General features: G+C 72.0%; 142 protein-coding genes, 1 tRNA gene and 1 riboswitch (2 of these 144 only partly in view). Of the genes, 76 read left to right on the top strand and 67 right to left on the bottom strand.

Annotated features, from left to right (window positions below; genetic code table 11):
• Together ACH4T9_RS13365 and ACH4T9_RS13360 are read right to left on the bottom strand one after the other, a co-directional pair.
• A protein-coding gene (locus ACH4T9_RS13365; RefSeq protein ID WP_396671321.1) for a DsbA family protein crosses the window boundary here: on the bottom strand, positions 1-496 show its 5' portion. The gene continues 53 nt to the left of window position 1, outside the view; the window shows 496 of its 549 coding nt (coding positions 1-496); its start codon is at positions 494-496; the stop codon falls past the left edge of the window.
• Entirely contained in the window at positions 493-1,173 is a 681-nt protein-coding gene (locus ACH4T9_RS13360; protein ID WP_396671320.1) for a BON domain-containing protein, read from the bottom strand. The genes ACH4T9_RS13365 and ACH4T9_RS13360 overlap by 4 nt, the downstream gene beginning before the upstream one ends.
• A 223-nt stretch (positions 1,174-1,396) precedes the next feature.
• Between ACH4T9_RS13360 and ACH4T9_RS13355 the strand changes: the two genes are divergently transcribed.
• Both ACH4T9_RS13355 and ACH4T9_RS13350 read left to right on the top strand, forming a co-directional pair.
• On the top strand, positions 1,397-3,172 hold the full coding sequence (locus tag ACH4T9_RS13355; protein WP_396671319.1) for a hypothetical protein: 1,776 nt from the start codon (positions 1,397-1,399) through the stop codon (positions 3,170-3,172).
• 284 nt (positions 3,173-3,456) lie between these two features.
• On the top strand, positions 3,457-6,174 hold the full coding sequence (locus ACH4T9_RS13350; protein WP_396671318.1) for a cellulose binding domain-containing protein: 2,718 nt from the start codon (positions 3,457-3,459) through the stop codon (positions 6,172-6,174).
• A 110-nt stretch (positions 6,175-6,284) separates the two neighbouring features.
• Here the strand turns inward: ACH4T9_RS13350 and ACH4T9_RS13345 are convergent, their stop codons facing one another.
• On the bottom strand, positions 6,285-6,692 hold the full coding sequence (locus tag ACH4T9_RS13345) for a hypothetical protein (RefSeq protein WP_396671317.1): 408 nt from the start codon (positions 6,690-6,692) through the stop codon (positions 6,285-6,287).
• Between the two features lie 177 nt (positions 6,693-6,869).
• A complete protein-coding gene (locus tag ACH4T9_RS13340) occupies positions 6,870-7,016 on the bottom strand; it encodes a hypothetical protein (RefSeq protein ID WP_396671316.1) in 147 nt (48 codons plus the stop codon).
• Between the two features lie 351 nt (positions 7,017-7,367).
• Here ACH4T9_RS13340 and ACH4T9_RS13335 point away from each other — a divergent pair, with 351 nt between their 5' ends.
• Both ACH4T9_RS13335 and ACH4T9_RS13330 read left to right on the top strand, forming a co-directional pair.
• The gene (locus tag ACH4T9_RS13335) at positions 7,368-7,736 is read left to right on the top strand and encodes an STAS domain-containing protein (protein WP_350889171.1); all 369 of its coding nucleotides are present in this window, start codon (positions 7,368-7,370) and stop codon (positions 7,734-7,736) included.
• A gap of 138 nt (positions 7,737-7,874) precedes the next feature.
• On the top strand, positions 7,875-8,345 hold the full coding sequence (locus ACH4T9_RS13330) for an SRPBCC family protein (RefSeq protein WP_396671315.1): 471 nt from the start codon (positions 7,875-7,877) through the stop codon (positions 8,343-8,345).
• A 66-nt stretch (positions 8,346-8,411) separates the two neighbouring features.
• On the opposite strand, the gene ACH4T9_RS13325 is transcribed toward ACH4T9_RS13330, so the two are convergent.
• From ACH4T9_RS13325 to ACH4T9_RS13305, 5 genes are all read right to left on the bottom strand, one after another.
• Entirely contained in the window at positions 8,412-9,488 is a 1,077-nt protein-coding gene (locus ACH4T9_RS13325) for a coiled-coil domain-containing protein (RefSeq protein ID WP_396671314.1), read from the bottom strand.
• Positions 9,489-9,492: 4 nt separating this feature from the next.
• Positions 9,493-9,622, bottom strand: a riboswitch (cyclic di-AMP (ydaO/yuaA leader).
• A 153-nt stretch (positions 9,623-9,775) separates the two neighbouring features.
• Positions 9,776-10,690, bottom strand: a complete 915-nt coding sequence (locus tag ACH4T9_RS13320; RefSeq protein ID WP_396671313.1) for a cation diffusion facilitator family transporter — start codon at positions 10,688-10,690, stop codon at positions 9,776-9,778.
• A gap of 106 nt (positions 10,691-10,796) precedes the next feature.
• Positions 10,797-12,914, bottom strand: a complete 2,118-nt coding sequence (locus ACH4T9_RS13315; RefSeq protein WP_396671312.1) for a HelD family protein — start codon at positions 12,912-12,914, stop codon at positions 10,797-10,799.
• Between the two features lie 167 nt (positions 12,915-13,081).
• Positions 13,082-14,005 carry an alpha/beta fold hydrolase gene (locus tag ACH4T9_RS13310; RefSeq protein ID WP_396671311.1) on the bottom strand — a complete coding sequence of 308 codons (924 nt, stop codon included), beginning with the start codon at positions 14,003-14,005 and terminating at the stop codon, positions 13,082-13,084.
• Positions 14,006-14,250: 245 nt separating this feature from the next.
• Positions 14,251-14,580: a hypothetical protein gene (locus tag ACH4T9_RS13305; protein WP_387025805.1), complete on the bottom strand. Its 330-nt coding sequence runs from the start codon at positions 14,578-14,580 to the stop codon at positions 14,251-14,253.
• A 390-nt stretch (positions 14,581-14,970) separates the two neighbouring features.
• On the opposite strand from ACH4T9_RS13305, the gene ACH4T9_RS13300 reads away from it, so the two are divergent.
• Together ACH4T9_RS13300 and ACH4T9_RS13295 are read left to right on the top strand one after the other, a co-directional pair.
• Positions 14,971-15,462 (top strand): DUF3145 domain-containing protein, encoded by a 492-nt coding sequence (locus tag ACH4T9_RS13300; protein WP_396671310.1) that lies wholly within the window; start codon positions 14,971-14,973, stop codon positions 15,460-15,462.
• Between the two features lie 107 nt (positions 15,463-15,569).
• Positions 15,570-17,306: a glycoside hydrolase family 3 protein gene (locus ACH4T9_RS13295; RefSeq protein WP_396671309.1), complete on the top strand. Its 1,737-nt coding sequence runs from the start codon at positions 15,570-15,572 to the stop codon at positions 17,304-17,306.
• Between the two features lie 264 nt (positions 17,307-17,570).
• Here the strand turns inward: ACH4T9_RS13295 and ACH4T9_RS13290 are convergent, their stop codons facing one another.
• A complete protein-coding gene (locus ACH4T9_RS13290) occupies positions 17,571-20,255 on the bottom strand; it encodes a sugar-binding protein (protein ID WP_396671308.1) in 2,685 nt (894 codons plus the stop codon).
• Between the two features lie 412 nt (positions 20,256-20,667).
• Between ACH4T9_RS13290 and ACH4T9_RS13285 the strand changes: the two genes are divergently transcribed.
• The 8 genes from ACH4T9_RS13285 to ACH4T9_RS13250 all read left to right on the top strand — a co-directional run bounded on the left by ACH4T9_RS13285 (position 20,668) and on the right by ACH4T9_RS13250 (position 30,414).
• Positions 20,668-21,831, top strand: coding sequence for an ROK family protein (locus ACH4T9_RS13285; RefSeq protein ID WP_396671307.1), 1,164 nt, complete (start codon positions 20,668-20,670; stop codon positions 21,829-21,831).
• A gap of 37 nt (positions 21,832-21,868) precedes the next feature.
• Positions 21,869-22,930, top strand: coding sequence for an extracellular solute-binding protein (locus ACH4T9_RS13280; RefSeq protein WP_396671306.1), 1,062 nt, complete (start codon positions 21,869-21,871; stop codon positions 22,928-22,930).
• A gap of 179 nt (positions 22,931-23,109) precedes the next feature.
• Complete coding sequence (locus ACH4T9_RS13275; protein WP_387025794.1) at positions 23,110-24,183, top strand: ABC transporter ATP-binding protein; 1,074 nt, start codon at positions 23,110-23,112, stop codon at positions 24,181-24,183.
• Positions 24,180-25,973, top strand: coding sequence for an ABC transporter permease (locus tag ACH4T9_RS13270; RefSeq protein WP_396671305.1), 1,794 nt, complete (start codon positions 24,180-24,182; stop codon positions 25,971-25,973). The genes ACH4T9_RS13275 and ACH4T9_RS13270 overlap by 4 nt, the downstream gene beginning before the upstream one ends.
• Positions 25,970-26,974 carry a creatininase family protein gene (locus tag ACH4T9_RS13265; RefSeq protein WP_396671304.1) on the top strand — a complete coding sequence of 335 codons (1,005 nt, stop codon included), beginning with the start codon at positions 25,970-25,972 and terminating at the stop codon, positions 26,972-26,974. Before ACH4T9_RS13270 ends, ACH4T9_RS13265 begins: the two co-directional genes overlap by 4 nt.
• Complete coding sequence (locus ACH4T9_RS13260) at positions 26,971-27,924, top strand: amidohydrolase family protein (RefSeq protein ID WP_396671303.1); 954 nt, start codon at positions 26,971-26,973, stop codon at positions 27,922-27,924. The genes ACH4T9_RS13265 and ACH4T9_RS13260 overlap by 4 nt, the downstream gene beginning before the upstream one ends.
• Before the next feature lie 65 nt (positions 27,925-27,989).
• Positions 27,990-29,447: a lyase family protein gene (locus ACH4T9_RS13255; RefSeq protein ID WP_396671302.1), complete on the top strand. Its 1,458-nt coding sequence runs from the start codon at positions 27,990-27,992 to the stop codon at positions 29,445-29,447.
• Between the two features lie 37 nt (positions 29,448-29,484).
• Positions 29,485-30,414: an ROK family protein gene (locus ACH4T9_RS13250; protein ID WP_396671301.1), complete on the top strand. Its 930-nt coding sequence runs from the start codon at positions 29,485-29,487 to the stop codon at positions 30,412-30,414.
• 81 nt (positions 30,415-30,495) lie between these two features.
• Here the strand turns inward: ACH4T9_RS13250 and ACH4T9_RS13245 are convergent, their stop codons facing one another.
• Positions 30,496-30,792, bottom strand: a complete 297-nt coding sequence (locus tag ACH4T9_RS13245) for a hypothetical protein (RefSeq protein WP_387025783.1) — start codon at positions 30,790-30,792, stop codon at positions 30,496-30,498.
• Positions 30,793-31,422: 630 nt separating this feature from the next.
• Here ACH4T9_RS13245 and ACH4T9_RS13240 point away from each other — a divergent pair.
• From ACH4T9_RS13240 to ACH4T9_RS13220, 5 genes are all read left to right on the top strand, one after another.
• Complete coding sequence (locus tag ACH4T9_RS13240; protein WP_396671300.1) at positions 31,423-32,196, top strand: Scr1 family TA system antitoxin-like transcriptional regulator; 774 nt, start codon at positions 31,423-31,425, stop codon at positions 32,194-32,196.
• Complete coding sequence (locus ACH4T9_RS13235; protein WP_396671299.1) at positions 32,193-32,387, top strand: DUF397 domain-containing protein; 195 nt, start codon at positions 32,193-32,195, stop codon at positions 32,385-32,387. Before ACH4T9_RS13240 ends, ACH4T9_RS13235 begins: the two co-directional genes overlap by 4 nt.
• Before the next feature lie 157 nt (positions 32,388-32,544).
• The gene (locus ACH4T9_RS13230; protein ID WP_396671298.1) at positions 32,545-32,985 is read left to right on the top strand and encodes a VOC family protein; all 441 of its coding nucleotides are present in this window, start codon (positions 32,545-32,547) and stop codon (positions 32,983-32,985) included.
• Between the two features lie 151 nt (positions 32,986-33,136).
• Positions 33,137-33,355 (top strand): hypothetical protein, encoded by a 219-nt coding sequence (locus ACH4T9_RS13225; protein WP_396671297.1) that lies wholly within the window; start codon positions 33,137-33,139, stop codon positions 33,353-33,355.
• 58 nt (positions 33,356-33,413) lie between these two features.
• Positions 33,414-34,334, top strand: coding sequence for a phosphotransferase family protein (locus tag ACH4T9_RS13220; RefSeq protein WP_396671296.1), 921 nt, complete (start codon positions 33,414-33,416; stop codon positions 34,332-34,334).
• Between the two features lie 191 nt (positions 34,335-34,525).
• Here the strand turns inward: ACH4T9_RS13220 and fabF are convergent, their stop codons facing one another.
• From fabF to ACH4T9_RS13185, 7 genes are all read right to left on the bottom strand, one after another.
• Complete coding sequence (gene fabF / locus ACH4T9_RS13215; RefSeq protein WP_396671295.1) at positions 34,526-35,752, bottom strand: beta-ketoacyl-ACP synthase II; 1,227 nt, start codon at positions 35,750-35,752, stop codon at positions 34,526-34,528.
• Between the two features lie 2 nt (positions 35,753-35,754).
• Positions 35,755-35,994, bottom strand: a complete 240-nt coding sequence (locus ACH4T9_RS13210; protein WP_117673394.1) for an acyl carrier protein — start codon at positions 35,992-35,994, stop codon at positions 35,755-35,757.
• Between the two features lie 83 nt (positions 35,995-36,077).
• The gene (locus tag ACH4T9_RS13205; RefSeq protein ID WP_387025771.1) at positions 36,078-37,022 is read right to left on the bottom strand and encodes a beta-ketoacyl-ACP synthase III; all 945 of its coding nucleotides are present in this window, start codon (positions 37,020-37,022) and stop codon (positions 36,078-36,080) included.
• Complete coding sequence (locus ACH4T9_RS13200; RefSeq protein WP_396671294.1) at positions 37,022-38,191, bottom strand: acyltransferase domain-containing protein; 1,170 nt, start codon at positions 38,189-38,191, stop codon at positions 37,022-37,024. Before ACH4T9_RS13200 ends, ACH4T9_RS13205 begins: the two co-directional genes overlap by 1 nt.
• Positions 38,192-38,298: 107 nt before the next feature.
• Positions 38,299-39,528, bottom strand: coding sequence for a PucR family transcriptional regulator (locus tag ACH4T9_RS13195; RefSeq protein WP_396671293.1), 1,230 nt, complete (start codon positions 39,526-39,528; stop codon positions 38,299-38,301).
• A 58-nt stretch (positions 39,529-39,586) separates the two neighbouring features.
• Positions 39,587-40,246, bottom strand: a complete 660-nt coding sequence (locus ACH4T9_RS13190; protein WP_396671474.1) for a response regulator — start codon at positions 40,244-40,246, stop codon at positions 39,587-39,589.
• Between the two features lie 143 nt (positions 40,247-40,389).
• Positions 40,390-41,565: a sensor histidine kinase gene (locus ACH4T9_RS13185; RefSeq protein ID WP_396671292.1), complete on the bottom strand. Its 1,176-nt coding sequence runs from the start codon at positions 41,563-41,565 to the stop codon at positions 40,390-40,392.
• 261 nt (positions 41,566-41,826) lie between these two features.
• Here ACH4T9_RS13185 and ACH4T9_RS13180 point away from each other — a divergent pair, with 261 nt between their 5' ends.
• The 3 genes from ACH4T9_RS13180 to ACH4T9_RS13170 all read left to right on the top strand — a co-directional run bounded on the left by ACH4T9_RS13180 (position 41,827) and on the right by ACH4T9_RS13170 (position 43,828).
• A complete protein-coding gene (locus tag ACH4T9_RS13180; RefSeq protein ID WP_396671291.1) occupies positions 41,827-42,366 on the top strand; it encodes a hypothetical protein in 540 nt (179 codons plus the stop codon).
• Positions 42,367-42,469: 103 nt separating this feature from the next.
• Complete coding sequence (locus ACH4T9_RS13175) at positions 42,470-42,799, top strand: hypothetical protein (protein WP_396671290.1); 330 nt, start codon at positions 42,470-42,472, stop codon at positions 42,797-42,799.
• Positions 42,800-42,901: 102 nt separating this feature from the next.
• Positions 42,902-43,828: an NADP-dependent oxidoreductase gene (locus ACH4T9_RS13170; RefSeq protein ID WP_396671289.1), complete on the top strand. Its 927-nt coding sequence runs from the start codon at positions 42,902-42,904 to the stop codon at positions 43,826-43,828.
• A gap of 71 nt (positions 43,829-43,899) precedes the next feature.
• Here the strand turns inward: ACH4T9_RS13170 and ACH4T9_RS13165 are convergent, their stop codons facing one another.
• Positions 43,900-44,592, bottom strand: a complete 693-nt coding sequence (locus tag ACH4T9_RS13165) for a hypothetical protein (RefSeq protein WP_396671288.1) — start codon at positions 44,590-44,592, stop codon at positions 43,900-43,902.
• 277 nt (positions 44,593-44,869) lie between these two features.
• Here ACH4T9_RS13165 and ACH4T9_RS13160 point away from each other — a divergent pair, with 277 nt between their 5' ends.
• Positions 44,870-45,439, top strand: coding sequence for a copper resistance protein CopC (locus tag ACH4T9_RS13160; RefSeq protein ID WP_396671287.1), 570 nt, complete (start codon positions 44,870-44,872; stop codon positions 45,437-45,439).
• A 133-nt stretch (positions 45,440-45,572) separates the two neighbouring features.
• Here the strand turns inward: ACH4T9_RS13160 and gltX are convergent, their stop codons facing one another.
• The 3 genes from gltX to ACH4T9_RS13145 all read right to left on the bottom strand — a co-directional run bounded on the left by gltX (position 45,573) and on the right by ACH4T9_RS13145 (position 49,691).
• The gene (gene gltX, locus ACH4T9_RS13155; RefSeq protein WP_396671286.1) at positions 45,573-46,982 is read right to left on the bottom strand and encodes a glutamate--tRNA ligase; all 1,410 of its coding nucleotides are present in this window, start codon (positions 46,980-46,982) and stop codon (positions 45,573-45,575) included.
• 68 nt (positions 46,983-47,050) lie between these two features.
• Positions 47,051-48,328, bottom strand: a complete 1,278-nt coding sequence (locus ACH4T9_RS13150) for an MFS transporter (protein WP_396671285.1) — start codon at positions 48,326-48,328, stop codon at positions 47,051-47,053.
• A 4-nt stretch (positions 48,329-48,332) separates the two neighbouring features.
• Complete coding sequence (locus ACH4T9_RS13145; protein WP_396671284.1) at positions 48,333-49,691, bottom strand: GH1 family beta-glucosidase; 1,359 nt, start codon at positions 49,689-49,691, stop codon at positions 48,333-48,335.
• A 254-nt stretch (positions 49,692-49,945) separates the two neighbouring features.
• Here ACH4T9_RS13145 and ACH4T9_RS13140 point away from each other — a divergent pair, with 254 nt between their 5' ends.
• On the top strand, positions 49,946-50,392 hold the full coding sequence (locus tag ACH4T9_RS13140; RefSeq protein WP_396671283.1) for an SRPBCC family protein: 447 nt from the start codon (positions 49,946-49,948) through the stop codon (positions 50,390-50,392).
• Between the two features lie 142 nt (positions 50,393-50,534).
• On the opposite strand, the gene aceE is transcribed toward ACH4T9_RS13140, so the two are convergent.
• Positions 50,535-53,273, bottom strand: coding sequence for a pyruvate dehydrogenase (acetyl-transferring), homodimeric type (gene aceE / locus ACH4T9_RS13135; RefSeq protein WP_396671282.1), 2,739 nt, complete (start codon positions 53,271-53,273; stop codon positions 50,535-50,537).
• Between the two features lie 240 nt (positions 53,274-53,513).
• Here aceE and ACH4T9_RS13130 point away from each other — a divergent pair, with 240 nt between their 5' ends.
• From ACH4T9_RS13130 to ACH4T9_RS13095, 8 genes are all read left to right on the top strand, one after another.
• A complete protein-coding gene (locus tag ACH4T9_RS13130; RefSeq protein ID WP_396671281.1) occupies positions 53,514-53,747 on the top strand; it encodes a hypothetical protein in 234 nt (77 codons plus the stop codon).
• A gap of 55 nt (positions 53,748-53,802) precedes the next feature.
• Positions 53,803-54,207: a secondary thiamine-phosphate synthase enzyme YjbQ gene (locus tag ACH4T9_RS13125; RefSeq protein ID WP_396671280.1), complete on the top strand. Its 405-nt coding sequence runs from the start codon at positions 53,803-53,805 to the stop codon at positions 54,205-54,207.
• Between the two features lie 86 nt (positions 54,208-54,293).
• Positions 54,294-54,776, top strand: coding sequence for a MarR family winged helix-turn-helix transcriptional regulator (locus ACH4T9_RS13120; RefSeq protein ID WP_396671279.1), 483 nt, complete (start codon positions 54,294-54,296; stop codon positions 54,774-54,776).
• A 246-nt stretch (positions 54,777-55,022) separates the two neighbouring features.
• The gene (locus tag ACH4T9_RS13115) at positions 55,023-57,497 is read left to right on the top strand and encodes a transketolase C-terminal domain-containing protein (protein WP_396671473.1); all 2,475 of its coding nucleotides are present in this window, start codon (positions 55,023-55,025) and stop codon (positions 57,495-57,497) included.
• 112 nt (positions 57,498-57,609) lie between these two features.
• A complete protein-coding gene (locus tag ACH4T9_RS13110) occupies positions 57,610-58,047 on the top strand; it encodes a DUF3052 domain-containing protein (protein ID WP_387025743.1) in 438 nt (145 codons plus the stop codon).
• Between the two features lie 117 nt (positions 58,048-58,164).
• Positions 58,165-58,632, top strand: coding sequence for a peroxiredoxin (locus ACH4T9_RS13105; RefSeq protein ID WP_387025741.1), 468 nt, complete (start codon positions 58,165-58,167; stop codon positions 58,630-58,632).
• An 81-nt stretch (positions 58,633-58,713) separates the two neighbouring features.
• Positions 58,714-58,785, top strand: a tRNA-Val gene (locus ACH4T9_RS13100).
• 264 nt (positions 58,786-59,049) lie between these two features.
• Positions 59,050-59,991, top strand: a complete 942-nt coding sequence (locus ACH4T9_RS13095) for a tyrosine-type recombinase/integrase (protein WP_396671278.1) — start codon at positions 59,050-59,052, stop codon at positions 59,989-59,991.
• 19 nt (positions 59,992-60,010) lie between these two features.
• Here the strand turns inward: ACH4T9_RS13095 and ACH4T9_RS13090 are convergent, their stop codons facing one another.
• The 11 genes from ACH4T9_RS13090 to ACH4T9_RS13040 all read right to left on the bottom strand — a co-directional run bounded on the left by ACH4T9_RS13090 (position 60,011) and on the right by ACH4T9_RS13040 (position 64,944).
• Positions 60,011-60,556 (bottom strand): hypothetical protein, encoded by a 546-nt coding sequence (locus tag ACH4T9_RS13090; protein ID WP_396671277.1) that lies wholly within the window; start codon positions 60,554-60,556, stop codon positions 60,011-60,013.
• A 139-nt stretch (positions 60,557-60,695) separates the two neighbouring features.
• Entirely contained in the window at positions 60,696-61,550 is an 855-nt protein-coding gene (locus ACH4T9_RS13085) for a hypothetical protein (protein WP_396671276.1), read from the bottom strand.
• Positions 61,551-61,874: 324 nt separating this feature from the next.
• Complete coding sequence (locus ACH4T9_RS13080) at positions 61,875-62,372, bottom strand: winged helix-turn-helix domain-containing protein (protein WP_396671275.1); 498 nt, start codon at positions 62,370-62,372, stop codon at positions 61,875-61,877.
• Positions 62,373-62,529: 157 nt separating this feature from the next.
• A complete protein-coding gene (locus tag ACH4T9_RS13075) occupies positions 62,530-62,967 on the bottom strand; it encodes a hypothetical protein (RefSeq protein WP_396671274.1) in 438 nt (145 codons plus the stop codon).
• Positions 62,964-63,098: a hypothetical protein gene (locus tag ACH4T9_RS13070; RefSeq protein ID WP_396671273.1), complete on the bottom strand. Its 135-nt coding sequence runs from the start codon at positions 63,096-63,098 to the stop codon at positions 62,964-62,966. The genes ACH4T9_RS13075 and ACH4T9_RS13070 overlap by 4 nt, the downstream gene beginning before the upstream one ends.
• Before the next feature lie 129 nt (positions 63,099-63,227).
• Entirely contained in the window at positions 63,228-63,656 is a 429-nt protein-coding gene (locus ACH4T9_RS13065) for a hypothetical protein (RefSeq protein ID WP_396671272.1), read from the bottom strand.
• Between the two features lie 82 nt (positions 63,657-63,738).
• The gene (locus ACH4T9_RS13060; protein ID WP_396671271.1) at positions 63,739-64,044 is read right to left on the bottom strand and encodes a hypothetical protein; all 306 of its coding nucleotides are present in this window, start codon (positions 64,042-64,044) and stop codon (positions 63,739-63,741) included.
• A gap of 14 nt (positions 64,045-64,058) precedes the next feature.
• Positions 64,059-64,247 carry a hypothetical protein gene (locus ACH4T9_RS13055; RefSeq protein ID WP_396671270.1) on the bottom strand — a complete coding sequence of 63 codons (189 nt, stop codon included), beginning with the start codon at positions 64,245-64,247 and terminating at the stop codon, positions 64,059-64,061.
• A gap of 15 nt (positions 64,248-64,262) precedes the next feature.
• Positions 64,263-64,445: a hypothetical protein gene (locus tag ACH4T9_RS13050; protein WP_396671269.1), complete on the bottom strand. Its 183-nt coding sequence runs from the start codon at positions 64,443-64,445 to the stop codon at positions 64,263-64,265.
• Positions 64,446-64,447: 2 nt separating this feature from the next.
• Entirely contained in the window at positions 64,448-64,696 is a 249-nt protein-coding gene (locus ACH4T9_RS13045; RefSeq protein WP_396671268.1) for a hypothetical protein, read from the bottom strand.
• A complete protein-coding gene (locus ACH4T9_RS13040) occupies positions 64,693-64,944 on the bottom strand; it encodes a hypothetical protein (protein ID WP_396671267.1) in 252 nt (83 codons plus the stop codon). The genes ACH4T9_RS13045 and ACH4T9_RS13040 overlap by 4 nt, the downstream gene beginning before the upstream one ends.
• 90 nt (positions 64,945-65,034) lie before the next feature.
• Here ACH4T9_RS13040 and ACH4T9_RS13035 point away from each other — a divergent pair, with 90 nt between their 5' ends.
• Complete coding sequence (locus ACH4T9_RS13035; protein ID WP_396671266.1) at positions 65,035-65,256, top strand: hypothetical protein; 222 nt, start codon at positions 65,035-65,037, stop codon at positions 65,254-65,256.
• A 60-nt stretch (positions 65,257-65,316) separates the two neighbouring features.
• Positions 65,317-65,772, top strand: a complete 456-nt coding sequence (locus ACH4T9_RS13030) for a hypothetical protein (protein ID WP_396671265.1) — start codon at positions 65,317-65,319, stop codon at positions 65,770-65,772.
• A 59-nt stretch (positions 65,773-65,831) separates the two neighbouring features.
• On the opposite strand, the gene ACH4T9_RS13025 is transcribed toward ACH4T9_RS13030, so the two are convergent.
• Both ACH4T9_RS13025 and ACH4T9_RS13020 read right to left on the bottom strand, forming a co-directional pair.
• On the bottom strand, positions 65,832-66,638 hold the full coding sequence (locus ACH4T9_RS13025; protein WP_396671264.1) for a hypothetical protein: 807 nt from the start codon (positions 66,636-66,638) through the stop codon (positions 65,832-65,834).
• 75 nt (positions 66,639-66,713) lie between these two features.
• Positions 66,714-67,184: a glycine-rich domain-containing protein gene (locus ACH4T9_RS13020; RefSeq protein WP_396671263.1), complete on the bottom strand. Its 471-nt coding sequence runs from the start codon at positions 67,182-67,184 to the stop codon at positions 66,714-66,716.
• A gap of 160 nt (positions 67,185-67,344) precedes the next feature.
• Here ACH4T9_RS13020 and ACH4T9_RS13015 point away from each other — a divergent pair, with 160 nt between their 5' ends.
• Complete coding sequence (locus ACH4T9_RS13015) at positions 67,345-68,571, top strand: helix-turn-helix domain-containing protein (RefSeq protein ID WP_396671262.1); 1,227 nt, start codon at positions 67,345-67,347, stop codon at positions 68,569-68,571.
• 11 nt (positions 68,572-68,582) lie between these two features.
• Here the strand turns inward: ACH4T9_RS13015 and ACH4T9_RS13010 are convergent, their stop codons facing one another.
• The 20 genes from ACH4T9_RS13010 to ACH4T9_RS12915 all read right to left on the bottom strand — a co-directional run bounded on the left by ACH4T9_RS13010 (position 68,583) and on the right by ACH4T9_RS12915 (position 79,243).
• Positions 68,583-68,762 carry a hypothetical protein gene (locus ACH4T9_RS13010; RefSeq protein ID WP_396671261.1) on the bottom strand — a complete coding sequence of 60 codons (180 nt, stop codon included), beginning with the start codon at positions 68,760-68,762 and terminating at the stop codon, positions 68,583-68,585.
• A gap of 161 nt (positions 68,763-68,923) precedes the next feature.
• Entirely contained in the window at positions 68,924-69,469 is a 546-nt protein-coding gene (locus ACH4T9_RS13005; protein ID WP_396671472.1) for a hypothetical protein, read from the bottom strand.
• A gap of 5 nt (positions 69,470-69,474) precedes the next feature.
• Entirely contained in the window at positions 69,475-69,834 is a 360-nt protein-coding gene (locus ACH4T9_RS13000) for a hypothetical protein (protein ID WP_396671260.1), read from the bottom strand.
• Positions 69,835-69,955: 121 nt separating this feature from the next.
• Positions 69,956-70,249: a hypothetical protein gene (locus ACH4T9_RS12995; RefSeq protein ID WP_396671259.1), complete on the bottom strand. Its 294-nt coding sequence runs from the start codon at positions 70,247-70,249 to the stop codon at positions 69,956-69,958.
• Complete coding sequence (locus ACH4T9_RS12990; RefSeq protein WP_396671258.1) at positions 70,242-70,790, bottom strand: Panacea domain-containing protein; 549 nt, start codon at positions 70,788-70,790, stop codon at positions 70,242-70,244. Before ACH4T9_RS12990 ends, ACH4T9_RS12995 begins: the two co-directional genes overlap by 8 nt.
• 105 nt (positions 70,791-70,895) lie before the next feature.
• Positions 70,896-71,300: a hypothetical protein gene (locus ACH4T9_RS12985; RefSeq protein ID WP_396671257.1), complete on the bottom strand. Its 405-nt coding sequence runs from the start codon at positions 71,298-71,300 to the stop codon at positions 70,896-70,898.
• A 588-nt stretch (positions 71,301-71,888) separates the two neighbouring features.
• The gene (locus ACH4T9_RS12980) at positions 71,889-72,293 is read right to left on the bottom strand and encodes a hypothetical protein (protein ID WP_396671256.1); all 405 of its coding nucleotides are present in this window, start codon (positions 72,291-72,293) and stop codon (positions 71,889-71,891) included.
• Positions 72,294-72,604: 311 nt separating this feature from the next.
• Positions 72,605-73,018 carry a hypothetical protein gene (locus tag ACH4T9_RS12975; protein WP_396671255.1) on the bottom strand — a complete coding sequence of 138 codons (414 nt, stop codon included), beginning with the start codon at positions 73,016-73,018 and terminating at the stop codon, positions 72,605-72,607.
• A complete protein-coding gene (locus tag ACH4T9_RS12970; RefSeq protein ID WP_396671254.1) occupies positions 73,015-73,209 on the bottom strand; it encodes a hypothetical protein in 195 nt (64 codons plus the stop codon). Before ACH4T9_RS12970 ends, ACH4T9_RS12975 begins: the two co-directional genes overlap by 4 nt.
• 18 nt (positions 73,210-73,227) lie before the next feature.
• Complete coding sequence (locus tag ACH4T9_RS12965; protein WP_396671253.1) at positions 73,228-73,668, bottom strand: hypothetical protein; 441 nt, start codon at positions 73,666-73,668, stop codon at positions 73,228-73,230.
• 79 nt (positions 73,669-73,747) lie between these two features.
• Positions 73,748-73,999, bottom strand: a complete 252-nt coding sequence (locus ACH4T9_RS12960) for a hypothetical protein (protein ID WP_396671252.1) — start codon at positions 73,997-73,999, stop codon at positions 73,748-73,750.
• 36 nt (positions 74,000-74,035) lie between these two features.
• Positions 74,036-74,431: an FHA domain-containing protein gene (locus ACH4T9_RS12955; protein ID WP_396671251.1), complete on the bottom strand. Its 396-nt coding sequence runs from the start codon at positions 74,429-74,431 to the stop codon at positions 74,036-74,038.
• 26 nt (positions 74,432-74,457) lie between these two features.
• Positions 74,458-74,739, bottom strand: coding sequence for a hypothetical protein (locus ACH4T9_RS12950; protein WP_396671250.1), 282 nt, complete (start codon positions 74,737-74,739; stop codon positions 74,458-74,460).
• A gap of 3 nt (positions 74,740-74,742) precedes the next feature.
• Positions 74,743-74,946: a hypothetical protein gene (locus ACH4T9_RS12945; protein ID WP_396671249.1), complete on the bottom strand. Its 204-nt coding sequence runs from the start codon at positions 74,944-74,946 to the stop codon at positions 74,743-74,745.
• Between the two features lie 130 nt (positions 74,947-75,076).
• Positions 75,077-75,412, bottom strand: a complete 336-nt coding sequence (locus tag ACH4T9_RS12940) for a hypothetical protein (protein WP_396671248.1) — start codon at positions 75,410-75,412, stop codon at positions 75,077-75,079.
• Positions 75,413-75,437: 25 nt separating this feature from the next.
• The gene (locus ACH4T9_RS12935) at positions 75,438-76,373 is read right to left on the bottom strand and encodes a hypothetical protein (RefSeq protein WP_396671247.1); all 936 of its coding nucleotides are present in this window, start codon (positions 76,371-76,373) and stop codon (positions 75,438-75,440) included.
• 25 nt (positions 76,374-76,398) lie between these two features.
• Positions 76,399-77,115, bottom strand: a complete 717-nt coding sequence (locus ACH4T9_RS12930) for a GIY-YIG nuclease family protein (protein WP_396671246.1) — start codon at positions 77,113-77,115, stop codon at positions 76,399-76,401.
• A 48-nt stretch (positions 77,116-77,163) separates the two neighbouring features.
• Positions 77,164-77,781, bottom strand: a complete 618-nt coding sequence (locus ACH4T9_RS12925; protein WP_396671245.1) for a hypothetical protein — start codon at positions 77,779-77,781, stop codon at positions 77,164-77,166.
• Positions 77,778-78,887 (bottom strand): hypothetical protein, encoded by a 1,110-nt coding sequence (locus ACH4T9_RS12920; RefSeq protein ID WP_396671244.1) that lies wholly within the window; start codon positions 78,885-78,887, stop codon positions 77,778-77,780. Before ACH4T9_RS12920 ends, ACH4T9_RS12925 begins: the two co-directional genes overlap by 4 nt.
• A 113-nt stretch (positions 78,888-79,000) precedes the next feature.
• Complete coding sequence (locus ACH4T9_RS12915) at positions 79,001-79,243, bottom strand: hypothetical protein (RefSeq protein WP_396671243.1); 243 nt, start codon at positions 79,241-79,243, stop codon at positions 79,001-79,003.
• A gap of 165 nt (positions 79,244-79,408) precedes the next feature.
• On the opposite strand from ACH4T9_RS12915, the gene ACH4T9_RS12910 reads away from it, so the two are divergent.
• The 20 genes from ACH4T9_RS12910 to ACH4T9_RS12815 all read left to right on the top strand — a co-directional run bounded on the left by ACH4T9_RS12910 (position 79,409) and on the right by ACH4T9_RS12815 (position 85,502).
• The gene (locus ACH4T9_RS12910; RefSeq protein WP_396671242.1) at positions 79,409-80,071 is read left to right on the top strand and encodes a hypothetical protein; all 663 of its coding nucleotides are present in this window, start codon (positions 79,409-79,411) and stop codon (positions 80,069-80,071) included.
• A complete protein-coding gene (locus ACH4T9_RS12905; RefSeq protein WP_396671241.1) occupies positions 80,071-80,283 on the top strand; it encodes a hypothetical protein in 213 nt (70 codons plus the stop codon). Before ACH4T9_RS12910 ends, ACH4T9_RS12905 begins: the two co-directional genes overlap by 1 nt.
• Positions 80,280-80,609, top strand: coding sequence for a hypothetical protein (locus tag ACH4T9_RS12900; protein ID WP_396671240.1), 330 nt, complete (start codon positions 80,280-80,282; stop codon positions 80,607-80,609). Before ACH4T9_RS12905 ends, ACH4T9_RS12900 begins: the two co-directional genes overlap by 4 nt.
• Entirely contained in the window at positions 80,609-80,926 is a 318-nt protein-coding gene (locus tag ACH4T9_RS12895) for a hypothetical protein (protein ID WP_396671239.1), read from the top strand. Before ACH4T9_RS12900 ends, ACH4T9_RS12895 begins: the two co-directional genes overlap by 1 nt.
• Positions 80,926-81,057, top strand: coding sequence for a hypothetical protein (locus ACH4T9_RS12890; RefSeq protein ID WP_396671238.1), 132 nt, complete (start codon positions 80,926-80,928; stop codon positions 81,055-81,057). The genes ACH4T9_RS12895 and ACH4T9_RS12890 overlap by 1 nt, the downstream gene beginning before the upstream one ends.
• Positions 81,051-81,368 carry a hypothetical protein gene (locus ACH4T9_RS12885; protein WP_396671237.1) on the top strand — a complete coding sequence of 106 codons (318 nt, stop codon included), beginning with the start codon at positions 81,051-81,053 and terminating at the stop codon, positions 81,366-81,368. The genes ACH4T9_RS12890 and ACH4T9_RS12885 overlap by 7 nt, the downstream gene beginning before the upstream one ends.
• Positions 81,365-81,529 (top strand): hypothetical protein, encoded by a 165-nt coding sequence (locus ACH4T9_RS12880; protein WP_396671236.1) that lies wholly within the window; start codon positions 81,365-81,367, stop codon positions 81,527-81,529. Before ACH4T9_RS12885 ends, ACH4T9_RS12880 begins: the two co-directional genes overlap by 4 nt.
• Positions 81,526-81,663 carry a hypothetical protein gene (locus ACH4T9_RS12875; RefSeq protein ID WP_396671235.1) on the top strand — a complete coding sequence of 46 codons (138 nt, stop codon included), beginning with the start codon at positions 81,526-81,528 and terminating at the stop codon, positions 81,661-81,663. Before ACH4T9_RS12880 ends, ACH4T9_RS12875 begins: the two co-directional genes overlap by 4 nt.
• 84 nt (positions 81,664-81,747) lie before the next feature.
• Positions 81,748-81,897 carry a hypothetical protein gene (locus ACH4T9_RS12870; protein WP_396671234.1) on the top strand — a complete coding sequence of 50 codons (150 nt, stop codon included), beginning with the start codon at positions 81,748-81,750 and terminating at the stop codon, positions 81,895-81,897.
• Positions 81,897-82,115 carry a hypothetical protein gene (locus ACH4T9_RS12865; protein ID WP_396671233.1) on the top strand — a complete coding sequence of 73 codons (219 nt, stop codon included), beginning with the start codon at positions 81,897-81,899 and terminating at the stop codon, positions 82,113-82,115. Before ACH4T9_RS12870 ends, ACH4T9_RS12865 begins: the two co-directional genes overlap by 1 nt.
• Before the next feature lie 97 nt (positions 82,116-82,212).
• The gene (locus ACH4T9_RS12860) at positions 82,213-82,968 is read left to right on the top strand and encodes a DUF4097 family beta strand repeat-containing protein (RefSeq protein WP_396671232.1); all 756 of its coding nucleotides are present in this window, start codon (positions 82,213-82,215) and stop codon (positions 82,966-82,968) included.
• A 103-nt stretch (positions 82,969-83,071) separates the two neighbouring features.
• On the top strand, positions 83,072-83,326 hold the full coding sequence (locus tag ACH4T9_RS12855; RefSeq protein ID WP_396671231.1) for a hypothetical protein: 255 nt from the start codon (positions 83,072-83,074) through the stop codon (positions 83,324-83,326).
• The gene (locus ACH4T9_RS12850; RefSeq protein ID WP_396671230.1) at positions 83,323-83,784 is read left to right on the top strand and encodes a hypothetical protein; all 462 of its coding nucleotides are present in this window, start codon (positions 83,323-83,325) and stop codon (positions 83,782-83,784) included. Before ACH4T9_RS12855 ends, ACH4T9_RS12850 begins: the two co-directional genes overlap by 4 nt.
• A 96-nt stretch (positions 83,785-83,880) precedes the next feature.
• A complete protein-coding gene (locus tag ACH4T9_RS12845; protein WP_396671229.1) occupies positions 83,881-84,009 on the top strand; it encodes a hypothetical protein in 129 nt (42 codons plus the stop codon).
• Positions 84,010-84,135: 126 nt separating this feature from the next.
• On the top strand, positions 84,136-84,315 hold the full coding sequence (locus ACH4T9_RS12840) for a hypothetical protein (RefSeq protein ID WP_396671228.1): 180 nt from the start codon (positions 84,136-84,138) through the stop codon (positions 84,313-84,315).
• Positions 84,312-84,563 carry a hypothetical protein gene (locus tag ACH4T9_RS12835; protein WP_396671227.1) on the top strand — a complete coding sequence of 84 codons (252 nt, stop codon included), beginning with the start codon at positions 84,312-84,314 and terminating at the stop codon, positions 84,561-84,563. Before ACH4T9_RS12840 ends, ACH4T9_RS12835 begins: the two co-directional genes overlap by 4 nt.
• Positions 84,560-84,742: a hypothetical protein gene (locus tag ACH4T9_RS12830; RefSeq protein WP_396671226.1), complete on the top strand. Its 183-nt coding sequence runs from the start codon at positions 84,560-84,562 to the stop codon at positions 84,740-84,742. Before ACH4T9_RS12835 ends, ACH4T9_RS12830 begins: the two co-directional genes overlap by 4 nt.
• Entirely contained in the window at positions 84,739-84,903 is a 165-nt protein-coding gene (locus ACH4T9_RS12825; protein ID WP_396671225.1) for a hypothetical protein, read from the top strand. The genes ACH4T9_RS12830 and ACH4T9_RS12825 overlap by 4 nt, the downstream gene beginning before the upstream one ends.
• Positions 84,900-85,154: a hypothetical protein gene (locus ACH4T9_RS12820; RefSeq protein WP_396671224.1), complete on the top strand. Its 255-nt coding sequence runs from the start codon at positions 84,900-84,902 to the stop codon at positions 85,152-85,154. Before ACH4T9_RS12825 ends, ACH4T9_RS12820 begins: the two co-directional genes overlap by 4 nt.
• A 9-nt stretch (positions 85,155-85,163) precedes the next feature.
• Positions 85,164-85,502, top strand: coding sequence for a hypothetical protein (locus ACH4T9_RS12815; protein WP_396671223.1), 339 nt, complete (start codon positions 85,164-85,166; stop codon positions 85,500-85,502).
• On the opposite strand, the gene ACH4T9_RS12810 is transcribed toward ACH4T9_RS12815, so the two are convergent.
• Positions 85,499-85,732 (bottom strand): hypothetical protein, encoded by a 234-nt coding sequence (locus tag ACH4T9_RS12810; RefSeq protein WP_396671222.1) that lies wholly within the window; start codon positions 85,730-85,732, stop codon positions 85,499-85,501. The genes ACH4T9_RS12815 and ACH4T9_RS12810 overlap by 4 nt on opposite strands.
• Before the next feature lie 219 nt (positions 85,733-85,951).
• Here ACH4T9_RS12810 and ACH4T9_RS12805 point away from each other — a divergent pair, with 219 nt between their 5' ends.
• The 9 genes from ACH4T9_RS12805 (at position 85,952) to ACH4T9_RS12765 (ending at position 89,742) form a co-directional block, all read left to right on the top strand.
• The gene (locus ACH4T9_RS12805; protein ID WP_396671221.1) at positions 85,952-86,329 is read left to right on the top strand and encodes a hypothetical protein; all 378 of its coding nucleotides are present in this window, start codon (positions 85,952-85,954) and stop codon (positions 86,327-86,329) included.
• 62 nt (positions 86,330-86,391) lie between these two features.
• Entirely contained in the window at positions 86,392-86,715 is a 324-nt protein-coding gene (locus tag ACH4T9_RS12800) for a hypothetical protein (RefSeq protein ID WP_396671220.1), read from the top strand.
• A gap of 19 nt (positions 86,716-86,734) precedes the next feature.
• Complete coding sequence (locus ACH4T9_RS12795) at positions 86,735-87,046, top strand: hypothetical protein (RefSeq protein WP_396671219.1); 312 nt, start codon at positions 86,735-86,737, stop codon at positions 87,044-87,046.
• Positions 87,039-87,395 (top strand): hypothetical protein, encoded by a 357-nt coding sequence (locus ACH4T9_RS12790; RefSeq protein ID WP_396671218.1) that lies wholly within the window; start codon positions 87,039-87,041, stop codon positions 87,393-87,395. The genes ACH4T9_RS12795 and ACH4T9_RS12790 overlap by 8 nt, the downstream gene beginning before the upstream one ends.
• Positions 87,392-88,081 carry a hypothetical protein gene (locus ACH4T9_RS12785; RefSeq protein ID WP_396671217.1) on the top strand — a complete coding sequence of 230 codons (690 nt, stop codon included), beginning with the start codon at positions 87,392-87,394 and terminating at the stop codon, positions 88,079-88,081. Before ACH4T9_RS12790 ends, ACH4T9_RS12785 begins: the two co-directional genes overlap by 4 nt.
• Before the next feature lies 1 nt (position 88,082).
• The gene (locus tag ACH4T9_RS12780; protein WP_396671216.1) at positions 88,083-88,373 is read left to right on the top strand and encodes a hypothetical protein; all 291 of its coding nucleotides are present in this window, start codon (positions 88,083-88,085) and stop codon (positions 88,371-88,373) included.
• 1 nt (position 88,374) lies between these two features.
• Positions 88,375-88,566, top strand: coding sequence for a hypothetical protein (locus tag ACH4T9_RS12775; protein ID WP_396671215.1), 192 nt, complete (start codon positions 88,375-88,377; stop codon positions 88,564-88,566).
• A 139-nt stretch (positions 88,567-88,705) separates the two neighbouring features.
• Positions 88,706-89,251, top strand: a complete 546-nt coding sequence (locus ACH4T9_RS12770) for a hypothetical protein (RefSeq protein ID WP_396671214.1) — start codon at positions 88,706-88,708, stop codon at positions 89,249-89,251.
• 74 nt (positions 89,252-89,325) lie between these two features.
• On the top strand, positions 89,326-89,742 hold the full coding sequence (locus tag ACH4T9_RS12765; RefSeq protein WP_396671213.1) for a hypothetical protein: 417 nt from the start codon (positions 89,326-89,328) through the stop codon (positions 89,740-89,742).
• Positions 89,743-89,811: 69 nt separating this feature from the next.
• On the opposite strand, the gene ACH4T9_RS12760 is transcribed toward ACH4T9_RS12765, so the two are convergent.
• The 5 genes from ACH4T9_RS12760 to ACH4T9_RS12740 form a co-directional block, all read right to left on the bottom strand.
• Positions 89,812-90,009, bottom strand: a complete 198-nt coding sequence (locus ACH4T9_RS12760; RefSeq protein ID WP_396671212.1) for a hypothetical protein — start codon at positions 90,007-90,009, stop codon at positions 89,812-89,814.
• A gap of 160 nt (positions 90,010-90,169) precedes the next feature.
• Positions 90,170-90,397, bottom strand: a complete 228-nt coding sequence (locus ACH4T9_RS12755) for a hypothetical protein (protein ID WP_396671211.1) — start codon at positions 90,395-90,397, stop codon at positions 90,170-90,172.
• The gene (locus ACH4T9_RS12750; protein ID WP_396671210.1) at positions 90,394-90,579 is read right to left on the bottom strand and encodes a hypothetical protein; all 186 of its coding nucleotides are present in this window, start codon (positions 90,577-90,579) and stop codon (positions 90,394-90,396) included. Before ACH4T9_RS12750 ends, ACH4T9_RS12755 begins: the two co-directional genes overlap by 4 nt.
• 22 nt (positions 90,580-90,601) lie before the next feature.
• The gene (locus ACH4T9_RS12745) at positions 90,602-92,011 is read right to left on the bottom strand and encodes a helix-turn-helix transcriptional regulator (RefSeq protein WP_396671209.1); all 1,410 of its coding nucleotides are present in this window, start codon (positions 92,009-92,011) and stop codon (positions 90,602-90,604) included.
• A gap of 163 nt (positions 92,012-92,174) precedes the next feature.
• Positions 92,175-92,423 carry a hypothetical protein gene (locus ACH4T9_RS12740; RefSeq protein WP_396671208.1) on the bottom strand — a complete coding sequence of 83 codons (249 nt, stop codon included), beginning with the start codon at positions 92,421-92,423 and terminating at the stop codon, positions 92,175-92,177.
• Positions 92,424-92,587: 164 nt separating this feature from the next.
• On the opposite strand from ACH4T9_RS12740, the gene ACH4T9_RS12735 reads away from it, so the two are divergent.
• The 11 genes from ACH4T9_RS12735 to ACH4T9_RS12685 all read left to right on the top strand — a co-directional run bounded on the left by ACH4T9_RS12735 (position 92,588) and on the right by ACH4T9_RS12685 (position 102,917).
• Positions 92,588-94,087: a hypothetical protein gene (locus ACH4T9_RS12735; RefSeq protein ID WP_396671207.1), complete on the top strand. Its 1,500-nt coding sequence runs from the start codon at positions 92,588-92,590 to the stop codon at positions 94,085-94,087.
• A 39-nt stretch (positions 94,088-94,126) separates the two neighbouring features.
• Positions 94,127-94,396: a hypothetical protein gene (locus ACH4T9_RS12730; protein ID WP_396671206.1), complete on the top strand. Its 270-nt coding sequence runs from the start codon at positions 94,127-94,129 to the stop codon at positions 94,394-94,396.
• 150 nt (positions 94,397-94,546) lie between these two features.
• The gene (locus ACH4T9_RS12725; protein ID WP_396671205.1) at positions 94,547-96,448 is read left to right on the top strand and encodes a hypothetical protein; all 1,902 of its coding nucleotides are present in this window, start codon (positions 94,547-94,549) and stop codon (positions 96,446-96,448) included.
• A gap of 20 nt (positions 96,449-96,468) precedes the next feature.
• Complete coding sequence (locus ACH4T9_RS12720; protein WP_396671204.1) at positions 96,469-98,679, top strand: hypothetical protein; 2,211 nt, start codon at positions 96,469-96,471, stop codon at positions 98,677-98,679.
• Between the two features lie 10 nt (positions 98,680-98,689).
• The gene (locus ACH4T9_RS12715; RefSeq protein ID WP_396671203.1) at positions 98,690-98,914 is read left to right on the top strand and encodes a hypothetical protein; all 225 of its coding nucleotides are present in this window, start codon (positions 98,690-98,692) and stop codon (positions 98,912-98,914) included.
• On the top strand, positions 98,911-99,531 hold the full coding sequence (locus ACH4T9_RS12710) for a hypothetical protein (RefSeq protein WP_396671202.1): 621 nt from the start codon (positions 98,911-98,913) through the stop codon (positions 99,529-99,531). The genes ACH4T9_RS12715 and ACH4T9_RS12710 overlap by 4 nt, the downstream gene beginning before the upstream one ends.
• A complete protein-coding gene (locus ACH4T9_RS12705) occupies positions 99,528-99,821 on the top strand; it encodes a hypothetical protein (protein ID WP_396671201.1) in 294 nt (97 codons plus the stop codon). The genes ACH4T9_RS12710 and ACH4T9_RS12705 overlap by 4 nt, the downstream gene beginning before the upstream one ends.
• Positions 99,818-100,501, top strand: coding sequence for an NUDIX domain-containing protein (locus tag ACH4T9_RS12700; RefSeq protein ID WP_396671200.1), 684 nt, complete (start codon positions 99,818-99,820; stop codon positions 100,499-100,501). The genes ACH4T9_RS12705 and ACH4T9_RS12700 overlap by 4 nt, the downstream gene beginning before the upstream one ends.
• A gap of 78 nt (positions 100,502-100,579) precedes the next feature.
• On the top strand, positions 100,580-101,584 hold the full coding sequence (locus ACH4T9_RS12695) for a helix-turn-helix domain-containing protein (RefSeq protein ID WP_396671199.1): 1,005 nt from the start codon (positions 100,580-100,582) through the stop codon (positions 101,582-101,584).
• Between the two features lie 389 nt (positions 101,585-101,973).
• A complete protein-coding gene (locus ACH4T9_RS12690; RefSeq protein ID WP_396671198.1) occupies positions 101,974-102,225 on the top strand; it encodes a hypothetical protein in 252 nt (83 codons plus the stop codon).
• A gap of 368 nt (positions 102,226-102,593) precedes the next feature.
• Positions 102,594-102,917: a hypothetical protein gene (locus tag ACH4T9_RS12685; RefSeq protein WP_396671197.1), complete on the top strand. Its 324-nt coding sequence runs from the start codon at positions 102,594-102,596 to the stop codon at positions 102,915-102,917.
• Positions 102,918-103,251: 334 nt separating this feature from the next.
• On the opposite strand, the gene ACH4T9_RS12680 is transcribed toward ACH4T9_RS12685, so the two are convergent.
• On the bottom strand, positions 103,252-103,635 hold the full coding sequence (locus ACH4T9_RS12680) for a hypothetical protein (RefSeq protein WP_396671196.1): 384 nt from the start codon (positions 103,633-103,635) through the stop codon (positions 103,252-103,254).
• A 95-nt stretch (positions 103,636-103,730) separates the two neighbouring features.
• Here ACH4T9_RS12680 and ACH4T9_RS12675 point away from each other — a divergent pair, with 95 nt between their 5' ends.
• Positions 103,731-104,078: a hypothetical protein gene (locus ACH4T9_RS12675; protein ID WP_396671195.1), complete on the top strand. Its 348-nt coding sequence runs from the start codon at positions 103,731-103,733 to the stop codon at positions 104,076-104,078.
• Here ACH4T9_RS12675 and ACH4T9_RS12670 read toward each other — a convergent pair.
• The 4 genes in view from ACH4T9_RS12670 to ACH4T9_RS12655 are tightly spaced (at most 12 nt apart) and all read right to left on the bottom strand, a layout consistent with a single transcriptional unit that may run on beyond the window.
• On the bottom strand, positions 104,059-104,511 hold the full coding sequence (locus ACH4T9_RS12670; protein WP_396671194.1) for a hypothetical protein: 453 nt from the start codon (positions 104,509-104,511) through the stop codon (positions 104,059-104,061). The genes ACH4T9_RS12675 and ACH4T9_RS12670 overlap by 20 nt on opposite strands.
• On the bottom strand, positions 104,490-104,921 hold the full coding sequence (locus ACH4T9_RS12665) for a hypothetical protein (protein WP_396671193.1): 432 nt from the start codon (positions 104,919-104,921) through the stop codon (positions 104,490-104,492). The genes ACH4T9_RS12670 and ACH4T9_RS12665 overlap by 22 nt, the downstream gene beginning before the upstream one ends.
• On the bottom strand, positions 104,921-105,907 hold the full coding sequence (locus tag ACH4T9_RS12660) for a hypothetical protein (RefSeq protein ID WP_396671192.1): 987 nt from the start codon (positions 105,905-105,907) through the stop codon (positions 104,921-104,923). Before ACH4T9_RS12660 ends, ACH4T9_RS12665 begins: the two co-directional genes overlap by 1 nt.
• A 12-nt stretch (positions 105,908-105,919) precedes the next feature.
• Positions 105,920-106,115 carry the final stretch of a hypothetical protein gene (locus tag ACH4T9_RS12655; RefSeq protein WP_396671191.1) on the bottom strand. Its footprint extends 1,271 nt past the window's final position, so the window shows 196 of its 1,467 coding nt (coding positions 1,272-1,467); the start codon falls outside the window, past its right edge; its stop codon occupies positions 105,920-105,922.

Genomic DNA, 106,115 nt, shown 5'->3' with positions numbered 1-106,115 from the left:
CGCCCTCGTACCGGACGTCGTTGAGGAACAGGGTCGGGGTGCCGTTCACCCCGCTGCGGATGCCCCCGACGAAGTCCCGGCGGACCCGGTCGGCGTGGGCGTGCCGCTCCACCTCGCCGCCCACCTCGTCGGCGGGCAGGCCGAGCTGCGCCACGCCGAGCGCCAGGTGCACCGGGTCGAGCTGGTCCTGGTGCTCGTACAGCCAGTCGTGCATCTCCCAGAACCGGTCCCGTCGCCCGGCCGCCTCGGCGACCTCGGCGGCGCTCTCGGCGTACGGATGGATGTTGGCGATCGGGAAGTGCCGGTGGACCAGCCGGACCACGTCGGCCCGCTGGCGCAGCAGCTCGGCGAGGTTCGAGTGCACCGCGCCGCAGTGTCCGCACTGGAAGTCGCCGTACTCGACGAGGGTCACCGGGGCGTCCGCCGGCCCCCGGGCGTGGTCGGTCCCGGTCACCGGTACCCGGAGCCGGGCGGTGACCTGCAACGGTGTGGTCATCGGGTCACCACCGTGAGGCGGTTGCGCACCTCGTGGACGCCGGGCGCCGACCAGACCGTCCGCTCCACCGCCTCGCGCTCCGGCACCGAGTGCACCGTGCCCTCCAGCAGCACGGCGTCGCCGTGCACCCGCACGGTGACCTGCTCGCCGTCGACCGCCGCGGCGCGGGTCAGCGCGTCGATGATCCGTTCGGTGAGGTCGCCGGTGTCCGGCCGGACCGCCGGCCGCACGGTGACCCCGTTGCTCAGCCCGCGTACGCCGGTCAGCCGGCCGACGACGCGTTCGGTGGCCCGGCGTTGGTACTCCCACTCCACCTCGCCGTGCAGGGTGACCCACCCGTCGGCGACGGTGACCTCCATCCGCTCGACCGGCACGAACGCGTCCCACTCCAGCGCCCGCCCGACGGCCGTGGCCAGCTCGGTGTCGGTGCGCTCCGCCGAGCCGGGCAGCCGGACGGTGAGGTCGTTGGCGACCGCCCGGACCCTGGCCACCCGGTGGGCGGCGCGTTCCGCCACCCACTTCTTCGCGTAGCTGTCCACCCAGCCGGTCAGGGTGACCACGCCCCCGGTGACGGTCACGCCGATCTCGTGCGGCTGGACCCGCGGCTCCCAGGTCAGCTCGTCCAGCACGTCGGACTGGATGTCCTGGTCGGTGCGGGTGGTCGTCGCGGTGGCCATCGCTGCATCCTCCCGAATGTCGACGAACGGTCGGCGGCGCGCGTGGGCCCGCCGGGGCCGATCCTGCCGCCGGAGCGGGTGAACCGGACCCACCCCGGTCGGGTGAGGGAGGGCCGCGCACGGCCGGTCCCGGGGCGGCGGGAGGCGGCCGGGCGTCGACAAGGACCCGCCGAGTCCGGCACCATCTGTGGGCGGCGTGACTGTCGGCGGCGGGGAGTGAGCGATGGGTGAGGTTCGCGTGGCGGCTCCGGTCGCCGCCCCCGGGCGGTGGGGCCCCGGGCGGGGCCGGGCGGCGGCCGCCCGGCTGGGCCTGCTGGCCCGGCACGAGTGGACCCTCGCGGTGCTCGGCTCGCTGCTGCTCGCCGCCGTGCTGACCTGGCCGACGCTGCGCGACCTGGCCGGCACCATCCCGCAGGACACCGGCGACCCGACGCTCCAGGCGTGGCAGGTCGCGTGGGGCGGACACGCCCTGCTCACCGACCCGGTGCACGTCTGGCACTCGAACACGTTCTGGCCGGAGCCGTACACCTACGCATACTCCGACACACTGCTCGGCTACGCCCCGTTCGGGATGATCGGGCACGGGCCGGTCGCCGCCGTGGTCCGCTACAACCTGCTGTACATGCTGGTGCACGCGCTGGCCTTCGTCGGGGCGTACGCGCTGTCCCGGCAGCTCGGCGCGGGCTGGGCGGGCGCCGCGGTGGCCGGGGCGTCCTTCGCGTACGCGCCGTGGAAGCTGGCCCAGGCCGGGCACCTGCACGTGCTCAGCATCGGCGGGATCGCGCTGGCGCTGGCCATGCTCGCTCGGGGGCACGGCTGGTCGCTGCGGCACGGGTACCGGCCGGACCGGGCCCGGCCGGGCTGGGCGGGGGCCGGCTGGCTGGTCGCCGCCTGGCAGGTCAGCCTCGGCTTCGGCATCGGCCTGCCCTTCGCGTACGCGCTGGGGCTGCTCTGCCTCGGCGCGGCCGGCGGGTACGGCTGGTCGTGGTGGCGGCGGGCCCGGCCGGCGTTCCCGCGCCGGCTGCTGGTGGCGGACCTGGCCGGCGGCGCCTTCTTCGCCGGGGTGACCCTGCTGATGGCCTCGCCCTACTTCGAGGTGGTGGCCCGGCACCCGTCCGGCCGGCGTACGGTCGAACAGATCGCGATGTTCTCCCCACCGCTGCGCGGCTTCCTCACCGCGCCGCCGGAGTCCTGGCTGTGGGGGGAGCGGCACATCGCCGCCCGAGCCACCCTGAGTTTCGCCGGGGAGATGACCCTGCTGCCCGGGATGGTGCTGATCGGGCTCGCCTCCGCCGGGCTGTTCGTCTCGGCGTGGCGGTTGCGGCACCGGCTGGCGCTGGCCGCCGGGGTGCTGGTCAGCGCGGCGCTGGCCGCCGGCACCACGCTGTTCGGCGACGGCGACCCCGGCTATGTCACCCTGGTGGAGCACGTGCCCGGCTGGGACGGCGTGCGCACCCCGGGTCGGCTGGTGCTCTGGACGACGCTGCTGCTGGGCGTCCTGGCCGCCGGGGCGCTGACCGTCCGTGAGCCGGACCCGGAGCCGGGGTCGCCCGGCAGCCGGTGGCGGCGCTGGGGGCAGGCGGTGCTGGTGCTCCCGATGCTGCTGGTGCTCGCCGAGGGGGTCAACCGCACCCCACACGTGCCCGCCCCGGTGCAGCCGGCGGCGCTGCACGGGCTGCGCGGGCCGGCGCTGGTGCTACCCAGCGACGGCATCCGGGAGTTCCACGTGATGCTCTGGTCCACCGACGGCTTCCCGAAGGTGGTCAACGGGCTGGCCTCGTTCACCCCGGCGGGCCAGCAGCAGATCCGGGCGGCGAGCGGGGGTTTCCCCGACGCGACGTCGGTGGCGTACCTGCGAGGGCTCGGGGTGCGCACGGTGGTGCTGCTGCCGGCGTACGCGGCCGGCACGCCGTGGGCCGACGCGGCGGCCCGGCCGGTGGACGGGCTGGGCATCCGGCGGGAGACCGTCGGCGACGGGCTCGTCTACCACCTCGACTGAGCCGCCGACGCGGTGGGCGGCCCGGGCTGAGCCGCCACCGCGCTCCGCGACCCCGCCCCGGGCAGGGCGTGGCCCGCGCCGGTCCACCGACGTTGTGGGAGCGCTTCCAAACTGGTCGGGGGAGAGGCTACTGTGAATTCCTTCCTCGGCAGCGGGAGCCACGCATGCCGGTGGGGAGCCTGGGCCGCTCCCCCCACCTCGACGCGCCAGGGCGCGGCCGTCCGTCGACCGCCGCGCGTCGTGCTCGTACCCCACCCCCACGGGCATCCCGAGAGGAACCGCAGATGCGGAGAGGTCTCGTCGGCGCGGTCACCACCGTGCTGGCCGCCGCCACGGCAGTCGTGGCCGTTCAGTTCACCGTCGCCCCGTCCGCCCCGGCCGCCGCCGCAGCGGCGGAGCCGTACTCCTGGAAGAACGTCCGGATCGACGGCGGCGGCTTCGTCCCCGGCATCGTTTTCAACCAGACCGAGAAGAACCTGATCTACGCCCGCACCGACATCGGCGGCGCGTACCGCTGGGAGCAGGCCAGCCAGTCCTGGACGCCGCTGCTCGACTGGGTCGACGCCGACAAGTGGGGATACAACGGCGTGGTCAGCCTGGCCACCGACCCGGTGCAGACCAGCCGGGTGTACGCCGCCGTCGGCATGTACACCAACGACTGGGACCCGAACAACGGCGCGATCCTGCGCTCGACGGACAAGGGCGCCACCTGGCAGGTCACCGCGCTGCCGTTCAAGAACGGCGGCAACATGCCCGGCCGGGGGATGGGCGAGCGGCTGGCGGTCGACCCGAACAGGAACAGCATCCTGTACTACGGCGCCGAGGGCGGCAACGGCCTGTGGCGCAGCACCGACTACGGGGCGACCTGGGCCAAGGTGGCGAACTTTCCCAACGTCGGCAACTACCGGGCCGACCCGAACGACAGCAGCGGCTACCAGAGCCAGAACCAGGGCCTGACCTGGGTCAGCTTCGACAAGAGCACCGGCACGGCCGGCACCGCCACCCAGACCGTCTATGTCGGCGTGGCGGACAAGGAGAACCCGGTCTACCGCAGCACCAACGGCGGCACGACCTGGGAGCGGATCGCCGGCCAGCCCACCGGGTACCTTGCCCACAAGGGCGTGGTGGACCCGGTCGGGGGCTACCTCTACATCGCCACCAGCGACACCGGCGGCCCGTACGACGGGGCCAAGGGCGACGTGTGGAAGTTCAACCGGGCCACCGGCGCGTGGACGCGGATCAGCCCGATCCCGTCGTCGAGCACCGATGCGTACTTCGGCTACTCCGGGCTGACCATCGACCGGCAGAAGCCGAACACCCTCATGGTGGCCACCCAGATCTCCTGGTGGCCGGACGCCATCTTCTGGCGCAGCACCGACGGGGGCGCGACCTGGACCCGGATCTGGGACTGGGGCAGCTACCCGAACAAGACCAAGAAGTACACGATGGACGTCAGCTCCGTGCCGTGGCTGACCTTCGGCAGCAACCCGTCCCCGCCGGAGGAGACCCCGAAGCTGGGCTGGATGAACGAGTCGGTGGAGATCGACCCGTTCGACTCCAACCGCTTCCTGTACGGCACCGGCGCGACCATCTACGGCAGCACCGACCTGACCAGGTGGGACACCGGCGGCCAGCTCACCATCAAGCCGATGGTCAAGGGGCTGGAGGAGACCGCCGTGCTCGACCTGGTCAGCCCGCCGTCCGGGGCGCCGCTGGTCAGTGCGCTCGGGGACATCGGCGGCTTCCGGCACACCGACCTCGCGGCCGTGCCGCCGATGATGTTCACCCAGCCGAACTTCACCAGCACCACCAGCCTCGACTACGCCGAGACCAACCCGTCGGTGCTGGTGCGGGCCGGCAACTTCGCCGACGCGGACCGGCCGGGCGACAGCCACGTCGCGTTCTCCACCGACGGCGGGGGAAACTGGTTCCAGGGCGGCGAGCCGTCCGGAATCAACAGCGGCGGCACGGTGGCCGCGTCCGCCGACGGCAGCCAGTTCGTCTGGGCGCCCGGCGACGCCGGTCAGGCCGTGGTCCGCTCGGTCGGCTTCGGCACCTCGTGGGCCCCGGCGACCGGCATTCCGGCCAACGCGGTGGTCGAGTCCGACCGGGTCAACAAGAACAAGTTCTACGGCTTCGGCGGCGGCAGGTTCTACGTGAGCACCAACGGCGGGGCCAGCTTCGCCGCGTCGGCCGCGACCGGCCTGCCGACCACGGGGAATGTGAAGTTCAAGGCACTGCCCGGCAGGGAGGGCGACATCTGGCTGGCCGGCGAGGGTGGCCTGTGGCGCTCCACCGACTCCGGCGCCACCTTCACCAAGCTCGCCAACGTGTCGTCGGCGGTGAACGTCGGCTTCGGCAAGGCGGCCCCCGGGCAGACGTACCCGGCGTTGTTCACCTTCGGCACGGTCGACGGCCAGCACGGCGTGTTCCGGTCCGACAACGCCGGCGTGAGCTGGGTCCGGATCAACGACGACAAGCACCGGTACGGCAACGCGGGCGAGGCGCTGACCGGCGACCCCCGGATCTACGGCCGGGTCTACCTGGGCACAAACGGCCGGGGCATCCTCGTAGCCGACCGGCTCGGCGGCACGCCCAGCCCGTCGCCGACCACGCCCGCGCCGACCACCCCGGCACCCACGACGCCCCCGCCGACGACGCCCCCGCCGTCGCCGACCACGCCGGCCCCGGCCGGCGGCTGCACGGCGACGTACAAGGTGACCGGCTCCTGGTCGGGCGGCTTCCAGGGTGAGGTGACCGTCAGGAACACCGGGTCACCGAGCAGCGCCTGGTCGGTGGCGTGGAACTACGCCGACGGGCAGCGGCTCACCCAGCTCTGGGGCGGCTCGTTCACCCAGACCGGCGCCCAGGTCGTGGTGCGGGACGCCGGCTGGAACGGTGCCCTCGGCACCGGCGCCAGCACCAGCTTCGGCTTCCTCGGCAGCTTCACCGGGGCGAACTCGGTGCCGGTGCTGAGCTGCACCGCCACCCTCGCCCGCTAGCCACCGGCACGGCCCGGCGTCCGGGCCCCGACCGGACCGGCTCCCGTAACCGGTCAGCCGGCCCGGCGGCGCGGCGGGAGATCATCGCCGCGCCGCCGGGGCCGGTCGGGTCAGCCTTCGAGGCCGACGGGGGAGTCGGGCCGGTCGACGTCGACGAACTCGATGTCGTCGGCGTCCCGGCCGCCCCGGCCGCCGGCGGCCCGCGCGGCCGACCCCGCGGCCCAGCCGACCGCCGCGCCGACCAGCGCGGCGCCGATCAGCAGCGTCCAGGGCAGGGCCGGGCGGCGGCCGGCGAGCGCGTCGAAGGCCAGCAACGCCCGGCGGCGGGCCGTCTCGGCCGCGGAGCCGACCAGGTCACCGGCATCGTCGGCGAGGCCCGAACCGTTGCGGCGGGCCGAACGGGCGGTGTCCCGGACGTTGTCCCCGGCGGAGCTGACGGCGGAGACCAGGTGCTGCCACGCCTGGTCCGCGATTCGCTCGGGCTTGCTGCGGCGTTCCAGCAGATCGGTTCCGAACATCGTTCTTACCTCCTCGGGGTGCCGAAGCTTGCGGCCACTTCGGCTTTTCGGCTAGGGCAGGGCTCGGGCGCCCCGCCCACCGGCATGGTCCGGCGGGCCCGTCCGCCCACTCGGGCAGTGCCCCGCCGGATCCGGCCGCAAACCCGGCCCGTCCGGCGGCGGTCCGTCCGGCGGCGGTCAGCGGACGGACACCACGGCAGCGCCACGGGCGAAGTCGTCGCCGTCGTCGTCATCGTCGTCGTCACCCGCGCCGCCGAAGCCGCAGGCCAGCATGAGAGCGAGCAGTGCGCCGACGCCGGCGAGGCCGGCCAGTCTCCGGATCATGAGTGGTCCTTCCGTGGTACGGGTGACGGGCGCCACCGAGCGTAGGCGGGGCGGGCAACGGCGGCGGTGAGCTCTCTCACCCGGTCCGCTGTGGGCGGGGCGGGGCGCGCCCGGCGCACAATGTGCGCGCGAAGGTCGGGGGTCACCGTTACCCTGGGTCGGCGACGTCGGCTCCGGGTCGATCGTCCGCTGAGCAGGACGTGAAAAGTCCGGATAAGGGCCGGCCCGCTGTGCCCTGATCCATGAATTGCTCATCCCGAGGGGTGGCGACCGAGGCCATCGGAGGAATACTCTCGGTCGCGGCCCGCGTACTGATGAGGCGCCCGTGAACGGGCGAGTGGAGGTGCTCGCGTGAGCCTGTCGATCGTGAAATCGGTACTGTCGGGTGGTGTCATCGAGATCGTCCCGCGCGGCGAAATCGACGTCGACACCGCGTACGAGGTGCGCGAAGCCATCGCAGAGGTGCTCGCCAAGGGGCGTCCCGCCCGCATCGAGCTCAACATGCGCCTCGTCACCTTCATCGACTCCGTCGGTATCAGCGCGATGGTGGCTGGTTTCCAGACCGCCGAGGTCAGCAGCGTGAAGCTGGTCGTCACCGAGCCGAGCCGGTTCGTGCACCGGCAGCTCTGGGTGACCGGGCTGCTCGGCCTGTTCGGCGCTCCGGAGCCCTACTACGCGGGTGCCGGCGCTGCCACCCCCGAGGTGCTGCCCGGCGCCTGACGGCCGTCCGCGCCGGGTGCCCCCCCGGGGCGGTTCACCGTGGGCCGGTCACCTATGGGCCGGTCACCTATGGGCCGGTTCACCGTGGCCGGGGCGGTGGTCCTTCCCTCCGGGGGTCGGGTGGGGGACGATCGGGACGTGCTTCGGCGAGACACCTTCCAGTATTCGGTTCAGGCCCGCTGCCCGCGGGCCGAGGCGGTGGCGCTGCTCGGCGACCCGGCCCGGCAGGGCGAGCTGCATCCGCTGATCACGCGGGTGCGCCGGCTGCCGCCCCGGCCGGGCGCCCGGGTCAGTTATGCCATCACCGACCGGCTCGCCGCCGGGCCGCTGCGCTTCCCGGTGACGTACCAGGCGGACGTGCTGGTCGCCACCGACGACGAGATCGTCACGGTGGCCCGGCAGCGGCCGGCCACCACCGTGCGCAACCGCACCCGGCTGCGTGACGAGCCGGGCGGGGTGGTCCGGATCGACGTGGAGATCACCCTTGCCGCCCCGGCGCCGCTGTTCCGGTACGCCTTCCGGCAGGCCCGGTCGGCGCATCTCGGGCTGGCCCGGAGGTTGGGAGAGGTGCTGGACCGCGCCGGGGACGGCCCGGCCCAGCCGGCCTGAGCGGCGCGGCCGGGCCCACGGCTTGTGCGTGTGGCCCCCGGACGGCGGGGGCCACACGCCGCGCGGTCAGTACACCGACAGGTGCACGTGGTTGGTGTGGTCACTGGACGGGTCCCCGTTGCCCCCGCTGTACGACTTCCAGCCGCTGCTGGGCAGCCAGATCTGCCTGAACCAGATCACGTACAGCACGGCGAGGTTGTCCGCGTTGCGGATGTAGTACGCCGCCAGGTTGTTGCCGTAGGTGCGGTCCCCGCCGGAGGCCACCCCGCCGAAGCCGCCCTTCTGGGCGGCGAAGTCGCACGCCCGTCCCTTGGGATGCTCGCCGGAGCCGCTGGGCCGGTGGCAGGAGACGTACCGGGTGAAGCCGGCCGACTTGGCCTGCTGGAGCGCGTGCAGCGTCCGTGGGGTGATGCAGCCGTTGGCCGGGGTCGGGTCGTTCACGCTGCACGACTCCGACGGCCAGGACCCGTCGGAGTTGCGCTTCGCCGGGGTGGCGTTCGCGCTGGAGGTGCCCCGGTTGGCCCCGTCGCCGCTGGCGCTGGTGCTGGCCTTCTCGTTGGCCACGGTCAGGGCCTGCTCGGCCTGATCCTTGCGCTTGGCCATCACGGTGACCTGCTTGCGCTGCTCGCGGATCTCCCCGTCGAGGGCCAGCCGGGTCTTGGCGGCCTGGTCCCGGGTCTCCAGCAGGTCGCGCAGCGCCCGGTCCTCGTTGGTGGCGACCGCGTCCAGCGCGGCGACCCGGTCCAGGAAGCCTGCGGGGTTGGTGCTGTTGAGCAGCGCGGACACCGGGCTGAGCCGGCCCGACTTGTACGCCACGCCGGCGATCTCGTCGACCTTGGCGCCGCGTACGGTCAGCTCCGCCTCGACCGTCTTGAGCTGGCTGCCGAGCTGCTGCTGCCGCTTGACCGAGCTGGCCAGGGCTCTCTTGGCGTCCAGGTAGCCCTTGCTGGCCGCTTCGAGTTGGGCGCGCAGGGCGGGGGTGCCGCCCTCCTCGTCCTGGCCGGGCGTGGGGGCGCGCAGGCCGGTGGGTGGGGCCGCGCCGGCCGGGGCCACCGGCCCGAACCCGAGGCCGACGGCGAGCGTCAGCACCAGCATCGCCGCCATCCGGGCGGCGGTCCTTCGTACAGGTGCCACTACTGGCATACGTATGTCCTTCCGTCAGTCGCCGACCGGGTTAGCTGACGGGTTCGGGACGGAAGATCCCTACCACTCAGGCGGATGCACCCCACGAACATGGTTCCCCGGCTCGCCAGGAGGCGATTAGGCGGCGGCCACCGCAGGCGCCGGAGGGCGCCGCCCGGCGGAGGCCGGATGAGAGCTTACCGGTGCGGATGAGACCCCCGCTGTCTCCGTGGCGGACGGTGCGTGGGCCAATACTGTCAAAACCGGCATGCAGGCACAATACACCACTTAATTGATGGGTGTGGGTATCACCAGCCGGTCGGCCCGCAGGGGCCCGCCGACGCCCCGGGCTCCACCTGCAACGTGGCGTGCTCGATGTGGAAGTCCTCGTGCAGGGCGGTGCGGGCCGCGGTCAGCACCGCGCCCACCTCGGCGTCCGGCGCCATGGTCAGGTGGGCCGAGGCGACCTCCATGCCGGAGGTCAGCGTCCAGACGTGCAGGTCGTGCACCTCGACCACGCCGGGCACCGCCGCCAGCCGGTCGTGCACCGCGGTCACCTGGAGGTGTTCCGGCGCGGCCTGCACCAGGATGCGCACCGCGGCCCGCCCGAGCCGCCAGGTGCGGGGCAGGATGAACACGCCGATCGCGACGGCCACCAGTGGGTCCGCCCACCACCAGTCGGTGACGGCGATCAGCGCCGCGGCGCCGATCACCCCGACCGACCCGAGCAGGTCGCCCAGCACCTCCAGGTACGCCCCACGCATGTTGATGCTCTCCTTCGCCCCACTGCGCAGCAGGGCGAACGCGGCGACGTTGGCGAGCAGGCCCAGCGTCGCCACCACGAGCATCGGGCCGACGGTCACCTCGGGCGGGTCGCCGAACCGGCGGACCGCCTCGACGAGGACGTAGACCGCGACGCCGCTGAGTAGGACGGCGTTGCCGAGCGCGGCGAGCACCTCCAGCCGGTAGAGCCCGAAGGTGCGCTGAGGGTCGGCGGTGGCCCGCCGGGTGGCGGTGATCGCGGCCAGCGCCATGCCGATGCCGAGCACGTCGGTGAACATGTGCCCGGCGTCGGAGAGCAGCGCCAGCGAGCCGGTGCCGAACGCGGCCACCGCCTCGACGATCATCAGGGTGGCGAGCAGCCCGAAGGCCGCCCAGAGTCGCCCTGAGTGGCGGTCTGCGGCGTTCGCCACCGCGCCGTGGTGGTCATGACCTGCGCCCACGCCAACACCCTCCGTCCCCGATCCGAACCCGATTTAATGTATGCTCACATCGCTATGTATGCAAGTAAAAGTCGGGCGTCCGACCGGGGACGTGGGTGCCGGCCGGTCAGCCGGTCGGATCGATCGTGGTCAGCCGCTGGGTGGCCCGGGACAGCGCCACGTACAGCGTCCGCACGCCGGAGCCCGGATCGGCCCGGATCTCGGCCGGGGCGACCAGCGCGACCCCGTCGTACTCCATGCCCTTGGCCTGGAGACTGGTCACCACCTGTAGGCGCGGCGCGGCCAGGCCGGCGAGCCAGCCGGCGACCTCGTCCCGGCGCGGCACCGGCGTGATCACTCCGACCGTCCCCTCCACGTCGCGGAGCAGCGCGGCGACCGCCGCGACGGTGGCCCGTTCCAGCTCGGCCGGCGGCACGGTCAGCACGACCGGCTCCACGCCGGTGGACCGCACCGCGCTGGGCAGCCTGAGGTCCGGGTAGAGCCGGCGGATCTCCGCCGCCGCCACCGCGAAGATCTCCGCCGAGTTGCGGTAGTTGGTGGTCAGCTCGAACTGGTGCCGGCGCCGCCGGCCCAGCGCCTGGTCCCGGGCCCGGGTCAGCTCCTCCTCCGCGCCCGTCCACGCGGTCTGCGCCGGGTCGCCCACCACCGTCCAGGACGCCAGCCGGCCGCGCCGGCCGACCATCCGCCACTGCATCGGGGAGACGTCCTGCGCCTCGTCGACCACCACGTGCGCGTAGTCGCGGTAGTCCTCCGGACGCTGCCGGGCCGCCTCCCGGGCCGCCCGCTGCCGGTCGGCCTGCGTGCTCAGCTCCCGCACGCCCCCGGCGAGCTGGAACGGGTCCCGCTTGGCCCGCTTCGGCTGCATCGGCTTGCCCAGCAGCGCGTCCAACTCGTCCAGCAGGGCGATGTCGGCGATCGTGAGCCCCTCGGCGTCCAGCGTCCGGTAGGCCTCGGTGAGCAGACCGATCTCCGCCCGGGACAGGATCCCCCCGGCGTACCGGCGCAGCCGGTCCGGGCGGGCCAGCCAGCCCAGCACGTGCCGGGGGTGCAGCCGGGGCCACCACGCCTTGAGGAACTCGCGGAACTCGGACCGCTCGGCGATCTCGTCCTCGAACGCGCGCTGCTCCGGCAGCCGCCCGACGTTCATCCGCCGGGCCTGGGCCCACAGCGCGGCGAACACGCCGTCGAAGCCGGCCCGGCGCGCCTCGTTGCGGCGGGCCCCCCGGGACAGCGCCCGGTCCCGGATGCCGTCCAGCTCCCGGCGGTCCAGCCGGAGCAGGGCGCCCCGGTAGAGCAGGCGCAGCTCGCCCGGCCCGCCAGGCACCGCGTCCCGCGCAGCCTGCTCAAGCACCCGCCGCATCCGCAGCGATCCCTTCACCGCGGCCACCTCGGGCGGGTCGGTGCGGGTCGCGTCCATCCCCGGAAACAGTGAGCCGAGCGAGTGCAGCGTCGCGGTCTCCTCGCCCAGCGACGGCAGCACCGAGGCGATGTACTCCACGAATACCGCCGACGGGCCGACCACCAGGATGCCGCCGCCGGCGTACCGGCTGCGATCGGAGTACAGCAGGTACGCCGCCCGGTGCAGGGCGACCGCCGTCTTGCCCGTCCCCGGGCCGCCGGAGACGATCGTCACCCCGGAGCCGGGGGAGCGGATCGCCTCGTCCTGCTCCCGCTGGATGGTGGCGATGATGTCGCGCATGCCCCGGCCGGTGGCCCGGGACAGGGTGGCCAGCAGCGCCCCGTCGCCCACCACCGCCATGTCCGGTGGGGCAGCCGCCGGGTCCAGCAGGTCGTCCTCGATCCGGGTCACCCGCTCGGCCGAGGACCCGATGGTGCGCCGCCGCACCACGCCCAGCGGCTGCGCCGGGGTGGCCTGGTAGAACGCGGCGGCGGCCGGGGCCCGCCAGTCCACCACCAGGGTCTCCGCGTCCTCGCCGCGCACCCCGAGCCGTCCGACGTGCAGCACCTGCCGGTCGCGCAGGTCCAGCCGGCCGAAGACCAGCCCCTCGTGTTCGGCGTCGAGCCGGTGCCGGCGCTGGGCGGCGTGGAAGACCATCGCGTCCCGCTCGACCAGCGCGCCGAAGTTGCCCACCCGGGCCAGTTGGTAGCCGTCCTTCTCGGCCTGAGCGGCTGAGCGGCGCAGTTCGCTGAGGCGGGCGTACACCCGGTCGAGATGCCGCTGCTCGACGGCGATCTCCTGCTCCAGGGTGGTCCGGTCGGTCACGCGCAGCTCCTCGCAGACGGCGGCGGACGGCCGCGCCGGGGCGCGGGCCGCGCCTCGGGCTAACCGGAGAGGGTACGGCCACCGGCCGACCGGGACGCGGGGCCATGCCGCCGCCGCGATCCAGCCCACGTCCCGGACCGCCGCTCACCCCTGTGGCGCGGCTCCGGTCAGGCCGGGGAAGCCGTGTGCGGCGCGCCCGCCAGGACCCGGTGCAGCACGCCGGCCACGGCGGCGTTCACCTGGCCCGGCCGCTCCATCATCAGCATGTGCCCGGCGCCCGGACAGACGGTCAGCTCGGTCGCCGGCAGCGCCGCCGCGATCGACTCGGCGCACGGCGGCGGGGTGAGCCGGTCCCGGTCGCCGACCAGCGCCGCCGCCGGGAGGCGGGCCAGCGCGGCGAGGGTGTCCAGCCGGTGCTGCGTCCCGATCGAGGCCCGGAAGCCGCCGATCGAGCGCAGCGAGGCGCGGGCCACCGCCGAGGTGACCAGCCGGATGTCGGTGGGGTCGCAGCGGTCGCCGAAGAGCATCCAGCGGATGCTGGGCCGCAGGGCCCGCAGCAGCGCCCGGGGCGGGCGCCACGCGCCGCAGCGGGCCAGCACCCCGGCTCCGGCGGTCTCGGCCAGCCGGATCAGCCGGGCGATGCGCGGGGAGAGGCCGTAGGCGGTGTGGGTGTGCCCCTCGGCCGTGGTCGAGACGAAGACCAGCCCGGCCGTGCGGGCTGCGAAGTGCCGGGGGTGGCGGTGTGCGTACTCCATGATCGTCATGCCGCCCATCGAGTGCCCGACCAGCACCACGGGCCCGGTCGGGGCCACCGCGTCGAGCACGGCGACCAGGTCGTCGCCGAGCTGGGCGAGGGTGGCGGTGCGCAGCGCCATGCAGCTCGACCGGCCGTGTCCCCGGGCGTCGTAGGTCACCACCCGGACCCGGCCGCCGAACCGCTCGCGGACCTCGGCGAGTTGCCGGTGCCAGCTCCGCCCGTCCAGCGTCCAGCCGTGCAGCAGGAGCGCGGTGACCTCGGCGTCCGCCGGCCCGGACACCTCGACGTGCAGCCGCACGTCGTCGGCGAGCCGTACCTCGGTCTGCTTTGGCATCGCCGCCTCCCCTCGGGCCGCCGCGAGAATTTCACCATCGGGTGACCCGGCGGTAACACCGGCTACCCGTCATGACACCACGCCAACCCTCCCAGGGGAAGGAGGTCAGCCGGCCGGCTGCGGTGGGTGGGAGGTGACGCCTGCCGTGGACGGGAGGTGACTGCCTGCCGTGAGCGGAGGCGGAGACGACGAACCGCCCGCCGGGTAGACCCGACGGGCGGTTCCTGGTGTCGCGGTGGGCGGGCTCAGCCGCCGAAGACGCCGGCCTCGGCGAGGCGCTTCTCGGTGGCGTCCCAGCCGTGGTCCGGGTGGGTGGCCGCGAGGTTGTTCAGCTCGGCCCGGATCTTGGCGGCGTGGCCGGCGGCGGCCAGCACCCGGATCTCCTCGACGAAGGCCTCGGAGTCGGTGCGCAGGTGCGCGGTCTTGCCGTTGGTCAGGTTGCGCACGTAGGCGTGCTTGCCGCCGTTGAGCGGGATGACGTACTTGAACTCGCCCAGCACGCTGAGGGCGCCACCCTGGCCTGCCTGGCCGGCCCGGACTGACGCGCGCGCGGTCTTAGAGGTGTTGCTCGCCACGGAGGTACTCCTTGAGACGTACGGGAGGACGGTAACGTCCGGGGGCTGTGACGGGTGACGCTCGGAATGAGCCTCGGTCCGCCGAAGTTGTGCGCGGCACAAGCCGCCGAGAGAACTTTACACGACCGCGATGCCTGGCTGGTCACCGTGCCTGTCCGAAGGGCACAACCACGGACGCCGGCCCGGCATTCCGCCGGGTCGGACCGCTCGCCGCCGACCCGGGACGGCCGCTCCGGCCAGCCCGGGCCGGGGTGGATCCGAGCGCCTGTTCCGGCGAATTCCCCGATTCACTGGCGCACCATCCGCCACAGCAGTCATCATGTGTTGCAACAGCCACTCGGGTGGTCGAGGTCGTAGGGGAAGACGCACCTCGCTCTCCGGGAGGTCACCGTGCCAACGCGTGGCGTCGTATACGTCCACTCGACCCCGCTCGCCGTGTGCTCGCACGTCGAGTGGGCGATCGCGCGCGTCCTTGCCGCGCCGGTCAACCTGCAGTGGACGGCTCAGCCCGTCGACCCCGGCGCCCGTCGCGCCGAGTGCGGGTGGACCGGTCGCCCGGGGACGGGCGCCGAGCTGGCTGCTGCCCTCCGGCAGTGGCCCATGATCCGTTTCGAGGTGACCGAGGAACCGAGCGCGGGCGTCGACGGCGAGCGCTTCATGTACGTCCCGGGCCGGGGACTGTTCCGGGCCGCCGTCGGCGCGGCCGGCGACATCCAGCTGGGCGAGGACCGGCTGCGCGCCATCATGGCCGCAGCCCGTGCCCCGGAGGCCCTGGCGCACGCCCTCGACAAGGCGCTCGGCACCGCGTGGGACGCCGAGCTCGAGCCTTACCGGTACGCCGGCGACGGCGCGCCGGTGACCCTGCTCACCCGGGTCGGCTGACCCGCGCCCGCCGCGCGTCCGGTGGGGGTGGCGCCGGCCCCACGCGCGCCCGACCAGGGTGATGTTTGACCAGGTCAAGTTGCCCTGATAACGGGTGAACTGGTGGGATGGTCCGCGTGTCGATTACCCCGCGACGTGCCGGCGTCGCGCTCGCCGCCCTGACCGCTGTGCTCGTTACCGGATGCTCGGGGGAGCCGGACCGGCCCCGTCCCACGCCGTCGGCCAGCACGGCCGGGGCGGAACCGACCGCGTCCGGTGGCCCGCCCGCCGCCGCCGACCCGGCCGCCCGGGCCGCCGCCCTGGTCGGCACCCTCGCCGACGAGGACCTGGTCGGCCAGGTGCTGATGCCGTACGCGTACGGCAGCTCGGCGACGAAGGTCTCGGACGGCTCCGCCGCCGGCAACCGGTCCCTCGCGGGGGTGGCCACCCCGGCGGAGATGGTCGCGAAGTACCGGCTGGGCGGGCTGATCCTGGTCGGCTTCAGCGCCGACGACCCGACCGCCGGCAACCAGGCCACCACCAACGTCGACAGCCCGAAGCAGGTTCACGAGCTGACCACCGGCCTGCGCGAGGCAGCCGGAAAGCTCCCCACCGCCGCCGCGCCCTTCCTGGTCGGCACCGACCAGGAGCACGGCATCGTCACCCGGATCACCGACGGCGTGACCCTGCTGCCCAGCCCGATGGCCGCCGGGGCGGCCGGCGACCCGGCGCTGACCGAGGCGGCGTGGCGGGCCGCCGGCGCCGAGCTGGCCGCGATGGGGATCAACATGGACTTCGCCCCGGTCGCCGACGTGCTGGTCACCCGCAGCACGGTGATCGGCTCACGGTCCTTCGGCGCAGACCCGAAGCGGGCCTCGGCGCAGGTCGCCGGCGCGGTCAGGGGGTTGCAGAGCGCCGGGGTGGCGGCCAGCGTCAAGCACTTCCCCGGGCACGGCCTGAGCGCCACCGACTCGCACAAGGACGTCCCGGTGATCCCGCAGAGCCGCAAGGTGCTCGACGGCACCGCGTTCCCGCCGTTCACCGCCGGGATCGACGCCGGTGCACTCGCGGTGATGTCCGCCCACCTCGACGTCACCGCCATCGACCCCGGCACCCCGGCCACCTTCTCGCGCAAGGTCCTCACCGACGTGCTGCGCGGTCAGCTCGGGTTCAAGGGCGTCGTGGTCACCGACGGGATGAACATGCCCCCGGCCAAGCGCTGGGCGCCGGGGGAGGCGGCGGTGCGGGCGCTCAAGGCCGGCAACGACCTGATCCTGATGCCCCCGAACGTCACCCAGGCGTACGACGGGCTGCTCGCCGCGCTGCGCGACGGCTCGCTGCCCCGGGACCGGCTGGTCGAGGCGGTCACCCGGGTGCTGACCATGAAGTTCACCCTGGCCGACACGCCCGCCCCGGCGATGTCCACGCTGAACAGCCCCGCGCACCGGCAGGCCGCGGACGCGCTGGCGGCCGGCGCGGTGACCGTGCTGCGCGGCTCCTGCGCGACCGGGGTGCGCGGCCCGGTCACCGTCACCTCCTCCGGGGGGCGGGAGAAGACCCGGGCCCTGCTGACCGAGGCGCTCACCGCCGCCGGGGTGAAGGTGGTCCCGAGCGGCGGCACGAGGGTGCACCTCGTCGGGTACGGCGACGGCTCGGCCGACCTCAGCGCCGACGCCGCGGTGACCGTGGCGATGGACACCCCGTACCTGCTGGCGAAGGCGAAGTCGCCGACGCTGCTGGCCACGTACTCCTCCGGCCGGGCATCGATGACCGCGCTGGCGAGCGTGCTCGCCGGCAAGGCCCGCCCGGCCGGGCGATCCCCGGTGCCGGTCTCCGGTCTGCCCGCCACGGCCTGCGGCAACTGACCCGAGGGGCGCGGCATCCGGATCGCGCGCCTCCACCGCCCCCAGGCCGCCCCCCTGGCGGACCTCCGCCCCCCGCCCCCCGCCCCCCAGGCCGCGCAAATTCTGGGAATTCGTGGTCATGAAGCGCCGAAAGGCCACTCTTTCCGAGAATTTGCGCGGGGGCGTAGGGCGGGGCGTAGGGCCGGGGCGTAGGGCGGGGTGGGGCGCAAGGCGCGGGGCCTGTCGGCGACGCGGATGCGTCGCCGACAGGCCCCGGTTGGTACGTCAGCTCAGGGGGAGCTTGCTGGCCAGGGCCGAGCCGTTCGACTCGAACGCGGCCAGCAGGGCGCTGGGCCGGCCCGAGGCGACCGGGACCACGACGGTCACCGCGCGGCCGGCGGTCAGTTCGACCTTCTTGTCACCGAGTGCGGTGGTGCCGTTCCAGGCGTACAGGTACGCCGTACCGGTCCGGTCGGCCCGCAGGGTGACCAGCACCCCGCCGGCCACCCGGCGCTGGTCGGTCAGCCGCAGCGCCTTCTCGGGCAGCTTGGCCACGGAGGCCGGGGCCACCCCGTCCACCGCCGACTGGGCGATGGTCTGCGGGCTGTGCACGCTGCGGGCGGAGGTGTCCGGGAACACCGGGGCGCTGGGCTGCTGCTGCGCCGGCGTGTAGCCGGGCAGGGTGGCCAGGCCGTAGCGGTACGGGTCGGCCCGGACGCCGGTGAAGGTGGACCAGCCCAGCCGGGACTGGGAGCTGAGGTCCTGGGTGTCCGAGTCGTAGACCAGCACGTTGAAGCCCATCCGGGCCGGGTCCACCGCGTCGGGCAGCACCGCGAACGGGATGCTCGTCTCGATGGTGTAGCCCGCGTACGGGCTGGTGACCTTGCTGACCACGGTCATCCCCGGCGCGGTGGTGGCGCCCGGTCCCTGCCGGTTGTCGGCGTCGCGCTGCCAGCACGGCGGGTTGCCGTTGGCCGGGTCGTCGGTGATCGGGAAGATGCCGGCCTTGAACACGGTGGAGGTGTCCGCCGAGTTCCCCTTCGGGTCGACGATGATCTCCACGCTGTCGGTGCGGCGCTGCCGCTTGCAGTCCTCCGGGACGACCTTCGTGCCGAGCACGTCGTCGGTGACCTGCACGTACACCTTCAGCGCGTCGGCGGTCCAGGCGATGCGGCCCTTTGCCGAGGCGTCCTGCGGGGTGGTGGCCTGCCCCTCCCAGATGCGGGAGAAGTCCAGCTCCTCGCCGGGGTACTCGCCGGGGGAGGCCACGCCGTCGACGGCGTGGTCATGGCCGGCCTGCGGCACCGTGGTGGTCGGCATGACCTCCAGGGCGCCGGTCTCCACGGCACTCCCGGCGTTGCTGGTGGTGGTGATGGTGATGCCGTAGTCGCCGCCCGTGCCGCCCTCGTTGGCGGTCGGCAGGCTGGCGTCGGCGGTGACGGTGAAGGTGACCGCCCCGGTCGCGCCGGGGGCCAGGTCGGTGTAGCTCTTCGTCGTGGCGTCGGCGGTGAAGCCGGCGGGCAGGCCGAGGGTGACGGTGCCGCTCTGGGCGGCCTCGCCGTGGTTGCGCAGGTCGATCCGGACCGGCCGGCTCTTGCCGGAGCCGACGGTGAGCACCGGCTTGATCAGGGTGTCGAGCTGCGGGTATCCGCCCTCGCTGGCCCACTGCCGGAACACCCCGACCTCCTCCAGCGGCTCCAGGGTGCCGCGCACGTCGGCGACGACCCGGACGGCCCGGTCGGTGCGGCCGACGCCCTGGCGGGTGGTCAGGGTCGCGCCGATGAGCTGCTGCTGGCTGGTGTCGGCGTTCGCCGGCACGGTGACGGTGAACGTCCTGGTCCGCTCCTTGCCGGCCGGTACGGCGTTGTTCAGCGCCCCGGAGCCCTTGGCGGTCCAGCCCTGCGGCAGCCGCAGGTCGATCCGCGGCGCGGCCAGTGCCCGGTCCCGGGGCGCTCGCACGTGCGCGGTGACCTTGACGGTCTCGCCGGGGGCGAGGTCGAACCGGTCGGTGGTGAGGTACAGCTCGGAGCCCTTGGGCAGGCCGCCGGCCGTGTTCGGCAGCACGGAGCCGCGCAGGATCGCCTCGGGGGAGGTGTCCGCCGGGTCGTACGGGACGCGGCTGTCGATCAGGGTGTAGAAGTCGCAGCGGATCTTGGTCGGGTCGGTGGAGGCGTCGGCGCTGTTGGCCCAGCCCTGGGTGACGTACTCCCGGCGGGCGTCGACCTCGATCGCGGCCCAGGTCTTGCCGGTGGTGCTCTGGGTGCCCTCCCAGACGCCGAAGACCTGGTCGGTCGGCACGGTGGGTACGAAGCTGGTGGCGCACTGCGGCCCGGCGGCCGAGGTGCCGGTGCCCCCGGAGCGCATGAACTTCGCCGCCCGGAACGGCTTCAGCTTCTCCTTGCTGATCTGCTCGGGGAACGCGGCCGGGTCGGCGGCGGCCTGGAACGCCTCGGCGGCGAACCGGGCGGCCTGCTGGTGGTTGCCGTGGTTGCCCGGGGTCGGCGACGGGTTCATCGTCATGATGATCTCGGGCCGGGTCTGCCGGATCACCCGGACGATCTGCGCCAGGGTGTCGTCGTGCCCCCAGATCTGCTCGGACAGCGGGGCGGAGGCGGTGTACCAGAAGTCGACGCGGTCGAGGTTGTAGAGGTTCTTCACGCCGGCCTTGCCGATCGCGGTGCGCTCCTCGCGCTCCCGGATGATGCCGAGCGGCGGGCCCTCCTCGAGGCCGACGGCGTTGCCGCCGCCCTCGCCCCGGGTGATGGTGACGACGCCGGCCTTGGCGCCGTAGCGCTCCTTCCACTGGCCGAGGGTGGCGAGGCTGCCCGCCTCGTCGTCGGGGTGGGCGCTGACGAAGAGAACGTCGAGGTCGACGGCGTCGGCGGCGGCGGGGGAGGCGAGAGCGGCGGTGGGCACCCCGGACAGGGCCAGGGCGAGCGCCGTGGGTAGCAGGAACGCCTTGATTCGCATGCAGATCCTTCCGGAACTACGAGGTCCGGGCAGCGACCACCGTCGTCGGACGCGGGGCGTCGACGCGGGTGTCGTGATCGGACGGCGAGTGGAGGACGGGACGGTGGGCGCCGACGGGCGCAGGGTCACCGGGTACAGCAGCGGCACGGTGGTCCGTACACACTGGAAGGCCTTCGCCCGGTGACGCTAAGGACCGGCGCGGCGGCCAGTCAATGCTTTGCAAGGTCTTTCTTTCTTTGCGAAAGAAAGAAAGTGCGTCCGAACTGCCCCCATCAGTGCCTGCGTGGCCGCATGCGCCCAACCCGACTGCAGTGCCAAAGGGGGACGTTTCCCCTGCTCGCGGAGGGGTTCGCCGAAACCCGAGACGGTTTCGTTACTTGACTCCATAGTTCGTTCGCCGTAGGAAGGAAGTGTGACTGACGTGGTGACGCCACCAACGAGCCCGGTGAGCCGGGAGCGGTCGAAGGAGATCAAGCGGTTGTCCGTGATCTCCACCGCCCGCCAGGTTCGGCTGCTCTCGCGCGCCGAGCTGACCGAGCTCACCGGCTTGAGTCCCGCCACGCTCACCCCGCTCGTGCGCGAGCTGATCGCCGAGGGGTACCTCATCGAGCGGGGGCCCGGGGCGTCCCGCTCCGGCCGCCCCCGGGCGATGCTGGAGTTCAACCCGCGCGCCGAACTGGTCGCCGCCGTCTCGCTGGAGCCGTCCCGGATCAGCTGCGAGATCGCCGACAGTGACGGCACCGTGGTCGCCCACCGGGCCGTCCGGCTGACCGGCGACATCATCGACACCATCTGCCGCTCGGTCCCCGAGCTGGCCGGCGACGGCCTGCCGGCGCTGCGCGGGGTGGCCATCGCCGCGCCCGGCGTCTCCTCCGGCGGGGCGGTCCGGCTGGCCCCCTCGGTCGGCCTCGTCGAGGGCCGGCCGATAGGGGAGTCGGTGCAGCGGCACCTCGGGGTGCCGGTGGTGGTGGACAACGACGTCAACCTGATGGCGGCCGGCGAGCACGCGGCCGGTGCCGGCAGCGACGTCGCCGACCTGCTGCTGCTGCACGTCGCCGACGGCATCGGCGCCGGCCTGGTGCTCGACGGCCAGGTCCGCCGGGGCGCGGGCGGGGCCGCCGGCGAGGTCGGATTCCTGCCGTTGGACCCGGCCGACCGGGGCCACGACGGTATCGGCCCGTTCGAGGCCCGCTGGTCGGAGAACGCCATCGCCGAACGGGTGGTGGCCCTGGCCCCCGGGCGTCGGCCGGACGCGCCGGTGGCCGCCCTGGTCGCGCTGGCCGGCGCCGACGAGCGGGCCGCCGCGTACCTGGACGAGGTGCTGACCGCCTGGTCCCGGCTGATCGTCTCCTGCGTCTGCGTCATCGACCCCGGTCGGGTGCTGCTCAGCGGGGCCGCCGCCCAGCTCGACGACCAGGCCGTCGACCGGATCCAGTCGCTGGTCGACGCCGCCGCGCCGAGCGTCACCGAGGTCCGCCGTGCGGTGCTCGGTGACCGGGCCGTGCTGCACGGCGCGGTCAGCTACGCGCTCTCCGCCGCCGCGGCCGGCCTGCCGATCCTGCTCTCCAGTCCCTGACCCACGAGTTTCCCCTTATTCCCCTCGGAGGTACCCCATGAGACGTCGTCTTCTCCTCGCCGGTGCGCTCGCCACCGTCCTCGCCGCCGGCACCGCCTGTGGTGGCGGCGGTGACGACGACGCGGCTGGTGGCGCGTCCGGCGGCGCGAGCGCCGAGAAGCTCACCATCTACACGGCCCGCGACAAGAAGGTCTCGACCTTCGTCGTGGACCAGTTCACGGCGAAGTACCCCGAGTACAAGGGCAAGGTCGAGATCCTCAACCTGGGCGCGCAGGAGATCCTGGAGCGGGTCCGGGCGGAGAAGGCCAACCCGCAGGCCGACGTCTGGTGGGGCGGCACCCAGCAGGGGCTCTCCGCCGGCGCGTCCGAGGACCTGCTGACCGGCTGGCAGCCGGCGTTCGCCAGCAAGATGGACGCCAAGTACAAGGACGCCGAGGGCCGCTGGTTCGGGGAGATCCTGCTGCCCGAGGTCATCATGTACAACAACAAGGCGCTCACCCCGGAGCAGGCCCCGAAGGACTGGGACGACCTGCTGAAGCCGGAGTGGAAGGACAAGATCATCATTCGGGACGTGGCCGCGTCCGGCACCATGCGGTCGATCTACTCCGCGATGATCATGCGGCAGTCCCCGGACGGCAGCAACCCGCAGCCCGGCTACGACTGGCTGAAGAAGCTCGACGCCAACACCGGCTCGTACGCGGCCAACCCGGCCGACCTGTACCTCAAGCTCTCCCGCCAGCAGGGCACGCTCAGCGCCTGGAACCTCCAGGACGTCCTGCTCCAGGCCAACCAGTCGAACATGCCGTTCGGCTACGTGATGCCGGCCTCCGGCGCCCCGGTGCTGGTCGACGGCATCGCCACGGTCAAGGGCGGCAACACCACCGGCGCGCAGAAGTTCATGGAGTTCCTCTTCGACGACAAGCTCCGCGCCGACCTGGCCAAGGACTACTTCCAGATCCCGGCCGTGGACATCGCCGAGAAGCCGGAGTGGCTGGCCCAGCTCAACCTCAAGCCGCTGGACGTCAACTGGGACGTGATCGGCAAGAACGAGACCGAGTGGATCAACCACTGGAACAGCCAGATCAAGAACAAGGGCTGACCAGCAGACGCCGGGGGCGGGGAGGTTCCCGCCCCCGGCGTCGCCCGTTCACGGGGCGCCCGGACGGTGTGCGGAGGGGAGCCCTTCCCGCCGGAGGCGTCAGGTGCCCGTCCTCCGGTCCACCGCCCACCCGTCACACGACCGACCCCGGTCCGGTACCGCAGAAGGAGAAAGGCATCATGATCGATGTCACGCTGGAGTCGGTGAGCAAGCGCTTCGCGCGCGGCGGCGACACCGCAGCCGTGGACGACGTCGACATCACCATCGCCGCCGGGGAGTTCTTCACCCTGCTCGGTCCGAGCGGCTGCGGCAAGACCACCACCCTGCGCATGGTGGCCGGGTTCTACTTCCCCACCTCGGGCCGGATCCGGTTCGGCACGGAGGACGTCACCCGGCGCCCGCCGAACAAGCGCGACACCGGCATGGTGTTCCAGAACTACGCGCTCTTCCCGCACATGAGCGTCGCGCAGAACGTCGCGTACGGGCTGAAGATCCGCAAGGTCAACCGGGCCGAGTCGAGGCGGCGGGTCGAGGAGGCACTCGGCCAGGTGCACCTCGCCGGGTACGGCGACCGGCGCATCGACGAGCTGTCCGGCGGCCAGCAGCAGCGGGTGGCGCTGGCCCGCGCCCTGGTCATCCGGCCGAAGACCCTGCTGTTGGACGAGCCGCTGTCCAACCTCGACGCCAAGCTGCGCGAGGAGACCCGGACGGAGATCCGCCGGATCCAGAAGGAAGCCGGCACCACCGGCATCTACGTCACCCACGACCAGGCCGAGGCGATGGCCATGTCGGACCGGATCGCGGTCATGCAGTCCGGCCGGGTGCAGCAGATCGGCGCCCCGCAGGAGATCTACCACCGCCCGGCCACCAGCTTCGTGGCCCGGTTCATCGGCCGCAGCAACGTGCTCACCCTGCCGGTGCTCGGCGCCACGGCGGAGACCCTCACGGTGGGGCTGCCCGGCGGCGGGGAGATCGTCGTCCCCGCGCCGGCCGACCACGGCCTGAGCCAGGGGGAGACCGCCCTGGTGTCCGTGCGCCCCGAGCACATCGGCCTCACCTCGACCACCGACCCGGGGGCGCTGCCCGGCCGGATCGTCGACCTGGAGTTCACCGGCATGGCCACCAACCTGGTCGTCGACACCGCCGGTGAGCAGGTGCAGGTGGCGGCCGTCGAGGTGCCCACCGGGATCGCCGTCGGCGACCAGGTCGGGCTGCTGCTCAACCGCGAGCGGATGTGGGTGGTGCGCCCGTGAGCACCATCCCCGCGACCCCCACCCCGGCCACCGTCGCTCCGGTGACGAAGGACCCGACGCCGCCGCCGGGCCCGCGCCGCCGGCTCGCCGCCCGGTTCGCCGGTGGCACCGGCTCCCGCTGGTTCCCGTACGTGCTGGTCTTCCCGCTCGCGCTGGTGCTGTTCGGGTACGTGGTGCAGCCGATGTTCGCCACCTTCGCCGAGAGCGTCGGCGTGGACGGGGTGGAGAACTACGGCAGCTTCCTCACCAGCGACGGGGTGGCCCGGTCCTCCCTGTTCACCTCACTGATCATCTCCGCGGCCAGCGTGCTGCTCTGCGGGATCGTCGGCGTGGCGATGGCGTTCCTGCTCAAGCGCTTCTCGTTCCCCGGGCGCAAGCTGATCGAGGCGATCATCCTGGTGCCGGCGGCCCTGCCGCCGCTGATCGGGGCGATCTCCTTCCAGCTCCTCTACAGCGAGACCGGCATCCTGCCGCGCGGCCTCCAGCAGCTCTTCGGCGCGGAGAACCCGGTGCTGCCGTTCAGCGGCATCGCCGGGGTGCTGGTGGTGCACACGTTCACCATGTACCCGTACTTCTACCTGTCCGCCTCGGCGGCGCTCGGCGGGATGGACCCGTCGGTGGAGGAGGCGGCGTACAACCTGGGGGCCGGCCGGGTCCGGGTCTGGCGCACGGTGCTGCTGCCGATGCTCACCCCGGCGCTGGTCTCCGCGTCGCTGCTGGTGTTCATGACCTCGCTGGCGTCGTACACCGCCCCGCTGCTGTTCGGGGTGGACCAGACGATGACCATGCAGATCTACATCAACCGCACCAACGGCGACCTGCCGATGGCCTCCACGTACGCCTCCGTGCTCGGCGTCGTCTCGGTGCTGTTCCTGCTCGGCATGCGCTGGTACGAGGGGCGGCGCAGCTACCGCTCCCAGTCCAAGGGCGTCGCCGCGCACCGGCGCGAGATCACCAACCCGTTGGGCAAGTGGCTCGCCCTGACCGCGTCGCTGCTGGCCACGGCCGTGCTGCTGGCCCCGGTGGCGACCATCGCCCTGGTGGCGTTCTCCGAGGACGGCTCGTGGACCACCGAGGTGATCCCGGCGCAGTACACCATGCAGAACTTCGTCACGATCTTCTCCGAGCCCCGGGCGTTCCAGCCGATCCTGAACTCGCTCCAGATGAGCCTGATCGCGACCGTCGCCTGCGTCGTGGTCGGCGTGCTCATCGCGTACGCGGTGCGCCGGCTGAACTTCCGTGGCCGGGGGCTGCTGGACGTGGCGGTCATGCTGGCCTGGGCGCTGCCCGGCACGGTGGTGGCGATCAACCTGATCTCGGCGTTCAGCACCGGCAACGCGTTCAGCTTCGGCCAGGTGCTGATCGGCACCTTCTGGATCATGCCGCTGGCGTACTTCGTGCGGTTCCTGCCGCTGGTGTTCCGGTCCAGCTCGGCCGCCCTGGCGCAGCTCGACCCGTCACTGGAGGAGGCCGCCCGCAACCTCGGCGCGTCCTGGTGGCGGGCGTTCGGCACGGTCACCCTGCGGCTGATGCTGCCGGGCGTGCTGGCCGGCTCGCTGCTCGCCTTCGTGCACGGCGTCGGCGAGTTCGTCGCCTCGGTGCTCATCTACACCTCGGACACCGCGCCGATCTCGGTGGAGATCAACAACCGGATGTACTCGTTCGAGGTCGGCACCGCCGCCGCGTACGGCATGCTCCAGGTGGTTCTGATCTTCGTGGTGATGGTGGTCTCCGGCCGGCTGGAAGGCGGCCGGCGGTCCAGCCGGGAGGCGGCGAAGTGGACGGCGTGACGGACGTGACCCCCGGCGGCGACCACGTGGCCGCCTGGCTCGCCCACGGCGGGCTGGTCCCGGTCGCCCGGGTCCCCGGCGGAGAGTTGGCGGCGGTCGCCGGGGCGGCGGACTTCGCGGTGCTGCCCGTCGGCGCGGTCGAGTGGCACGGCCCGCACCTGCCGCTGGGCACCGACCTGATCCTCGCCGAGGGCTTCGCCGCCGAGAGCGCGACCCGCTCCGGCGCGACCGGCCCCGCCCCGGCGGCCGGAGTCGACGCGGCCTCGTCCGGCGGCGGGACCCCGGACGAGGCCGCGACCCCGGCCGAGGACCGGCCGGCGGCGGGCCCGCGCGGGGTGCTCTTCCCCGCCGTGCCGTACGCCGCCTGCCCCGGCCAGACCCGGCCCTGGCCCGGCACCGTGGCGATCCGGCCCGAGATCGCGGTCGGCTACCTGGCCGACGTGATCGAGGGCATCGTCGCGGCGGGCTTCCCCCGGCTGCTCATCGTCAACGGGCACGACGCCAACATGTCCACCGTCCGGGCCGCGATGGAGTGGGTCTCCGGGCGGCGCACCGCCAGCCTGCTGCTGGTCAACTGGTTCCAGCTCGTCACCCCCGCCGAGACCACCGAGCTGTACGGCCCGCTGGTCTCGCGCGGGCACGGCGGGGCGTACGAGACCTCCGGGGTGCTCGGGTTCGACCCCGGCGCGGTCCGGCTCGGCGCGGTCGACGACCTGCCGCCGAAGCCGAAGCTGCCGGTGACCCACCCGTACGTGCTGGTGGAGTCCCGGCCCGACCCGTGGCAGGGCTGGTCCGGGCACATCTCGCTGGCCGACGAGCCCGCCGGCCGGCGGGTGCGGGAGCTGGCCGGGACGCGGCTGCGCGAGGTCGTCGCCGCCTGGGTGGCCGCCCCGCCGCCCGCCCCGCCCACCGCCGACCCGCTGCCGGACCCGGCCGGTGACCCCGCGCCGTCGCCGGCCCGCGAACCGACCGAGGACGAACCGACCGAGGGGGCATCGTGACCGTCGACCGGGGACTCGACATCGTCGACTTCCACCTGCACTTCCGCATCGGTGCGGACTCGACCATCCAGGCGTGTGAGCACGCCGCCGGGATGCACCCCGGCGGGGAGCACGAGCGGGCCGTCCGGGCCGCCGGCTCCGCCCCGTACGCCCGGCAGTGGCGGCAGGCCTGGGCCTTCCCGGACCCGGAGCCCCCGGCCGAGCGCTGGCAGGACGAGGCGGACCGGTGGGCCGGGGAGCTGCGCCGGGTGAACATCCGCCGGGCCGTCTTCGTCACCGGCGGCGGCAACGACACCGTCGCCGACGTCGTCGACCGGCACCCGGACCTGCTGCTCGGCTTCGCCCACCACGACCCGTACGGCCCCGACGCGGCCGGCGAGCTGGACCGCGCGGTGACCGAGCGCGGCCTGCGCGGGCTGAAACTGTTCGCCCCGCTGCTGCGCGGGCCCCTCGACCACGCCGACCTGGACCCGCTCTGGTCCACCGCCCAGCGGCTCGGCGTGCCGGTGCTGATCCACATCGGGCACTACGGCAGCGCCGGCGGCCTGTCCCACGGCCGGTACGGCGGCCCGGACGAGCTGGCCCGGATGGCCCGCCGCTTCCCCGAGCTGGCCGTGGTGGTGCCGCACTTCGGCGTCCAGCACGTGCAGGACCTGCTCTTCGCCGCCTGGGGCTGCCCGAACATCCACGTCGACACGTCGGGTTCCAATCAGTGGGTGCGCTGGATGCCGTACAAGCTCACGCTGGAGGAGCTGTTCCGGCGCTGCTACGAGACCATCGGCCCGCACCGGATCGTGTACGGCAGCGACTCGTCGTGGTTCCCGCGCGGGTACGTCACCCGCTACCTCGACGACCAGCTCCGGATCTGCCGGGAGCTGGGCCTGCCCGACGACCACCTGGGCGCGATCTTCGCCGGGAACGCCGAGCGCCTGCTCGGCGTGCACGAGTAGACCGGCTGACGTCCGGGCGCGGCGAACAGCGCCGCACCCGGCCTGGAAGGAAGCAGAGACTCCTGATGAGCACACCCGCGCTGACCACCTACCAGCGGCACCACCTGCGGCCGACATACGACCACCACGTCGGGTACCTCTACCCGGCGATGGTGCGGGCCAGCCAGGCGCACGTGGTCATGCTGACCGAGCAGGGGCTGATCCCCGCCGCGCGGGGCGCCCGGCTGCTGCGCGGGCTGGCGGAGTTGCGCACCGACACGGGCCCCGCGCCCGCCTTCGACGGCAGCTTCGAGGACACGTACTACCTCATGGAGAAGCGGATCGCCGAGGCGTGCGGCATTCCCACGTCCGAGCTGGACGTGCAGATGGCGCGCAGCCGCAACGACCTCGACGCCGGGGTGTTCCGGATGCTGCTGCGCGACCAACTCCTCGGGGTGCTCGACCGGGTGCTCGCCGCCGGGGCCACCGCCCTGGCCTCCGCCGACCGGTACGCCGACGTGGTCATCACCGGCTACACCCACCGCCGCCCGGCCCAGCCGACCACCATCGGTCACGCCCTCGCCGGGTACGCCGAGGCCCTGGCCGGCGAGGCCGTCGCGTACGCCGACCTGATCGACCAGCTGAACACCTCGCCGCTGGGCTCCTGCGCGTTCGCCGGCACCGACCTGGACATCGCCCCCGCCCGGGTGGCCGAACTGCTCGGCTTCGGCGGCCTGGTCACCAACTCGTACGAGGCGGTGGCCGGCGCCGACCACCTGGTCCGGGTCGGCACCCTCAACGCGCAGGCCCTGGCCACCGGGGCGCGGCTGGCCCGCACCCTGATGGACTGGCTGACCTGGCGCTGGGTGACCACCCCGGGCGACTTCACCCAGGGCAGCAGCATCATGCCGCAGAAGCGCAACCCGGTGGTGCTGGAGCACCTGGTGTCGATGGCCGGGGCCACCGCCGCCGACGCCGCGAGCGTGCTCAACAACGTGGGCGCGGCCTGGTGGGAGGACTCCAACAACGCCACCACCGACGTGCAGGTGCGGCTGTGGGACAGCAACGACCGTACCGATCGGTTCTTCGCCCTGCTCGGCGGCTTCCTCGCCGAGATCGAGCCGCTGGAGCCGCCGTCGCGGGAGGAGATCGTCGCCTCCGGGGCCACCACCACGGCCGCCGCGGACGCGCTGACCCGGCACGGGGTGCCGTTCCGGGCCGCCCACTCGGTGGTCGGCCGGCTGGTCCGGGGCGGTGCGCCGGACACCTGGACCCCCGAGGGCGTCCGGGCGGCGGCCGATCAGATCACCGACCGGCTCGACGACGACGCGATCGGCGACCTGATCGCCGCCGCCGTCCGCCCCGAGTTGGTGCTCGACCGGGCCCAGGTCGACGGCCCCGGCGCGTACGCCGTCCGGGCCCAGGTGACCGTGCTGCGCGGCACCTTCGACACCGTGGCCGGCCGGCTGGCCGCCGTGCGGGACCGGCTGGCCCGGGCCGACGAGGCGCTGGACGCCGTGGCCGCCGAGCGAGCGGCCCGATGAGCGCGGGCGTCGCGGACCCGATCGAGGGGACTGAACTGTGAGCGTGCGGCTGGCCGGGCGGGTCGCCCAGCCCGCGCCGGTGGCCGGTGACGCGCCCGTGCTGCTCGGCATCGACTTCGGCGGCACCAAGATGGCCGTCGGGGTGGCCGACGGCGAGGGCCGGCTGCTGGCCTGCGAGCGCGTGCCGACGCACGCCGAACAGGGTGCCCCGCAGGCCCTGGACCGCGCGCTGGACCTGGCCGCGAAGCTGGTGGGGGAGGTCGGCGGCCCGGTCGCGGCGGCCGGGATCGCCTCGCCCGGGGTGGTCCGGCCCGACGGCATAGATCTGGCCCCGAACGTGCCCGGCTGGGACCGGCTCCGGCTGGCCGATGCGGTCCGCGACCGGTTCGGTGTGCCGGCGGTGGCGGTCGACAACGACCTGAACGCCGCCGCCCTCGCCGAGCTGCGCTTCGGCGCGCTCCGCGACGCCGACCCCGGCCTGGTCGTCGGCCTCGGCACCGGGGTCGCGGCGGCGCTCACCGTGCGCGGGTCGGTGCTGGCCGGGCACCACGGCGCGGCCGGCGAGATCGGGTACGCCGTGGCGGGCGGCCCGTGGCCCGGCACCATGCTGGAGCTGGACTTCTCCGGCCGGGCGCTGGACCGGCTCGCCGACGAACTCGGGGTTCCGGGGACGGCCGTCGGGCTGGCCGCCGCCGCCGAGCGTCCCGGCCCGGCCCGGGACGCGCTGACGGCCCGGGTCGACGAGCTGGCCCGCCACCTGGTCACCTGCTGCCTGCTGCTCGACCCGCAGCGGGTGGTGCTGGTGGGCGGGGTGGCCGGCAGTGAGCTGATCCGCGGCCTGCTGGTCGAGCGGCTGGCCGCCGTGCTGCCGTACCGGCCGGACGTGGTGCTCTCCGGCTTCGCCGACGACGCCGCGCTGCTCGGCGCGGTCGTCCTGGCCCGCGAGGCGGTCCCGGCTTCCCACTGACCCCGCTCGCGGGGCGGTGCCCTCCGGGTGCGGTTGTTGTGGCCAGGGCCGCAACAACCGCACCCGGAACCGCCGGTCCGCTCAGCCCGGCCTGTCCGCCCGGCCCGGTTGGGTGGAAGCCCCCGGGGTCGGGCGGCGTGTCCATCGCAGGAACCGGCGGAACAGCTCGGTGGGCGGCGGCGGGTCGGCCGGGTGCAGCGCCCGCAGGTCGGCGTCGGCGTCGAACATCTGCCAGGCCAGGAACAGGCACAGGCCGACCCGGTCCCCGGCGTACGCGACCAGCAGGGCGTCCCGGGCCGGTGGGCAGGGCCACGGGGCCAGGCACACCCGGCACAGCCACAGCGGGCGCAGCGGCGGGTGCGGCCGGGTGTCGGTCATCGGCGTACGGCCGGAACTGTCGGCGGGCCGGCGGCGGCCCGGGGGTGTGCCGGCGGCCCGCCCCACCCCGCGACGCCGCCACTGAGCGGGTCGAAGCCCAGGACGACGGCGGCCGGGACCAGCCCCCGCGCCGGGTGCCCCGGGCCGCCGGGTGCCCGCTCTGTCCGGAGCGGGCCGGCGTCGCTCCGGTCCGCGCGGGGTGGAACCCCGTCGTCCCGGTCCGCGCGCGGCGGGGCCGTGTCGCCCTGGTCCGTGTGCGGCGGGGCCGTGTCGCCCTGGTCCGTGTGCGGCGGGGCCGTGTCGCCCTGGTCCGCTCGTGCTGGCGCGGGGCTGCTCCGGTCTGCGCGGATGAGTTGGCAGGCCCGGCAGGCGCAGTGCCGCCCAGGTCGGCCGCGTCCCCTGCTGCGTCGGTGATGTCCCACGTCTGTCGCCTCCTCGCCGGTCGGGGGAGGGGCCGCCCCGCAAGGGGGAAGCGGGGCGGCCCCGCGCGGATCCGGTCGCCGGGCGTCGCCTCCACCGGCCGGATCGCGTGCTTCCACCCTGGACTCGGCCGCCCCCAGAAAGGAGGATCACCAGGGGTACGGCGCTCAGCGTGACCGTCGACCCACCAATAGTGAGGGGGAGTGAGGAGTGAGCGCGTATCTCGCCCTGGTCATGAAGCACGCGCGGGGCAAGCGGAAACTGACCCAGGACCAGACCGGTGAGGCGGTGCACGTCTCCGGCTCGCTGATCGCGATGTTCGAGACGGGGCGGCGCATCCCGCACCCGGACACCGCCCGCCGGCTCGACGAGCTGCTGGAGACCGGGGAGCTGATTGGCCGGATGGCCGCCGAGGCCCGCCGGGACGCCCAGCCCCGCTGGTTCCGGCCGTGGGCGGAGGTGGAGCGGGAGGCCACCTCGCTGCGTTGCTTCGAGCCGGTCATCATCCCGGGGCTGTTGCAGACCGAGGCGTACGCCCGCGCTGCCCTCGCCAGCGGCCTGCTCGTGCCCGACAAGGTGGACGAGCACGTCGCCTTCCGGCTGGAACGCCAGGCGCTGCTCGACCGCCCCGAGCCGCCGCTGACCACGTTCGTGATCGACGAGGCGGCGCTGCGCCGGGGCGACCCGACCGCGATGAAGGAGCAGCTCCTGCACCTCGCCGAGGTCGGTCTGCGGACCCGGGTGCTGGTGCACGTCGTGCCGTACGGCGCGGGCCCCTACATCGGCCAGTCCGGCGCGTTCACCCTCGCCGAGGCGGCCGGCGGCGAGCATCTGGCCTTCCTGGAGGACCAGTTGGAGGGGCGGGTGGTCGCCGACCCGAAGCAGGTTTCCGCGCTGGAGCGGGCGTGGGAAGCTGTGCGTGCGGTCGCCCTGCCCCGCGACCAGTCCAGAGACCTGATTCTGAAGCAGGTGAACGAGCTGTGAGCACCCCCCACCCCCGCTGGCGCACCGCCACCCGCAGCAACACCAACGGCGGCAATTGCGTCGAGGTCGCCGACAACCTGCCCGGTGTCGTGCTGGTCCGCGACTCCAAGGCCCGCGACGCCGGCACCCTCACCTTCGCCCCCTCCGCCTGGCGGACCTTCGTCACCGGTCTCCGCACCCCCGCCCGGTAGGGCGCCTGATTCGGTGGGGCACCTGGTCCGGCAGGCGGCGGGTCCTGGCCGCCTGCCGAGTCTCCTCAAAGCTGTCCGTTGACGGGCGTGACCAGGCGTTGCAGGTGTGCCGTGGCCGCATGCGGGTACCCGACGGGCCATCCCGAGGGAGGCGGCAGTGACGAACGAGGCCCCGGACTACTTCCAGCCGGAACACGGCATGGTGCTCACCCACCTGTTGATCGTGCGGGACGTGGAGCGCTCGCGTGAGTTCTACCGGACGGTGCTCGGCGCGACGGTGGTACGGGAGCGCCAGCCCGCCATCCTCCGGCTGCACAACAGCTACCTCGTGATCAACGACGAGGGCGGCCCGACCGACGACAAGCCGACCGTCCTCGCTCAGGCGCCGACGGACCCGAACCTGCTCCACAGCGCGCTCAACGTCCGGGTGACCGACGTGCACGCCGTCTACGAGCTGTGGCGCTCGCGCGGCGGACAGTTCCTCACCGAGCCGAAGGACCACGGCGTGGAGATCCGGTGCTATTTGCGCGACCCTGACGGCTACCTCATCGAGCTCGGCCAGGGCACCGGAATCCTCGCCGAGACAAGCCCCGACTAGCCGCTCCCCTCCCTCCCGCCCGCCCGCGCCGCGCCGCGACAGATTACGGAAGATTTCGGCCCCTGGAGGGGCCGTTTCCTACCAAGATCTGTCGCGGCGTCCGGGCTAAATCGGGTGCGGGGGGTGAGGGCGGGGTGAGAGCGTGCCGGGCATGGGAGAAGCACAGGGTTTCGCGTACGCCCAGCGAGCGGACGGGTCGGTGGTGATCACGCACCACGGACGGGTGGCCGGCACGCTGCGGGGCGGCCGGGCGGCGGAGTTCCTCGCCGAGGTCGACGGCGACCCGCAACTGGTGATGGCCCGGTGGACCGGCAACTACCGCCGGGGCAACGAACGCGCCGCGCGGCAGCACCCCCGCAACCGAGCCTGACCCGGTGGCAGCAGGATTCCGTCCCGCACTCCCGCTGGTGACCACATAGGCTCCGGACGTGACGGCGTCGAGGAAGCCGGCCGAGGTCGTGCTCGCTTGGGCGGCCGGCCTCATAGGCCATGGCGCGTCGGTCGTGGCGGCGAAGGGACTGCGGGAAGGTGGCAACCCCTGGTCCCTGCAGATCGAGCACGAGGGTAGGACGATCGAGGCGGTACTGAAGACTGCGCGGCCCGACGATTGCGGCGGCTTGGCCACCGAGATCGCCGCGCTGCGATTGGCCGACGAACGGCGCATCCCGGCACCGCGGATTCTCGGGTTTGATGCCACCGGCAGTTCTGCCGGGACGCGGGCGGTGTTGGAGACCGTCGTGCGGGGGCGCAGCGCGATCCCGATCGAGCCCACCCCGGAACGGCTGCGTGCCATGGGCGCGGCGGCCGCAGCCCTGCACGCCATCACCGCGGAGCCGTCACCAGAGCTGCCGACGCGCACCCGCCCGATCCCGGCCAGCGACTTCGCGGGAGAACGGCGGCTGGGAACCAACCACACCACACCGTTGTTGGCAGCCGCGGACGCCCTGATTGCGAGGTGGCCGGTGCCAGAGGGCAAGACGGCACTCGTGCATGGCGACCTCTGGCAGGGAAACATGATGTGGGACGGTGACAGGCTTTGCGGTCTGCTCGACTGGGACATGGCCGGCGTGGGCCATCACGGCATCGACCTGTGTTCGCTGCGCCTGGATGCGGTGCTGATGTTCGGGCAGCAAGCGGCCGAGCCGGTCCTCGCCGGATGGGAGGAGGCCAGCGGTAAGCAGGCTGAGAACCTCGCCTACTGGGACGCAGTCGCGGCGCTCAACCAGCCGGGGGACCTTGCCGTGTTCACCCCCGTCATCCACGACCAGGCCAGGCACGACCTGACTGCCGCGATACTGAATGAACGCCGAGACACGTTCCTGCAGGCCGCGCTCGACCGGCTCCGCTGAACCAACGGCACCAGCCCATTTCTGGCACCCCCGCACCGTCTGCGCCTCGGCGGACCCGGGCCGGACCACGCCGTCCCGCTCCTGGCCCAGGCCGGGCAGGACGACGCGGCCGGCATCGTCGCGGTCAGGTCGTGCCCCGCCTCGATGCCGGCCGCGTCGTCCGGACAGATCCGCCTTCAGGCCCTGGAGACTCAGGGCCGGGTGAAGACGAGAGCCACGTTGTGCCCGCCGAAGCCGAACGCGTTGTTCAGCGCGGCGGGGATCTCCATGTGCCGTGCCTTGTGGGCGACCACGTCCAGATCGAGGCCGGCTTCCGGGTCGTCCAGGTTGATCGTCGGGGGGATGACACCGTCGCGGATGGCCAGGATGGTGGCGATCGACTCCAACGCGCCGGCCGCACCGAGCAGGTGGCCGGTCATGGACTTGGTGGCGGTGAGCACCGGATGATCGCCGAGCGCTGCGCGCAGCGCCCCGATCTCCAGCATGTCCCCGACCGGCGTCGAGGTGGCGTGCGCGTTGACATGCACGATGTCACTCTTCGCGACGCCGGCGTCCGCGACCGCCTTCGCGATCGCCCGGATCGCGCCCTCGCCCTCCGCGTGCGGCTGCACGATGTCGTACGCGTCGGAGGTGATCCCGGAGCCGGCCAGCCGCGCGTACACCCGGGCGCCCCGGGCGGCGGCATGCTCGGCCCGCTCCAGGACCAGCACGCCCGCGCCCTCGCCGAGGACGAAGCCGTCCCGCCCGGTGTCCCACGGCCGGGAGGCCCGCTCGGGCTCGTCGTTGCGGGTGGACATCGCCCGCATCGAGGCGAACCCGGCGATCGGCAGCGGGTGGATGACCGCCTCGGTGCCGCCGGCCATCACCACGTCGGCCCGGCCGGAGCGGATGATGTCCAGACCGAGCGAGATGGCCTCCGCGCCGGTGGCGCAGGCGCTGGCCACCGTGTGCACCCCGGCCTTCGCGCCCAGCTCCAACCCGACCCAGGCGGCGGGACCGTTGGGCATCAGCATCGGGATGGTGTGCGGGGACACCCGTCGAGGGCCGGACGCCTCCAGGATGTCGTCCTGGGCGAGCAGGGTGGTGGCCCCGCCGATGCCCGAGCCGACGCTGACCGCCAGCCGCTCCGGGTCCAACCCGGAGTCGGCCAGGCCCGCGTCCGCCCAGGCCTGCCTGGCCGCGATGATCGCGATTGCCTCGGAGCGGTCGAGCCGGCGCAGCTTGACCCGGTCCAGCACCTCGGACGGGTCGACGGCGAGCTGCGCGGCGATCCGGACCGGAAGTTGCGCGGCCCACTCCTGGGTGAGCGGACCCACCCCGGAGCGGCCGGCGAGCATGGCGTCCCAGGTCGACGCGACGTCCCCGCCCAGCGGGGTGGTCGCGCCGAGCCCGGTGACGACGACGTCGGAGCGAGCCATGATCAGGCCTGCGCCTCGATGAAGCTGACGGCGTCGCCTACGGTCTTCAGGTTCTGCACCTCGTTGTCGGGGATCTTGACGCCGAACTTCTCCTCGGCGGCGACCACGACCTCCACCATGGAGAGCGAGTCGACGTCGAGGTCGTCGGTGAAGGACTTGCCCTCGGCCACGTCGTCCGGGTTCACCCCGGCAACCTCTTCGAGGATCTCGGCGAGGCCGGCGGTGATCTCGTCACGGGTCATGGTTGGTGCGTTCCTCTCGATGGTTGGACTCGCTGCGCGGCGCGTGCCGGCGGCGTGCGAACGGCCCCGGGAGGGGCCGGACGTCAGGGGCAGCGGACGACCTGACCGGCGTAGGTCAGGCCGCCGCCGAAGCCGAAGAGCAGGACCGGGGCGCCGGAAGGCACCTCCCGGCGCTCGACGAGCTTGGACAGCGCCAGCGGCACGCTCGCCGCCGAGGTGTTGCCCGACTCGATGAGGTCCTTCGCGATGATCGCGTTGGGGATGCCGAGCCGCTTGGCGATGCCGTCGATGATCCGGGTGTTGGCCTGGTGCGGCACGAACGCGGCCAGCTCCGACGGGGCGACCCCGGCCCGCTCGCAGGCCCGCAGGGCCAGCGGGGCCAGTTCGGTGGTGGCCCAGCGGAACACCGTCTGGCCCTCCTGCTTGACGTACGGCCGCCAGCCCTCGATGCGTACCGCGTCGCCCTTGTCCGGGACCGAGCCCCAGACCACCGGGCCCACCCCGGCCGGCTCGCCCTCGGCCGTGGCGGTGACCACCGCGGCGCCGGCGCCGTCGGCGAAGATGATGCAGGTGGAGCGGTCGGTCCAGTCGGTGAAGTCGGACAGCTTCTCCGCCCCGATGACGATCGCGTTCCGCGACGCCCCGGCCCGGATCGCGTGGTCGACGGTGCCCAGCGCGTAGGCGAAGCCCGAGCACGCGGTGTTGAGGTCGAACGCGCCCGGCGCGGTGATGCCGAGCTTCGCGGCGACCCGGCAGGCCACGTTCGGGCTGCGGTCGATCGAGGTGCAGGTGGCCACCACGACGAGGTCGATGTCGGCGGCGGTGAGCCCGGAGTTCGCCAGGGCCTTGTCGGCGGCGGCCGCCGCCATGTCGGCCACCGTCTCGTCGCCGGCGATCCGCCGGCTGGCGATGCCGACCCGGTCCCGGATCCACTCGTCGTTGGTCTCGACGAACTGGGCGAGGTCGTCGTTGGTGACGACCCGGGACGGCTGGTAGTGCCCCAGCGCGAGAATCCGGCTGCCGGTCATCAGTGTTGACCCCCGATCCGGGCGAGCGGTTGGCCCGGCGCGACCGGGTCGGCGTGGTGGGCGAGCCACTCGGTGAGTGCGCCGCTGTCGTGCGCGGTCACCTCGACCTGGCCCTGCCGGGTGGCGACGTGCCCGATCACCTGACCGGTGCGCAGCGACTCGCCCTCGGCCAGCCCTGCGGCGGGCTCGAAGGTGCCCGCCGCGGAGGACACGACGACCCGGAACTGCCTGGTCGGCCTGTGGCCCGGGGCCGTCCCGTGCCGGGCGATCAGGTCCCGTGCGGCCGGCAGGTCGGCCGGCGTGTTCAGGGTGACGATCTCGGGCAGGCCCGACTCCTTGAGCTCCCGCTTGACCAGGCCGGCGAGGGTGCCGGCCGGCGGCAGCTCGATCACCCCGGTGACGCCGAGGTCGGCGAGGGTGCGCATGCACAGGTCCCAGCGCACCGGCGAGGTGACCTGGCGGACCAGCCGCTGCACCATCTCCCGGCCGTGGTTGACCGCCGCGCCGTCGAGGTCGGACAGCAGGATCCGGGCCGGGTCGGCCGGGGTGATCCCGGCGGCCACCGCGCCCAGAGCGGCCTCCGCCGGCGCCATGTACGGGGTGTGGAACGCGCCGGCCACCTTCAGCCGGACCACCCGGGCCTTCGCGGGCGGCTCGGCGGCGAGCTTGTCCAGCCCGTCGAGCGAGCCGGCGGCGACGATCTGCCCGGCGCTGTTGCGGTTGGCCGGCTCCAGCCCGTGCCTGTCGAGGGCGGCGAGCACCTCCTCGGTGTCCCCGCCCAGCACCGCGGCCATGCCCGTCGGCTCCAGCGCGCACGCCGCTGCCATCTCCCGGCCGCGCACCCCGGCGAGGGTGATCGCGGTCTCGGCGGGGAAGACCCCGGCGAGCGCCGCCGCGCCCAGCTCGCCGACGCTGTGCCCGACCGTGAGTGCGACGTCGTGCATCGGCAGGTGCTCGGCCGCGAGCAGCGCCGCGGCGACCAGCAGCGGCTGGGTGCGGGCGGTGTCCTTGATCTCGTCGGCGTCGGCCGCCGTACCGAGGTGGACCAGGTCGACGCCGGCCAGCACCGACCACCACCGCAGCCGTGCCTCGGCGCCGGTCAGGTCGAGCCAGGGTGTCAGGAAGCCGGGTTTCTGGGAACCCTGTCCGGGTGAGAGTACGGCGAGCACGGATATGACTCTTCCGGATACTCGCCGGTCACGGTGCTACTGACCGACACCAAACCGCACTAGAACCTTTGGAGGAACCCTACAAAGATCGGCAACGGTGATAGTCGTTATGTGGACTTTTGCCGGCTCGTGGCGCTTACCGGCTGATTTGCGAGCAGGGGCACCACCGGGTCGAGCCGGCCCACGGTCAGGGCCACCTGGAGGGCGAACGCGTCCCGGGGGACCAGCGGCGAGAACCCGGTCACCTCGGCGATCCGCCGCAGCCGGTAGCGCACCGTGTTGGGGTGCACGAACAGCGCCCGGGCGGCGCTCTCCAGCGTCCCGCCGGCGGCGAAGAACGCGTCCAGGGTGTCCAACAGCTCGCCGCTGGCGCGGGCCAGTAGCGCGTACACGTCGTGGCGCAGCAGACGGCGGGCCTCGGCGTCGCCGGCCAGGGCCCGCTCGGGCAGCAGGTCGGCCGCCGGCACCGGGCGCGGCGCGGTGGGCCAGGCCGGGGCAGCCCGGAACCCGGCCAGCGCGGCGCGGGCCGAGTCCGTCGCCTCGTCCAGGCTCGGCACCGCCGGGCCCACCACCACCGGGCCGGCACCGAACGCGGGCAGCAGCGTCCCGGCGGCGGAAAGCGGGTCGGCCGCCCCGCCGAGCACGATCACCAGCCGGTCGCCGTGCACCCCGCCGATCATCTCCACCCCGATCCGCCGGGCCAGCCGGTACGCGGTGTGCAGCACGGCGGCCACCTCGCCGCCGGGGGAGCGGCCCACCGCGACCGCGACCGGCGGGGCGTCCGACCAGCCCAGCGCGGCGGCGCGGCTGGCCAGCACGTCCGGGGAGTCCCCGCGCAGCAGGGCGTCCACCAGCAGGGCCTGCAACCGCGCGTCCCAGGAGCCGCGCGACTCGGCGGCCCGCGCGTACGCCCGGGCGGCGGCGAAGGCGATCTCCCGGGAGAACCGCAGCACCGCCTCCCGCAGCCGCTGCTCCTCGCCCTCGGCGGCCAGGGCGCCGACCTGCTCCTCCACCACCTCGATGGTCACCTTGACCAGTGCCACCGTCTGCTGGAGGCTGATCGAGCGGGCCAGCGCCTGCGGCGCGGTGGCGAAGACCTCGTCGGAGACCTCCTGGGTGCTGTCGGCCGAGCCGCCGCCCTCACGCAGCCACTGCACCAGCGACCGGGCACCGGCCTGGGCCACCAGCATCACCCAGGAGCGCTGGTCGGCCGGGAGCGCCCGGAACCAGGGCAGCGTCTCGTCCATCCGGGCCACGCTGGCGGTGGCCAGCGCCCCCGCCGCCCGCTCGATCCGGCGCAGCGTGGCCGACAGCTCGATCCCGCCCGGCTCGCTCACCCCCCCAGCCTCTCAGAAGGCCGGGGGCCCCGGTCAACGGCACCGGTGGCGCGGGCGCTCACCCCCTCGGCGGCGGGGCCGGCAGGGCCAGCTCCTGCGCCAGGATCGCGGCCTGGACGCGGCTGCGCAGGTCGAGCTTGGCCAGGATCCGGCTGACGTGGGTCTTGGCGGTGCTCTCCGCCATCGCCAGCCGGTCGGCGAGCTGCTGGTTGGACAGGCCCAGCCCGAGGCAGGCCAGCACGTCCCGCTCCCGGGCGGTCAGGCCGGCCACCGCCTCCCGGACGGCGGCAGACGCCCCCGGAGCGGTGGCCGCGAACGCGCTGATCAGCCGCCGGGTCACCGCCGGGGCGATGAATCCCTCACCCCGGGCCACCGTCCGGACGGCGGCGACCAGAGTGCCCGCGTCGGTGTCCTTCAGCAGGAAGCCGGCCGCCCCGGCCCGCAGCGCGCCGAACACGTACTCGTCGAGGTCGAAGGTGGTCAGCACCAGCACGTCGGCGAGCCGGCCGGCGACGATCTCCCGGGTGGCGGAGATGCCGTCCAGGCGGGGCATCCGCACGTCCAGCACGGCGACGTCGGGGCGCAGCTCGGCGCAGAGCCGCACCGCCTCCTCCCCGTCGGCGGCCTCGCCGACCACCGCGATCCCCGGCGTGCCGGCCAGGATCAGCGCCAGCCCGGACCGCACCGCCGCCTGGTCGTCGGCGAGGACCACCCGCACCGGACCGTCCGCGCCGTCGCCCCCTCGGCCGGGGCCGGCGACGTCCGGGCCGCTCACGGCGTTGCCCTCTTGGCCGGGGCCGGCGACCCCCGGGCCGCTCACGGCGTTGCCTCCGCGGCCGGGGCCCGTCGCGCCCGGGCCGCTCACGTCGGCTCCCCGGTGGGCAGCGCCGCCCGCACCCGCCAGCGCCCGTCGGCCGGGCCGGCGGCGAACTCGCCGCCCAGCAGCACCGCGCGCTCGCGCATCCCGATCAGGCCGGCGCCCGCCCCGGCCAGCCCGCCGCCGCCCGCCTGGACCGGGTTCGCCACGGTCACCACCACCTCCGCCGGCCGGTACGTCACGATCAGCTCCGCCTCGCCCGCGCCGTGCTTCAGCGCGTTGGTCAACGACTCCTGCACGATCCGGTACGCCGCCAGGTCCACCCCCACCGGCAGCGGACGCGGCCCGCCGGTCACCTCGGCCCGCACCGCCAGCCCGGCGGCCCGCATCCGGTCCACCAGCCGGTCCAGCTCGTCGAGGCGGACCCGGGTCGCCTCCTCGGCCGCCCCCGCCGTCGGCTCCCGCAGCAGCCCGATGAGCTGGCGCATCTCCGCCATGCCCTGCACGCTGCTCTCCCGGATGACCCGCAGCGCCGAGTTCACCTGCGCCCGGTCCAGCCCCGGCACGGAGAGCGCGGCGGTGGCGTGGATGGCCACCGCGCTGAGGTGGTTGGCCACCACGTCGTGCAGCTCCCGGGCCATCCGCGACCGTTCGGCGCGGACCGCCTCCCGCCGGTCCAGCTCGGTGAGCCGGGCGGTCTGCTCGGCCCGGGCCCGCTCCGCCGCGGCCTGGTCCCGGTACTGCCGCACGCTGATGCCGGTCAGCACCGGCAGGACCGCGACCAGCACCACCGGCACGGCGAGCGCCACCCCACGCCAGTCACCGGTCAGCAGCGTCCCGGCGCCGGCGGCGAGCAGGCTGAGCGCCACGGCGACCCGCAACAGCCACCGCCACAGCCGGGGCGGGCCGTACACGCAGGAGTCGTAGACCACCTGGGTGTAGATCAGCGCGGTGCCGAGGGTGGTGCCGAGGGCGACGTCGACGACCAGCGCCACCGTGCCGAGGGCCAGGCCGGTGCGGGTGGCCACCCGGCGCAGGCCGACCGCCACCGACACGGCCAGCAGCGACGGCAGGAAGGCCGCCGTCGGCACGTCGGTGCGCGGGGTGATCGCCAGGTGCATGCCGAGGCTGAGCAGCGCCAGCCCGCCCGCCAGGGAGGCGCCGGCCAGCGCCAGATCCCGGCCAAGGGTCCCGGAGCCGAGCCAGGGTGGCGGTCGCATGGCCCGATCCCACCACACCCGCCGCCGCCCCGGCTCCGCCCACGGCACGAGGCCGTGGTCCGCCGAAGGAGGTACGGCTCAGCCGTACACCGGGGTCATGACGGCGGCCAGGCGCAGGTGCCCGGCGTCGCCCCGGCCGCCTGGCGGCCCCTACGCGCCCGACCGGGTACGTCCTTCGGCGGACCCGGATCTCACCGTCCGCGCCGACGCCGGGGCCCGCGACGGGCGACATGCTGGACCCCGACGAACGGGGAGGTCGGCGTGCTGGTCGCGGTCATCATCGGGTGCGAGATCGGGTTCTGGGTGGTGCTCGCGGCGGGGCTGGTGGCCCGCTACCCGCTGCGTCGGCCGCGCCTCGGCGCGGCGCTGCTGATCTGCGTACCCCTGGTCGACCTGGTGCTGCTCGCGGCGACCGCGCTGGACCTGCGGCGCGGCGCCACCGCGGACGTCACGCACGGCCTGGCCGCCGCCTACCTGGGCTTCTCGGTGGCCTTCGGACACTCGATGATCCGCTGGGCCGACCAGCGCTTCGCCCATCGGTTCGCCGGCGGCCCGCCCCCGGTCCGGCCGCCCCGGCACGGCTGGGCGCGCACCCGTTACGAGTGGCGGGAGTGGGGCAAGGGGCTGCTCGGCTGGGCCGTCGCCTGCGCGCTGCTCGGTGCCGCGATCCTCTACGTGGACGACGCCGAACGCACCCGTGAGCTGTGGAACTGGATCCAGAAACTCACCCTCGCCATCGGGATCTGGCTGGTCGCCTTCCCGGTCTGGGAGACGATCTTCCCGCGTCGCCCCAAGCATTGAGGTGGGGTACGCGCCGCACGACTCGTCGGCCCGCCCCAGTACGGTGACAGGGCACGCGGGCCACGACCGGCCAGGCGCGACGGCGAGCATGAGGAGACCGGGGATGGCGCACGGGGAGGCCGAGTACGGCTGCGCCCAGGGGGAGACCCGCCGGCCGGGCCACCACGACCCCCAGCCGGCGGCCGAGCACCACCGCCGGCTCACCGGCCCGGTCCACCCCGTCGAGCCGACCTCCGGCCGGGCCGCCGAGCGGGTCGAGGACGACGCGCCGGTGCCCCGCCAGCGCACCCCCGAGCCACTCGCCGACGAGCTGGGCCGCGCGGCGGCCTGCTGCAGCGACCTGCCCGGCTGGGCCGGCGCGCACCGGCACGGCCCGGTCCGCCCCCGGCACCGGGCGGTCCGCCGGGAGCGCCCGCCGCGCCGCTGGTGCTGACAGCGGCCTGACGGCCCGCCGCCAACCCCGCCCCGTGGCGCGGGTCCGCGAGCCCACCCGTGCCAGCCCCGCGGTGACCCCGCAGCGGCTAGCGTGAACAGGGTGAAGGCGATCGCGATCGACGCGTACGGCCCCGCCGACCGGCTCGCCGTGCGGGAGTTGCCCGACCCGCCGGTCGGGCCGGACACGGTGCTGGTGCGGGTGCGCGCGGCCGGCGTCAACCCGGTCGACGGGAAGATCCGCGAGGGGCACCTCGCTGCGGCCATCCCCGCCCATTTCCCGCTGGTGCCCGGCTGGGATGCGGCCGGCGTCGTGGCCGCGGTGGGCCCGGCGGTGGCCGGGTTCGCCGTGGGCGACGAGGTGATCGGGTACGTCCGCCGCGACGACCTCCAGCACGGCACGTACGCGGAGCTGGTGCCGGCCCCGGAGCGGACGGTGGCGGACAAGCCGGTCCGCGCGTCCTGGGCCGAGGCGGCCGGGTTGCCGCTGGCCGGGCTCACCGCGTACCAGGCGCTCCAGCTCACCCGTACCGGGGCGGGGGACACCGTGCTGGTGCACGGCGCGGCCGGCGGGGTCGGGCACCTCGCCGTCCAGATCGCCCGGGCGCTCGGCGCCGGCAAGGTGATCGGCACGGCCGGCGAGGCCAACCACGATTTCGTCCGGTCGCTCGGCGCGGAGCCGGTCAGCTACGGCGACGGGCTGCTCGACCGGGTCCGCGCGGTCGCGCCCGACGGGGTGGACGTGGCCCTGGACCTGTTCGGCGGGGCGGCGCTGGACGTCTCGGCCGAGCTGCTGACCCGCCCCGCCCGGCTGGTCTCCACCGCCGACCCCGAACACGTCACCCGCCTCGGCGGCAGCTACCTGTTCGTCAGGCCGTCCACGACGGACCTGAGCGTCCTGGCCGGGCTGGTCGACGCCGGCCGGCTCACCGTCCATGTGGCACGGACGTTTCCGCTGGACCAGGCCGCCGAGGCGCAGCGACTGGTCGAGCAGGGGCACGTCCGGGGCAAGGTGGTCCTGGAGGTCTGACCCGCCGACCGCCCGGCCGGGTAGCGCTCGGGCAGCTCAGGCGGCTCGGCGGTGCGGCTCAGCGGTGCGGCTCAGCGGGTGCGGCGGCGGATCAGCAGCGCGATCCCGGCCAGCCCGAGGGTGATCACCAGCATCACCCCGACGTTGAGCAGCAGCAGCCGCTGCAACTCGCCGAGGGTCTCGTCGAGGTCCCGGCCCGGGTTCAGCGACTCGTCCGGGTTCACCCGCTCGCCGCCGCCGACGCCGCCCCCGCCGACCGTGTCGAGCTGCCGCTCCAGCGGCACCCCGGCCGTGCGCAGGCTCTCCGACATGTTCAGCCGGCCGAGGAACCAGCCGGCCTTCGCCTTGGGGGACGGGCCCGGCTGCTTCGCCGGCCGGTACACCCGCGGACCGCCCTTGGCCAGCGGATACAGGTCGTACGTCTGGGTGGCGATCTCCCCGGCGAACACCACGACCGTGTACTTCGGGCCGAGGTTCTTCGCGGCCGGGCCGGAGGGCGAGCCGGTGCGACCCAGCCAGCTCACCTGGTCGATGACCGCGAGCACCGCGGCGGGGTGGGTGGCGGCCCGCAGCCGCAGCGGCTCGGGGAGCCGGTCGCCGGTGATGTCCACGCCGGCCGGCTGCGGTTTCGGGGCGGCCGGCACCGCGACCCGCGCCGGGCCGGCGGTCTGCGCCGGACCGCCCGCGTGGGCCGGTCCCGTGAGGACCGCCGCCAGCAGCGCCCCTGCGGCCAACGCGATCAGCCGCCTCACCTGTCGGACCATCGCCGCCTCCTCGCCCCGTTTCGATTTGGATGGCTTCACTGCGGGTCACGCGCTGGTCGGTCGACGGCGGTGACCCTGCCCCCTGGGCGGGTGCCCACCTCTAAGACTGTGCGGAACGTCGATCAGTTGCAGCTACTGGATCGGGAATTGGAACTATCTGCGATCCTGGGCCGACTAATCATCAGCCGTTGATTAGCGGGCGGATAGTACCTTTCCGGAGGGGTTCATGGGGGGCACGTTCCCACGTGTGGCGCGTACCTGGGTAGTGGTTCTCGGCGTGGCGCTCGGTGTGTCGCTGGCGTTCCCGGCGGCGCCGGCTTCGGCGCACAATTCGCTGACCGGCAGCAACCCGGAGAACGGCGCGCGGGTGGCCGCCGCGCCGGCCCGGATCGAGCTTCGCTTCCTGGCGAAGCCGGACCCGGGTACGACGAAGATCACAGTTACCGGTCCGGACAACGTGGCCGCGCTCGGGGGCGAGCCCACCTTCTCCGGAAGCCGGGTGAGCGTCCCGTTCGCGCCTGGCGCCGCCGGCCTCTACGTCGTCGGGTACCAGGTCGCCTCGGGCGACGGCCACCCGGTCAAGGGCGAGGTGCGGTTCACCCTCACCACCGGCACCCCGGCCCAGCCCCCGTCGTCGCCCCCGACAGCGAGCGCCGCCCCGACGGCCGCGCCGTCGTCACCGCCTGCCACGACGAGCCCGCCGGCGGCTGCCCCGGCCGCCGCCGAACGCTCCGACGACGACGACGACGGCGGCGGTGCCGGCTGGCTGTGGGCGCTCGGCGGGCTCGTCGTCCTCGCGGCCCTCGCCGCCGGCCTCCTGCTGCGCCGCCGCGCGCCCCGCCCCTGATCCGCCGCACGCCCCGCCCTTGAGCTGGCGTGCGCCCGGGCGCTGACGGCGAAGGGGCCTTGCCCCGGGCACGCCCGGGCGCTGACGGCGAAGGGGCCCGCCGGGTCACCGGCGGGCCCCTTCGCATGTCAGGTCAGGGCAGGCGGAGACGCGCGGCGCGCAGCCGGGTGAGGGAGCGCTCGCGGCCGAGGACCTCCAGCGACTCGAACAGCGGCAGGCCCACGGTGCGGCCGGTGACCGCGACCCGGACCGGTGCCTGAGCCTTGCCGAGCTTGAGTCCACGCTCCGCGCCGACCGCCTCGAGCGTCGCCTTCAGCGAGTCGGCGTCCCACGCCTGGAGCGCCTCGAACGCGACCACCGCCGCGTCCAGCAGCTCGGCCGCGCCCTCCTTCATCGCCTTGGCCCAGGCCGCCTCGTCGATCAGCGGTGAGGCCAGGAAGAGGAAGTCGACGTTCGGCACGATCTCGCTGAGCACGGCGATCCGGGTCTGGGCCAGGGGGGCGACCGCGTCGAACGCGTCCGCGTCGAACTCCTCCGGCTGCCACGGCGGCGGGGCGATGGTGTCGGTGCCGGTCAGCCACGGCTGGCAGGCCGCGACGAACTCGTCCACCGGCAGCGCCCGGATGTAGTCGCCGTTGAACGCGCGCAGCTTCTTCTCGTCGAAGAACGCGGGGGAGGGGTTGACCTCCTCCAGCCGGAACTCCTCCTCGATCACCGACCAGGGCACGATCTCCCGGTCGCCGGACGGCGCCCAGCCCAGCAGCATCAGGTAGTTGCGCATCGCGTCGGCGAGGTAGCCCTCGTCCCGGAACGCCTCCAGGGCGACCTTGTCCCGCCGCTTGGACAGCTTCTGCCGCTTCTCGTTGACCACCACCGGCACGTGCGCCCAGATCGGTGGGGTGACCCCGAGGGCGTCCCAGAGAAGCTGCTGCTTCGGGGTGTTGGGCAGGTGCTCCTCGGCCCGGATCACGTGGGTGATCCCCATGGTCATGTCGTCGACGACGTTGGCCAGCAGGAACACCGGCGAGCCGTCGCCCCGGGCGATGACGAAGTCCTCGATCAGCTTGTTCTCGAAGGTCGGCTCGCCGCGGATCAGGTCGACCACCACGGTCTCGCCGGAGTCGGGGGTCCGGAAGCGCAGCGCCCGACCCTCGCCCGGTTCCAGCCCCCGGTCGCGGCAGAAGCCGTCGTAGCCCTGGTACTGGGAGCCGGTGCGGGCCTGCACGGCGTCGCGGGTGCAGTCGCAGTAGTACGCCCGGCCGGCCTCGAACAGGCGCTGGGCGGCGGCGCGGTGCTCCCCGGCGTACGAAGACTGGAAGTGTGGGCCCTCGTAGCTGCCCCGGGCGATGCCGATCCAGTCCAGCGCCGAGAGGATGCCCTCGGTCCACTCCGGCTTGTTGCGGGCCGCGTCGGTGTCCTCGATGCGGAGCACGAACACCCCGCCCTGCTGCTTGGCGTAGATCCAGTTCTGCAGGGCCGAGCGGGCACCGCCGACGTGGAACATACCGGTCGGGGAAGGGGCGAAGCGTACACGTACCGTCACGTCCCCCAGCCTACGGCGATTGGCCAGCGGCTTTCGCGAGGGGGGCCGGGCCACCCCCTCCCGACGGGTCAGGCCACCGAGCGGATCTTGACCACCAGGACGCTGCCGAGCAGGGTGACCGCCGCGGTGGCCGCGTACAGGGTGGGGTAGCCGCCCAGGTGCACCACGAGCGGGGCGGACAGCGCCGGGCCGAGCACCTGCGGCGCGGAGTTGGCGATGTTGATCACCCCGAGGTCCTTGGCCCGGTCGGTGGCCGTCGGCAGCACCTCGGTGATCAGCGCCGCGTCGACGGACAGGTAGACGCCGTAGCCCGCGCCGAGCAGCAGCGCGGCGACCATGGCCATCGACCAGACCGGGGCGACGGCCAGCAGCGTCGCGGCCACCGCCATCACCAGGCCCGAGGCGATCACGAAGACCTTCCGTCGCCCGGACCGGTCGGACAGCCGGCCGGCGACCACGGCGGTGAGGATCATCCCGAGGGTGTAGAGCAGGATCAGGATCAGCAGCCCGCCCTCGGGATCGGGGTGGCGCACCCCGTCGGTGAGGAAGTACAGCAGGTACAGGGTGCCCAGCGCGTTGCCGAGCTGGACCAGGAACCGGGTGATCCAGGCCCAGGCGAAGTCGGGGTGCCGGCGCGGGCTGATCCACATCGAGGCGAGCAGCGTGCGCAGCCGCAGCGCCGGGCGGTGCTCCCGGGGCAGCGGGTCGTCGGCGGTGAGCAGCGCGAACGGCAGCGACAGCAGCAGCACGGCCAGCGCGACTGCGGCGTACCCGGCGGCGTTGCCGGTCACCAGGGCGGTCACCAGCACCGCGCCGAGCACCAGGCCGAGCGACTGCGGGATGCCGATCCAGCCGGAGACGCCACCGCGCTGCACCACCGGCACCCGGTCCGGGATGCCGGCGGTGAGGCTGGCCAGCATCGCGTTGAAGCAGACCTGGGCGGCCACCCAGCCCACCGCCACCCCGGCGATCGTGTTCTGCCGGGCCAGCAGCACCAGGGCGAGCGCCCCGAGGACCGCGCCGCCGGCCGTCCAGACGTGCCGGCGGCCCAGCTCACGGCCGCGCAGCCGCAGGCAGGTCCGGTCCGACAGCGCCCCGGCGAGCGGGTTGGCCAGCACGGCGGCGAGCGCGCCGAGGCCGGTGACCACGGCGAACATGGCCTCCTTGTTGCCCGGCGCGATCCGCTCGATCTGCTGGGGCAGCAGCACCTGGATGGGGGTGAAGAAGGCCATCCACACCCCGAGGTTCGCCGCGAAGATCAGCGCGATCCAGCCCCGCCGCACCGGCGCGATCGGCTCGGCGAGCGCCGCCGGCAGTGCGGCCGGCAGCGGGTCGACGGTGGTCACGGCCCTACTCCGCGCTCGGTGTCGCGGGGCCCGCCGGCTGGGTGACGGCGTCGCGGAACCAGGCGTACGACGACTTGGGCGTGCGGGCTCCGGTGGCGAAGTCGACATGTACCAGGCCGAAGCGCTTGGTGAAGCCCTCCGCCCACTCCCAGTTGTCCAGCAGCGACCAGACGAAGTACCCGGTCACGTCCACGCCGTCGTCGATCGCCGCCCGCACGGCGCGCAGGTGTCCGTCCAGGTAGGTGATCCGCTCCGGGTCGTGGACCCGGCCGTCGGCGTCCGGCGCGTCGTCGTAGGCGCAGCCGCTCTCGGTGACCTGGATCGGCGGCAGCCGGTCGCCGTACCGGTCGCGCAGGCCGGTGAGCAGCTCGCGCAGCCCCTCGGGCACGACCGGCCAGTCGAACGCGGTGCGCGGGTACCCGGTCAGCTCCACCAGCTCGAACGGCAGCGGCGAGTCCGCGTCGGGGGCCCGTACGCCGGTCGGGTTGTAGTAGTTGACGCCGAGCACGTCGATCGGTGCGGCGATCACCGCGAGGTCTCCGTCGCGGACGGCCCCCGTGTCGGCCCCCGGGACGTCGGGGTAGCCGAGGCCGAGCAGCGGGTCGGTGAACAGCCGGTTGTGCAGCGCGTCGTACGCGTCGGCGGCGGCCCGGTCGGCGTCGGTGTCGCCGGCCACCCGCACGGGCGAGTAGTTGTTGGTGATGGCCACCGGGCTCGTGGTGTGGGCGCGTAGCGCGGCGACGGCCAGGCCGTGCCCGAGGAGCTGGTGGTGGGCCACCGGGAACGCGTCGAACAGCAGCGTCCGGCCGGGGGCGTGCTGGCCGGTGCCGTAGCCGAGGCTCATCTGCACGAACGGCTCGTTGAGGGTGATCCACAGCTTGACCCGGTCGCCGAGCCGGGCGGCCACCAGGTCGGCGTACTCCGCGAACCGGGCGGCGGTGTCCCGGTTCAGCCAGCCGCCCGCGTCCTCCAGCGGCTGCGGCAGGTCCCAGTGGTAAAGGGTGGCGACCGGGTCGATGCCGGCGGCGGCGAGGTCGTCGACGAGCCGGTCGTAGAAGTCCAGGCCGGCGGCGTTGGCCGGGCCGGTGCCGCCGGGCTGGACCCGGGGCCAGGCGACCGAGAACCGGTACGCCGACACGCCGAGCCCGGCCATCAGCGCGACGTCCTCACCGGTCCGGTGCCAGTGGTCGCAGGCGACGTCGCCGGTGCTGCCGTCGGCGACCAGCCCCGGCGTGTGCGCGAAGGTGTCCCAGATGGACGGCCCGCGTCCGGCGGCGGTCGTCGCACCCTCGATCTGGTAGGCGGCGGTGGCGACGCCCCAGCGGAATCCGGCCGGGAACTCGGGCAGCGGCTCGGTGGTCATGCACCCTCCAGGCGGGTCGAGAACCGACGGCGTTCGCGGGTCCGCGGGGACGCCGGGAGCGCGACCCGCAGGACGCCGCGAAACGCGAAACGTGTTCGGACTCTAGGCCCCCGACCGTCGATCGCGCCATAGGCGGCCGGCGATCGGCGCGCAAGGGTTTTCGGCGTGTCTTTTCCGAAGAAGTCCTAGTAAGTCCGTTTTCATGCATAGAGTGCGGAATATCGCGGATGTCCTCAGTGGGGGAAAGAACGAAAATGATCCTCGTGGAACGCAGTACGCACGTGGCGGCGCCGGTGGAAGCGGTCTGGGAAGTCGTCCAGCGGGCCGAGCAGTTACCGGCCTGGCTGGCGGGGGTCCGTGCGGCCGAGGTGCTCTCGGGGGAGGGCTTCGGTCGCCGGCAGCTGGTCCAGGCCGGGCGCGGGTCGGCGCACGAGGCCGAGGTGATCGCCTACCAGGAGCCGAACCTGATCGGCTGGCGGGAGCGTGCCAAGGGCGCCGGGGCCCGGGCCGAGGCCCGGACCGAGATCTACGTCCAGCTCACCGGAGACGAGGAGGAGGGCGGGACCGTCGTGCGGCTCATCGTCGTACGCTGGCCGGCCGGCCCGGTCAAGGCCGCCCTGCTCCGGCTCGGGTTGCGTCGGGTCGGCGCCGACCTGGAGGACTCGCTGGCCCGGCTCACCGATCTGGCCGCCGTCGGCTGACTCGGGTCCGTCCCGGCGTCACCCGCGATGGAGATGGTCCGGCGTCCCCGCCAGGGATGCCGGACCATCGCCCTGTCCGGGGTGGGGAAGACGAAGGGCCCGGCGCGGTGACCACCGCGCCGGGCCCTTCCGTTCCGGAGTCCTAGCTGTCGCCGCCGGTCTCGCCGACCGGGGCGGCGTTCACGTCCTCGATCGCGTACTTCTTGGCCGCCTCGGCCGGGACGGTGGCCGGCACCACGCCGCGCAGCGCGAGCTGCCGCAGCGTCGCGACCGCCACCGACTCGGCGTCGACGTGGAAGTGCCGGCGCAGCGCGTGCCGGGTGTCCGACATGCCGAACCCGTCCGTGCCGAGCGAGGTGTAGTCGCCCGGTACCCAGCGGGCGATCAGGTCCGGCACCGCGCGCATCCAGTCGCTGACCGCGACCTTCGGGCCGTCGGCGTCGGCCAGCTTCTGCTGGATGTACGGCACCCGCTGCTCCGCGCCCGGGTTGAGCAGGTTGTGCTCCTCGCACTGCACCGCGTCGCGGCGCAGCTCGGCCCAGGAGGTCACCGACCACACGTCGGCGGCCACCCCCCAGTCCTGGGCGAGCAGCTGCTGGGCCTTGAGCGCCCACTGCATGCCCGTGCCGGAGGCCAGGATGTTGGCCTTCGGGCCGTCGACCTGCGGGGCGGGGGAGTAGCGGTAGATGCCCTTGAGTAGGCCCTCCACGTCCACGTCCGCCGGCTCCGCCGGCTGGTGGATCGGCTCGTTGTAGATGGTCAGGTAGTAGAAGATGTTCTCCGGCTGCTCCCCGTACATCCGGTGCAGGCCGTTCTCCACGATGTGCGCCAGCTCGAACGCGAACGCCGCGTCGTAGGCGACCACCGCCGGGTTGGTGGCGGCGAGCAGCAGCGAGTGGCCGTCCTCGTGCTGGAGGCCCTCGCCGTTGAGCGTGGTCCGCCCGGCGGTCGCGCCGAGCACGAAGCCCCGCGCCATCTGGTCGGCCGCCGCCCAGAAGCCGTCGCCGGTGCGCTGGAAGCCGAACATCGAGTAGAAGATGTACAGCGGGATCATCGGCTCGCCGTGGGTGGCGTACGAGGTGCCGGCGGCGGTGAACGAGGCCACCGAGCCGGCCTCGTTGATGCCCTCGTGCAGGATCTGCCCGGTCGTCGACTCCTTGTACGACAGGAACAGCTCCCGGTCGACCGAGGTGTACCGCTGGCCGTGCGGCGAGTAGATCTTCTGCGTCGGGAAGAGCGAGTCCATGCCGAAGGTGCGGGCCTCGTCCGGGATGATCGGCACCCAGCGCTTGCCGAACTCCTTGTCCTTCATCACGTCCTTGAGCAGACGGACGAAGGCCATCGTGGTGGCCACCTTCTGCTTGCCGGAGCCGCGCTTGACGTCGGCGAACCGCTCGCTGCCCGGGATCGCCAGCGCCTTGCCGGCGGTCCGCCGCGACGGCAGGTAACCGCCGAGCTGCTGCCGCCGTTCCTTCAGGTACGCGATCTCGTCAGACTTCTCGCCCGGCTGGTAGTACGGCGGGAGGTAGGGGTTCTCCTCCAGCGTCTTGTCCGAGATGTCCAGGTAGAGCCGGTCGCGGAAGAGCTTCAGGTCGTCCAGCGTCAGCTTCTTCATCTGGTGGGTGGCGTTGCGGCCCTCGAAGTGCGAGCCGAGCGTCCAGCCCTTGATCGTCTTGGCCAGGATCACCGTCGGCTGGCCGGTGTGCTCCGTCGCCGCCTTGTAGGCCGCGTAGAGCTTGCGGTAGTCGTGGCCGCCCCGCTTGAGGTTCCAGATCTCGTCGTCGGTGAACCCCTCGACCATCTTGCGGGTCCGCTGGTCACGGCCGAAGAAGTGCTCCCGCACGTACGCCCCGGACTCCGCCTTGTAGGTCTGGTAGTCGCCGTCGGGCGTGGTGTTCATCAGGTTGACCAGCGCGCCGTCGGTGTCGGCGGCGAGCAGCGGGTCCCACTCGCGGCCCCAGACGACCTTGATGACGTTCCAGCCGGCGCCCCGGAAGAACGCCTCCAGCTCCTGCATGATCTTGCCGTTGCCCCGGACCGGCCCGTCGAGCCGCTGGAGGTTGCAGTTGATCACGAAGGTGAGGTTGTCCAGCTCCTCGCGGGCGGCCACGCCGATCGCGCCGAGCGACTCGACCTCGTCCATCTCGCCGTCGCCGAGGAACGCCCAGACGTGCTGCTGCGAGGTGTCCTTGATGCCCCGGTGTTGCAGGTACCGGTTGAACCGGGCCTGGTAGATCGCGTTCATCGGGCCGAGACCCATGGAGACCGTCGGGAACTCCCAGAAGTCCGGCATCAGCCGCGGGTGCGGGTACGACGGCAGCCCGCCGCCCGGGTGGGACAGCTCCTGGCGGAACCCGTCGAGCTGGTGCTCGCTGAGCCGTCCCTCCAGGTACGCGCGCGCGTACATGCCGGGGGAGGCATGGCCCTGGTAGAAGATGTGGTCGCCGCCGCCCGGGTGGTCCTTGCCCCGGAAGAAGTGGTTGAAGCCCACCTCGTAGAGCGACGCCGAGCTGGCAAAGGTGGAGATGTGCCCGCCGACGCCGATCTCGGGGCGCTGCGCGCGGTGCACCAGCATCGCCGCGTTCCACCGGATGTACGCCCGGATCCGCCGCTCGATGTGCTCGTCACCCGGGAACCACGGCTCGTGCTCCGGCGGGATGGTGTTGATGTAGTCGGTGGTGGTCAGCGACGGCACCCCGACCTGACGCTCGCGCGCGCGCTCCAGCAGACGCAGCATGACGTACCGGGCGCGCTTGGTTCCGCGCTCGTCGATCACTCCGTCGAGTGACTCGATCCATTCGCCGGTCTCTTCGGGGTCGATGTCCGGAAGCTGGCTCGGCAGACCGGCGGTGATCACCGGGCGCTTGCGTTCCGTGGCCACAGGCGTTCCCTCGGTTGTGTGTGGGACAGGTCTCTAGATGCCATCCTGCCTCCTCCTGACGGTGATCGTCACGTCTGCCTCCCCTAGACGCGACGCTGGACACAGGTACCCGTCGGTAATTTCGGGTCGGCCCGCTCCGTCCGAGGCCTCGGCGGAGTATCGAGGCCGCCGCGCTCACCCGGACCGTCCCGCCCCGTCCGGCGTGGCGGGCGGGTTGCCCGCGCCCTCTACCGTCGGGCCATGACGATGCTGCGGGGGTTGGCCGGCGCAGTCGTACTGGTCGGTGGGCTCGTCCTCCTGCTGGCGCTGATCGGGCTCGCCGGTGGGGAACTCGACGCGGCCCGGCCCGGGGTGTTCGGCCTGGCCCTGCTGGCGGCGGGCCTGGTGCTGTTCGAGCGGGCGGGTCGCCGGCGCGGCGGGGACTCCGGCGGCTGGTCGGGCGGCGGCGAGAGCGGGGGCGGCGGAAGTTGGTGACCGCCGTCGCGGCGGCTGCCGGCGGGCACGCCGTGCCTCGGGCAGAATGCGCCGTATGCGCACCGAGGTGATCACCGTCCAGACCGGGTCCCGGCCGACCGTCCGGGACATCACCGCCGAGGCGGAACAGTTCGTCTCGGGCCAGGGCGACGGCCTGCTGCACGTCTTCGTGCCGCACGCCACCGCCGGCCTGGCCGTGATCGAGACCGGCTCGGGCTCCGACGACGACCTGCTGCGGGCGCTGGACGACCTGCTGCCCACCGACGACCGCTGGCGGCACCGGCACGGCTCGCAGGGGCACGGGCGGGACCACGTCCTGCCCGCCTTCGTCCCGCCGTACGCGACCCTGCCGGTGGTCGACGGGCGGCTCGCGCTGGGCACCTGGCAGTCCATCTGCCTGGTCGACACGAACGGCGACAACCCCACCCGCAAGGTCCGTCTCTCGTTCCTGCCGGGCTGACCCGGGGGCGGGCCCCGCCCGCCCATCGGCACCCGGCTCAGGGCGGGACGGTCCCCCCTCGGCAGGCCGGACGTACGATGACGCCCATGCCGCAGCCCGTCCCTCCCGGCAGCGGGCCCGACGCGGGCGACCGCTCCGGCCTCGCCGGGGACACCGTGCGCCGGCTCCTGCACGTCGCGGCGGCCGTGCGGCACCATCAGGACGCCGAGGTGGCCGGGCTGGGGCTGACCCCGGCCGCCGCCCGGGCGCTGCACCAGCTCGACCCGGACCGCCCGCAGCCGGCCCGCGACCTGGCCGAGCAGCTCGGCTGTGACCGGTCGAACGTCACCACCCTGGTCGACAAGCTGGAGCAGGCGGGGCTGGTGGAGCGCCGGGCCGACCCGACGGACCGCCGGCTGAAGACGCTGGCGGTCACCGAGGCAGGCCGGCGGATGCGCGGCCACGTCGAACGGGTGATGTCAGACTCCCGACTGCTCTCCGGGCTCACCGACGCCGAGCTGGCCACCCTGCGCGAGCTGGTGTGGAAGGTCTCCGACGGCGGCTGCCCGCAGCGGTGCGCGGAGGACTGAGCCGCGCCGGGCGAATCGTGTCTGAGTGGGCGAGCGGGCGTCGAGTCGGTAATGCTGTCCGACGTGACCACCCCGCAAGATCTCGACGACCGGTTCCGGGAGGCCCTCGCCGGGCTGGCTGCCGCGCCTCGGCGACGTGACCCGGCCGAGCCCGTCCGCGACGGCACGGCGCTGACCGGGGCGCAACTGCTGGACCTCTTCGACGCCCAGGTCACCAGCCGGCAACTCGACCTCGCCGGGCGGTGGCTGCGCAGCTTCGGCGAGGGTTTCTACACCATCGGGTCGGCCGGCCACGAGGGCAACGCGGCGGTCGCCGCCGCGCTGCGTCCCGGTGACCCCGCCCTGCTGCACTACCGCTCGGGCGCGTTCTACTGCCTCCGGGCCGCCCTGGCCGTCGGCCGGACCGCCTTCCCCGAGCCGGCCTTCCCCGACCCGGCCGGGAACGCCGACGAGGGTGGCGCGGACGACCACGCAGGCCCTCGCCGCCCAGACACCGACCCAGCCCCCGACGCCGCCGCTGCCGCCCCAGACCCCGCCGCCGACGACACCGATGCCGCAGCCACGGATGCCGCAGACGCCGACGCCGAGGGCCCCGACGCCGGCCTGACCAGCCCGGCCGGTCCGACCAGCCCGGCCGGCGCGGTCCGCCCGAACGGCCCGGCCGGCCCGGCCGGCCCGCCGGTCGACGCCGTGGCGGGGGAAGACGCCGCCGAGGGTGCCGGCCCGGCCGGGGAGACCGACCCGGAGGACGCGTACGCCGAAGCGGCCCGGGACGTGCTGCGCGGCATGGTCGCCTCCGCCCGGGAGCCGATCGCCGGTGGCCGGCACAAGGTCTTCGGCCGGGCCGACCTCGCCGTCGTCCCGACCACCTCCACCATCGCCTCGCACCTGCCCCGGGCGGTCGGCGCGGGCCTGGCCCTGGAGCGGCTGCGCCGGCGTGACCCGGCCGGGCGGCCGGCCGGGGCGGCCCCGGTCGGCGACGTCGGGCAGCCACCCCGCTCGCCCTGGCCGCCGGACGCCATCGTGGTCTGCTCGTTCGGTGACGCCTCGGTCAACCACGCCAGCGCCACCGCCGCGTTCAACACCGCGGGCTGGTACGACCACACCGGGCTGCGCATCCCGGTGCTCTTCGTCTGCGAGGACAACGGCCTCGGCATCAGCGTCCGCTCGCCCAGGGGCTGGGTGGAGGCGACGCTGCGGGCCAAGCCGGGCATCCGCTACTTCGCCGCCGACGGGACCGACCCGGTGCAGTCGTACGAGGCAGCGGTGGAGGCGGCCGGCTGGGTGCGCCGCCACCGGCGGCCGGCCGTGCTGCACCTGTCCACCGTGCGCCTGATTGGGCACGCCGGGGCCGACGCGGAGGCCGCGTACCGCCGCCCCGGGGAACTGGCCGCGGACCTGGCGCGGGACCCGCTGCTGGCCACCGCGCGGCTGCTGGTCTCCGCCGGCGTGGCTACCGCCGACGAGTTGCTGACCCGCTACGACGAGCGCGGCTGGGAGGTACGCCGGATCGCCGAGGAGGTGCTCGGCGAGCCGAAACTCGCCTCCGCGGCCGAGGTGGTCGCCGAGATCGCGCCCCGGCGGCCAGCCCGGGTGGCCCGCGCGGTGGCCGACGCGGCGATTCGGGCCGCCGGGCCCGGCGCGGTCGCCCGGGCCGAGGCGTTCAGCGGTCGGCTGCCCGAGTCGGCCGGCCCGCTCACCCTGGCCCAGAGCATCAACGCCGCCCTCGCCGACGGCATGCTCGACCACCCCGGGATGGTCGTCTTCGGCGAGGACATCGCCGCCAAGGGCGGGGTGTACGGGGTGACCAAGGGGCTGCGCGACCGGTTCGGCGCGGCCCGGGTCTTCGACACGCTGCTCGACGAGACCTCGATCCTCGGGCTCGGGCTGGGCGCCGGGCTGGCCGGGCTGCTGCCGGTGCCGGAGATCCAGTACCTGGCGTACCTGCACAACGCCGAGGACCAGCTCCGCGGCGAGGCGGCCACCATGCGGTTCTTCTCCTCGGGCGCGTTCCGTAACCCGATGGTGGTCCGGGTGGCCGGGCTGGCGTACCAGGAGGGCTTCGGCGGGCACTTCCACAACGACAACTCCCTCGCCGTGCTCCGCGACGTGCCGGGCCTGGTGATCGCCGTGCCGGCCCGCCCGGACGACGCCGCGCCGATGCTGCGCGCCTGCCTGGCGAGCGCGACGGTGGACGGCAGCGTGTGCGTCTTCGTCGAGCCGATCGCGCTGTACCACACCCGTGACCTGTACGCCAAGGACGACGGCGAGTGGCTGGCCGACTATCCGGAGCCGGAGGCGTGGGCGGCCGGACACGCCCCGGTCGGGCGGGCCCGGGTCTACGGCGTGGGCTCGGCCGAGGACGTCACCATCATCACCTTCGGTAACGGGGTGCGGATGTCGTTGCGCGCGGCCGCCGCCCTCGCCGACGAGGGGGTCGGCACCCGGGTGGTGGATCTGCGCTGGATCGCGCCGCTGCCGGTCGCGGACATCGTCCGGGAGGCCTCCGCGACCGGCCGGGTGCTGGTCGTGGACGAGACGCGCCGGTCCGGCGGGGTCGGGGAGGGGGTGCTCGCGGCGCTGGTGGACGGGGGGTACGTCGGAGCGGCGCTGCGGGTGGCGGCAATTGACTCGTTTGTACCATTAGGTCCGGCAGCGCGCCAGGTACTGGTGTCCGAGGAGGCCATCACCCAGGGTGCCCGTACGCTGCTGGCACGGTAAATTCCGATCCACCCGGTGCGCCACTTGCGCGGGGAGCCACGAGTGTGTGGACTCTGCCTGACGGCATCGCAACGATGCCGCGAGCAGGGACGAGATGAGGAGGCACGCGACAGTGAGCGCGACCGCTGGTCAGGCCGCCGACGGGGTACGCAGCCTGGCGGACCGGTTCGGGATCGAGCCGGGGATGGTCGTCATGGAGATGGGGTACGACGAAGACGTCGACCAGGATCTCCGAGACGCCCTGACCGACCGCTGTGGAGAGTTGGTCGACGAGGACACCGATGAGGTGGTCGACGCGGTGCTGGTGTGGTACCGCGACAGTGACGGTGATCTCTTCGAACTCCTCGTTGACGCCCTCGGCCCGCTGGCCGACAACGGCGTCGTGTGGCTGCTGACGCCCAAGGCCGGGCGGGAGGGTCACGTCGAGCCGAGCGAGGTCGCGGAGTCCGCGCCCACCGCTGGCCTCCAGCAGACCTCCACGGTCAACGCCGGCCGGGACTGGAGCGGCGCCCGCCTGGTGCTGCGCCGGGGTGCGAAGGCCAAGAAGTAGCAGCGGCCCCGCCCGGGGCAAGACCGGGCAGCAGCCCTCCGCCACCACACCCGGCAGCCCCGGCCGCCGGGCGTGGTGGCAGGCTGGTGTGACCCTGACTCGACCTGAGGAGCTTGCATGCCGATCGAGGTTGGCGCAGACGCGCCGGACTTCGTGCTCAAGGACCAGAACAACCAGGAGGTCCGGCTGTCGGACTTCCGTGGCAGCCGCACCGTGCTGCTGGTCTTCTACCCGCTCGCCTTCACCGGCATCTGCCAGGGCGAGCTCTGCGAGGTGCGGGACAACCTCAACGAGTACGTCAACGACGACGTGCAGGTGCTCACCGTCAGCGTGGACTCGGTCTACAGCCACAAGATCTGGGCCGACAAGGAGGGCTACCAGTTCCCGCTGCTGGCCGACTTCTGGCCGCACGGCGCGGTGGCCCAGGCGTACGGCGTGTTCAACGACGTCGCCGGGATCGCCAACCGGGGCACCTTCGTGATCGACAAGGCCGGCGTCGTCCGGTTCGCCGAGATGAACATGCCGGGCGAGGCGCGCGACCAGCAGGGCTGGCGCAAGGCCCTCGCCGAGGCCGTCGCCGCCTGACCCCACCCAGGCACACCGGCGCGTCGGGCCGGGGCCGGCAGGGTAGGCTTGCCGGACTCCGGCCCGCCGTGCGGGCGTTCGGGGCGCGTAGCTCAGTGGGAGAGCACTCGCCTTACAAGCGAGGGGTCGCAGGTTCGAAACCTGCCGCGCCCACAAACACCCCTTCACCTGCGGAGACATCGGTGGAGGGTCACAACTTCAAAGAGCTTAATCGTTCGGACAGGACTCGCTTACTTAGTTCACCGATCGTCGAAACAACGCCTTCCGACTCCTTCCTGAGAAGCCCTCGGAGCGCGGAAATGGCCCACCGCAACCCCCACCGCAGCCAGCACCACCGAACCGGGCCGCACCGCCGCTCCGACCCCCCGAATCGGCAGCAGACGAACGGCACGCGAGTGCTGTCTGGAGGTGACGGCCATGGCCAGCAAACGCGGTGAACTCCCCGCCAACCTGGGTCCGATGCAGCCGTACATCAACTCGTTCCGGCTGGCGCTCCAAGTCGCCGAGCTGTCCGACAACACCATGCGGATCTACACCGACGCCGCCACATGGTTCGCCGGCTGGGCCATCAAGAGCGGCGCCGCACGCAAGTGGGAAGACGTCGACCGGGACCACTTGCGGGCGTTCTTCATCCAGATGCAGAAGCTTGACTACAAGCAGGGCTACCGCAACAACATCGCCCGCGGCCTGCAAGCCTTCTTCAAGTGGCTGTCGGAAGAGGAGGAGCTACCGAACCCGTTCAAGACGTTCAAGCCCCCGCCGCCCCCGAAGATCGGGGAGAAGACCCCCGACGTGATCAGCAAAGAGGATCTGCGGGCGCTGGTGAAGGACGCCGAGGGCGGTAGGGACTTCGAATCGCGGCGCGACGCGGCCCTGCTGCGTCTCTTCGCGTCCACCGGCTGCCGGCTGTCGGAGATCACGCACCTGCGGGTCCCCGACGTGGACGTGCGGAACCGCACCGCCGTGGTGACCGGGAAGGGCAACAAGACCCGGACCGTCAAGTTCGACGCCAAGTGTGCCCTCGCCTTGGACCGGTATCTACGTAAGCGGGCTGAACATGCGGCGTCGAAGGACTTCGACGCCCTGTGGTTCGGGGTGCGCCGCCGCATGCCGATGACACCGTCAGGGATCCGCCAGGTCATCGAACGCCGCGGGGAACGCCTCGGCCTGAACATCCACCCGCACCTGTTCCGGCACACGTTCTCCCACAACTGGCTGGATGAGGGCGGTGCCGAGGGTGACCTGATGGAGTTGAACGGCTGGGACTCACCGCAGATGCTGCGGCACTACGGGGCGAGCGCGAAAGCGGCTCGGGCGCGGCGGGCCTATGACCGCATCGACGTGATGCGGGGCGTTTGACCCGCCGCGCCCGGCCCGGTCAGCTGCTGCGTTGACCGGGCCGCGACCGTAACGGGGTGACGTTGGTGGCGGTCCCCCCGCTGTTGAGGATGCTCGCGGTTTCGGCCTTGAACTGGTCGGCGACGGCCTTGATGTAGTCGCGCCGACCCTCTGCGGTGAGGCGGGCGATCGTGGCGTTGACGATGCGGTTGGCCCGCTGCTCGGCGCGCTTGTCTCGCTGCTCGGCCTCGTATTGGTTGAGCACGTCCAGTTCGCCAGCTTGACGCTGCATCACCCTGGTGATCAACCAGGTGAAGGTGGCGGCTGCGGCGCAGCCGGCGAGGACGATGGCGAACGAGAGGAACGCCAGGTAGTCGCGGGATGCTGGCTCAGGTGGACCGGCGTAGGCGTCGCGGAGGATGAATCCCCATACGCCGACGGCGGCACCTCCGAGGAGGATGGCCATGACGCCGTAGGGCATGTGGCCGGGCTTCTGCCGCTTCGCTTTGAGGTCGAGCATGTCCTTGTGCCGCTGGGTGATGCAGGTTAGTTCCTGGCTATCTTCGTCGATCTTGGGGTTGCGCATGTGGTGGTGCTCCGATCGTGGTGCTGGGGAGGGATCGGAGACGCCTGGCGTCTCCCCGCCGCAGGGCCTGTCTGTAGGCGTGCGGCGGTTGCACCCACCGGCCGTGAGGGCTGGTGTGGGTGCCGGGAGGCGACCGGGATCAGCCTGTCGGGGGTGCTGGGGGGTGGGTTCGCCCGACGCCGGTTTGTTCTCGCTCGCGTGAGGTGCCGGCGGCGGCGAGGGCCGGTTGCCAGCCGCTGGTGGTGACCGCGTGGGGGTGTCCGCCGCTGGGGGTGGTGCCGCTGTCGGCGCTGCCGAGAAAACCGTCGCAGTCGAAGGGCTGCGGGTGGTGCGGCTGGTCGTGGTTGGCGGTGGTGGCGTTCGCGGCCACGGTCACGGCGGCGCGGGCGGCCGGTTTGGTGCTGGCCTGGGTGGGGTGCTGCTGCCCCCGGCGGGTGGTGCCTGCGGTGGGGTGGGTGGCCGCTGGGCGGCGAGGGTTGGCGCCGGGTTTGGGGGTGCCTGCGGTTGGCGGGGTGGTCACGCTGTCGGCGGGCCGGTGTGGGGTGCTTGGGGTGGGGGTTGGCTCGGCGGCCGGGATGGCAGGCGCCGTGGCGGGCAGGGTGGTGTCGAGGACTGCGTCGGTGAGGTCGGTGACGGTGTTGACGACGGGACCGACTACAGGCAGGTCGTGGGTGGCGTCGTCCACGATGTCGGTGACGAGCTGGACGGTGGCGACGACCTCTCCGACGGTGCCGGCGACGGTGTGCTCGACTAGGTCCCGGATGGGCCGCGCCGGCTTGGTCGGCTTGGTCGGCTCGGCGGTTTTGCTGCTGCGCGGCTCGGCGGCGGGCGTGGCGTCGTCGGTGACGGCTGCGGTGGTGGCGGTGTCGGACGGGTTGCTGGTGTCGGCGCGGGCCGGGTTGGCGTCGGCGAGCGCGAGGGCGAGGCCGGCGAGTGCGGTGGCGCCGAGGAGTAGGAGCTGTGTGCGGGTGGTGCTCGCAGTTCTTTTGGTCACGAGTGGTCCCCCCCGGAGTCTCGTGCGGTGCTGACGTTGGTTGACGTTCGTGGATTGTTTCGGGGTGGAGTATCGGGTGGGCGGTGGTGGTCTCCGGGCGTTGGTGGTGGGTGGTGTGGCCGATCGGCCATGGGTGCCTGCGTGCGGGCAGGCTGGGGTGTCCCGTTAGCGGGACCGTCACCGGCGTGGCGGTGAGTAGTTGATGTTGGCCGGTTGAGTAGTCGATCCTGGCCTTACCCAATACGCGAAGCAAGCTTCACGTATGCGGACAAGCAGATAGCGCAAAAACGGGAATTACCCGCATTGGTGGGAGCGCTCCGCCCGCTAACTGTCCGAGCCCCGACCGGCGGGGCCTGGAATGACCCACCGATCACCTGGCAGCAGGACTGGCTTATCGACTCCCGCCCGCCACACCACCAGCACCGGCACACCCTCATCCGGACTGTCTGGCATGGACTCGCGCTCCGGTGCGGTCGGCATTCGGGTTTCCACCCACACCACGCCGGTCATGTCGACCGGCCGTTTCGGGTGAATCCCGCGCACCCTCGTAGTTTGACCCTGCCTCGTCACCACCAAGCCCTCGGTGCGGAGGATCGCTATGGCGGCCCGCACCATGCTGCGACCGACATCGTGGGTTTCGCACAGCCACCGGTCGGACGGAAACCGGGATCCGGCGGGGAGTTGACCTGCGAGGATTTGATTGCGGAGGAGCGCGGCGAGCTGAGTCGAGGATCGCGGCTCCGGGTAGACCACGTCGCGATTCTGCGCGCCCACTGTGGACGGTGGCGGCCAGCCATGTCCGAACACATCGACGCTGATCATGGTTCGGCCCGCACCCACGGGGGGAGGTGCGGGCCGGACACTGGACGCCCGCAGTCTGGGGGGACCATTCGGGCGCGGGTCGACTATACGTCGATCAATGGATGCGTGTGGGGGCCGCCGCAGCCAGCGGGCGCTCGGTCGACCGAGGCCAGGCCAGTCATGGCTGCTTCCGATCGCGCAGACGTACTGCGAGTTCCCGCGCCGCCTCGGTCAGCTCGTACCATCGGACGCCCTGAGCGTCGGGCTCGCCGAGAGCACCCACCCCACCGTCGACCACCCGGTTGACGGCCTGCGTGCAGCGCAGGCCGGTGCGGGCATTCACCGCTGACCGGCCTTGCCGGTAGACCACCCCGTCGGCGATGTCGATGAGCGCCTGGGCCACCTCGGGTCGCAGGATTGACCCTTCCGGGGCTGGCTGCGGTGGGAGGGTGAGAGGGCCGTACAGGGCTTGGGCTTGCTCCCACGTCATCGGCGGCCCGGTGGGCACGTACGCCCGGTTGAGCCGGTGCCAGCCGTCTGCGCCCCGTTGGAGGTAGCCGCCGTGGCGGCCGATGACCTCTCGCACGTCGGGCTCGGTCGCCTCGGCGAGCGTCACGGGCTCGCCTCCGCCCGACCCGCCCCGGCGTCGGCGCGGCCAGCGAGGTAGATCCGCTTCACCTCGGCACGGATCCGGCGTCCCAGCGCGGTGATGGCGCAGCCGTAGCCGTTGCAGCGGAGTTCCGTCACCCGGTGGGCGGTCACCGGCGCCGACGTCGGGGGGCGCGCACGAACATTCGGGGGAGGGCCATCAGGCCGAACACGGCGAGTATGAGTAGCGGCGGAATCAGGTAGCGGGGCATGGCGGTCTCCTTCGGGTCAGTTCCAGGTGGCGTCGTAAACGGCGGCAGCGGCCAGGTAGCCGGCGCTGACCGCCTCCTCGGCGGTGGGGGCGTCCACCACCCGCGTCCACCGGTGGGACAGCATCGAGTCGCGGTGCCCCTGCGCCTCGTGTTCCCCCTCGATGACGGCGGTCACGCGGCAGCTGGCGCACCCGCCGTTGTCAGCGAGGCCGACGACAGTCCACTGGTCGGCCGGGGGCGGCGTGTTGGTGTTGGCAAGGATCTGGTTGGGGCCGACGGTGCGGAACGCCTCTCGCGCTTGGCCGATGGCGTCATCGGCGGTGTCGGCGGTAACAGCGGTGGTGTGGATGCTGTCGCCGTAGGCGTTGGCGTAGCCGGGGACGGCGCCGATGTGGTCGTGGTGGCCGTACTGGTCGAGGCGGGTGATGACGGTCCAGGTGCCCATGCGGGTGTCCGATCGGGTGGGGGTGGTGTGAGTGGTTGCGGCTGGGGCCGGGGGTGCTGGGCCCGGCCCCGCCGTACACCGCTCAGACCTGCTTGCTTCGCTCGTGGTCGAGGGCCAGGTCGTACAGGCGCTCGTGTTCGTCCCTGCCGATCCGGTCGACCACGTCCTCCCCGCACACGGCGGCGGCGTGCTCGGACGCGTCCTCGCTGTCGAGTGCCGTGAGGCGCGGGTCGGTGAAGTAGCGAGCAGGGTAGTTCTCGACGGCGTACTCAACGCCCTCGTAGTCGCGCTTGTGGTCGTGGAGCAGGGCGGCTCCCTTGTCGAGGTCGCTCATCTGCTCCCAGGTGGGCAGGTCGCCGCTGTGGATGCGGGCGTTGATGTCAGTCATGTGGGCTCCGTTCGTCAGTTGGTGTTGCGGACGGTGGCGGGGTACATGGCGTCGCAGTCGTCGCACAGCCACGACACGGACCCCTCCCACAGCTCGTGGCCGTCGCTCTTACGGCGGTGGGTGTCGGCTGCGGCCTTCGCGGCAGCCTTGGCTGCTTCGAAGGTGGGAACGGGCCGGGGTGGGGCGGACGGCAGGGCAGGCATGGGCGGCTCCGTTCGTCAGTTGGTGGTTGGCTTCTGCTTCGCGGCAGGCTCGACCAGGTGCGCGGACACCCGCTCCGCCTCCGGGCTACCCTCGAAGGTCACGAGGTAGGCGGTCGAGTCGTTGGTGCGGGCTTCGTAGGTTCCGTGTTCGTCGCGGCCTCGGTGGTACACGCGGTCGCCGGGCTTGAGGCGGGCCATGGTCAGTCCTCCACCGGGTCGCAGGCGAGGCAGTCGACGGCCGCCACGGTCGGGTGGTTGCCGCACGTCAGCAGCGCCTCCACCCGGTGCGAGGTTGGGGCGATCCCGGACAGGACTCGGGCGATGGCGTCGTAGCCGTAGGGGTCGGTGGCGGTGTTGACGTACTCGGTGAAGACGCCGCCAACGAACACTGCGAGGCGGGCCCCGGCGGCACCGGAGGCGTCCTGGTGAGCAAAGGGCTGGCGGGTCACGCGTTGCGCTCATTCCACCGGGCGAGCAATTCCCCGCCGAGCTTGGTAAGGCCGGTTATCCGCCACGGCTTGTAGAGCAGGTCGTCGAGGGTAATGAGGCCGCGTTCGCGGAGCAGCCGGACCGTCAGGGTGGACGACAAGCCACCCCAGCCCGCGTCGATCTGGTGACGGGTGTGAGCGGTGGAGAGGTAGAGGGCCTGAACAGGGGTCAGCGTCCGTGCGCGGCCTTTGTTGTCGGTGTAACGCATGTCGCCTCGCTCGTGCCAGAAAGTGGGGTGTCCACATCTAGTTTACCCCGCCCCCGCCTAAGTGGGCACCCCACATGCGAGACTGATTGAGTGCCCGACAGACACCAGCGAGACAAAACCACCTTCCGCCCACCAGACGAGGTGAAGACGGAAGCTCAGAGGGTGCTGGCCGGGCGAGACGACTGGACGCTGAACGACTTCCTGGTTGCCTGCATGGTGCTGCTAACCCGGAACCCAGACGCAATGCTCGACCGGCTCAAGGACTTCCGGCCGCCACCGAAGAAGGGCCGCCCCCGCAAGTCGTCTACCTGACACCGCGCCGAGCCGATCGGCTACTGCGGCAACCCGTCGGCGGCCACCACACTCCACTGAGTGACCAAGCCGAAGAAGAATCCGAGCGCGCTTCTGGGCGCTGGCATAGCCCTTGTTGTCCTGCTCTGCTGCGGCGGGGTCGTCGGCGTGTTCGGCGACGACGACACCCCCGCACCCACCTCAGCCCGCCCGTCGGTGAGCGCGCACCGGCTCGTTGACCCTCCCGCCACGACTTCGGCGGCGACCACCAGCCCGCCGCCCACAGTCAGCCCTACGCCGGAAAAGACGACGGCGGCACCGAAGCGCAGCGCCAGCCCGAAGCCCACCCCGAAGCGGACCACGGCCAAGCCAGAACCAGCACCCAAGCCGAAACGGACCACGCCCAGCGTGCAGCAGGGCGTGCATCCGGGGGCATTCTGCTCGACGCAGGGCGCGCGGGGAGTGAGCAAGAAGGGTGTGCCGATGGTGTGCACCACCACCGCCACGGATGACCGGAAGCGGTGGCGGCGGGCCTGACCCTGAACACGCGGAAGCCCCGGCACCTCACCCAGGTCCGAGGCTTCACGCTGCTGCGGTCAGCCGGCCACCAGTGCGGCGGCACGCCCGGCCCGGTGCCGGCACCACGCGCGGGCGGCGCCGATCAGCGGCGGCCGGTGGGCGGCCGGCGACCGGTCCTGCTGCCGCTGCCATACGCGGGCCAGTGTGGCGGCGAACGCGGACAGCGACCCGTCGGGGGCGGTCGACCATACGGGGATCTGCGCCGCCCACTGCTCGGCGGCGGCCGGGGTGTGCCCGTACCGGATCAGTCGGACCGCGGTGAACGCGGTGTCGAGCCAGGCCGGGCCGAGGGCGGGGGTGGCCCAGTCGACCAGCCGCGCCCCACCGGGGTTGACCAGCCAGTTGCGGCGGCTCATGTCGGTATGGGCGAGCGTCCGGCCGTCAACGTGGGCGGGGTCGATGAGGTGTTCCCAGCGGGCGGCGAACGGGCGCACCGGGAATGCAGGTGGTGGGGCTGCGGCCAGGCCGGCGAGCACGGCGGCCACCGCCGGCAGGTCGGGGGATCCGGGCCGCAGGTCGGCGTGCCGGCCGACGACATGCTCGAACCCGGCGAGCAGCCAGCCGTCCTGCTCAACCTGCCACCGGAGGGCCGGTGCGATGCCGGGCAGGTGCGGGTTGACGCGGATCTCGTTGCGCAACGTCCACGCCAACCGATCGGTGACCGGGAGCCCCTTGCAGAACACGAGGTCGCTGCCGGTGTGCAGGGTGGCGGCGAACGAGCACGTCGCCCCGGCCCCGGCGGGGATCACTTGCCCGACGGCGCCGGTGTGCGCGACCACGGCGCGGCGGGCGGTGTCGGGCAGGTCATCCCAGCGGGTGTGCACCAGCACGGTCTACCACGGGCGGCGTCCGGGACGCGACGTGTGCCGCGCCCCGGACGCCCGTTTCGGCGGTGGGTGTCAGTTGCCCGTCGGCGAGTCGGTGCAGCCGGCGTGGCATTGGGTGCAGTCGGCGGCGGAACCCCACAGGGCGGGGTCAATGCGGTAGCCGGCGGCGCGGACCGCCCCGATTGCCTCGGATACGGGACCGCCGATCGGCTCCGGCCCGGACGGCTGCTCATCTTCGGTCGGTTCCGGCTGGTGATGGATGAACCGGCCGGCGACACGCTGGCAGAAGTCGGCGTAGTCGGCGGTGTGGAGGATGAACGTGTGCCAGCCGATGTCGACCAGCCGGGACGGGCCGAGCGGGCGGGTGGTGGTGGCGCACGCGACCAGGAACGCCAACGCCTGCCCCATGATCCGGTCAGGCATGCCGTCGGGCAGGTGCGGGTGGTCTGCGGTGATCCGGCGGGTGAGGGTGCCGAACAGGGCGGGGCTGATGAGGGTGCGGGCGTCGGTGCGGGTGTCGGTGCGGGTGTCGAGGTCGGTCACGGGTCGCCTCCCGGGGTGAGGTTTGCGGCTTCTCACGGAATGTGAGTAACCGTCTGCGGCGGTTCTGCTTCCCAGCGTCGTATTCGCAGCCCACGATCGGTAGGAGGTGACCGTCGGTTGACGGTCAGCAGACACGCACCGTGATCATCGGGGGGTTGTGGTGGCCGCTGCGGAGTTCCGGGCACTGCTGCGGGTGCTGCTAAAGCGGCGCGGCATGTCCGTGCCGGCGTTGGCGCGGGCATGCTCGTACAGCCGTCAGTACGTGTGGGAGGTCGCCGCCGGACGCAAGCGGGCACCACTGGAAACGATCCGTGCGTTCGACGCGGCGTTAGGCGCGCAGGGCTCACTGCTCGCTACGGTTGCCGGCGACGGCAATCCCATCGAGGAGGACGGCGACATGCGACGACGAACAGTCCTGGCGGGAGCGTCGGCCGTCGCCGGCAACATCACCCTCGGCGGCGGGACACTCGACGAATTGACCGCCGCACTGTTCCCCTCCGACAAGGCCGCCCCGGGTAATCTCGCCGAGCTGCGAACCTCACTGGCGAGAGCACGCGAGGACTTCGCGGCGGTGCGGTATCAGCAGCTGGCCCGACGGCTACCCGGCTTGCTGGGTGCTGGTGAGGCGGCCCGGAGCTTCGCGGGACCTGCCGAGCGGGCCGAATACGATGTCCTGCTCGCGGGGGCCTACGGGCTGGCCGCGCGGCTGGCGATCAAGCTGCACGAGCAGGGGGTCGCGTGGGTGACTGCTGACCGGGCGGCGCAGGCGGCCAGGCGTTCCGGTGACCCGCGCGCGGTGGCCTCGGCGGATCGGACGGCGGCGGTGCTGCTGCGGCGGGCCGGGCAGCGGGACCAGGCGCAGCGGGTGGTGGTGGACGCAGCGGCTCGCCTGCATGCGGACACTAACCTCGCGGGGGCCGGCGACGCCAGCCTGTACGCGTCGCTGCTGGCGACGGCGGCGTACACGGCGGCGGTCGCGGACCGCCGTGACGAGGCGTGGACGTACGCCGCCGAGGCTGGGGGCGTGCTGGCTGCCGCCGGGGGCGGGGACGGGTTCGGGGCCAACGAGCTGGAGCTGTACCGGTCGGGGATCGCCAGGGCGCTCGGCGACTACGGGCAGGCCGTCGACCACGCACGCCGGGTGCGGGTGGGGTTGCTGCCAACGGCGGAACGGCAAGCCCGCTGCTGGGAGGACACGGCGCTGGCATGGTGGGGGCGTGGCCGGCGCGACGAGGCGTGGGAGGCGTTGCAGGCGGCGGAGGTGGCAGCACCGCAGGAGGTGCGGTACCGGCCGTGGGCGCAGCGCCTCGCCGTGGATTTACTGGAGTCGGGGCCCGCGCTACCGGGGCTTCGGCAGTTTGCCGCCCGTGTGGGTGTTCCTGCCTGATTGCGCCGTCGTCACCGCTGCACGCGGATGGCGACGACCGGTCGGTCGCAGCGCACACACCGCAGTTCGTACACGTCCGTCGGGTTGACCTGGCCGACGAGCATCACCTCATGCCCGTCGTGGCCGTGCCCGGACGCTGCCGCGGTGAGGCGCCGCCAAAACGCGGTGGTGGCGAACTCGTCGGCAGGCACCGTCAGCACCATCAACGGCCTTCCCCTCTTCGCGTAGCAGCCCCAACCACCTGGGCGGTTGGGGCTGCTATCTCGCTACATGTCGACGGTCGGTTGGTTACTTCCCGGACACGTCGCCCTGCTGCCCTGCGGCTAATGCATTGGGCACGGCTGCCCAGGCATCACACCGACAGGGGCTCCGCAGGTGCCGCACTTTGACCGTGGTGGCACTCCAGCACCCCCTGGGGGATTTGATAGTCCGGGCACGGATCGGTCTTCGGTTCGGCTGCACCACCTCGGGGCCCGGACGCCGCGGTAGCCCGCAGATAAGCTATCGACCCGTCGCGGCCGGCGATACGGATCGCCGACGGGCTTTCCCCCGTTGTCGGCCACCCGACACCGGGCGCGGCGCACAACTGCCACGACACGAACTGCTCGGGGCGGGCCGCGTCGAGCAGCAGGTGGGCGAGGCGCAGCGTGCGGCCGGGCATGCACGTCAGCATCGATTCGTCCATGCCTACCGGTTTGGCGTCGCGCGGTTCAGCAGCAGCCCACAACATTAATGTGGACCCGCTCATGTGGGTGGCTTTCACCCCCGCCGGTGACTGTCCCCCGGGCATGGGGTCACGCCCGTAGCGGGTGAGGTTGGTGTAGTCGGGGTGCTCGGCGGCCCAGAACAGCGCCACCATCACGTCGAGCACCTGCTGATTGGGCATTGGTTTCGCCATCACGATCACGGCTCGTTTCTGGTGCCGGGGCGGGCGTATCCGCCACTGAGTAAGGTCCGCAGGCCGGCGGTGATCGCCCCGGTGCGGGGGCGGCCGGTGGGGGTGCGGGTGTCAACACCGCACGCCTCGGCGAACTCGTACACGTCAAGGTTGGGGTCGTTGTAGGCGAGCACCTGGGCGGTCACCCACATTACGTTCATGCGGATCCGGTTGGTTTCTACCGGTTCCAACTGGGCCACGGTGCGCCGGTTACGGATGTCATCGTCCCGGTCGTGTCCGGCCCGGTCAGCCCGGTGCGGGGCGTCTGACCAGTCGTGTTGGCGGATCTCGTCGGCGAACTGCTGCGCCAACCTGCTCAACGCCACGGGCTGCTCCCTCCGATAGGGGTGTTGCTCTGCCCGCCCCCCGATGGGGCGGTCACAGCGCACGCTACACCTGTCCGCAGCAGCGCCGATACAGCAGTGACGGGCGTTGCCGTCCGGGCTGTCAGGTCGGCAGGGACAGGGGGGCGATGCTGTTGCACTTCAACGCACGGTCCTGCTCGTGCACGAAGTACGAGCACACCACCACCGTGCCGTCACGCAACGACAGGGGGATGTGCCCCCACCACAGGTTGTCGAAGCCCAGCTCGCGGCGCACACCCTGGTAGGGATCTTCGAAGCGGGACAGCACCCACGCCGTCACCAGGTTGATCAAATCCTGGTCGGGCTGTTCGGTGGCGATCCATATGTCGAGGTGCTGTTCGAAGCCGCGAAGCTGCCAGAGGTGGGGGTCAGACACCGGCGGTGAGCCTCGCCCGCAGCGAGTCGACGCTGTCGGCTGGGCCCGTCTGGTGGTGGGCGGTGGTTTCGTACAGCCAGTCACGGACTTGGGCGGTGTCGAGAACAGGGCCATCCACGGCGGCGCCCTCGGTCCGGAAGTAGCCCTTGATCCATTCGTGGCGGATGGGGACACGTCCGCCGGGGGAGCGGCTGGAGTCGGCGAGCTGCCACGGCGTCTCGTTGTGGGTGAGACGTTCAAGGTCGTTGCCCGTCAGGTTGCCGTAGCGGGAGATCACGTAGCCGATCGTATTCAGCTCGGCCTCGCCTAGACGGTCAGACGCGGCCGGGATGTCGCCGTCTTTCTCCTGCCGCCACAGCACGCCGACGACGGGGCCCATGTCCCACGCGGAGATCGTCTCGGCGAACAGCGGCCGGTCGAAGGTGGCGAGGTGGTGGCCCTGGCAGTAGTAGAGCAGCTTGTGCAGCTTCTTCGTGCCGAGGCCGGGCAGCCGGCGGCGAAGTTCGGCGGCGATGTCGTGGGCGGAAGCGGCGGCGGGCATAAGGTCATTCTAGTGCCGGGGACGACGGTCCGGCAGGGTACGAAACGGGCGGTCACTGGCTGTGACCTGCTGGTTTGTGTGCTAGTGGCCGCCCGTCAATGATCGTCAGGCGGTGAGCCGCATGTGTCGCACTTCCACGCCGGGGCGCACCAGTGTTGTGTCGCCGACCTGGATCCAGCCGCCGTGCCAGATGCCTCCGCCGTGGTGCTCGCCGAGGCAGGAGCATTGACAGTCGTCGCCTTCCGCCGTCTGGCAGCGGTCGTCGCAGCGTTCGGTGGTGGAGAACTCGACGGTCACGTCCACCTGGCCGAACCGGTCGAGTAGGTGGCCGACGAGTTTTGCGAAGTGGTTGCGGGCGATCAGCCACTGGCCGGTGGGCTTGTCGTAGATGGGTTGGATGCGGGCACCAAGGGTGGCGTGGATCCACCGCCGGTTGGAGCCTCCTTCGTAGGGCACCCGCAGGCGCAGCCGGTCGGGTTGCAGGGGGCGGTAGATGTGCGGGGTGGGCATCGGGGGTGGCCTCCGTTCGCGGGTGGGGACAGCCGGCCTATGCGCCAGCGCGCCGGTTCGTGTTCACCCGCACCTGCTGGTTGCCGGCTGGTGCAGGTCGATCAGCGGGCCAGCCACGGCCGCGCCTCACGTCCCGGGTTGGGCAGGTAGATGACGGGCACCATCGCGAGTCCTTGCGGTGAGGTGCCGACCGCCGCCGGGTGGTCGGGGCGGCATTGGGTGCAAACGCGCGGCTGACCCGGGACGATTGACGGTGGCGGGTCGGGTTCCGCGCCACCAGTGCCCGCAGCCGGCGATCACGAGGGCGCGGACGGGTTCGTTCGGGCGGGTGTCGTCCATTGGGGTCCTTTCGTGGTGGGTGGCCCGCTCAGATCGCCTTAGAGGAGTCGGGGCGAGCTGGGGGTGCGGGGCGGACGATCCTGGGCTGTGCGTCGATCCTGGCGGGCGGCTGGGCTGGTTCCGTCACCCCACCGAGCGCAACTATCTCGGCGGGTGCGAGTCCAGTCAGGAGCGCCACCGCGGACACCACAGTGCCGTCGAGGCGGGCAAGCGCGTCGACCACCTGCCCGTGATGCCGGCCGCGGTCAATCACCCCTGCCTGCCGCAGGCTGCGCAGTAGTGACCGGCCCCCGGAAAGTCCTCGCACACCGGGCAGTCGGGGTCGGTACCCGCTTTGACCAGACGCAGTTCCAGCTCATCAACCACATCCAGCGCCGTCCTACCCGTCTGCCCTGCAAGCTCGGACGCCAGCCTGCCCGCGAACAGGCACGCCACCATCAGCTTGCGGTACAGAATCTTCCCCGCCTCACTGGCCACCTCGGTCGGGTCGGTGCTGTCGATGGGGATGCTCCCGTATACGGCATGCCAGGCCAGTTCCGCTGGGCTGCTTCCCGGGGGGTTGGTGTCGTCATCTGCGACGGCAATGCGGGCGCGTAGGAGCGCCGCGAACTCACTGAGCTCGGCGGTGAACTGATCGGTGGTGTTGGGGTCCATTAGGAGGGGTCTCCGTCCGCAGGTCGTGTCAGTGGGTGGTTGCTGGTGGTGCGGAACGCGCGGGCGAGGTGGTCGCGCATCGACTCCCCGTACAGGGTGATGGTGCAGTCGTGCCCGCACTCCAACAGCCACGGCAGGCCGGCAGCAACCTCGGCGTCGTTGGCGGGGCGCAGAACGGTGCATCCGCTGCCAACCCACGCGGAGGTGTGGTGCCCGCAGTCGGGGCACACCGGGTGCGTTGGGTTGGCGGCGGTCGGCTCGGGGGGTGGTGCGGCGCCGCAAAGACGCCGCACCACTCCGGGCGCGGCCAGTCATCGGCTGGTCTCCGGGTCGTCGTAGGCGGTGGCGTGATGCCGGGCGATCCGGGCAGCCTGCACGGCCGTGCGGTTGTCGGTGGGAAAGTGGGTAAGGATCGCGTCGCCGATGTCCTCCGCCACCTCGGCACGCACCACCCGCAGGTCGGGGGTGGGCTGCTGAACCTTGGTGAGGGCCGCCGCGACGGCTTGCGCTTCCGCCCACTCCACCGCCGGATCCTTCCATCCCTGCGCCTCGTACAGCACCTGCTGGTATTGGATGTCTTCGACGCGTCCGTCTGTGAGTAGCGCGCGAACCACCATGATGCGGTGGTGGTGGGCGGGCAAGGACCCGGATGCCGGCCACACTTCGCCCCACTGGTCGACGACGATCGCCGTCCACACCACGGCCATCAGGTTGGGGGCGGTCATGCGGGGGTGTCCTCGCCGAGTTCGGCCAGCCGTGCGGCCAGATAGCGGTCGGCAGCCCGATCCCACAGTGGTTGCCGCAGGTGTTCGGGCAGCAGTTCGGCGGCTTCCTCAACGCTGATGCCGGGCTGCGTCGTACGGATGGGACGCAGGTGCGCTTCGAGCTCTTCTTCCACGTGCACGGGTAGGGGCATGATCGTGTCTCCGTCCGGTTAGCCGCGCTCGGCGGCAGGGGTTGTGGTGGGGCCGTAGCGCAACTCCCACCCAGCGGCCGGATCCGCGCCGACGTGGTGGAGCACGCAACCGCGCGACGCATGGTCCATGCGCTGCCCCACCCACCGGCGGGCCGTGCCGAGCAGGTAGACGACTGTGCCGTGTTCCGGGCCGCCGACGACCGTCGCTTCGAACGCCTGATCCTCCACAGGCTGCACGTACTGGCCGGTGTGCACGAACACCCACCCGTGAGCGCGGCGCTCCAACACGTACCGCTCGACGGTGTCGTCGGCACCGACACCACCGCGTCCGAGGCCACGGGTGGGGTAGTCGAAGGTGAGCCCGTGTCGCAGGTCGTCGGCCGTGTAGTCCTGGTCGTTGGTGTCACCGTGGAGCGGGCCGCCGTCGTAGTGGACGGGGATGGTGTCGTAGTGGTCCATGTGTCCTCCGAGGTCAGCCGCGCTCGGCGGCGGTGAGGGTGCGGGCGAGGGGTAACGCTGCGGCCACCGCGGCGGACGCTCAGTTGGGTGTGATGACGTGCCTGCGTTCCCGGCACCCGAACGTGGGCGGGGCCGGGTGGCAGTGCTGGCAGACCGGTTCGCCGGTTGGGGAGACGATCGTGCGGCGGTAGCCTGCGTTCAGGATGGCGAGGGCCATGGACCAGCTCGCGGATCCGATGCCGCGTATCCGGGCGTCGGCCATGACGTCCATGAGTGCCATCACCTCGTCGTCGCTGTGAGGGGCAGGGATTGTGGGGGGCAGGTCGGCCATGGGATCACCTCGGATTGGTCGGCTCGGCGGCGGGATTCACGGGCGGTCTCCCGTCCACGGGACCGCGGTCCGTTCGCCCAACCACACCGTGTCCCCGGCCAGCATCCGCCGGGGCCCGTTCGACGGCACCCGCATCTTCCCGGTGCCGCCGGTGGCGGTCATCTCCAGCCAGGTGCCGTGCACCGACCCGAGGTCTTCCACCCACAACCCCCCGTCGTCATCGGTGGTGATGCGGGCGTGACGGGGTGACACGTGCGGGTCGGTGTGGATGCGCACGTCGCAGTCGGCGGCGGCACCGAGGACGGTGATGCTGGCGTATCCGCGCAGGGCGTCCTGGGCGGCGTCGCAGGTCGTGTCCATCAGGTACCTCCGGTAGTCGTCTTCGGTTTCATCGCGGCCGTCGAACAGATGCGCCTCATCGTGGTCGTTCATCGGTGTGCCTCCGTGGTGTCGGTGGGTTAGCCGCGTACGGCGGCGGGGGATGTGTCAACGTGCAGCCAGGCGGTGGTGACACGCCCCTGACCGTCGACCCAGGAGCGGCACTGGGCGGCGCAGCCGGTGGTGTCGTCGGCGATGCCGCACTCAACCAGCTCGTAGCGCTCGTACGACGGCCCCCACGCGATGACGCCTTGGCCGAGGTGCTGGCAGTCGGTGTGCGGGCAGGGGCCGAGCACCGGCAGGGGGTGCTCGTTCTTGAACCAGCGAATGTCGCCGGGTTGGTCCAGGTGGGGTTCGGCCACGGGTCAGCCCTCGGGCTGCTCGACGCAGCGAATGTCGTGCTGGTGCCCGCGCACCCCGTCACCGGGGCAGTCCGGGGAGCGGTGGCCTTCGTACTGGCGGCCGGAGCCGGTGCGGAGCCTCACCCAGTCGCGGCCGTTGTCGGGCTGCCCGGCGGAGGCTTGGGTGAATCGGTTGGAGACTGCGATGACGCTGGACGTGTCGGTCATGGTTCCTCCGGTTGATAGATGATCTGTCAATTCGGCGGTCAGCCGCGCGTGACGGCGGGGCGGGGGTGGCTGTGGCGGGTGGCGTTCGGGCCGGCGAGGGCGCCCGCGTCGGCGACGGTCGGGGAGGCGGTCACTGGGTCGCCGCTTGGTCGATGGCGCGCAGCAGGTCCGACGCCCGAAGCTGGCTGCCCAACCAATGGGGGTCTGTGGTGCCGATGCAGTCGTCGCGGCCGTCCTCACGAACCAGCCACGCGGCAGCGGCCAGCACCAACCGGTTGTTGTCGGCCAGGCCGGGGGCGGCATCGGTGCGGGTCCACCAGTGGTCGGACATGTTGATGTGTTCGACGCCGTGCGCGACGGCGGTGCCGGTCATGTCGTCATCGGCCGGGGTGTTGGAGTCTTCGAGCGGGCAGCCGGGGGTGTTGCAGACGGCCCACCCGGTAAGCGAGGTCAGCGTGTCGGTCATGGTGGTCTCCTTCGAGGGGTCGGGGTCAGCCGCGCGAAACGGCGGGCGCGGCGGCGTTCTTACGGGCAACCACACCCGTGCCCTGGCAATGCCAGCACGGGGCCGGCGTCAACGCCTCCGTGATCGTGTCCAGGACTGCCGCCAACTCGGCATCCCAGCGGGCCTTCGCGTCGGCCCGAGTCCGACCGGCAATCACATCCGGCACCTGCACCGACACCTCAAGGCGCTTTGTTTCCACCACCTCCCGGCCGCGCCTCAACTTCTGCCCGCTGCGGCCCGTGTCGTGCACGAACCGGGTGTGGTGCGGCTCGTACGGCACCTCCGTGGACACCCGCACCACCGTCGGCCGTTCCCGATCGACGCGGGCCCCGTCGAGATACCGGGAACCCACCACCGGGAGGCGTCCGGCGGCGTCCGCAACGGCCTGCCGGAACCCTTCCAGGTGGCCGGGGAACAGGTGGTGCACCGCCGGATGCCGGCGGAGTTCGTCGCGCAGGTTCGGCACCCACCGCAGCCCGTCGTCGGGTGCGGGCGCGGCGTCGTCGACCACGATCATGTCGTCGTCGGGGAACAGGCGGGTGACCGGCGGCCCGTCCACGTAAACGGCACGGTAAAGCGCGGTGGCGGTGTCGTCGTCCAAGTCGAGCGCCGCCAACCCGTCGGCGGGCAGGGTCGCCGGGAGTTTCACCGACTCCATGTCCGGGTCGTCCAGCCGGTAGCCGGTCTTGCGGGGCGGGCCGGGCTGGGTGACGGTGATGTCCTGTACCCGTCCGGGTGCTTGATGCCAGCCGCCGCCTATGCGGTTCGGGCTGGTTCGGGTGGGGGTGAGGGTGTTCCCGTCGGCGGTGGTCCAGGTGGTGTCGGCGCGCGTGTAGGTGACACCGAATGGCCGGGCGGGCAGCAGGTAGTAGGTGGTGTTGTCGTCGGTGAGGGCAACGATCTGGTTGTCGGTGTCCGTCATGGTGATCTCCTTCGCAAGGGTGGGGTCAGCCGCGTGAGACGGCGGGGGCGAGCAGGTCCACGCGGCCATGCTCGATCAGGTACGCCACCAGCCGGGCACGAGCCTCCGGGGTGTCGTTGTGCTGGCGGTTGAACAGCGGGCGGTGCTGCTCGATCGCGGCCTTCTCCGCGACCTCCGCCTCTCGGCGTGACGGGAACGGTTCCACCTCACACCGTCGCGCGAACACGCTCCACGACGATCGCTTCGCGTGGTTGGTTTGACGCACTGCCAGGTCCCGAGTGATGCCGATGTACAGCAGGACGCCTGCGGCGTCGTACCAGAAGTAGAGGACCGTCTCCTCGCGTCGCAGCTCGTACAGAAAGCTGTTCAGGTTCTCCCGCTGCAACCAGATGGGCTCGTCGGGACGCAGCCGTGCCGCCATGCGCTCGTGAGTGGTGAGCACATCGCGCAGGAGCTCGTCGTTGACACTCCCGGCCAGTCGGGATCTGACAGCGGCGGCGGTGAGGTCGGCGCCTTCGTGGTGCATGCGGATGAAGGTTTCGCAGATGGTCCGGTGGTCGCCGTTGAAGTGGGCTGGGTGGAGGTCACCGACAGCAGCGGTGAGCAGGTCGGTGCCGCCGGTCAGCACGATGGCGAGGGCCGCGCCTTCAACGAGATGCCGCCACTCTTGGCCTTCCGGCCGGTTGGTGTCGAGGGCGGCTGGCACGCTTGCGAAGGTGAGTGTGCCGCTGGGGGTGGTCATCGGGTTGCCTCCACGGGGGTGAGTAGGTGGTTCATCGCCATACTGCGGTCAGCCTTGCTCGCCGTGCTCGAACCGGGCCGAACGGGCAGCGGTGTACGCGCCGTGGATGTCAGGGCAGGGAAAGCCGTAGCCGCTCATGCCCAGTGGGTTCGACGGGTGTTTCGGTTCGCGCCCTCGTCCTCGTTGGATCAGAAGGACATTGCCGATGCCGGTGAAGTGGTGCGAGTGCTCGGGGTCGCCGGAGTCGCAGATGACCAACATTTGCTGCCATGCCGTCCAACGGCCGTCGATGAGGGTGATGCCTTGGTGGAACAGGGGACGGTCGGGGATGGGGCCGAAAACGACGATGCGAGGGAGTAGGGTCGGCCAGCCCTCGCGGCTGCTCAACGTCAGGGGGAGGCCGTGCTCTTTGCTGGCCGCGTCGGCGAGCAGGTTGCAGTCGACTGCGTCGGGTGACCCCTTTACCTCAATCCAGGTGGACGCTTGGGGGAGGTAGAAGTCGGGCAGGTAGCGGCGTCGCCGGTCGGCGGGGCCGATTTCGTAGCCTTCCGGTTCGTACAGCCATTCGATGCGTAGGTGGTCGAAGAAGACGGCGGTCCGCGCTTCGAGGCGGGACCGGAAGCGGCAGCCGGCGTACCGGGTTTCGATGGGCGTGGGATCGGTCATCGGGTGGGCTCCGGTTCGTGGTCGAGGATGGCGGGCTGCTCGGCGTTCCAGGGATCTTCTTGGCCGGTGTCGAGTGTCAGCCAGCCGGCGGCCTTCTCGGCTTCGGCGGACTTGCGCCGCGCCCAGCCGGCCATGTGAGTGCCCTCGGGGACGTTGACCCGTTTGGCGAGCCCTCGTTCGCTGCTGTGGCCCTGGTAGTCGCGGGCGACGGTGGGGCGAGGGCAGGAGCCACAGCGGACCGTGGTGCTGTACATCTCCGACCACACCTCGCCCTTGCCAGCGCAGTTGGTGCAGGCAGCCAGGGCGGCGAGCGCCTGCTGAACGTGGTGGGCGAGATGGTTCCGCTCGTCGAGAGACGTCCACCAGCCGAGGCCCCTGATGCCGGGGTTCTCGGCTTCGATGACCTGGACGACCTGTTCGGCGAGGTGGGCGGGGGAGCCGTGCTTGATGACGAGCTGGTGGCGTAGGTCGTGGTTGGGTTTCGGGTCTGCTGACGAAGTCGAGTCGTCTCTCTCTCGGTCGTCGGCGGGGTCGCGCGGAGGTGGAACCGGCGTACGAGCAGAGAGAGAAGAAGGGTTGTTCAAAGGATCATTCAAAGGCTTCTTCTGGCTCCCTTCCAAGGGAGGAGTCGACTCCCCTTCCAAGGGAGGGGTAGTCCCCCCTTCCAAGGTGGGGGTCCCTTCCAAGGGAGGGGTCCCATCTATGGGGGGAGTGTCGGAATCCTCGCCTTTGCGTAGTCCGCTCTTGTTCCGCGATTCCTTCTGGGGCTTCGGGCCTTTCAGGTGCAGCGGCACGTCGTAGACCGTTGGGCGCTGACCCGGCGGAAGGTGAGCAACGAGGGACTGGTCACCCAAGACGATCAGGCCGAGTTCGCGGAGACGGACGATCTCGCGTTGCGCCTGCTTGACCGACTTGCCGGCCTTCGCGGCGATGGTCTTGGTGTTCTGCCGTGACCCCTTGCCGTCTTTGCCGCAGCGGCGGGCGATGACGATGAGCGTCCACGCTAGGTCGGCAGGCACGGGGGCGTCGTCGATCACCCATGCGATGGCGCGCTGGCCAACCCAGTCGGGCCGGGCGGTGTCGTCGGAAGGCGTGTCAGCGCTCACGGGGCGACACCTCCCGGGATCGCACACCAGTACGCCAGGTACTTTGCATGTAGCGGAGCTACCTCTCCGTTAGGGGCTGGGGTTCAGGCGTTGGCGCGCCTCCCGGCCCCGACCTAGTTGTGGGTGTCCCCGACTCGCCGCTTGCGTAGCCGTTCGGCTTCGGCCTTGTTGAACGCCTTGCGCTGTTCGTCGGTCATGGCGTCGCGGCGCAGCATTTCGCGGGTGCGTTCGATGGCCTTGGAGATCGCCACCTGCGGCACCCCGTCGGCGATGGCGGCGCGCAGCGTTTCGCGATACCGCTCCTCAGCTCGGGCGATGTCGTTCCACGCGTCGATCACGTCTTGCAAGTTGGTCACCTCCTCATGGTCTGGGTTGCCTACTGTCGTTCGCAACTTCGCCTATGATCGTATGCCTAGAATACTTGACACGCAAGTCGGGTGGCCCTACGGTTAGGTCATCAGCAAGACGGCACCGGGAAGCGCGCCAACGCCAACGGGGCCCCGATCGGGAGGTAGCCCGAGATGTCCAACGCTGTCATCAGCGTGCCCGGCGAGCAGGTCGTCACGACCGCAGGCCGGTACACCATCACCGCACAGATCACCGTCGACGGCGGCCACAGCATCCACGTGATGCTCGGCCCCAACCCCGTCCCCGAGCTGTGCTTCAGCAGCCCGGACCGCGCCACCGCCAGCCTCGCCTTCCGCACCATCGCCGAGGGCGGCGAGCAGGGTGTCAGCCCGGAGGGCGTTCGGGAGGCCCTCACCGACGCGCTGACCCGGGACCTGCACGAGGTGCAGCGCCGCCACGACCTGCCGTCCCGCAACCGGGTCGAGCACATCAACAACCTGCTCGACCGGTTGGAGTCGGCCGCCGACACCGCCCGGGTCGCCGAGTTGGTCGAGCACGTCCGCCGCAACCTGGCCGACACGGTGCCCGCCGGCCGGCAGCCGCAGGTCGCCCGGTCCCGCTCCGGTGTCGAGCAGAAGCCGCTCAGCGCCCCGCAGTGCCGGATCGTCGCCGGCCACACCAACGGCATCGTCCGCGCCGGCAACGGCGTCGGGTGGCTGTCGCTCCAGTCGATCGCCCGCAAGGGCTACGCGGAGATCCTGACCCGGTCGGGGCAGAAGGTCACCGCGATCCGGCTCAACAAGCAGGGCATGGCCGCTGTGAAGGCGGTGGCGTGATGGCGACGATCACCAGCGAGTCCGCCGAGTTCCGCACCCGCGACGGCCGCACCCTGACCATCACCGCCACCCTCAAGCCGGGTGCCATGTGGCCGACTCTCACCCACACGATGGACGGCCAGCCGGTCCGGTTCGACACGGACATGGTCACCGTCAAAACGTGGCAGGCCATCAACCGGCAGGTATGCGCCTGGACGGAGACGGCCCGATGACCGCCCCGACGATCGCAACCGCCCTTTTCATGCCCGACGAGCCGAACTGGTGCGACGGTGCCTGCCAGCACCCCGACCCCGGGGTTATCGACCACTACTCCCGCACCTGGGAGGGCGAGGATCTGCACGACGGGGCGTCCTGGCGGGTGCAGGTCACCCAGCGCGTCCAGCAGGCCCCCGACGGGAGTGTCATCGAGGGCCGGGCGGTCATCGACGTGACCGGTGTGGAAGGCGCGTACGGGTCGACGTCCAGTTTGGCGCGGGCGCTCATGCTCGCCCAGGTGCTGGCCGACCGCATCAACGCCGACCGTAGGCGGGGTGCGTGATGGCCGACGAGAAGACCACCCGCGCGGAGATCACCCACCCCGACTGGTGCCAGCGGGACCGCTGCACCACCAGCCCCGACGGGTCCGTTATCCACAGGCACCTGTTCGGCACCATCGCCACCGCAAACATCGAGGCAGATGTCACCGTCGAACGAGCCGATGAAGCCGACGGGGATAGGTGCAAGCCAGGTTCGGAGCGCGCCTACCTGCGTATCACCCGGCCCGGGTTCTTCTCGGCCGGGGACCTGGACCGGGTGTACCGGTTGATGGGCCGGGCGGCGACGTTCTCGGGGCAGCGGAACGGGCGGTTGTACTGATGGCCGGGAAGGACCGCACCGACGACAAGCCGCTGCCGCCCTACGACTGGGCCGCGAAGCCGCCAACCAAGGACACCGACGCCGCCGCCGCGCAGATGTTGGCCGACAAGAGCAGGAGCCGTCGGTGGTAGACGCAACGCAGGCCACCGCACTGCACCTGATCGCCGCTGGTGGTGTGTCAGCCGACCAGCACGAGTCGATTGTCCTGCCCGACGGCCTCGACCTGGCCGAGGTGGGGGAGCTGCGACTGCTGGTCGTGGTGGCGATCGATCGGAGCCTCGCCTACCGGGCTGCCCCCGTCGGCACACCCGGCGTGCACCCGGTGCGGTTGACCACCCTCGGGGAGGTGGTGCTGCGGCGCGGCAACCCGGACGACTACGCCTCCCGGCACGCCTTCGAGGTGCGGGACGGTCAGGTCACCGCCACGGAGGTGCTGCGGTGAACGGGCCGAGTCGTTACGCCCGCACGGAGGTGGTGGCGCAGGCCGCCGCACTCCAGTCGGCCGCCCGGCGTTTCGACCAGGCCCTTACCTCCGGGGCCCCGGTCAATCAGCAGCGGTACGAGGCCCGCACCGACCGGATCGCCCGGACGGTGTCCCGGTGACCGCCGACGTTCGCTCCATCAACGCGCAGCGGGACCGCAACCAGCGGGCCGCCGACGACCGGAACCTCGCCGAGGCCGAGCGGATCCGCGCCGGCCTGACCAGCGCCGACAGCAAGCGCCGCAACTCCAAGTAGCCACACCCCTGCCGGGCCCCGTCGAGGGGGCGGGGCCCGGCACACCCAAGCGCACCCTTTTCATCCCGCTTTAGGAGCATTGCCATGACTGCCAGCGTGACCATCGGTTACACCTCCCGCGAGACCCGCGTCCGCACCATCGAGCTAGGCGACGGGCAGCGCACCGTCCGGGTTCGCACCGGCCGCAGCAACACCCGCCGGCAGGCCATCAACGAGTCGTGGGGCAACCGCTGATGGGCCGCCGTGTTGCCGCCCGGATCCGGTGGGTGCTGCGCCGGGTCTTGCCGCTCACCCTCACCCACGACCAGGCCGCCCTGTACGACGCGGTCACCGTGCACGGGAGCCTCGGCAGTACCGACCACGCCGTGCTGCTGCCGAAGATCGCCGACCAGATCGGGGCCACCCGCCACGACCTGCGGGTAGTTGCCCACATCCTCGGCTGCGACTGCTGACCGTCTGTACGTGAGCCTGCCGGGCCGGACCCCGCAACCCCGGCCCGAGCAGGGTCACCACAGGCGACCACCGACCCCGCCAACAGGAAGAGACACCATGACCAGCAGGCAGCACACCGCCCGGCAGGCCGGACCGATCACCCTCGACGCCCGAGTCACCGCCGGCAACATCCGAGTCACCGTCGAGAACCGCACCCACGCCGAGATCACCATCTCCACCGCCGACACCACCGGCCCGTCCGCCGACGCCGTCAACAACGCGACCATCAACGACCAAGGCGACCGGATCACCGCCGAGGTGCGGAACAGCGGCGGCGGAGGTGTCGTCATGCAGAGCGGCGGCGTGCAGACCAACGTGTTCCGCAGCGGCGGCGGCATCACCGTCACCCAGGTCGGCGGGAACGTGTACGGCACCGTCGTCGGCGCGGTCGTCAGCGGCCGGGACATCATCGTCAACGGCGTCCACGTCGGCGGTGGGGGAGGTGTCCTCGTCGGCGGCAGCCCGATCGTGATCGAGGCTCGGCTTCCCGTCGGGTCGTCGCTCGCCGCCGACACCACGTCCGCTGACATCGACGCCACCGGACCGCTCACGCGGGCGCAGATCCGCGCCGTGTCGGGTGACGTCAACCTCGACGGAGTGGCTTCTCTGGACGTATCCACCACGTCGGGGGACACGACGGTCGCGGCGTTCGCAGGCAGCGGGCAGGTGCGTGCGGTGTCCGGGGATGTGCGGGTCACCGCCGTTCAGGAGTCGTCACTCCAGGTGCGGACCGTGTCGGGAGACGTACGGATCACGGGGGCTCGGGTGGCGCTGGATGCGTCAACCGTTTCGGGCCGGGTGTCGCAGCGATGACCGTCGTGAGCTTTATGCAGGCCATCACCTGCGGGATGTGCGGGCTTCCCTCCTGCATGGGCCACCCCACCTGGCCGTCGATCACCAACCGGAAGGCAGCCTGATGTACGGCTACAACAGCGACACCACCACCAAGGTTCCGGCAGGGGAAACCGACTACCTCGCCAAGGCGGGCGACCTGCTCGCCAAAGCCGCCGAGGCGAACGAGCAGGAGAACCGCTCCTACCGCATCCTCCTGATTCAGGGCCGGGAGCGGATCGCCGCCCAGTACGCGCAGCTTGCTGCCATCCAGCGCGGGCAGCTCCCAACCTCCCTGGCCAAGGTGCTGCTCGACCACCTCACCGGCGACCCGCAGTGACCGCCGAAACGGGCAGCATCCTCGACCAGGCATGTGAGCGGGTCGACGCCCACCACCAGCGCGTCGACAACAAAGCAAGCGTCCTGTTGGCCCTCAACTTTGGGGTCGCGGGCCTGGCTGGTGCGGCGATCACCCAGGCCCCCGGATGGGCGGCCACCGCCGTCGCGGCGGGCACACTGCTGCCGCTGGTGCTGTCGACGCTCACCGCTCTCACCGCGTTCATGCCCAACCTGTCCGGCCAGTGGGGGTTCGTGGCCTACGCCGCAGCCGCCAGCCCCGGCGAGGTCGTCAAACGGGTGCGGGAGGACCACGAGCAGCAGGCATCGCGGCTGGCGGGCACGTCGTGGTCGGTGTACCGCAAGTACCGCCGGATGCGTATAGCGGTCGCCGCGTCGACTGCGGGGATTGCCGCCGGTGCGGCGGTGGCTGCCGCGGTGGGTGTGGACCGCCTGGTGTGACCAGCCCCATGGCCGCTGGCCCGAACACCATCACCGGCGGCGCGTGGGGTCGGCCACCACCGGCTGACCAGCAGCCCGATACGAGAGGAGCCATCCATGGCGAAGAACAGCAGCAGCACCGAGCAGCAGGCCACGCAGGTCGGCCAGGCGATCCGGGGGGCCGGTGACCTGTCCGGCAAGACCCGGTGGCAGGCGATTGAGAGGACCACCAAGACCAGCAGGTAGCGAGCGGCGGGGCGCGGACAGCCCTCTGACAAGCATTCCGCGCCCCGCCCGACCTCAACCACGAGATCACCCCAACCGCGGGTTACCAGCCCGACGGCGGGAGCCAACCCCCGAAGGAGGCCGACCATGGCGAGTTTCGCACAGGATCACAGCGCGTGGCAGCAGGCACAGGAGGATGCCGCCACCACCGGAAGTGCCGCCGACCGCGCCGAGGCCCAGAGGCTGCGGCAGCAGCTCGACCAGCACCCGGCAGTCGCCGACGCCCGGAAGGCAGTCAAAGGCCGGCAGGGGAAGGCGGGCCGGTGACCGGCGCCGATGACGAACGGGAGTTCGGCAAGCTCATCCACGTCGGGTTCGCGCACCTCGCCCGGCTCGCCGCGATCGGCACCACCGCAGCCTTGATCACATGCGCGGTCGGTATCGCTGTCTCCGCCGAGTGGGTGACGCGCGCCGTGTACGCGGCCGTCGCCCTCGGGGTGGCGACGGTGCTGCTGGGGATGGTCAGCGGCCGGTTCGATCCGGACACGAATCAGACGGCAGGCGGTGACCGGTGAGCCGGCTGCTGGTGTCCAACGACCTCCGCACCGTGTTCGCGGAGGTGGCCGAAACTGACGACGGTGTGATCACCGCAGCATGTGAGGCGGGGGACTGGGCCACTGACCCCGACCGCGACGACCAACTCGCAGACGTCTTGCAGGAAGCGCAAATCCACATGGACAGGGCGCACCGGTGACCGCGGGCCAGCAGATCGCGGGGGTGGCCACCTACGGCCGCCCCCGCACCGCCTGCCGCCGGCCGGTCGAGTACACGGCCCACGCGCCCACCTGTGTGTGCTTCACCGACCGCGACACCAGCCCATGCCCGCAGAACTGCCCCACCAGGGAGATCCGATGACCCCGCCGCTGCTCAACACCGCACCCGTCCGCATCCACCGCCGGGTCATCCCGTCGACCGCCGGCACTGCCTACGCCGACCGGGCCGACCAGCACCGTGCCGCCCTCGCCCGCCGTGAGCCCGTCGTCGTGCACGTCACCGGCTACGGGCGCGGCTGGTACGTGGAGGCCGTCGGCGGCGGCGTCTACCAGCTGTGGCGGGATGGCACCCCGCTCACCGCCGCCTGGACCGACGTGCCGCTCGGGCAGTAGGACTGACCGATGCCGTTCGTGCCTGCGCCGCAGCCCTGCTGGGTGATCCTCGTCGAGGGCGACTGGGTGGGCTGCGGCGCCTGCCACGGCAGGGCGGTCGCGCTCGCCGCGGTGATCGCCGCTGAGGAGGCGGCGGCGGGGGCGCAGGTGGACGGCCCGCCGGTGATTCGACGGGCCGACGGGTACTGCGTGCTGCTGACATGCTCGGGGTGCGGCGAGTGGTGGCTGGACGAGGCGGGCATGGCGGTGCACTCGGCGGGCATGGTGGACGCGTTGAAGGGCGCCGTTGAGTGCGGGTGGGTGGGGGATGCGTGTCCGGCCTGCCAGGCGGCGGAGCTGATGCCTTAGGTCTTCGTCTTCGGGGGTCGTCCGCGTACCCGTGGCGGCTTGAACTCGGCGAGGCGCGTGAGCATGGCTGCCGGGTTGCGGTTGACGAGATCCATGCAGGCGGACACGAACTCGGTCATGGTCCAGCCGTTGGTGTCGAGGGTCTTTTTGGTGCGTTCTTGCAGGTCGTCGTCGGGTCGAATGCCCATGGGCTTGTTGCGGTGTCTGTCGCCGGGCTTGGTGTCTGTCATGGGGAAAGTCTGCCATGTGGCTAGCCATTAATCCACGGGGGCGGTACTATGTGGATAGCCACTTCGGTGGTGACCACAACACCAGAGCGTGGCCCCGCTCCCGTGAGGGATCGGCCGGCTGAGGGGTCACAGCCCCAACCAGCACCGGCAAGACTGCGGGCTCCCAGAAGCTCCCCTGGGGAGCGGGGCCACCCCACCACCGACGAGAAGGTGAACCCCATGCCGCGCACCATCGCCACCCAGCCCGTCGTCACCTACACCGGCACCCTCACCCACCTCCACGGCATGTGGACCGTCACCGACAACTACGGCACCCACCTCAAACTCGCCAGCCTCAACGACCTCACCATCACCTGCCGCGTCATCAACACCACCCCGGCGTCGCTGCCGCCCCTCACCGAGAAGCGGGCCACCGCCCTGCACGAGCTGTGGGACAACCACACGCTGGGCCGCATCAACGACACCCGCACCCGCAACTGGCTGGTCGCCAACAAGCTGGTGGAGGTAGACCCGGACCGTGACGGCTGCTACCGGCTCACCACCCTGGGGGCGGTGGCCACCCGCGCGTCACGGCGCTGGTGGCGAAGCGGCTACTGACCGGGAGTCGTAACCCGGACCGGCGACCACAACCCCGCCCTGGCAGTCCGAGGGAGACACCGATGACCGTCGACACCGACCCGATCACCCGCCACCTGACCGCCGCCGCCCAGATCATCCGCGACCGTGGACACGACCGGCGCAACGAGAGCACACACAACCTTCCGGCCAACGCGCCCTTGTCCATCTACGGGGCGCTGCGGGTCGCCGCTGACACGGACGCCACCGGACGTGCCTGGATGGCGGTCCTCATGCGCATCAACGACTACTGGCGGGACACCCTGCACGTCGGCGTGTGGGAGTGGGAGTACGCCCACCGCGACCAGGACGTGACCGCTGAGGTGGCCGACCACCTCGACGCCGCCGCCGCCACCTACCACCGCTGACCGCAGACAGGAGAACGCCGTGGACTTCAACGCCAACCCCGCGTGCCCCGTCCACGTGGTCCGCATCGTCGGATGCCCCCACCCCAACCCCGCCGACATCTACCGGGACGACACCCGAAAACAGGTCACCGACTACCTCCACCGCCTGGGGGTCAGCCACCCCCACGCCAGCGTCGACCAGGCCATCCGATTGCTGCCCGCTGGGCTACGCAGCAACCTCGCCGAGCAGTACGCCCGCGAGCAGTTCACCGCCGACCCTGAGACCAAGCCGTGCGTCTCCGGTGTGCCCGACGCCGACCGCTTCGAGATCGTGGAGACCGGCCGTGGCTGACCCGACCGACGTCACCCTGCCCATCACCCCCGCCCGGATCGGCAGTGCGGTCGACGCGATCGTGGAGAAAGCCCTCCCGTCCCCGTTCGGCGAACTGTGCGCGCCCGTCGGGCTGATGAAGCGGGAGCTCGCCGCCCACGCGGGAAGGCTGGTGCAGGCCGCCTACGACGACGCCGCCAGCATCAACCGGGACGCCCGCCAGCGCCTCGCGCGGCACCTGTTCCTGTCCGAGCGCACCGACGAGTGGGCACCCCGCGAATGGGACCTGCCGCAGCACGTCAACCAGAAGCCGTACCTGCGGCGTGCCGACGCGCTGCTCGCCGTCATCACCGGAAAGGAGCCCCGATGACCGTCACCGCCGACCGGATCCTCACCCAGCGGCACCTGCACGCCATGGTCGCCCTCGACACCGCCGGCCACATCACCGAGCGGGTTCGCAACCTCCTCGCCCACGGCCGGCGCATCACCCTCACCGACCGGTTCACGTACGTCAACGACCCGCCGAAGGTCACCGCCGGACTCACCGTCGAGCAGGTCCGCCCGTGGTCCAGCGATCAGGGGAAGGGCCTCGACGTCCGACTCAAGCCGGGTCTGCTTGCCGGGTTCGGGTTCGCCGCCTACGCGGCGGAGAACGTGACTGAGGCGGAGGAGTGGAAGAGGTTCCACGCCGGCAAGCACGTCGGCGACCGGTGGGATGAGCGGCGCCGGGACATGACCGAGGTGACCATCACCGGCGGTCTGCCCGGCGACGGCCCGGCACGCGACGACCAGCTCGTCATCCGGGCGTACAACCGCGACGGCGTGTGCACTGAGCGCGTGGTCGCGTTCGACTACGGCCCGGACCGGCAGCAGATCCGCGAGGACGTCGCCCGACACATGTGGGTGGCCGACGGCCGCGACGCGCAGGTGTGGGACAAGCTCACCGACGCGGCGTGGGGTGTCGGCGGCGGGAAGCCGGACGGGGTGGGGGAGCGGGACAGGTTCCTGGCCGCCGCCGACCAGGTGCTCGCCATCGCATGGCGGGAGGGAAGCTGACATGGCGCTCAACCATCCGCTCGTCGCCACCCAGCAGCGCACCTGCGGCACCTGCCCCGAACAGTGGGAAGGCACCCTCACCACCGGCCACATCTTCTACTTCCGCTACCGCAGCGGCTGGGCATCCTTGGGCATCGCCCTCCCCGGCGCCGACCCTGTCGACGACCCGGGGGAGGTGGGCGTCAAGCACGGTGACCCGTTGCAGGGTGTGTTCGGCGACGACACTGCACGGTCGGAGGTGTTCGGGCAGCTCGTCCGTAGGCGTCTCCCCCGGGCGGGCAGCCGTGGCTGACATGGACGAGATCAAGGCCCGGCACCTGCTGAAGGAAGCCGACCACAAGGACCGGTGGGCGGCCCAGCTGCGCGCCGACCAGCAGTATCTGCTCGCCGAGGCCGCCCGGAAGGGTGCCGAGGCGGCCAAGGTGGAGGCGGACGCCGCCGGCTGCCGGGTACAGGCTGCCACCTTGGCCGCTGGGGAGAGCTAACTGGCGCCGGCCCGGCACCGCCCAACGCTGGCCGGCACCCATCCGGCCACACCCGCAGTCACCTACCCGACAACCAGCCCGACCAAAGCCACCCCAACCACCACCATCGACCAAGCCGCACCCAAGCTAGGAGATCTCGTTGACCTACCCTCCCCAGCAGCCCGACCACACCCCCACCAACCCGGCACCTCAGCCGCAGACGTGGGTTGACCCCGCAGGCCAGCCCTACCCGCCGCAGCCCAACGGGTTCACCACCACCCCGCCCAAGCCCAACCGCAAGCCGCTCATCGCCGCCGCCGCAGCGACCGTCGGTGTCCTCGCCCTCGGCACCATCGGCTACGTCGTGTGGGACGGCTACATCAAAGAAGACAGCGGCGTCGCCGTCTGCAAGGCCATCCGCGACGGCAAGAAGATGGACGGCAGCGCCAAGGACAGCGACAACGGCGACGACAAGCTCACCGAGAAGGAATACCGGGCGGCGCGGGCCCTGTTCGAGGACTCCCGCCACGACGACATTCGGAAGCACGGCACCGCCCTCATCGACGTGGTGTGGCAGATGTCGAAGCTGCCGAAGGGGCAGGAGATGGCCGGGTTGGCGTTCATCGGGCCGATGGGCACGCACATGGCCGGGTTGCAGACGGCCTGCGCCGACCAGGGCGTGATCGTTGACCTGAGCAAGGACTGACACGCCGCGAGTGGCCGGCTCATCGAAGAAGCCGGCGGCACCGTCCGCGTCAAGACCAACCCGAAGGAACAGCATTGACCGGGAAGCTCACCAAAGCCGACCAGTACACCGTCATCGGCGACGGACTCGCCGTCGGCTGCCTCGACCTCGCCGTCACCGGACTCACCAGCCGGAAACTCGAACTCGAACTCGCCTTCAACCATGCCTGGCGGAACTTCCCCCTTGCCACCCGCTTCCCCCAGGTCAAAGCCGACCTGACCCGCTGCGACATCCTCACCATCCTCAACGACAGCCCCCGCCGCCGATGGTCCCGCGTCAGTTGGATCCAGAACCGGGCATGGTGGGAACCCCAACTGCCGGACTCGCACGACGACGCTGGCGAGGTGGCGGAGAGTATCGCCAGCCTGTACGGCATCAGCCGGGAGCAGTGGACCGGCCTGGCACGACCGCTGGTGGATCGTCTCGGCGACGATCACGTCCGCCGGGGGTAGCCACACCAGTACGACAAAGCCGCCCCACCCCGAGCAACGCCAGGGTGGGGCGGCTTCCTCACGTCCGGGCTACTCGCACCGGTCCTCAGCACCGCGCCCGTACCGTTCGCAGCAGTCCGCCCGATGCTCGTACACGCGCACCTGCCCACCACGGCGCACATCCACGTCACCGGTCCGCTCGTACAGGCAGGCCCGCCACACCACGGTCTCCCCGCCGCCGGCCACCACCTGGCCGTCACCGGGGCCACCACGCAGCAACACGTCCATGGAGGCGACGGTACCCGCTGCGCGGCGGTCGGGCGGCTCGTCGTGGATAGGCTATCCCCGCCAGCCGAATAGCCTATCCACCAGCGAAAACGGGCTTAGCCCTCCGGCGGAGACCAGTCGAACAGTGCCGCCTGCTGGCGTGCATCCTCCCGAGCCTGCGTCAAGGCGTCGACATCGCCCCCATCTCCGCGTCCGACAGCAGCGAGCGACACGAGAACACCAGCTCGCGGTCCTTCTCGGTCATGCGGAACGTCATGTTGACGTGAGGGGTGTCGCAGTCCTGGTCTCCGAACGGCACAGCCTGGAATTCCACCATCGGCCCGGCACCTGGGTCGACCTCCACCCGGTATGCGGGGTGCGTCTCCGGCGGCTCCATAGTCTCGCTCACCCTCGGTCCTCGGTAACCGAGATGATGGCCTCGCGAAGATTCGACAGCTCCACCGATATCGACAGCAGGGTCTTGATCTCTATGAGCTTCAACTGCTGGTCGATCGTCAACGGCTGTCCGGCCTTTTCCTGCCGCCCATTGAACCCGTCGATCTCGTCATAGATGGCACCGCGCACACTCACAGGACTTCTCCCAGCCTCGACTTCACGCAGACAGCAGTTGCCTGCGCCATCGCCAAGCTAGTTCCAGACAACCAGCCCCGGCTGGTGCGACGCGCCCCGAGTCCAGCAGCCCTCGCACCCCGGCCTCCGTGAACGCGAACCGCTCGGCGACCACCTGGCCCTCATCGTTGCGGTCCACGAAGTCCGCCGCGAGCTGGTCGAACACCGGGGCGTCGACCACCAGCACCGTCAGGATCTCCCCAACCAAGGTGAGCGCGTCCAACGCCACCCCAAGGCAGGACACCCGCAGCCGGCCGTCGGCCCGCGCCTCGTCGAGCACTGCGAACGGGCCGCTGCCGTAGTCCACAGGACGCCCGTGGCCGTCGCACTCCGGCATCCCCAGCAGCTCCTCGGAGAACTCGCGCTGCACGTTTCGCCACAGGTCGAAGTCCAAGGCACGGGCCGCAGGCAGGATCGACGACGGCTGGAAGATGCCGCTGGGGATCACCTGCAACATGCCGCCCGCCGCCGCAACGGCCCGCGGGTCACGCCGGTGCATCAGGAACTCGGCCCGGTCGGCGTCCTTGCGGATCGTCAGCGTGGAGATGGCGGGCATCACCGGACGGCGGGAGAAGTCGAACGGCGAGCCGATCAGCCGCCGGTACGGCAGGTCCCGCATGTGCGGGTGCGCCGCCGGCTGCCCATCCCCGTCCAAGGCCACGTACGCCAACTCGTGCGCGGTCGGCTCGAACACGTCCACCGCGGAGAAGTAGGTGGTGTCCCCGAACGCCATCGCCCCCCGCCCGCCGGACCAGTCGACGTTGAGCAACCGCCATGACACCCGGTCCTCGAACAGGCGCGGCCGGGCCAGGTCCCGCACCGCCGCCGTGTACCTCGGGTACGTGCGGGTGAGCGTCTGGTCGGGCAGCACCCGGGCGGCTTCCCGCTCCGTGCCGTCCAGGGCGGGCTCGGGGGCGTCCGGCACCTCGACCAGGCTGATGTCCGCCAGGTCGACGGGCGCGTCGGGAATCCACCCCGGCCCGGCGATCAGCCCCGTCCCCGCCAACGTCACCCCCGGGTACAACCCGGCCGCGGTCTGCGCCAGCTCGTGACGGCGGCCGTTGAGTAGCTGCCGGGTGCGGCGCCACTCGTCCTGGGATGCGACCACCCGGGGGTCCTGCTCAACGTCGCTCATGTAGTCCTCTGCGCTCGACCGGACACGGGGACGCGGCGCTGGTACGGACGAAGTGATGCCGAGCTCCTGCACGGTCACCCCGAACACCTCAGCCAGCCGCCGCCGATACCTCGGAACCGGGACCACCTCGCCCCGCTCCCACCGAGACACATGCGCCTCAGTGACCGCCGCACCCAACCGGTCGGCGATTTCCCGCTGCGTCAACGACCGGGACTCCCGCAGATGCCGGAGCCGGTTCGGTGCCTCAGTGATGGTCATGGTTGCCGCCCTCGGGTGCTCACCGCATTGCCAGCCACCCACCAGCGTATGGGCAACCGCTGATCAACGGCGTGCGGCTGGTGTGCGGGTGGCATTCCGACGGGCTGCTGGCCGGATGACGCTGGCAGGCATGAGCGGACTCAACCAGCAGGGCGGGCCCTGGCTAGCTTTCGGCGGCTTTCGTGGGCGGCTTTCCGTTGCGCCAGTCCTCCAGCACCCGCAGGGCGTCGGCCGGATCGACCTCCAGCTCGCCGCCGCCGGGGGACATGCGCGACTTGATCAGCTTCCTCTTGGCCACCCACCGGTACACGGTGGTTCGGTCGCGGTCGAACACGGCGGCGAGAGCGGTGGTGCTCACCCACTCGCCTGCGCGCAGCCGACGCTCCACGTCGGCGGGGTCGTGTCCGCCCATGTGACCTGCCCTCGTGTTGGTGGTGGAAGTTGCGGTGATGGTAGCCCGCAGTGCAACCAGTGCACGCCTGTAGTGGGTCTTGGCGCAACCAACCGACCGACTGAACCCGCAATCGTGTTGGTTGCGCTTGTTGCATTGGTTGCACTCGTGGCACACTGTCCGGCATGACCGACCGACCGACCACCACGACCGACCGACCGGCACTCCGACCGGCCGCACCCGAGCGCAAGTCGGTCACCGACCACCAACCGACCACCGACCGCCCCGCACCGACCGACACCCCGACCGACCGCAACACCTGGCTCGGGCGACTGATCCGACCGACCGACCCGAAGGAGGCGACGATGCCGACCCGACCGACCGTCGCCCCGACCGACACCACCAACCCGACCGACACCGAGCAGCCGACCAACCGACTCAGCCGGTGGCGCAAGAACCGCACCGACAAGGCGACCGACCGGCAGAACAAGGCCACCGACCAGGCAGCCAAGGCGACCGCCCTCGCGGCCCGCCGCCCCACCGACCACCAACCGACCACCACCGCACCGACCGACCAGGACATCGCCCCCATCCCGGCCTGGCTCACCTGGCTCGGGGTGTGGGCCGACCGCACCTTCGGCGCGCTGCCCCTCGCCGCCCCGCTCGTCGTCTCCGGCGCCTACACCATGCAGGTGTTCACCGGCGACGTCATCGACGCGCACCCCGTCATCGCCCTGCTGGCCGCGTGCGCCCTCGAAGGCGGCCTGTGGAAGCTGTCCAGGCTGTACGAAAAGACCCTCGTGGCCGGCGACTCCACCATCGCCCTACGCGCCGGCATCGGCGTCTACATCGCCCTCATCGCCGGGCTCATCTACTGGAACGCGGACCACGCCGCCAAGGCGCAGGGACGCACTGAGCTGGGCGATGACGCCTTCCCCGCCTTCGGGGTGGCAGTCATGTGCGCCTTCGGCGTCTACATCTGGTCGCGCACCGCCCGTTGGCAGCGCCGCCGTGAACTTCACGCCGCCGGCCGCGTCGACACGCAGGCACCCAAGTTTGCCGCCCTCGCCTGGATCCTCACCCCGGTCGAAACCCCGAAGGCGCTGCGGCACGCCGTGAAGTACCGCATCCCGTCGCCGGTCGCTGCGGTGGAAGACCGACGTCTGTACGTCGCCGCCGGGAAGCCGGCGATCTGGCCGCCCATCGACCCGACCGACCAGGCCGACCGAATCGACCAGGCCGCCACCCTCCCGACCGACCGGACCCCGACTGTCGTCGCGCCGACCGACCTTTCCGCCCCGGCTCTGACCGCAGTCGCCCCGACCATCGCGAAGCCGACCCGACCGACCGTCCCGGCCCAGCCGACCACCGCCACCCGACCGGTGGCCACCCGACCGGTGGCCGCCCAACCCGCAACCGACCGCTCCCCGGTAGCGCCCGCGCCGACCGCGGCACCGACCGTGCGAGTGGCCCAGCCGACCGATGCCGACCGACCGACGTTCACCCCGGCCGCGCTCCGCAACGCCGCGACCATTCGCAGTCGGTACGGCACCACGACCGACCTCCGACTGGCGACCGTCCGCGGCGACCTCCGGTGGTCGTTCGACCGCGCCGACCCGGCGTTCAAGGCGTACCTCGCCGGAGCCGACCAGTCGGCCGACCAGCCCGTCGCAGTCGGTGCCTAGCCCGACCTCGCAAAACCCGACCCGACCAGGAGGCCACCGATGACCGTTGAGAACCTGCCCGCCCGGCGCACCCGCACCGCGGTCGCCGTCATCACCACCGCCCAGCCCACCAAGCCAGCCAGCAGCGTGCAGATGATGCCCGCCCTGCGCCTGTCCACCGCCCTCACCATCGTGTCGTTCGCCGTCGCATTGCTCGCCGCCGCCTCCTACTACGCCGGACGCAACGAGCAGGCAGGCCTATGCGCCGGGGCGGCCGGGGCGCTCCTCGCCATGGCCGTCGTCGAGTGGTGCCGCAAGCACCCCACCTGATCCCGTCAGGTTGTCGGCATGTCGCATGTCGGCCCCGACAAGGCCAACAAAACAAGCCGTTGACCTGCGGAAACGCGAAAGACAGTAGTAGTCACGTCGCTTGTCGGCCCGACAGGCGACACCGACAACCCACCGGAAGGAGGACACCGAATGGACACCACCGTCGCCACCGACGACACCCTCGACGATGCGTTCGATACGGCCGCCCGGCCGTGGCAGGGGCTACCCGACGTGGACCTGCCGGACCCCGAACTGTCCACCGCCGCCTGGGACGGCCCCCTACCTGCCGTCGAAGACCACCCGGACAGCGGGTCGCCCCTTGGCATGGTTGTCGGTGGCAGCGCTCTCGGCTTGGTGATCCTTGGCCTGGGCGTGTTTTCTGCGTTCGGCCTTGCCGGGGTGGCAGCCACCGCTGCCGTCGCTGCGGTCACCGCCCCAGCCGCCGCCGTGGGGGTGGCGGACTTCCGGCGCCGGGTAAAGACCGGTCAATGGCGGCCCTCAGGAGCACGCGCTTCGGCAGGATCGGCGCACGGCCGTCTGCGTCAAGCGGCGACCCCGAACAGTCGGGGCGGCGGCATGAACGGCATTCGAGCCGGGCGTACCCCGAGGCCCGCACGAACAGGCACCCACCGTTCAGCCGCCGGCCGCGCATCGACCGCCAGTCAGGGCGGCAGCCGGCGGGCAGGTAAAGCTGGCCTGGGCGGAAAGCCGCTGGGGCTGCGGCGTGCCGCCGCGAGTCTCGGGCTGACGGGCCGGTCTTCCACCCGTAAGAGCGCCAAGCCGTCCACCGGCGGCCGGGCAGCGACCGGTATCCACCCCGCGCGCGGCGGTGCCCGACCGACCAGCCGCGCCGCAGGGCGGATCGGGGCGGCGATGCGTCGCCTCACCGGCAGTCAGCCCCGCCAGGCGGCACAGGCCCGCCGCGGCAACGGGCGCCGACATGTGGGACTCCGCCCTTCCAGCGCCCCCCGGCGGCTGCTGTCGTCAATCCTGCCCGGCCGTGGGCGTCGTGCCGAGCGGCACCGTTCCACGGTCAACGCCGCCGGCATGACGGGGCTGCGCGGATGGCGGGCGGCCCGCGCCAGCCGGCGGGAGAACCTTCGCCAGCAGCGTGCCACCCGAGCCGCCAACGGCAGGACGAAACGGTGGGAGCGCCGCGACAAGAAAGCAGCCGGTCGCCGGAAGTGGATCGCCAAACGGCGTAAGGCAGTTCGTAGGCGACTGCGCAAGACGCGCCGCCTGCTGTGGCGGACGACTCTCGCCGCCGGCAGACGTCCGCTGCGGCGATGCGCCGACGGGTTCCGCTGGGTTGGACGTTGGGCTGGGCGTCGTAGCCGCCGCGCCGTCTCGGCGGTGTGGACGCGGATCGTCCGGTCCCGTGCAGGCCGATGGGCGGCCAAGGTTCACGCCATGAACTGGGGCTCCCTGTTCCTGGCAACGATGGCGCATATCGGTGCCCTGGTCCGCTCCCTGATCGTCCGGATCCCCGGCTGGCTCGGTGCCCCCACCATCGCTCGCACTGCCCGAGCCGCCATGAAGCGGGAGCCGCGCCCCGACCACCACGACGACGAGCGGGACAGCGATGCCCCGGCCGTAGCGAGACCCGGCCGGCGACCCCGACCGGTCATGGCCGTACCCGCCCCCGTCGGCAAAGCGCCCGCGGTGGCAACACCCAGATCGAACAGGAGAAACACCATGAGTGGAGCCCCGATGCACCCCGCCCACCAGGCCGTCGTAGACGCGTTCCGCGAGGCGATCGGCGGGTGGCAGCCCCCGGACGAGGGCGCCTACGAGGAGTACGAGCAGTTCTTCGGCTCGTGGCAGGAGATGTTCGAGCAGATCGGCGACGAAGTCGCCGCACTGGGCCACAGGTTCCGTGACGAAACGCCATTGGAGACCGCCCCCGAGTACCTGCACGAGGTCGCGACTGGCCTCAACGCCATGGGTGAGGCCGGCAACGAGCTTTACGAGTCGTGGCGTGACGGCAACGCCGCCGACATCGGCCGGCACGAGAACCCGCGGCCGAACGAGAAGCAACTGAACGTCGTATGAGCGGGCAGGGGAGTGCAGCGATGACGAAGCAGCCGACGAAGGTGCAGCGGCTCACGTGGCTCGGGCGCCCTTGGCGGGACCGGGCCGTGCTGCACCCCCTGTTCGGGACGGGTGTGGCGTTTGCCGCAGCCGAAGTTCTGCACGTCACCGAGTTCGGTGACGACCAGCATTGGCTTTTGCGGGGAGCCGCGTCGGTGGCGCTGCCGATCATCGGTGGCGCTGCCGGCCTCGCCGCCACCGCCGGGGAGCGGTTCTGCGATGCGGCCCGCGCCTACTTTTCCCTCGCCGGGCTGACCGCTGGCGGCTACCTGGCGGCGGTCGCCTGGTCGTCGCCGTACAACATGTGGACCGGGCTGGCGGCCGGCGCGGGGTTGGCCCTGTCAACGGCCGCCTACCCGTCGATGCGCGCCTCCCAGTTGGAGTGGGAGGCGAACTACAGGGCCAGGCGGGCAAAGCCGCAGCCGGCCACCGCGCAGACCACCACAGACATCCCACATGCCACAACGAACCCTGAGGCGGCGAAGTGGGAGGCACTGTTCGCCCGCGTCGGCGCCGCGAACCTCACCTACCGTGACCGTATCCCCACCCGGTGCGGGTTCTCAATCCTGATGCGCCTCCCCGACGACGGGAAGATCACGTTCCCGGGGCTGACCGGGAAAACGGAACGCCTTGAGATCGCCACCGGCCTGTCCGAAGGGGCGATCACCTTCGAGCGGGCCACCGACAACAACGGTCGGGCGCTGGCCCGAGAGGTGTGGGTGCACTTCGACGTAGAGGACGTCCTGTCGCAGCTCATCCACATGCCCGACGAGCACACCCCCCTGTCGATCAACAACGCGTTCACGATCGGCAAATACTCCGACGGGGAGCCGATCCACCTCAAGCTGCGCGAGATCGCCGCCCTCATCGTCGGGGTCCGGGGCCGCGGCAAGACGAACCTCCTCAACGTCATGATTCACCAGTTGTCCCGCTGCACCGACGTGGTCATCTGGATGATCGACCTCAAGGGAGGTCGGGCGGTCAAGCCGTGGCTGCGTCCGTGGCTAGAGGAGAAGGTCGATCGGCCCGTCCTCGACTGGGTGGCCACCGACCGCATCGAAGCCCACCGCATGCTCACGGGCGCCCGCGCTCTCATCGACCAGCGAGGCCAGTCCGGCATCGGCGGATCAAAGATCAAACCGACGCGAGACCTACCTGCGGTCATCGTCATCTGCGACGAGATCGCCGCCCTGGTCGGCATGCGCTCCGGCCCCAAGTCCGCCAAGGAAGGGCAAGGGGAAACGTCGAACACCCTGGCGGGCATCCTCACCGGTTGCATCCAACTCGGCCGGTCCGAAGCCGTTGACTTCGTCCTCGCCACCCAACGTTCCACCGTCACCATGATCGGTAACGGCGACCTCAAGTCCCAGTGCGAGCTGCGCATCGGACTGGGTGTCACCACCCCTCAGGACGCCCGGTCCGTGTTCGAAGGCAACGGCGTCGCCGCCCGCATGCTCAACAAGCTCAAGGACAAGGCCACCCGCGGGGCGGTACTCATCCAGGATGGCGACGGTGGGCGCATCGCCCCCGGCAAGTCGTTCTTCATGGGCGACGACGACGAGCAGGCCGTCATCTACCGGGCCGCCGAACTGCACGCCAACTATCCGGCGCCGCTGGACACACACGGCCAGGCCGCCGTAGATGCCGCCGTGCGCAGCCTCGGCGACGGCCAGGCCGGCTACACCGACCGCTGGTCCGAAGACCGAGCGGGACACCTGTACACCGAGGGAGTGCCGCAGGCGCCCAGCGTGCCGACGCAGCGTGTGCCCGCCCAGCAGAGCCCCGCCCCCGTGTCCGCCATCCCGACCAGCGCCGAAGGTAGGCAGCAGGAGTCCCGTTTCTTCCCCCGCAGCAAGCCGGAGCCGCCGAAGGAAGACCCGTGGGCGGCGGAGTGGGCGAAGATCGTCGACTCGTTTGAGTCCAGCACCGCCCTTGAACCGGACTACGAGACGGTCGACGCGGAGGAAGACGACGGCATCAACCGGTACGAAGCGATGATCCAAATCATCGCTGACTGCGGAAAGCGGGGGGCCATGCCCGGCGACATCCTCGCCCGCATGGTCAAGGAAAAGACCGCGTGGAAGGCCCGCAGCTCCATGTACCCCGCGTTGAAGAAGGCACTCCAGAACCGGCGCATTGTCCAGCCGGCCGGGACAAAGGGCCGCTACTACACCCCCGAGAACGCGAACTGAGGAGACCAACGTGATGGTCGTGTTGCACTTCCGCATCGACGGCAACGACGCCGGGGAAGCCCGCTGCGGCGCTGTCCCTGCCGTCGGCGCGGCGGTGACCATCGAGCACGGGCTACGCGGCCGGATACGGGCCCGCGTGGTGGACGTCAACCACCAGTTCACCGACTCGGGGATCCGCCGGGTTGACCGCTACAACGCGGCGCCGGTCATTGTCGACTTGGAAGAGGAGCGGTGACCACCTCTCAGATCCGCCGGCTGGGACCGCGCGTCACGTCCCGGCCGGCGTCCTGGGCCCCACCCGAACACTGGCGCCTGTACCGGGCGTGGGGTGACCTGCCCCGCGAATCCGGGCGGTGGGCGCGTTTCACCACGTGGCTGCTGGGCGGTTGGCAGCAACTCCTGTACATCGGTGTTACCGGCCGCACCGCCGTTGCCCGCTGGGCGGAACACATGGACGGCAAACGGTGGGCGCCCGATGTGGCCTGCTGGGAACGCGACGACCGTGTGTGGGCGACCGAAGATGACGTCCTCGCAGCGGAGCGGGCGGCGATTATCCACGAGCGCCCCGTCTGGAACCTCCAACACAACGGCAACAACCCGGGCGCGGTCCGGATCCGCAGGCACCTGCCCCGGCATGTGGTGCGCGCCCGGCTCCGCTGGGCGGCCCGCGCCCTGACGTGGGTGGCCCTGTTCGCCGGCTGCTGGCTGGCTGGGGCGGACGTGTGGCAGGGCTGGGATGCGCCCCGCAACGCCGCTGTTGCCGCCACGATTCTCGGCGCGGCCATGTGGTGGGGGAGTGCCCGCATCCGCCGTCCGAAGAGGCGGCGCCGTACGTCGAGGCGACGCCGGTGACCGTCAACCAGCCGCCGTGGCAGTGGGTCATCTGCCGCACCGGCCCCCGAGACGTGGTGGTCGACGCCGGGGTGCAGCACACCCGCCTGTACGCGGCAGCCGATGAGATCGCCGTCGAACGTCTCACCGTGCACGTCTACAACCTGATGCTGTCCGGCCAGCCTTTCAACCCGGACATGCTCGTGTGCCGGGTGCGCAGGGCCGGCACCGAATCGTGGGCGGGGGTCGCCACCGGCGACCACCTGCCCCTGCCCGCCACCGCAGGAACCAGCGTGAGGAGACGCGCATGACCATTGAAGTAACTGACTACCGGCCCGTTGACGTCACCCCGCCCGAGTTGCGCGCCGAGGGCATCGCGGCGAGCCTCGCGGAGGGATGGGTGCGGGACACCACCCTGGACCCGGCCACCATTGCCAACTGGCCTGCACGGCAGGCTGCGGCGATCGCCCCGTTCGAGGTGGTCGACGGGCGCCCGGTGAACCCGGTCGAGCGCACCGGCCGTGTCGGACGCGACCTGCCCAGGTGGGGGGAGAACCAAGCCGCCGACCCGATCGTGGTCGCCGGCACCGGACCGGACCGGCGGGTGCTGTTGATCCTCCGCTCCGACTGCCGCCAGTGGGCGATCCCCGGCGGCAAGGTCGATCCGGGTGAGACCGCGCCCGCCGCGCTGGTGCGGGAGCTGCGGGAGGAAACCGGGGTGGACCTACGGCAGGTGGTGCCGGAGATCCTGACCCGCGCCTACGTGGCCGACCCGCGCAACACGGATGAGGCGTGGATCACGACCACCGCCGCCCTGTTCCGGCTGCCCGCCGAGGTGCCCGCCGTCGGCGACGATGACGCGCTGGAAGCCCGGTGGTGGCCGTTCGGCGACGTCGACCAGCTCGACCAGGCGGTGACGGCAGCCGGCGGGACGCTGTACGAGGCGCACCGGCCACTACTGGTCGCCGCCGTGAAGCACCTAAACGCCTGACCGCCATAACGTCGACAGGGGCGACCGTCAGCTATAACAGTCAACGGTCACCCCCGGACCGCGACCTGGGAGCGTCCGATGCCAGCCCGAATCCGCGCCATCGCAGACCCGCGATTCGCCGCCCAGCTCACCCGCCTACGCACCAGCTGCGGCATGTCACTGCGCGACCTCGCCCGCCTCGTGCACCACGGCAAAAGCTACCTGCATGATCTGGAAACCGGACGCACCAGACCCACCGGGGCGGTCGCACAGCAACTCGACGATGCCCTACAGGCAGGCGGCACCCTCGCCGCCCTCGTAGCCGACATGCCGCCAGTGGGCACCCCCGACGACGACCAGCGGCTCGCCCACATCATCGCCAACCCTGCCCGCCTCGACGCCGCCGCAGTGCGGCTACTCGCCGACGACTTGGCCATGCAGCGTCGCCTCGACGACACCCTTCCCGCCCCGATGATGCTGCCGTCAGCCGCCCGGCAGTGGCGCACCATCCACACCGTCGCCCAGCAAGCCCGAGGACCCCACGCAGCCGACGTCCACGAGGTCGCCGCCGAGTGGACCCAGTTCCTCGGCTGGCTGCACGCTGAGGCACGGAACGACACCGAGGCAACCCGGCTGCTCGTCGAAGCCGCCGACCAGGCCGACGCCATCAACCACGGGCCCCTCGCCGCGCAGGCAGCCAACTTTCGCGGCTACCTAGCCCGGCAGCGGGGCAACCCGCGCGGCATCGTCCGTCACTTCCTCGCCGCCTACCACACGCCCGGCGCAACCATGCTCCAGCGGGTGGGTGACGCCGTGCAGGCCGCACACGGGTTCGCGCTGCTCGGCGACCGCACCACCGCCGTGCGCCTGCTCGGCGAGGCCAGTGACCTGACCACAGCCGCCGAGTCGGAAACCCCACCGGCAACCGCCTACTGGCTGTCACCCACGTTCTCTCGCATGGGTCTCGGCTTGGTGTACCGGGCACTCGGCGACCATGTGAGCGCCGCCGACCACCTGCGTGCCGGCCTCGGCGGGCTGCCCGCCGAGCAGCAGAACGCCCAGTGGGCGACCGAATACCGGACAGTGCTGGCCGCCATCGGTTAGATGCAGGGTCGCGGACAGTTCGCGGACGCTTTGGGACGCCATTGCCGCAGCTCATCGACCACCCTTGACATGTCGGGACAAGCGCCCGGCGGGAATGGCGCGGCGGGTCGCAGACCGGAGGTCGCGGCTTTCCGCAGCCGACGCAGGTGTGGTGGCCGACGGGACCCCAGCCCCAAGGCCACCACGCCCCGAAACTGTCGGGGGCGTGCGATGGGATACCGGTGGTTCAGCAACACCCCACGCGGCCGGTACGAAGACCCGCCGCCGCCCGCCGTTGAGGTGCCCGCCGACGAAGGCGATCCGCGTTGGCTTGACGCCGACCACGGCTTCGCCGCAGGTTCCACCGGACGGCACCCCCGTAACCGCTCGCACCGATGGGAGCGCCGCCGATGAGCGCCGTCAACCTGGACGTGCCACCCGGCACCCGCCTCCAACTGCTCCGCCACGAGTGGCGGCCCAACCCCGCCGACCTGGACGTGCACGTGTGGACTGTTGCCGTGTTCACCGAGGCCATCGGCGGCTACGTGTGGGTGCGCGGCCACATGTGCGCCCTCGGCCAACCTGACTGCGCCGCCGGCTGGTGCTGGGAGGCGCAAGTCCTGGTGGAAGCCATCCGCGCCAACCTGGCCGGCTTTCGGTGAGCGGCCCCACCCCCGAGCAGGCGACCGCCTCTTGGGACGCACTCGCCGCCCACACACTCCGCAACGGACGCTGCCCCATCTGCGACGTGCCGCACCGCTGCCGTCCGTGGGCGGACGCCCGAGGATGGCTGATCGCCCACGGGCTCTTGCCCGACACTCCCAGCGTCAGAACGCCGAACGGTGACCGAGACGCGTGATCGGCCGCTGAAGACGACGAGACGCCCCCGCCGGCCGGAGCCAGCGGGGGCGCGTCGAGGATGGTCGGCACCGGCCGGGACGTCACCGGCGGGCACCGCGGGGAGAGCCAACCGGGACCGCTGTCGCCTCCCGGACACTCCCGGGCGGACACCGCCGCTACGGTGCTCCCGGTGCAAACCCTCACACTCAAAACCGGCAGCCTCGGCCGCACCTGGCACGCCGCCCACATCTTCATGTCCGCCGTCACCCTCGGCTGGTGGCTGCCCATCTACGGCATCCACACCCTCATCTCCGTCATGACCCGCCCCACCGTGCAGGTCGACGTACCGGACGGGCATCGGGTGGAGTACCGCAACGGCTGGCCTAACGTCTTGGGGCCGGACGAGTACCTGGAGCCACGCCCAACCGGGGAGCGGATCCTGATGGTCGCCGGCTACGCATCGCCGCTGCTGATCCTGGCTGCCCTCGTACTCGGGATCATGGCCCGGTCCTGACCGGACCCACCCCACCAGTAGATTCGCTCCCCGCTGGCAGACGCCCGTCACCTCCGGACACCCACACCTCAGCCATCATCAGCAGCGCCCGGCGCCGCTCATCCCGCGCCGCCTCCACCTGCGCCGGAGCGCGCCGACCGCACGCCGCCACGGCAGCCGTAACCCAATCCCACACAACATCCACCTCACTTTCTGCTCGTCTCCAGGGCACAACGACGAAGAGGGCCGCCCCGCCCATCCGGCCCGCGTTCTGGCGGGGCAGGAATGGACGAGGCGGCCCGGTGGGCACCCGGCGCTGGGGAGCGAGACTGGGTGCCAGCCTGAGGTGGTGAGGTCAGGCGATTCGCTGGGTGGCGGTGCCGTCGATCACCCGGTCACGCACAACACCGCCGGAGATCGCTGCCTGCTGCGCCCGGGTGTCCTTGAGGAGCCCGACGTAGAAGACGACCGCCAGGCCGAAGTTCACCAGCACCGCGTAGCCGGCCTCGCCGAAGTTGAACCCGACGTTCGCCGTAGAGGCGACCAGCCACGCCTCCAGGAACGTCTTCACTGCGGCGACCGCGAACAGGACGAGACCCTTACGGAAAGCCGACCACGACGTGCGCATGAACAGGGCGGCGACCAGGGGCAGCAGGAACGTGAGCGCCAGCGACAGCACACCCGCCAGGTTGGGGGCGAACAGGTAGGTAGGCAGCTCGGGAAGAACAACAGAGTCCATGACCCCTCCATGGGGCTCGAAGATTCAAGGAAACGCCCCGAAACCTGAGCGGCCGGGGCGGAGATTCAAGGGCAGCCCGACCTACGCTGAACTGTGTGGCGGGCGAAGAGGGCGAACGAGTCGAACCGTGGCTGCTTCACGGCATCCGCCGGCACCGCCGCTGGCAGCACGGACACACCGCCCACTGGGCCAGCCGTCACGTCACCCTCGGCCAGCTCGCCGACGGCCGGTGGCTCGTCGAACACACCGACGTCACCATCGGCTCCCGCGCCTACCGCAGCCAGGAACGCGCCCAGCAGGAAATTGGCCGGCTAACCGCAGATGGCGAATGGACCGAAGTGCCAGCGGCTTACGGAGCCGATGGCAAACCGATCGGCGAAGGGTGGCAACGCAGCGGCGGCAACTGGGTACGGGTGCCCGGCGTCACACCCTCCGACCATTGACCCCGGGACCGTGCGGACGGCCCACCAACTCTCGTAGCGCCCGCATGTCCGGCTCTGGCCGCCACACCTCCACCTGCACCGACGTCAACGTGTCCGTGAACCGGGTAACCGCGCTGGTCATCTGTTGCAAACGATCCTCCAGTTCGCTGACCTGAGACCGCAGGCGGGCCACGTCAGCGTCGGCCTCATCCCGGATCCGCTCAGCCCGGTCATCAGACTCCCGGGCCTCCCGGCGGGCCGCCTGCTCACTGGCCTGCAACTGCGCCGCCCACTGCAACATGGCGTTCGTCTTCGACGCCCGGCCGGCAACCCGGTTGGTGACGACGGCGGCGGCAACCACCGCACCGCCGGAGATCAAGCCGACGATGACGGGCGTCCAGTCGACGCCGCCAGATGCGGCTGCCACGAGGATCATTCCGACGGTGGGGTCCATGCTGGGTGTCCTTGTCTGGTGATCGGCTCCGGCCAGCCCGCCACCAGCCACACGACCAGTGCGAACGCACCCCAGATCGCCGCCTGCGCCCAGCCGTCTTGGACAGCGCCGAGAGCCCAACCGGACAGGTACAGGGAGCACCAGAGGACTTTGATGCCTATGGCTGCGGTGAACGCCGCCCTGTCGAATGCCCGCACCGACCCCAGGGTGCAGACGACAGCGACGGCGGCCCACAACGCCGCCCACGGCCACAGCGGCAGCGGGTCGGCGAGCCAGGCGTAGATGGTTTGCCCGTCAGGTCGGGCGGTAGCGAGGCGCAGCGCGTAGGCGATGTCGAGGCCAGCGAAGACCAGCAACGCGGTGCCGCGCTTACCGACCCGACGCCGCAACCGCCACACCGCCCGCCCCATCAGGACTGCGCGGCGGGGCCGGCGTTGAGCCGGGCGGTCAGCTCATCGACCACCTGCCGGGCCATGTCCGCCGGCACCGCCGCGGCGATGGCCTCCGGGGTCAGCCCGGCCGCCCGCAGCGCCTCGGCGAGCCGCTGCGGTGACAGGCCAGCGAGCACCCCGGCGATGATTGCCGGCTCGTCGACGTCGACCGGGTCCGGCAGAGCGGCGAGCGCGGCGGCCAACTCCGCGCTGCTCGTGCCCTCCGAGCCGAGCAGCGCGGGCAGGCTCCGCAGCATCTGCACAAGCCAGACAGCCTGCCCGCCGCCCTTGAGGTCCGCGCGGACGGTGGGACGGCCGCTGGCGATGGCCTCGATCCGGCCATCGGTGTAGGCGCTCTGCGCGGCCAGCGTCGGCAGCACGGCGGCCAACTGGTCGAGGACCCTCGCGTGCGTGTCGGTGAAGTTCGCCATCTCGTCCTCTCCTCGGATGCGGGCCACCGGGTCGTAGCCGGCGGCAGTGCTGCTGGTCTCGTGCCCGGTCAGCCCGGACAGGTGGATGTGACCCCGGTCGGTGGAGGTACGCCGCGAGTAGGTCGGCTTCCACAACTCCTGATAGCAGGGGCCGGCGCCGTTCCGCTCCGGCTCCCAGTTCATGTACTTCAGCCACTGGATGCCAGTGACCCGCGCGTTGCGGTCGGCGAGCAGTTGCGCCCCGAGCTGTTGCAGGCTGGGCAGCGGCAGCCCGTCGACCTTCGACCGGGCCCCCGACGGCGGGGGCATGATGTCGACCGCGTAGCCCACCCCGTACTGGGCGCGACCCGGGTAGCCGGTCGCCGAATAGGGGGTGTGGTCCTCGGGCGGGTTGTGCTCCAGGTGACTGCGGTTGCCGATGTCGTACACGGTGTAGCCGTGCCGCCGCAGCCCATCCCGCAGGTCCCGCGCGGGCTGCATCAGCCGGAACGGGGAACCGCGGGAGATCCAGTCGAGCCTGTTCTGTGCACCCACGGGCGTCTCCTCCTATGCGGTCATGTCCCAGGTGATGGAGTCCAGCCACACGCTTTGCCCAGAGGTGAGGCTGTTGCCGGCGGTGATTTCACCGTTCGCGGCGACCTGTAGCTGTGTGCCGCCGCCCGTGTACCGGGCGATCGTGGTCGCCAAAGCCAGGGGCCGGTGGGTGGTGGTGGGGATCGTGGCGAGCACCGCACCGGAAGTG

This window comes from Micromonospora sp. NPDC020750 (assembly GCF_044334565.1).
Taxonomy (GTDB): Bacteria; Actinomycetota; Actinomycetes; order Mycobacteriales; family Micromonosporaceae; genus Micromonospora.
This window is presented reverse-complemented; position numbering and strand designations above follow the sequence as displayed.

Bases quoted from the DNA above. Each gene is read 5' to 3' on its own strand.
- ACH4T9_RS13360 (WP_396671320.1), bottom strand. From the start codon at position 1,173: ATGGCCACCGCGACGACCACCCGCACCGACCAGGACATCCAGTCCGAC.
- ACH4T9_RS13355 (WP_396671319.1), top strand. From the start codon at position 1,397: ATGGGTGAGGTTCGCGTGGCGGCTCCGGTCGCCGCCCCCGGGCGGTGG.
- ACH4T9_RS13350 (WP_396671318.1), top strand. From the start codon at position 3,457: ATGCGGAGAGGTCTCGTCGGCGCGGTCACCACCGTGCTGGCCGCCGCC.
- ACH4T9_RS13345 (WP_396671317.1), bottom strand. From the start codon at position 6,692: ATGTTCGGAACCGATCTGCTGGAACGCCGCAGCAAGCCCGAGCGAATC.
- ACH4T9_RS13340 (WP_396671316.1), bottom strand. From the start codon at position 7,016: ATGATCCGGAGACTGGCCGGCCTCGCCGGCGTCGGCGCACTGCTCGCT.
- ACH4T9_RS13325 (WP_396671314.1), bottom strand. From the start codon at position 9,488: ATGCCAGTAGTGGCACCTGTACGAAGGACCGCCGCCCGGATGGCGGCG.
- ACH4T9_RS13310 (WP_396671311.1), bottom strand. From the start codon at position 14,005: ATGCCAAAGCAGACCGAGGTACGGCTCGCCGACGACGTGCGGCTGCAC.
- ACH4T9_RS13295 (WP_396671309.1), top strand. From the start codon at position 15,570: ATGGTCCGCGTGTCGATTACCCCGCGACGTGCCGGCGTCGCGCTCGCC.
- ACH4T9_RS13290 (WP_396671308.1), bottom strand. From the start codon at position 20,255: ATGCGAATCAAGGCGTTCCTGCTACCCACGGCGCTCGCCCTGGCCCTG.
- ACH4T9_RS13280 (WP_396671306.1), top strand. From the start codon at position 21,869: ATGAGACGTCGTCTTCTCCTCGCCGGTGCGCTCGCCACCGTCCTCGCC.
- ACH4T9_RS13275 (WP_387025794.1), top strand. From the start codon at position 23,110: ATGATCGATGTCACGCTGGAGTCGGTGAGCAAGCGCTTCGCGCGCGGC.
- ACH4T9_RS13255 (WP_396671302.1), top strand. From the start codon at position 27,990: ATGAGCACACCCGCGCTGACCACCTACCAGCGGCACCACCTGCGGCCG.
- ACH4T9_RS13245 (WP_387025783.1), bottom strand. From the start codon at position 30,792: ATGACCGACACCCGGCCGCACCCGCCGCTGCGCCCGCTGTGGCTGTGC.
- ACH4T9_RS13225 (WP_396671297.1), top strand. From the start codon at position 33,137: ATGGGAGAAGCACAGGGTTTCGCGTACGCCCAGCGAGCGGACGGGTCG.
- fabF (WP_396671295.1), bottom strand. From the start codon at position 35,752: ATGGCTCGCTCCGACGTCGTCGTCACCGGGCTCGGCGCGACCACCCCG.
- ACH4T9_RS13210 (WP_117673394.1), bottom strand. From the start codon at position 35,994: ATGACCCGTGACGAGATCACCGCCGGCCTCGCCGAGATCCTCGAAGAG.
- ACH4T9_RS13205 (WP_387025771.1), bottom strand. From the start codon at position 37,022: ATGACCGGCAGCCGGATTCTCGCGCTGGGGCACTACCAGCCGTCCCGG.
- ACH4T9_RS13185 (WP_396671292.1), bottom strand. From the start codon at position 41,565: ATGCGACCGCCACCCTGGCTCGGCTCCGGGACCCTTGGCCGGGATCTG.
- ACH4T9_RS13175 (WP_396671290.1), top strand. From the start codon at position 42,470: ATGGCGCACGGGGAGGCCGAGTACGGCTGCGCCCAGGGGGAGACCCGC.
- ACH4T9_RS13165 (WP_396671288.1), bottom strand. From the start codon at position 44,592: ATGGTCCGACAGGTGAGGCGGCTGATCGCGTTGGCCGCAGGGGCGCTG.
- ACH4T9_RS13145 (WP_396671284.1), bottom strand. From the start codon at position 49,691: ATGACCACCGAGCCGCTGCCCGAGTTCCCGGCCGGATTCCGCTGGGGC.
- ACH4T9_RS13140 (WP_396671283.1), top strand. From the start codon at position 49,946: ATGATCCTCGTGGAACGCAGTACGCACGTGGCGGCGCCGGTGGAAGCG.
- ACH4T9_RS13130 (WP_396671281.1), top strand. From the start codon at position 53,514: ATGACGATGCTGCGGGGGTTGGCCGGCGCAGTCGTACTGGTCGGTGGG.
- ACH4T9_RS13125 (WP_396671280.1), top strand. From the start codon at position 53,803: ATGCGCACCGAGGTGATCACCGTCCAGACCGGGTCCCGGCCGACCGTC.
- ACH4T9_RS13120 (WP_396671279.1), top strand. From the start codon at position 54,294: ATGCCGCAGCCCGTCCCTCCCGGCAGCGGGCCCGACGCGGGCGACCGC.
- ACH4T9_RS13105 (WP_387025741.1), top strand. From the start codon at position 58,165: ATGCCGATCGAGGTTGGCGCAGACGCGCCGGACTTCGTGCTCAAGGAC.
- ACH4T9_RS13095 (WP_396671278.1), top strand. From the start codon at position 59,050: ATGGCCAGCAAACGCGGTGAACTCCCCGCCAACCTGGGTCCGATGCAG.
- ACH4T9_RS13090 (WP_396671277.1), bottom strand. From the start codon at position 60,556: ATGCGCAACCCCAAGATCGACGAAGATAGCCAGGAACTAACCTGCATC.
- ACH4T9_RS13080 (WP_396671275.1), bottom strand. From the start codon at position 62,372: ATGATCAGCGTCGATGTGTTCGGACATGGCTGGCCGCCACCGTCCACA.
- ACH4T9_RS13065 (WP_396671272.1), bottom strand. From the start codon at position 63,656: ATGGGCACCTGGACCGTCATCACCCGCCTCGACCAGTACGGCCACCAC.
- ACH4T9_RS13060 (WP_396671271.1), bottom strand. From the start codon at position 64,044: ATGACTGACATCAACGCCCGCATCCACAGCGGCGACCTGCCCACCTGG.
- ACH4T9_RS13055 (WP_396671270.1), bottom strand. From the start codon at position 64,247: ATGCCTGCCCTGCCGTCCGCCCCACCCCGGCCCGTTCCCACCTTCGAA.
- ACH4T9_RS13050 (WP_396671269.1), bottom strand. From the start codon at position 64,445: ATGGCCCGCCTCAAGCCCGGCGACCGCGTGTACCACCGAGGCCGCGAC.
- ACH4T9_RS13040 (WP_396671267.1), bottom strand. From the start codon at position 64,944: ATGCGTTACACCGACAACAAAGGCCGCGCACGGACGCTGACCCCTGTT.
- ACH4T9_RS13005 (WP_396671472.1), bottom strand. From the start codon at position 69,469: ATGGCGAAACCAATGCCCAATCAGCAGGTGCTCGACGTGATGGTGGCG.
- ACH4T9_RS12990 (WP_396671258.1), bottom strand. From the start codon at position 70,790: ATGCCCGCCGCCGCTTCCGCCCACGACATCGCCGCCGAACTTCGCCGC.
- ACH4T9_RS12985 (WP_396671257.1), bottom strand. From the start codon at position 71,300: ATGCCCACCCCGCACATCTACCGCCCCCTGCAACCCGACCGGCTGCGC.
- ACH4T9_RS12980 (WP_396671256.1), bottom strand. From the start codon at position 72,293: ATGGACCCCAACACCACCGATCAGTTCACCGCCGAGCTCAGTGAGTTC.
- ACH4T9_RS12975 (WP_396671255.1), bottom strand. From the start codon at position 73,018: ATGACCGCCCCCAACCTGATGGCCGTGGTGTGGACGGCGATCGTCGTC.
- ACH4T9_RS12970 (WP_396671254.1), bottom strand. From the start codon at position 73,209: ATGCCCCTACCCGTGCACGTGGAAGAAGAGCTCGAAGCGCACCTGCGT.
- ACH4T9_RS12965 (WP_396671253.1), bottom strand. From the start codon at position 73,668: ATGGACCACTACGACACCATCCCCGTCCACTACGACGGCGGCCCGCTC.
- ACH4T9_RS12960 (WP_396671252.1), bottom strand. From the start codon at position 73,999: ATGGCCGACCTGCCCCCCACAATCCCTGCCCCTCACAGCGACGACGAG.
- ACH4T9_RS12955 (WP_396671251.1), bottom strand. From the start codon at position 74,431: ATGAACGACCACGATGAGGCGCATCTGTTCGACGGCCGCGATGAAACC.
- ACH4T9_RS12945 (WP_396671249.1), bottom strand. From the start codon at position 74,946: ATGACCGACACGTCCAGCGTCATCGCAGTCTCCAACCGATTCACCCAA.
- ACH4T9_RS12940 (WP_396671248.1), bottom strand. From the start codon at position 75,412: ATGACCGACACGCTGACCTCGCTTACCGGGTGGGCCGTCTGCAACACC.
- ACH4T9_RS12935 (WP_396671247.1), bottom strand. From the start codon at position 76,373: ATGACGGACACCGACAACCAGATCGTTGCCCTCACCGACGACAACACC.
- ACH4T9_RS12930 (WP_396671246.1), bottom strand. From the start codon at position 77,115: ATGACCACCCCCAGCGGCACACTCACCTTCGCAAGCGTGCCAGCCGCC.
- ACH4T9_RS12925 (WP_396671245.1), bottom strand. From the start codon at position 77,781: ATGACCGATCCCACGCCCATCGAAACCCGGTACGCCGGCTGCCGCTTC.
- ACH4T9_RS12910 (WP_396671242.1), top strand. From the start codon at position 79,409: ATGTCCAACGCTGTCATCAGCGTGCCCGGCGAGCAGGTCGTCACGACC.
- ACH4T9_RS12905 (WP_396671241.1), top strand. From the start codon at position 80,071: ATGGCGACGATCACCAGCGAGTCCGCCGAGTTCCGCACCCGCGACGGC.
- ACH4T9_RS12900 (WP_396671240.1), top strand. From the start codon at position 80,280: ATGACCGCCCCGACGATCGCAACCGCCCTTTTCATGCCCGACGAGCCG.
- ACH4T9_RS12895 (WP_396671239.1), top strand. From the start codon at position 80,609: ATGGCCGACGAGAAGACCACCCGCGCGGAGATCACCCACCCCGACTGG.
- ACH4T9_RS12890 (WP_396671238.1), top strand. From the start codon at position 80,926: ATGGCCGGGAAGGACCGCACCGACGACAAGCCGCTGCCGCCCTACGAC.
- ACH4T9_RS12870 (WP_396671234.1), top strand. From the start codon at position 81,748: ATGACTGCCAGCGTGACCATCGGTTACACCTCCCGCGAGACCCGCGTC.
- ACH4T9_RS12865 (WP_396671233.1), top strand. From the start codon at position 81,897: ATGGGCCGCCGTGTTGCCGCCCGGATCCGGTGGGTGCTGCGCCGGGTC.
- ACH4T9_RS12860 (WP_396671232.1), top strand. From the start codon at position 82,213: ATGACCAGCAGGCAGCACACCGCCCGGCAGGCCGGACCGATCACCCTC.
- ACH4T9_RS12855 (WP_396671231.1), top strand. From the start codon at position 83,072: ATGTACGGCTACAACAGCGACACCACCACCAAGGTTCCGGCAGGGGAA.
- ACH4T9_RS12845 (WP_396671229.1), top strand. From the start codon at position 83,881: ATGGCGAAGAACAGCAGCAGCACCGAGCAGCAGGCCACGCAGGTCGGC.
- ACH4T9_RS12840 (WP_396671228.1), top strand. From the start codon at position 84,136: ATGGCGAGTTTCGCACAGGATCACAGCGCGTGGCAGCAGGCACAGGAG.
- ACH4T9_RS12820 (WP_396671224.1), top strand. From the start codon at position 84,900: ATGACCCCGCCGCTGCTCAACACCGCACCCGTCCGCATCCACCGCCGG.
- ACH4T9_RS12815 (WP_396671223.1), top strand. From the start codon at position 85,164: ATGCCGTTCGTGCCTGCGCCGCAGCCCTGCTGGGTGATCCTCGTCGAG.
- ACH4T9_RS12810 (WP_396671222.1), bottom strand. From the start codon at position 85,732: ATGACAGACACCAAGCCCGGCGACAGACACCGCAACAAGCCCATGGGC.
- ACH4T9_RS12805 (WP_396671221.1), top strand. From the start codon at position 85,952: ATGCCGCGCACCATCGCCACCCAGCCCGTCGTCACCTACACCGGCACC.
- ACH4T9_RS12800 (WP_396671220.1), top strand. From the start codon at position 86,392: ATGACCGTCGACACCGACCCGATCACCCGCCACCTGACCGCCGCCGCC.
- ACH4T9_RS12785 (WP_396671217.1), top strand. From the start codon at position 87,392: ATGACCGTCACCGCCGACCGGATCCTCACCCAGCGGCACCTGCACGCC.
- ACH4T9_RS12780 (WP_396671216.1), top strand. From the start codon at position 88,083: ATGGCGCTCAACCATCCGCTCGTCGCCACCCAGCAGCGCACCTGCGGC.
- ACH4T9_RS12775 (WP_396671215.1), top strand. From the start codon at position 88,375: ATGGACGAGATCAAGGCCCGGCACCTGCTGAAGGAAGCCGACCACAAG.
- ACH4T9_RS12760 (WP_396671212.1), bottom strand. From the start codon at position 90,009: ATGGACGTGTTGCTGCGTGGTGGCCCCGGTGACGGCCAGGTGGTGGCC.
- ACH4T9_RS12745 (WP_396671209.1), bottom strand. From the start codon at position 92,011: ATGACCATCACTGAGGCACCGAACCGGCTCCGGCATCTGCGGGAGTCC.
- ACH4T9_RS12740 (WP_396671208.1), bottom strand. From the start codon at position 92,423: ATGGGCGGACACGACCCCGCCGACGTGGAGCGTCGGCTGCGCGCAGGC.
- ACH4T9_RS12735 (WP_396671207.1), top strand. From the start codon at position 92,588: ATGACCGACCGACCGACCACCACGACCGACCGACCGGCACTCCGACCG.
- ACH4T9_RS12730 (WP_396671206.1), top strand. From the start codon at position 94,127: ATGACCGTTGAGAACCTGCCCGCCCGGCGCACCCGCACCGCGGTCGCC.
- ACH4T9_RS12725 (WP_396671205.1), top strand. From the start codon at position 94,547: ATGGACACCACCGTCGCCACCGACGACACCCTCGACGATGCGTTCGAT.
- ACH4T9_RS12720 (WP_396671204.1), top strand. From the start codon at position 96,469: ATGACGAAGCAGCCGACGAAGGTGCAGCGGCTCACGTGGCTCGGGCGC.
- ACH4T9_RS12700 (WP_396671200.1), top strand. From the start codon at position 99,818: ATGACCATTGAAGTAACTGACTACCGGCCCGTTGACGTCACCCCGCCC.
- ACH4T9_RS12695 (WP_396671199.1), top strand. From the start codon at position 100,580: ATGCCAGCCCGAATCCGCGCCATCGCAGACCCGCGATTCGCCGCCCAG.
- ACH4T9_RS12690 (WP_396671198.1), top strand. From the start codon at position 101,974: ATGAGCGCCGTCAACCTGGACGTGCCACCCGGCACCCGCCTCCAACTG.
- ACH4T9_RS12680 (WP_396671196.1), bottom strand. From the start codon at position 103,635: ATGGACTCTGTTGTTCTTCCCGAGCTGCCTACCTACCTGTTCGCCCCC.
- ACH4T9_RS12670 (WP_396671194.1), bottom strand. From the start codon at position 104,511: ATGGACCCCACCGTCGGAATGATCCTCGTGGCAGCCGCATCTGGCGGC.
- ACH4T9_RS12665 (WP_396671193.1), bottom strand. From the start codon at position 104,921: ATGGGGCGGGCGGTGTGGCGGTTGCGGCGTCGGGTCGGTAAGCGCGGC.